Source organism: Mesorhizobium sp. M1182 (genome assembly GCF_040318335.1).
In the GTDB taxonomy this organism is placed as follows: domain Bacteria; phylum Pseudomonadota; class Alphaproteobacteria; order Rhizobiales; family Rhizobiaceae; genus Mesorhizobium.
Map to the genome: position 1 here is coordinate 1 of NZ_JAMYMD010000021.1, position 100,372 is coordinate 100,372.

Consider the following 100,372-nt stretch of genomic DNA (forward strand, 5'->3'; position numbering starts at 1 on the left):
ACTTCTCGATTGGTCATGGCACTTCCCCTTCCTCGGGAATCGGTGATTGCAACGTCACCATCGTGCCATGGCCGCTCGCCCCTCATAGCAAGCGCCGTTCTCTCTCCAAAACTTTTTGCAGAACCTTCAGGACACTATCCGAGGCTCCAAGGCATGGAAACCGTTCGTGTTGCTGCCGGAGGGACCTGCAACACCCAACATGCTGTTCTGTATGCGCCTGTCACATATGAGCATCCGTTGGCGCTAAGCTTTTGACTTCGTTGGAGAGCGGATGCGTCAACTACCAGATGCCGTAGTATCGAAGCCTGCCCGAAAACTCTAGAAATCACGCGGGTCCAGACGATCTGTTCCCCTCGATCAAATCCGAGCCCATGAACTTAACAGCGGGCAAATATACAGGGAGTAGCTGATGCGGGTAGCAGTCGTGTGGAACCATGATCATACGGGGGTGATCAACCGGTTCGGACAGTCTTGTCCGGAGGACGACGACCGCGAGACGGTCGAAAGGGTGGTGGCGTCACTGCAACAGGGTGGCCACGAGACGCTGCTGTGCGAAGGCGATAAGGGACTGTTCGCTACGCTCGAGCGGTTCATGCCACCCGATTCGCATGCCCGTCCTTCAGGAATCGTCTTCAACATGGCGTACGGAATTCAGGGCCAGTGCCATTCCAGCCACGTTCCGTGCATGCTCGAGATGGCCGGCGTTCCGTACACCGGATCGAGCCCTCTCGGGCATGGGCTGGCGCTCGACAAGGTCATCACCAAGAGGCTCATCCGCGATGGCGGCGTGCCGATGCCGAACTTTCGCGTGATGCGTCACGGCACTGAAAGTGCCGACGATCTGCGATTCCCGGTGGTAGTGAAGCCGCGTCACGGATTCGCCAGCTTCGGATTGCAGCTCGTACATGAACCCGCTCAGTTGAGGCACGCCGTAGAAATGATCGTCACGCAGTATGCACAGGATGCGCTCGTGGAAGAATATATCGAGGGACGGGAAATCTGCGTCGCGCTGCTGGGAAACGGAGAGCTCGAAGCGTTGCCTCTGGTGGAGCTGGACTTCGGCGACCGCGAAACGCGCCTTTTCACTTTGGAAGACAAGCTGAAAATGGTAGTCGCACCGCAGAGGATTTGCCCGGCGCAAATCGATAGCAGGCTTGCGACGGTACTGCGGGATATTTCGGTTGCGACCTTCCGTGCCTGCCAGTGCCGGGATTACGCCCGCATCGACCTCCGGATCGACCGCTCTGGCCAACCTTTTGTGCTGGAGATCAACTCCATGCCGGGGCTCAGTCCGACCAGCATTTATCCTTTGGCCGCGAGGGCCGCCGGACACAGCTTTTCGAGCTTGGTCAATCGCATCCTCGATGTCGCTCACACACGGTATTTCGGAATCGGCATCTAAAAGGCCGAACACGCATCGAGCCGACGCTCTGCCTAAGGTGCCTTAGAGTCCGTTTTGAAATTCAAGGATGGGCGTTTCGGCGGATGAGGTCTGCGCCCATTGCGACGAGGATCATTGCGTGAGAGATGTCGATGCGCTGCTCGTAGTCGCGCACGAGGCGGCGCCATCGGGTCATCCAGCCGAAGGTCCGCTCGACGACCCAGCGTCGGGGCAAGACTTCGAAGCCCTTCTGGTCATCGGATCGACGGATGATCTCAACCACAAAGTCCAGATAGGCGGCCTTGTCCATGAGCTTTAGCCGATCATAGGCGCCGTCGGCGAACAGATGCTTCACCCAGGGCCAGCGCTGGCGGATACCATCCAAGATCGCCTGAGCGCCGGCGCTGTCGGAGATATCCGCCGGCGTCAGGTTGACCATCAACAGCTGCCCACCCGTATCGACTGCGATATGGCGCTTGCGTCCGACGATCTTCTTTCCGGCGTCGTAACCCCTTGTTCCAGCTTGCGCAGCCTTGACAGACTGGCTGTCGATCACCGCCGCCGACGGGCTCGCCTCGCGTCCGGCCCGCTCACGATCCAGCATCAGCGCCACGTCGTGGACGGTCTGGAACAGAAACCGCCGCGCCAGCTCTCGAAACCAGCCATAGACCGTCTGCCAGGGTCCAAAGTGGATCGGCAGCATCCGCCAGCCGCAACCCGAACGGCCCAGGTAGCGCACCGCCGCATTGATCACCTCGCGAAAATCAACCTCGCGCGGACGGCTACGCCGCCCAGGCTTGGGCCTCAGCGGCGCGAACTGCTCCCACTCCTCATTCGTCAAATCAGACGGGTAGCGCCTGGTCTTCTTGGCGATCTGGGCCATCCGGCCACGGCTCTGCTTTGTCCACATCCACAGCTTGGATCATAACCCAGCCTCAGACGAAACCCCAGCAAGCCGATTTTCAAAACGGCGCTCTAAGCGGCGACCGGCTTGGGCCGGAGTTGAAGCAGGGCGATCAAGAGCCACAAAAAATCCTTCAGCCATCTGAGCAGGAGCGAGAAGTTATAGCCGGCGGCGGCCAGGATGGCGTTGACGGCGTCGCCCTGCTGGCCGGCGAGGTAGTTGCGGTCCATGCGGTGCTCGGCCTTGATATGGCCGATCACCGGTTCGTTTGCCGACCGCCGCCGCATCTGGCGTTTGATGGCCGGGGTGACGCGGCGTTTCTGGCCGGCGGTGAAGACCCTGAAGGTGTGGCTTTGCGGTGCGTTGTGGCCGCGATAGCCGGCGTCGGCGAGGATGCGGCCGATCTGGTTGCCGATGGTCTTTTCCATGTCGGGGATGACGCTTGCCAGCGTGTGGCCGTCATAGGGATTGCCGGGCAGTGCTTTTGCATGCAAGGCGAACTGGCCGCCCTTGGAGCGCTTCAGCGGTGGTGGCCACCGACACCTTCATCCCGAATTCGTAGGGCATATGCGCATTGCCCTTGCCGATGCATTCCACCTCGTCGTTGCTCACGGTGAAATCCGTGCTCACGATCATCTGGAATACGCAGGTAGAGCCCGATCCTCGCAGAAATATCAGCCGATTACCCTCTCTGTACAAGCAGTCGTTCAAGCTCTAGAAGCTTTCTGGATCTTTCCTTCAAGCGCCTTGCTGGAATACCACAGAATACACCCCAGCTATCTAGAGCCGTTGTAACCAAAGACAACGCCCCGACGGATGATCCCTCTCCTATACTGCAACCTGGAAGAACGACAGTGCCTGATCCAATGATAACATGCTTCCCAAGATGCACTGGCGCATATTTCACGCCAACGAACTCTTCTGGAACGGTTGGATTCGTCAAAGTTTCTCCCATGTAATCATCCGTCGCCGAATAAATGCGAGCACCAGAGGCGAGGCCGCAAAAATCGCTGAGCACAATTGTACCAGATCCGCTCAAATAACATCCCGATGCGAGATGGACATGATTCCCGATGGTAATAGATCCAGTTTTACAATTTATTACTACGCCTGCGTCGATTATCACGTTATCACCAATGCGTATGTTTTCTACTCCCATAATTGTGCATGCCTCCGAAATTCTCACATTTGTTCCGACTGTCTGTATACCAACATCGAGCAATTCACTTTCAGATAAATATGAATGTTCGATCGCTGCACGGCACTTTGACCGATTCCCATGGTTCGTCATGTCCAACTCTCTCCGACGGTATTTACATTCTCCAATTTACTTAGCCTTTCCCATGATGCGCGGGCGCACAAGCGCCAGAGGCACTCTTGGTGCAAGCTTCAGGAGCTGAATCCTATCCTGCGCGGATAGGCGAATTACTTCTGCTTCTGCTACGGAGCCAGCAACGTGTTCACCAGCCTCGTCTGGTAAACCCGGGATCGGCTCTTGCGCTGGCAGCGGAAAGTTCGCCCAAACGCCAGCGCTAGCGAAATCGCACCCCGGGTGCGCCCACCCTTATCAGTGGACACGCGATGCCAACCGTGACGAAGTATGCAATTTGTCAACCAGCCTCACATGTCCCGCCACCAACGTGGGGATTCGCTTTCTGGATATGTTCCGACAGCTTCCGCCGGTAATTTGATAATAGTACTTTTTCAAAGATCTTTGGATTACAAGACTATGAAATTTTTAAAAAGTTGTCCTTGTCGGCGGAAATGATGATACCGCCACGACCGGATGGCGAGCGATCAAGCGGTAGAGGTCGTGTGATCGACCGCAACGCCCGCTCGGCCACCGTTTGTCGCCCCCGTTGCCGGAACGCTTCAATCTACGCCAGCGCGCGGTCACCGGCAGGTAGCGTGTCGGCCAGACCTACATCAAGGTTCGCGGCCAGTGGATGTATCTCTATCGCGCATCGACAGTGTCAGCGACGCCTGACCTGATGTGGTGGACAGCCTCCGCTCCCGGCATCGGATGTGCCAGAGTGTGGCTATCGAAAGTCACATGAGGGAGAACCGTCCATGGTCAAGGCTAGCACAGTCGGTCTGGATGTCGCCAAGCACGTTTTCCTTCACCGTTTCGCCGACCGATCGCCAGCACCTGATGGCACTGATCAGAGATCGCAATGCGCCGCAGAAGCACGTCTGGCGTGCGCGGATCATCCTGTTGAGCGCCGACGGCTTGGCGTCTTCGAGAGTTGCGGCAAACCGGCAAGTCGAAGACCTGTGTGTGGTCTGGCAGGAGCGCTTCGACGCCGAAGGCTTCGAGGGGCTGCTGCGCGACAAGCGTGGCCTCGCGCATTCCGGAAAAATCGATGACCCCGCGATCTTCTCACCGTGTGGCAGGTAGCGGATGTCGCCAACAACATCGGCTCGGCAGGCATTTACGCCCATCTCAATTCCAGATGACGAGGATACAAAATCATTATTTGACGAAGGCATTGCCGCAAACGATGCTAAATGAAGGCAACGCAGACGCTCATCCGGTCTAGATCCTTCATGGCAAAGGCGGGAGCGATAATTATTTCCGCTGCGTACGGCAAAGCAATGTCCATGCAGATACCCCGTCACAGCGACTATCGCGAAAACGAAAGTGACGAGGTTATTAGGGAGTTTCTTCATGAGCAAGGTCCATAGCGATGCCGGTTCTGCGTTGGAAGGTCTGTTGTTTGATGGAATGACGATCGCTGCGGGGGGATTTGGGCTTTGCGGCATCCCGGAGCATTTGATCGGTGCTATCCGACGCGCGGGCGCCAAGGGGCTGACGATAGCTTCGAACAACTGCGGTGTTGACGACTTTGGCCTGGGCCTGCTGCTGAAGACGAAGCAGATCAAGAAGATGATCTCGTCCTATGTTAGGGAGAACGCTGAGTTCATGCGCCAGTACCTGAGCGGTGAACTGGAACTTGAATTTAATCCTCAGGGGACTCTGGCCGAGCGCATGCGGGGTGGCGGCGCCGGCATCGCAGGCTTTTATACGAAAACCGGGTTGGGCACGATCGTAGCGCAGGGCAAGGAGCAGAAGACCTTTGACGGCGAAACCTATTTGCTTGAAACCTCGACTCACTGCCGATCTGTCAATTGTGAAGGCGTGGAAGGCCGATAGCTCCGGTAATCTCGTCTTTCGGGTAATCTCGTCTTTCGCAAGACGGCGGCAACTTCAACCCGTCGGCCGCCACCTGCGGCAGGACCTGCATCGCCGAAGTGGAGGGGATCGTACCGGTAGGCAGTCTCGATCCCGACCGCCATATCCATCTGCCCGGCATCTATGTGCATCGGCTCATCCAAGGCAAGTACGCAAAGCGCATCGAACAGCGCACAACGCGCGCGGCGGCTTGAGCAAGGTGAAAGCAATGGCTTGGGATCAGAACAAGATGGCGATACGGGCCGCGCGTGAACTTCAGGACGGAATGTATGTCAATCTTGGCATCGGCATTCCTACCCTAGTGGCCAACCATATTCCCGACGGCGTTCGGGTGACGCTGCAATCGGAGAACGGCATGCTGGGTATCGGCCCGTTCCCGACCGAAGACGAGATAGATGCCGACCTCATCAACGCTGGCAAGCAGACGGTGACCGCAGTGTCGCATTCGGCTTTTTCGATTCGGCGCAGAGCTTCGCGATGATCCGCGGCGGCAAGATAGCGATGGCAATCCTCGGGGCGATGGAAGTGGCCGAGAACGGCGACCTCGCCAACTGGATGATTCCGGGTAAGCTCGTCAAGGGCATGGGCGGCGCTATGGATCTCGTCGCTGGCGTGAAGCGGGTGGTCGTGGTCATGGACCACACCAACAAGGCCGGGGAATCGAAGGTGTTGAAAGCCTGCACCTTGCCGCTCACCGGCCAAGCCGTCGTCGATCGCATCATCACCAATCTTGGCGTGCTCGACGTCGTTGAGGGGGGCTAAAGCTGGTGGAACTCGCCGATGGCGTGACCGACGGCGAGTTCCGCAGGTCAACTGAAGCAACAATCGTCAACTGAAGCTGGCGAGTTTTCGTCGGAAGCCTGGCGCAGCAGAGGGGAGCTATCATGAGCAAGTGCTCAATCGTAGTCGCAAGCGCCGCCCGTACTGCGGTCGGTCCTTCAATGGCAGTTTCGCTGCAACGCCGGCGCATGAGCTCGGCGCCGTTGCTCGCGCGCTCCGGCGTCGAGGCCGCGGAGGTCGACGAGGTCATCCTCGGCCGGGTCCTGACCGCCCCGCAGAGGCAGAGCCCGGCCCGCCAGGCCTCGATCAACGCCCGCCTGCCAAAGGAAACCACCGCCTGGGGCCTCAATCAGGTTTCCGGCTCAGGTCTGCGCGCTATTGCTCTCGGTATGCAGCAGATCGCCGCCGACGATGCCAAGGTGATCGTCGCCGGCGGGCAGGAATCGATGTCGCTGGCCCCGCACGCTCAACACCTGCGTGCCGGCGTCAAGATGGGCGACTACAAGATGATCGACACCATGACCAAGGATGGGCTGTGGGCCCTTCAATGGCTACCACATGGGCAACACAGCCGAAACCGTCGCTCGCCAGTTCCAGATTACCCGCGAGGACCAGGACCGGCTCGCATTGGCCTCCCAGAACAAGGCAGAGGCGGCGCAGAAGGCCGGCAAATTCACGGACGAGATCGTGGCTTTCACCGTCAAGGGCAAGAAGGGCGACACGACAGTCGACCAGGACGAATACCTCCGCCACGGCGCCACGATCGACCCCAATGACCAAACTGAAGCCCGCCTTTGACAAGGAAGGCACCGTCACCCCCGCCAACGCTTCCGGCATCAATTACGGCGCCGCCGGCACGCTGTTGATGACCGAGGCCGAGGCCGCTCGTCGCGGCATCACGCCGCTGGTCCGCATCGCCTCCTGGGCAACCGCCGGTGTCGATCCAGCGATCATGGGAACAGGCCCGATCCCGGCCTCGAAGAGGGCGCTGGAGAAGGCCGGCTGGTCGGTCAAGGACCTCGACGTCGTGGAGGCCAATGAGGCCTTCGCCGCGCAAGCCTCCGCCGTCAATAAGGGCATGGGCTGGGATCCCTCGATCGTCAACGTCAATGGCGGCGCCATGGCCATCGGCCATCCGATCGGCGCCTCCGGTGCCCGCATCTTCAACACGCTGGTCTACGAGATGCGCCGCAGAAGTGCCAGGAAGGGCATGGCGACGCTCTGCATCGGCGGCGGCATGGGCGTCGCCATGTGCGTGGAAGGGCTGAACTGAGACGGTCGATCGGTGAAATCCCACCCCGCTTGTCGAGATGTGACCTGGAACGCCGTAGACAAGCCCAAAAGGAAATATGGACTGTGTGCAACGATTTCTTGCGACCATCATGTGGGCTTGGCGATGATTATCGACCGTCGACTTCGATCGCCGAGTGGGCAGAAGGCTTTCGAGAGCTGATCGATCGATGCTGGCACCTGTCACCCCTTTTTGCAAAGCGACGAGAAGAACTCCGTCATGGCATGTTGCTCTTCGATTTACCTGAAGGGGTGCGCTCCCGAGGCCTGATGATCTCCAACGCCAGGCGGTCAGTCGTGAGCTATTTCGAACGGGGTAGCCCACATCTGTACCGATGGAGAGGCGGCGGCGGGAGCGGCGGAACCGGACGATCGGCCCTCTTGCACATGTAAGGCAAGTCATTTCCCGCCGACATGCGCAACCATCAATAACACATGTTGCTTCTGATGGAACCTTACGTCCCATCAAAAGCAGGCGAACAGACCCAAAGACCCAACCCGACAGGAGGACCTGACATGACTTCCAAACGCAGATTCACCGCCGCTCTTCTTACCGCATTTGCCCTGCCTGGCTTGGCTCTTGCCGATGGCGACGCGCCGAACTTTGGCAACTGTTCTCCCACCGGCGAAGTGGGCAGCATCTCGCTGACCCCGGTTCAGGCGGAGACGCTGATCGTCGCCACAGTGCTCCCGAACCCCGGCTGGTGGAATGGCACCTCGCCCGAGGAAACCAAGGACGGTTTCGAATATTGCCTTGCCGCTGAAATCGCCCACCGCGCGGGATTGAAGCACATGAAGCTGATGAACCTTGCCTGGGACCAATTCATCGGCGGCGCGGCGACCGGGTATGACCTCGCCATGGCCTCGGCCAGCGCCACCGACAAGCGCCGAGAAGTGTTCGACTTCTCACAGAACTACTTTGCTGCCAATCTGGGCGTCGCGGTGAAGACGGGGGCGGATGTCACGGCGGCCAATCTGAAGGGCAAGCGCATTGGCGTGATGCTAGGCAGCCTTGGCGCCGATTGGGTGATCAACAGGCTCAAGCCTAATGTTGAAGTCAGCCAGTATCAGGGTCAGCCCGAGATGGTGGCCGCCCTTATGGCCGATCAGGTCGATGCGATCATGAATGACACCGCGATTCTGCTAACCGCCACCGCGGGCACCAAGGGCGCGCTGGATGTGGTGGGCCAGTTTGAAACCAATTGGGGTGTCAATGTCATCACGCCGAAAGGTTCAGCCAATACACCAGCCGTAGACAAGACCGTGGGCGCAATGGCGGCGGACGGTACGCTGCACAGGCTCTCGGCCACCTATCTAACCTCGGCGTTCGGCAAAGACCCGAATGCTATCGCTATCTGGCCCTTGAACTGATCCAGCACCAATGTCAGGCCCGGATTTGCAAAAACTGAGCCCCGCGCCGCCAAGCTTTGGCTTGGCGGTTGCGGCCCTGACCACTGCTGCGGCAGGGTTATTGGGGATTGGCGTCTTCGGTAGCGCAGTGCGCGCCGGGGTCAGTGACCCCGGCCTGCATGGCTTAGCAACGGTCACGCTTTACGCAGCAATCGCGGCGGGCGCTGTGACGCTGTGGCTCGCGGCACGGGCGCTGGTTATGGCGCTCCAGTCACGTATCGAAACGAGCCGGTCTGACGTTCTAGCCGCTCGCGCCAGCGCGGCGCGAGCGCGCAGCAATGGGCTGATCGTCTTTGGCCTGACGTTGGCTCTGATGATCGGCTTTTTTCTGGTGCAGATGATCTTGTTCAATGATGGCAAGATCCAGAAAACCTTCCTGCGCTGGGATTTGATGACAGCCTCAGCCGCCGATGTGGCCAAGGCCTTCCTTGTGAATATCAAGCTGGCCCTTATCGCGCAGGTTCTGGTGATGGTCGCCGGGCTGTTCCTTGCCGTCGCTCGGTTAACCCCCGGCAAGGCCGGTGCGCCCGTGCGGATGCTGGCCATCGCCTATATCGACCTGTTCCGCGCCTTGCCCGCGATCATCGTGCTTTACCTGATCGGTTTTGGCCTGCCACTGACCGGATTACCGCTGATCTCGAAAGTCTCGTCGCAATGGTTCGCAATCATCGCGCTGACACTGACCTATTCGGCCTATGTGGCCGAAATTTACCGCTCGGGCATCGATTCCATCCACCCTTCGCAATGGTCGGCCAGCCGCTCACTTGGCTTTTCCTTCACCCAAACCGTGCGCTGGTTCATCCTGCCGCAGGCCATCCGCATCGTGATCCCGCCGCTGCTGGGGGCCTTCATCGCGCTGCAAAAAGATACCTCGCTGGTCAACGTGATCGGCACGATGGACGCCTTCAATCAGGCGAAATTCTACGCCAGCGCCAACTTCAACCTGTCATCCGTGCTGGTCGTGGCGATCCTGTTTGTCATCATCACCATCCCCCAGACCCGCTTTGTGGACTGGATGCTGGAACGCGGCCTGGAAAAGCGGAAGCGGGGGTAAGCCATGGCCTTTATCGAGATTTCCAACCTGAAAAAGATCTACGGCAGCCATGAGGTGCTGAAAGGCATTGATCTGGAGGTGGACCGTCATCAGGTCGTCAGCCTGATCGGGGCGTCTGGGTCGGGCAAATCCACCCTGTTGCGCTGCATCAACGCGCTGGAAACCATCAACGCCGGGCAAATTGCCATCGACGGCGATGTGGTGTCGGGGCCGGGGGTGGATGAAAATCGGCTGCGCCGCAAAGTTGGCATGGTGTTTCAATCCTTCAACCTCTTCCCGCATCTGTCGGTGGAAGAAAACATCATGTCCGGGCCTATGCGTCTACTGGGTGAAAGCCGCGTGGCAGCGCGCGATCAGGCCTGCGCGCTGCTGGACCGCGTGCAGCTCGGCCACCGCGCCGGCTATTACCCCGACCAACTATCGGGCGGCCAGCAACAACGCGTCGCCATCGTCCGCGCCATCGCTATGCGCCCCGAGGCGCTGCTCTTGGACGAGATTACATCTGCCCTTGACCCCGAACTGGTCGCTGAGGTGCTGAACATCGTCCGCGATCTGGCGGGCGACGGCATGACGATGATCCTCGCCACGCACGAAATGCAATTCGCGCGTGAAGTCTCTGACATGGTGGTTTTTCTGGAGCAGGGTACGCTGTTGGAAAAAGGTCCGCCTGAGCAGATCTTCGGCAACCCGACCGAACCACGCACGCGCCAATTCCTGAAACAAATCATCGAGGCGGGGCGGCTTTAGGGTAAGTGCCCGGTGACGACCGCCTTCCGTGGCGGGGTTCGGATCGGATAGGGGTCGGGCTCTGGACGCTGAAGATAGTGTCCACGAGCGGGGCTTAATGGACACGATCGCGACGGATGGAGTGGCAGGCCAACATTCTCGTGGCGAGACGGCGCGCGCCCGCCGGCGCAAGTCATACACTCTCGAAGAGAAGCAGCGGCTGGTTGCCGAGAGCTGTGAGCCTGGGGCGTCGGTGTCGCTGGTGGCGCGGCGGCATGACATCAATGCGAACCTGTTGTTCACGTGGCGCCGGCAGATGCGCACGCCGACGTCGGCGGCTTCGCCGCTGGAATTGGTCCCCGTCGAAGTTATCAGCAGCGCGTCGGCTGCCTCACCAGCCGCGGCGGCCGGGGCGGAACAGCGCGGCATGATTGAGATCGTCCTGGTCGGCGGTGTGCGCGTGCGGGTGGACGCGGAGGTCAGCGAGGCAGCGCTGCGGCGGGTGCTGTCGGCTCTGTAGGCGGTGGCATGATAGCGCCTGGGTCTGGGGTGCGGGTCTATCTGGCGACGCAGCCGTGCGATATGCGCAAAGGGATGGATGGCTTGGCCGCCCAGGTCCAGAACGTGCTGGCCGCCGATCCCTTCTCCGGGGCGCTGTTCGTGTTCCGGGGCAAGCGCGGCGACATGTTGAAGATCCTGGCCTGGGACGGAAGCGGGCTGTGCAGTTCGTCTGGCTGCCGATCGTGGCGGGTCGGCTTCAGCTGACAGCGGCCCAGTTGGCCTTGCTCGTCGAAGGGATCGACTGGCGGCGGACAGTTGCGCCGGAACCGGTCACGCGCCCGGAAACCATCTAAATAAGTTCCTGATTCCAAGCATTTATCCTCGCTCGCGAGTCATGACTTTGCTATAAGCCGGCATGTCTCTCGCCACTGCGGAATTGCCGTCGGATCCGGACGCGCTGCGCGCGTTCGCGGCGGCTTTGCAGGCCGAGCTCTACGCCAAGACGCTGCATATCGAGAAGCTGAAAGCCCAGTTGGCGACGCTGCGGCGCGCGCGCTTCGGCCAGTCGTCCGAGAAGCTCGATCGGCAGATCGATCTGCTCGAGCTGATCATCGGCGATCTGGAGGAGGCCGAGGCCGCCAGCGAAGCCCGCCACGATGCGACTGCGGCGATGCCAGGCGCGATGCCGGCGCCGACCAGGCCACAGCGCGTGGGCAATTGCCGGCCGCTGCCCGATCACCTGCCGCGCGAGGTCATCACCCACGCCGGGGTTTGCGCCTGCCCGGCCTGCGGTTCCGAGCGGCTGCGCAGGATCAGCGACGATGAACGCGAGGTGCTGGAATATGTGCCGTCACACTTCAAGGTCGTCGTGCATGTGCGGCCGAAACTGAGCTGCCGGGACTGCGAGGCCATCACCCAGCCGACGATGCCCAGCCTGCCGATCGAGCGCGGCAGACCCGGCCAAAGGCTGATCGCGCACGTGCTGGTGTCCAAATATTGCGACCACCTGCCTTTGAACCGACAGTCCGGCATCTACGCCCGCGAGGGCGTCGAACTGGATCGATCGACCCTGGCCGACTGGGTCGGACGGGCCGCCTGGCTGGTCGCGCCGGTGGCCGAGCGCATCGGCGACTACGCTCGCGCCGGCCCGGCCATCCACGCCGACGACACGCCGATCCCGGTTCAGGATCCCGGACGCGGGCGCACCAAAAGCGGCCGGCTATGGGTCGTTGTGCGCGACGAAGGCACCTGGGGCTCGCCCAATCCGCCGGCGGCTTTCTATCGCTACTCACCTGACCGCAAGGGCGAGCACGCCCACGCTCTGCTGGCGCGGGCATCCGGCTTCCTGCACGCCGACGCCTATGCCGGCTTTGACAAGCTCTACGAACCGGATCCGATCACCGGTCGCCCGCGCCTGGAGCCGGTCGCGTGTTGGGCCCATGCCAGGCGCGAACTGTTCGACGAGCACGCTAAGACCAAATCGCCGATCGCGCGTCAGGCATTGGACAAGATCGGCGCGATCTTCGCCGTCGAGCGCGACATCAACGGCCGGAGCGCCGAAGTTCGTCTGGCCGTGCGCCAGGCTCAGAGCGTGCCGTTGCTGGCCGACCTCAAGAATCATCTGGAGGCCAGCCTGGGCAGGATCAGCCGCAAGGGGGACCTCGCCAAGGCCATCCGCTACAGCCTCAATCGCTGGGAGGCGCTCTGCCGCTTCACCCAAGATGGCCGTCTCGAGATGACCAACAATGCCGCCGAACGGGCGATCCGCCCCCTGACGCTCGGACGACGCAACTGGACCTTCCTTGGCTCGGACTCCGGCGGCGAGCGCGCCGCGGTCTTCTACACCCTGATCCAGACCTGCTTATGCCGCGCGCGGCATAAGCAGGTTTATGCCGACCGCCAAACTATGCCGAGCGCCTCTTCCGATCATGGCGGTATGAAGCGCTTTGTCCGCCATTTCGACCGAGAACCGGTCGTTGACACTCGGCATAGTTCTCATGCTCAAAGGGCGTTCAGGAATTCAAGAAGTCGGTCGTTTGGCCGAAATCGTTCCGCCTTTGCGCGTTCGTATGGCTTCAACTTGCCAAGTGCGGATTCCTTCAGCTCATGATGTGCGTGAAGATAGGTCAGCGTCGTTTCCATCGCCTCATGGCCCAGCCATAGGGCGATGACCGAACAATCGACGCCCGCCTGCAGCAGCTCCATGGCAGCGCTGTGCCTCAAAACATGAGGCGACACCCGCTTCGAGCGGAGGATGACGCAGTGTTCGCGAGCCTTGGCGACATGTTTGTTCAGCAGCGCCTGCACGCCATCGGCGCTCAGCCTGCCGCCGTGCGTGTTCGGAAAGAGAGCCGTTGCGCCCCGTTTCCTGGGCTCGTTGAGCCAGCCCCGAAGGGCTTGCTGTGCAACCTTGGTGAGCGGGCGTACTTCGCTCCTTGCGGCCCTTGCCAACGCATCGCACGTGGGCACCGTGCCCCAGCATGACCGAGTCCCGGTTGAGATCGATGATCTCCGAGACCCGCAGGCCTGTTTGCGCGGCCAGCAACAGCAGAGTGTGATCACGCCGTCCCAGCCATGTGCTGCGATCCGGACAGGCCAGGATCGCTTCAATCTCGGGCCTGGTGAGAAACTGAAGCTGTCGCTTGTCGCATCGCTTGCTCGGGATCGCGAGCACGCGTTGAATCTGAGCGCTATGGGCCGGCTCCTCGAACGACGCATATCTGAAGAAAGACCGAATGGCTGTGAGGCGGAGGTTCCGGGTCCTCACTGAGGCGGACCGCAGTGTCTCGAGGTCCTCCAGAAATGCGCCGATGAAAGGCGCGTCCAAATCCCGCAGTGTCAACTGCGTCGGAGACCTGCCAAGGCGTGTCTGCGCGAATGCAAACAGGAGCCGGAAGGTGTCGCGATAGGAGGCGATGGTGTTGGAGCTTACGCCACGATGTCGCATGAGCCGATCGGTGAACCACCGCTCGATCAGCACGGCTAAATCGTTCGAGGCGCTCATGAGCGAACCTCCCACCGCTCATCCAACAGTCGCGCAGCATGGGTCATTAGCTCCGGCGCGGCGGATAGATACCAGTAGGTGTCGCGAACATTGGCGTGGCCGAGAAAGGTCGAGAGGACCGGCAGTTCCCGCTCGACATCTTCGCCCGCACGATACCAGTTGGTCAGGGCCTGGACGGCGAAACGGTGACGAAGATCGTGAACCCGCGGACCATTGCGCTGTCCCCGCTGCCGCAGACCGATCTGTCGCGACAGCTGCCAGAACACCCGGTGCACGTATTGGTGCAGCAATCTGCCGCCCTGCTCGGCGACAAAGAAATAGGGGCTACGAGGCGCGACGAGATGCGCGTCGCGTCGCGCGGCGTAGTCCGACAGCACGGCGACCGTCGTGGCATGGAGCGGGACCCCGCGACTTGCCGAACTTCGTCTCCCGAATGGTGAGGACACCTTGGTCGAGATCGACGTCGTCTCGGCGCAGGTCCAGCGCTTCGGAATGGCGTAGCCCGGCGACCGCTATCAATCCGAACAGGCAATGATATGTCCAGCGACGGAGGGCGTTGGCCGGCGGCAGCGCCAGTGCCGCCGCCAGAAGCGCCGTGATCTCAGCATCGGTATAGATGTAGGGCTTTGCCCGCCGCCCCGGCGGCACAGCGTCTTGAGGTGGCACTTCCGTCATGGGGTCGAAATGAGCGAGGTGCTGAGCGAAGCAGCGCACATCGGTCAGGCGGATGGACCAACTCGGTTGTCGGCCGATCAACGTCACCCACTTCATGCCAGCGCCGTGGTGATGGTCTCGGCGCCGCGAGCCTCCATGAAGGTGACGAAATCCGACAACCGTCGAGCGGGGCCATGATACTTGTATCCCAATCCCTGGCGCATGCCCACATAGCGCTCGAGCGCTGTTCGAAGACGGCTCATTGGACACCTCCCGGCCAGGGCAGGCTCAGTTCGCGCAGCTTCTCGATGTCGAGCTTGGCATAGATCCTCGTGCTGTCGATGCTCCGGTGACGAAGCAACTGGCCGATCTCAGCAAAGCTGGCCCCCGACCGCAGCAGGTCGGTCGCAAGGCTGTGGCGGAAGAGGTGCGCGCCGTGGTGCGCATAGCCGTGAATACCTGCCCGCTCGAGGGCCTCCTTCGCGATCATCGTGATGGCGCAGCCTGAGGCAAAGCCGACGTGCGGAGCAAGCATTCGCAGAAATAATCGGCGACACGCTGAAGCCGGTCGCCCATGCCGGATGTAGGCGACGACAGCTGCACCGACGTCGTGGCGTAGTGGCATCATCGCTTGCCGCCGTCCCTTGCCATGGACGAGGACACTGCCCGACTGCCAATCGATATCGTCAAGACTGAGCGCCGCAACCTCGCTGGCGCGCAAGCCCAGCTTGGCCAGCGCCATCAGAACCGCATAGTCGCGAAGCCCCATTGCCGTGGTCCGATCGCAGGCATCGAGAACCAACTGAACCTTCTGTGGTGGCAGGAAGGTTGGCAGGCCAGCAAGCCGCCAGCGACGGATCGACGGCACACAATCGGCCAAGGCTACCGAAATGAAGCCCTTCAGATGCAAATAGCGCAGGAAGGTGCGCACCACCCCTCACATCGCTTTGCCGCTGTCGGCGGAGCCATCGAGAGCATGTCGCTCGACATAGCCGATGACGATCTCCGGGGTGAGCGCTGCAAACCCATCTGCGCCAGCCGGACAGACCTCCTGCAGAAATCGGTGCGAGAGCAGCTTGTGACTTTCCACCGTCGAGGCGGCGAGCCCTCTCTCACTCGTGAGGTAAGCCGCGAACACATCAACAATCCGCTCGTGCTCCGTGCGCGCAATCGGAAGGGCGGCTGGTATCAAGCCTTCTTGCCGTAACGCGGCAAGCAAGCGCCGGAGCGCAGCTCGGTCGCCCGAATCGATGCTCCAGTGTTTGGAACGGTGCTCAAGAAACCGCTCGACATGGTCTTCGCTTAAATCCTGGAGATCGTGCCCGTTGCCGAGATGCCAGTCTCTCAGCTCACGAAATAGGCTTAGCGATCGCCATGTGCATTGCTGACCGAAGCCTTCATCCGACAATCTGCCCGCATAAACGCGTGCAAACTCGCCATACGGCCCGTGGATCAGCTTCCGATACAGTGTGCTGCGTTGCAGGTAGTCACTTGCCTTCATGTGTCCTCTCCTTCGCGTCAATTGCGACGGAGAGAGCCTAAGCTATGCCGATTCAGCCACCGCTACGTTGAGGAAAGTGTTGGTAAAAACTTGCTCACTCGGCATAGTTTGGCGGTCGGCATAAACCTGTAAGTTGAACGGCATCAATCCGGAGGCCTATCTCGCCGACCTGATCGGCCGCGTCAGCGACCATCAGCCAATCGCATCGACGAGCTTCTCCCCTGGAACTGGCGCCCCCGATCCGACACCAGACTGGCGGCCTGACCGTGGCCGCGATCACCCGGGTCTACACCCTCCCGCTTGCCGCCGAAATGCTCGGCGAGGACGCCGAGCTGCTGTGGGAGGTCTATGTCGACATGGAACCGGAGGACGGTTGCCTCTGGGTCTACGGGCCCGACGATCAACAGATCCCCGCCTTCACAGACTTCGGCCTCGAATGCCTGACCGACTTCATCCGCGAACACAAAGCCAATCGCGGCAGAGGTGCAGAGGTCAAAATGATGGCCGGTAAGAGCCCCGGGTCATGACCGGGCGCTTACGCTTTAGGGGGCCTTTGCTCGCAAGAACGAAGGAGCGCCTCCAGTCCGGATATTTCAGTCTCGTGTGTCCCCCGTCAGCGCCTATGACACAGACTGAGGTTGTGATGGAAGGACGATTTGGGTCTCGTCACAGTGACGAAGGAACGAAGATGAGACCCGAGCAGCTCGCCACCCGCATCGTCTCCGAACAGGCGGAGATCTCGTCATCCCGCATCCGCCGCGGCGAAATCGATGAAGACGATGCTGGTCGCCTCAGGCCATGCAGAAGATCCCGCTCTACATCGACCAGACCGGCGGCATCTCGATCGCGCAGCTTGCCGCTCGCGCGCGCCGCCTCAAGCGCCAGCGAGGACTCAGTATCCTGGTCATCGACTCATGTCCCTCACCATGTGGCCCATTTCCTCAAGAAGTGTGGCTACCCATTCGACGGCCTGTAGCACTTCGGGATCGACATTGGCCGCGCCCCATCTGGTTCTGGTAACCCCTCCCTCCACGTGCCGGTGGTTGTGAGAATTCCTTACCTAGGGATGCCCTCGGCCAAGCGGTTCTTCAGAACAGCGCTGGCACGTCATGGCCGTCCCGACCGCGTCGTCATCGATGGTAACCAGACCAACCAGGAGGCTATCGTTTCCTGTGACATCACAAATCGCTTGCAGGATCGTTCCCGGCGTCGGCTGAAGCCGATCCGGATCTGCAAGAGTAAATACCTGAATAACCGGATCGAACAGGACCATCGGCGCATCAAGCGCCGCATCCGGTCAATGCTCGGCTTCAAATCACCAGCATCAGCCGCGATCATCCTAAACGGCATCGAAATGGTTCACATGATGCGTAAGCAACAGGCGAGGTTCGCCTTCAATCCGAATCCATCCCTGGCCGAGCAGTTCCAAATCCTTGCCGCGTGATTGGCCTCGTGTCAGACCTATCTGCACTCCCATTCAGCCGTTGCAACAAAACCCGACCACCTCCATGCCGTTGTCGAGGAGGAAATCCGTCAGCTTGCCGTCATCGGCGGCCGCCAGAACCGGAGCGGTCGTCACGAAGGCCAGCGCGGTCGCAAAAAGTGTCCCTCGCAGCCAGCCAGACCGAAGGTTCATCCAGGACTCCGGTTGTGGTGGCGGGACGAGAGGCAAGGTTCGAGGCAAAGTAAGTCACGTGGCGCCAGCTCCCCTTGGCACGGCTTACGAGGACTTCAAAAATCCCGTGTACGCCTCAAAAATGATATCCATATCGCTTTTCGATGCCGTCCAGCCCAAATATTCCGTCGTGCCCCCCGTGTTGAGAACGTAATCAATATTCGCAATAGCGAACTGCTCTGGATAAAGTAGTGTCAAGGCCGCTCTATCAAGCAATGAAAGAGCGGGCTTCAGAATAACCGCCGGTATGGGAAGAAGGATCGATCTTGAGCTGGCTCGCCGGACCAGTTCTCGGAGAAGCTCTTTGACAGTGGGCGGTTCGCAGGAGCCGAGATGAAATGGACCAAGCGGGCAATTTCTTTCTACGGCCGCCAGCGCAGCAGAGACGCAATCCTCAACGGCAATCATTTGATAGCGGTTTTTGCCAGTGCCTATTAGCGGGATAGGCAAGCCTGCTCTAATCAGTCGAAAGAGCTTCGTCAATATTCCAAGGCGCCCGGCACCAGCGATAAGTCTTGGACGAAATATGGTCGCATGGAGGCCGAACTCCCTACACGCTTGCATCAGAAGCCGCTCCGCTCCGACCTTGCTCCTACCGTACGGTCCGATCGGACGTTGCATATCGGTCGGATTGACCGGTGTGTGATCTGGTTTTCCGTAGGTCATGTCCGTGGAAAAAAAAACAAGTCGTTGCGTGGAGCCCGCCGAGATTGCGTCCAGCAGGCAGCGGGTGCCATTCACGTTCACGTCAGCAAACCATTCGTCTCGATTTCTATGGGGTACACCACGGTGAAATTGACGTGCTGCAAGATGATAGACCACATCATCGCGCTGGAGATGAAGCTTCCTCAGGTCTCGATGCTGCCGTACGTCACCTCTTACGAAAGCTACCGAGTTGTTGGTCGCTAGTGGCTCATCGAGATCAAATATGACGACCTTCTCTCCCCGCCGGGCGAGAGCGGATGCCATGTACGTTCCAGTAAAACCTGCCCCTCCGGTAATGACGTGTCGCATCGGGCTACGCCGTCCGACTAATTAAGACGGTGCCGAGGCAAATCAACGCGATGCCAACCAGTCTTGCAAGCGGTATTGCTTCGCCGAGTAGAAGGAAGCTGAAGACGACTGCAATTACATACCCAATCGATAGCATTGGATACGCAACGCTAACTTGATTGCTTGAGAGCACAGCCAGCCACAATAGGACGCTGATTGCATAACAGGACAGGCCGCCCCACAGATAGAAATTGCTCAAAACTGTCCAAAGCAATGTTATTGGCTGGCCTATAGACGGTAAGGTGCCAAGCGTCAGCATAGCCATACGCAAAGCAATTTGAGCTAGTGCATTCATGCTTACGCTAAAAAAGATCAGTGCGAATGATGAAGGGGTCAAGGTGTCCTCTTGTCGGGCTATGCAAGTAGAGTGTTGTAGCTAGAGACCCCTGCAAAGTTCCGGAAATTAACCCGGCAAGAAGCATCAGGTACCTTTCTAGCGCGTAGAAGCGACTGAACAAATTCGAGGTCATCCTTGACCAGACAGCCCTTCAGATGACGAGACCGTTGATGCCATAGTGCGAGTAGATTTTAAGGATGTGCAACAGAATCAGTTGCCGCCGATCTCGACCATGGGCTTGCGCCAATGTGGGTTTCCTCGGAGATTCGGGTTCCAAGGCCACCGGCGAGGATTACAGCTTTCATTCTTGGCTCCATTTCTGGCCATCTGGCCGTTGTCGCCTGGCTTCACGGCAGGATTGCTCCGCCGGCGCGGCGGGGCGTACGGGCTTTAACAGAAATTGGCGACCAACTCGGTAATCCCGGTTAACGAAGAGGGGATCGAACGTAGCGGCGGCGACATAGTCCGCACTCCCAGCCCCAAAGGAGGCCATGACACTGGCTTGGTCGAGATGATGCTTGCGCTCCGGTTCGATCAGCACCCACGCCTTGGCCAGATCAGAGCAGTCCTCAAGTCCGATCGTTTCCACCGCCACCGCGTTACTGCCGGGAGCCCATCCCATCAGCCATGGAAGACCTAGCGCTCGCGTCTCGAGCACATACAGCAGGCTCGGCGAGTCGCCAGTGAGATCGACCACAGGGGCGCCAGCTTCGAGGCCGGCCGCACGAGCCTTGGATCTGGCCGTGGCCAGATAGTGGTGGAGGGATTCCGCGATCACCAATTTTCCACCACCCGGCATGGGCATGACAGCGGTATAAGCGCGCTGATCTTTGACGTCATAGGGCGGGTTGAGGATGCTATCATTGATGACTGCTGCAGTGAGCAACTGTGCCAACACACTCAGCGGCAGTAGGGTGACGAGACTGTGTCTCTCTTGCCCAAGAGGGCTCAGGAAAGCAACTACCGCGAGCATCCAGAACAAGGCGTCGAACGAACCAAGGTACCAGTAATTGAGATTGGAGCCCAGTGCGAACACGTGCGGCAGGACCAAAAAGGTTAGCGCTAGAGCGATGCTGGTGGCAGGCTGGGTGCGCACAACCAATTCCTTACGATAGAGCATCGCGCCCAGGCATGTGAAGGCCAGCACCAGGAATAGGGTTGAGGGCTGGATGCTGATTGGATCGATCCCCAGCAGCGCAATCGCTATTGTTACGATGAACACCGCAGCGAGCGCCAGCGATGGGAGCAACTTGTCCGCAGACCCCATGAGAATGCTAAGCAGAAGAGCCATCGCCAGTAACACAGTGATAGCGACTTGCGAGCGACTGGTGGCAAGCCAGTCGATCCGTAAGCTGAGAAACACCTCGTGTCCGTTACCCAGCAGGATTTCCATATCAGCGCTCCTAATCATACGGGTCACCAGCCCGGTGACGCCGCCGTCGATCAGGTAGGCGGTCATAATCAGCAGAGCGAGAGCGACCAGCGCCGCGCCGAGCATGGGCAGCAGCGACTTTCGGCGCAAAACGACGTTGAGGATAACTACGAGGGCAATGGCCGCAGCGGTGGTCGGCTTGGCCATGAAACAGCACCCGCCGCCAATGCCGACCAGGATCCACCCCAAGATTTGGCGCACGCGCCCTGGTCGGTCGGCCAGTAACAAGCCGATCATTATGATCAAAAGCGATTGAAAGGCCAGCGTGTAGTAATTGGGGGTGAGCGTCAGCCGGACGCGAAAGACGAGCGATGCCATGCTGGCGATCCCTGCCGATAGCACCGCCGCCTGCAGCCAGCCCACTGTCCACAGGCGCCGGATCACAAGGAAGCTGAGGATCCAGCCCAGCGCCACGGTAAGCGTGACGTTCGCCATGCGAAGCACTGCAATATCGCCCCCCACCCACTGATACGGCCAGTGATAAACGAAGCCGAAAAGGGAGGGCGGAGAATTGATAGCGTAGGGGAATGGGTTTGCGATGAAGTTGAGGTAGAGACCTTCGTCCTCGAGATTGAAACCGTAATTGCTGTAGTATAGCAACCAAGCGAACAGGATTGCTGTGGTTACGGCGGATAGAGCCAGCAAAGTCCGCTCCAGCAAGAGCGACAACGTCCTTCCATTGGCAAAGTGGTTCTCTCTTGCCATAGGCCCTTCCTGCCAGCCTCCTAGACGAGGCCCATTCCATGGATAGCGTCAAGGAGCTTCTAACCGACCTGAGCCCCGCAATCGCCTACGAGAATTGGTAGGGTCGCTCACCTCGTGCTCTGCCATGGGGTTCTCTGATCGCGGAGCTGATTGCAAGCTCCTTTTCAGCGTATCCATGTTCCTGCCGGCTCTGTGGTTCTCTTCGCGGTTAACACTGGGTCGCCGCATGTTAGCGTTCGGGACGTGGGTGCCTCAATGTAATCGACGCAGTACCTTAAATTAGGGCTGCCTCCCCATCTACGAGATCACCGACGCCATCGTCCCGGCAGGATCACCGCCGAAAGGGCGAATTTTGTTTAATGCTTAGCTGGTGATCACGCGGTCGCCTCCTCCTTCGACCAGCGAAATTCGCTGCCGTCGATCCAGATCCGATGCATGATCACAGCCAGTTTGCGGGCGACGGCCACTCGGGCTTGCTGCATATCCGGCGCGCCAGGCGCGCGCCCCACGCTTTGAGCGCAGACCATCTGGCGACCCGTGCCAACAGAGTGCCCGCGGCCTCGAAGAGATAGGTGCGTGAGCGTGTCACCGCATTTTGAGACCGACCCGTCACGATCGACTTCTCCCGACTAATCTGAGCTAAGCCGTAGGCGTCATTGTCATCAGTCTTGTTCAGCTGAACCGACAATGCCGCCTTCGCATGCCTGGCATCAAGGCAGACGGCAGGAAGGCCGTTTTCCCGGAGTGCGTGCCAATGCCATGTGCACAACGGTCCTGTTTCCAGGCCAATCTTCACAACTGATGGTGCATGCTTGCAAATGGCTTCAGTCAAGGCTTCAGGTGTTGAGGCAACCTTGTCACGCCAAACCACGGCGCCGACTTCGTCAAGAACGCATACTGATGTCAGGTCGAGGGAAACATCCAGACCAACAAAGTGCTTCGTCATTCCATTTCTCCACATGGCGAGATCAAACGTCAGCAGTCTAGCCGAGTGCTGGATGCTCCGCGATCACGCCATGTAACGGGCCGCCAAGCAAGCCGCTCGCTGCGCTACGGCGCTGTGAGTGGCGCGCTCCGCTCGCGGCCTGCTTGGCGCAGCGGCGGTCGTCCCTCACACTGATGGTGTGAACGGCGTCATGGCCGAAGCCAGCGCTAAATATCAAGGAGAGACGACCATGGACCATTATGCCGGTATCGACGGTGCGCCGTGACGGCGCGGGAGGTGAACATGGAATAGCCACCTCTCAAGCTTGCTGGATTTTCGACCGGCGGCTGCAATGCCGCCCCGCCTACAGGAGCATTAGGCGGAAGGGGGCCGAGAAGCTCAACCGGGCGTCGCCGGTTGGGTGTCATAAGCAGATCGGCCTGAACTGTACCGGGTGCGGACCATCGGCCGCAGGCCGGGCTACCACAATGTCTATGGCGAGATAACGAAGTGAGCGCTGGAAGCCTCGGATTCAACCGGTAACGCCTCCAAGTCGCGCGATGGCGTGGGAGGTAAGAAGCGATCAGACGCGGTGGGGCTCATCGATCTCCACTGCTGGGTGCGCGGAACGCACCCGAGACGGGGGAGGCTCTCACGGCCCTGTCTCCTGTATCGCCTGGGGTAAAGCTCACCGCCTATGGGCATGAAGGTTGGAAATCGGAACACGGGAACTCGGATCGTCTGCCCGGTACGGAACTGGGCTCGCCGCGACGGCCGGAGATGGACGACACCGAGGGCGGAGCTTCCGTAGTAGTCGGAGGGCGGGAAAGCCGTGCACAGGGCGAAGGGAAGCAGGAAGACGGTAGACTTGCATGACGGAGGAGTGATCTGTGGACATGGATCACCAGACCGACGAGGCCTGGGTACTCGGCGTTCAGCGCAAACTCTATCAGTGGAGTAAGGCAAATTCCGAAGACGCGTGGCGGGACATGTGGGGTTGGGTCACCGACCTGCGCGTGCTGCGTCACGCCTGGCAGCGCGTAGCCTCCAATCGAGGCCGACGCACGGCTGGGATCGACGGGATGACCGTGGGCCGCATCCGGAATGGGATCGGTGAGCAACGCTTCCTCGAAGGGCTTCAGGCCGAGTTGCGCTCTGGCGCATACCGACCAAGTCCCGCGCGGCGCAAGCTCATCCCCGAGGCCGGCAAACCAGGGCAATTCCGACCCCTGGGCATTCCCACGGTCAAGGATCGCGTCGTCCAAAGCGCGGTCAAGACACTTCTGGAGCCAATCTTCGAGGCGCGGTTCTGGCATGTCTCCTATGGGTTCAGGCCCGGGCGGAGCACGCACGGCGCCTTGGAGTATATCCGACGGGCTGCCCTCCCGCATAAACGCGACAGGGACACTCGGCGGAGTCGGATGCCGTATCCATGGGTCATCAAGGGCGACATCAAGGGCTGCTTCGACAACATCAGCCATCATCCTCTATTGGAAATGCTACGCAAGCGCGTCGCTGACCGGAGGGTGATGAAGCTGATCGGGCAATTCCTGAAAGCCGGTGTTCTCTCCGAGGATCAGCTCCTTCGTACAGAGGCCGGAACCCCTCAGGGCGGGATTATCTCACCACTGCTTGCCAACATCGCGCTCAGCGCGATCGAAGAGCGGTACGAACGGTGGGTGTATCAGCGCACCAAGGCTCATGCCGACCGTCAATGTGACGGGAGGACCGCGGCAGGCAGAGCGCGCTACTGGGATCGCATGGCTGGTCGCTGTGTGTTCCTGCCTGTGCGCTACGCCGACGATTTTGTGGTGCTGGTGTCCGGTACGCAGGAGATGCCCTCGCGGAGAAGACCGCGCTGGCGGACTACTTGCGCCGGACCACAGGCCTTGAGTTGTCGCCGGAAAAGACGAAGGTCACGGCCATGACAAGCGGGTTCGAGTTCCTCGGATTCTGCTTTGTCATGCACTGGGATAGACGCTACGGCTACGGCCCACGCGTCGAGATTCCCAAGACAAAGGCCGCCGATCTGCGTTGGAAGGTCAAGGCACGTACGGGTACGAGTTCCGCCCGGTGCAGTCTGGCTTCCAAGCTTCAGGAGCTCAATCCCATCCTGCGCGGGTGGGCGAACTATTACCGTCACTGTGCCTACGCCGGCCGGGTGTTCACCAGTCTCGACTGGTACACTGGCATGAGGGTAGAGCGCTGGTTGCGGAAGAAGCGCCCCAAAGCGCGGTCGCGTGACATCTGGGCGGCCTATCAGCCCAGCAGTCGCCGGCCGACGAGACGGCTCTGGCGCGAGGGATTGGTCGAGCAACACATGCTCGCCTTGGACCCCCGTATGCCGCTTCCGTCTCGCAAGGATGGATATGCCTGACTTTACCATGTCTTCTGGAGAGCCGGGTGCGTAACGAAAGACGCATGCCCGGTTCGGGGAGAGGCGGTGAGAAACCGGTCGCTGCAAGGCGGCGCGGCGCTTACCTACTCAACTGTCATTGGAATACTCGAGCGTGTGCGTTGTCGATGCAAGCGGCAAGATCATTCGCGAGAGCAAGGTGGCAAGCGAGCCGGAGGCGTTGATTGCATGGTTTGCTTCGCTCGGCCTTCCTCTGGTTCGGATCGGCCTGGAAGCCGGGCCGCTGTCGCAATGGCTCTATCCGGCAAATGCGGCAAGCGGGACTGGCGGTGGAGCTGCTGGAGACGCGGCATGTGCGCGACGCCTTCAAGGCGATGCCGGTGAAGTCGGACCGTAATGACGCGCGTGGGATCGCGCAGCTGATGCGGCTTGGCTGGTTCCGACCGGTGCATTGCAAGTCGCTGGCCGCGCAAGAGGTGCGGGCGGTGCTGACGGCGCGCAAGCTCATTCAATCGAAGCTGAGGGATATCGAGAACAGTGTGCGCGGCATCTTGCGCGGCTTCGGGCTGAAGGTCGGCAAGACCACACCGCGCGGCTTTGCCGGGCGCATCCACGAACTGGTAGCTGGCCATCCGAACCTGAAGATGGTGGCCGCGGCGCTGCTTTCTGTGCATGCCGTGCTATTGCGCGAGTTCCAAGCTTTCGAGAAGCAGGTTCGCGCGCTGGTGCGCCGGGACGCCAGGGCCAGGCGGTTGATGTCGACGTCGGGTCGGTCCGATCGTCGCGCTCACCTATGCTTCTGCGATCGACGATCCAGGGCGATTTTGCTCGTCGAAGCAGGCGGGTGCGCATTTCGGCCTGACCCCGAAGAAGTATCAATCCGGCGAGACCGATTATAGCGGCCGCGTCAGCAAGATCGGCGATGCCGCGGTGCGCACGGCGCTCTATGAGGCCGCCCACATCATGCTAGCCGCTCAAGGGCTGCACGGAGCTCAAAAGCTGGGCGATGCGGATCGGCCGGCGGGCCGGGATCAAGAGGGCCAAGGTGGCGCTGGCGCGCAAGCTTGCGGGATCCTCGCACCGCATGCTCGCCGACGGAACTGTCTTCAACGTCGCGGCCAAGAAGACGACGGCAGCCGCTTAAGGAAGGGAGAACCACGGTTTTCGGGACAGGTCACGACACCAGGCCTTCCCGAAGCGAAGTCCCGTCGCCGGGTCGAGGGATCAGCAACGCACCTGAGCCGGCACGTCGGGGAATGAGGAAGGCAAGAACCGCATGGGCAAATGATCGATCAGATCGGGGTCAGGAAAACCAGTCCTGGACATAGAGCCTCATGAGCTCGCACTTTCAGATTTGGATCTGATCCACGCATCACCATACCGGCCCGCGGCATGTGGAAGGCCGCAAACGAAGGTCTGACACAAGTCCGCACTCGATCACACGCTCAAAAGTTCAAATTTTCCTTGCAAAGCGGCTGGCATTCACACAAGTCCAAGGCATCGTGCTCTCCAGCGAATTTTCGCAAATCCGACGGAACCACAACCTGCTGAAATCATGGAACGGATACTGACGCCACCAGCAGATGGGGCGCAGCCGATCCTGGCAGCGCACCCTGGCCCGCCGTCCTGATGTCGATTTTGTCGAGTGCGCGACATAGGGCAGGAGTTCTGTCCCAATTTCATGCACGTAATTGAATAATATGCGAGAAAACTCTTCCTGGCCTCTTTCTGCACAGTTGGCACGACTTTTGATGCTCCTTTGCTGCAATGCAGCCGGACTTTTCGAAAAGATTCAGCTTGGGCGCAAAACGAAGGAAGAGACAACATGTCAGGTCGGCGCGAGTTCACATCTCCGGAGTTGAGGGCGTATCCGGAGGTTCACCACTCTCCACGTTCCCCCCGCCGTGTCGACCTGGGGCATGAAGAAATTGGTGCGGCAGCGACGCCTTAGGCCACATCGCTGCGTGGACGCTCTCGAGGAAGCGACATTCATGCGGCGACATTCGGCGGTGCCGCCGCCAAGCAGAATAGAAATGCCGATCCTTCCCGTTCGAATCCGGTCCAGATAGTTCTGTTTTCCTCTTTGATGAGGTTGCAGCGATGACTCTGATTAGAGCTTCAAGGTGTAAGACGATGATAATTAATCTCTGCTGCTTTGACCGTCAGATACCTTTAGTTTGTGACTTGGATGGCACTCTGATAAAGTCGGATAGCTTCCATGAGAACTTCTGTCAAGCCTTGTTTCATTCGCCGCAGCGCCTGTTTCGCTCCGTTCCAGGATGGTTTAACCGCGCGGCTCTGAAACAGACGTTGGCAAACATTCGTCCGATTGAAGCGCGGGCGCTTCCATATCGTGAAGAGGTGTTGGATCTGATACGTGGTGCGCACGCTGACGGCCGTGAAATTCATCTCGTCACGGCAGCTGACCAGAGCATAGCTGACAACGTTATTTCTCATCTTGGCGGGTTCGATGGAGCGAAGGGCAGCGATGGCTCCTTAAATCTCAAGAGCCACAACAAGCTGAAATGGCTTCAGGAAAGCTTTCCCAATGGGTTCATCTATGCGGGCGACAGTGCTGCGGATCTCCCTATTTGGGAGGCGGCCGCCGGAGCCGTTCTTGTTGGCACCGCAGTAAGGTACGCAAGTCAACTCCGCAACGCTGGCGTCGAGGTTAGGACAATCATCCCAGAAAAAGACGAGTCGGTGAAGGACTGGCTGTCTGAACTCAGGATACACCAGTGGTCGAAGAATGTGCTGATCTTCGTTCCGCTGTTTCTTGCCCATACAGTGGGCGACTTTCGTGTCGTCATGAAGACGGCGATCGCCTTCCTTGCTGTCGGTCTCGTTGCTTCTTCAACGTACGTCATCAACGATCTGGCCGATTTGGAGGCGGACCGGGCGCATGCGACCAAGCGCTTCAGGGCGCTTGCCGCCGGCAGAATTAGCATCATCAACGGCTTTTTGGCGAGCATATTCCTGCTCGCTACAGGGCTTGGAATGGCCTGGCTTTTGCACCCTCGATTCGCGCTGGCTGTTTCAAGCTATCTGGCGCTGACATTAGCATATTCATTCTGCTTCAAGCGTTACGCCCTGCTTGATGTGACGGTGATTGGAAGTCTGTTCACATTGAGGATCGTCATGGGGCAGGTGCTGAACGATTTCGAATTCTCGCCGTGGCTTTTTTCGTTCTCATCCATGCTCTTCTTTTCGCTGTCGCTGGCGAAGCGTCATGTGGAGGTGATGCATGCGCACTCCGAAGGAAAGGACGTTATCAAGGGGCGGGGATATTTGCCCGACGATTGGCCTCTCACCTTGGGTTATGGCCTTGCTTCCGCGTCGGCTTCGATCGTCATCATGCTGATTTTCGTTGTGCTCGACCCCAGAGTGACCGAAGCATATCACAATTCCGTATGGCTCTTTGTCGCGCCGGCCGGCGTGTTCATATGGCTGCAAAGGATCTGGATCCTGAGTCATCGCATGGACATGCCTGACGATCCGGTAGTCTTTGCGCTCAAGGACAAGACTAGCTATCTAATCGGCGCCTGCATCGCTTTGGCGTTTGCCTTGGCTTTATAACACACAGGCATCGCGTGCATGCAATCGACAATCGCAGTGACCTTTGAGTCGATTCCTATGCCCACGCCATGAATAACGGTAGCAACCTCCGTGTAATCGGAGCGGTCCCGTAGGGCTTGAAGTGAGCCTATCCCGATCACTTCGGCACGACTCCGAGGAAGGTACATCGAGTTTATTCGCTGATCCGCAATCCGCTGCGGTCGAACAGATTGACGGCCGGCACGTACGGCTTAAGGCGCACGGTCGATCCCGGCTGCAGCGCCAGACGTTCAGACGAAATCGCCGTTATCAGGGTGTCGGCGACTTTCGCAATGATCTGCGTCGACGATCCCATGGGCTCGATGACGACGACTTCCGCTGGAAAGCCCGCGTCGTCAAGCTTGAGATGCTCCGGACGAATTCCGTATGTCGCGGCGTCGCCGTCCGCGCCGGCAGGGAGCGGCAGATGCGTGGCGCCATTCGCGACAAACCGCCCGTCCTGCACCTTCCCGGGTATGAAGTTCATCGATGGCGAGCCGATGAAGCCGGCCACAAACACGTTTCGCGGGCGATCGTAAAGATCAAGCGGCGACCCGACCTGTTCGATGACGCCGTCTCGCATGACGACAATCCTGTCAGCCATGGTCATGGCCTCGATCTGATCGTGCGTGACGTAGACGATAGTCGTTTTGAGCCGCTGGTGCAGCTGCTTGATTTCCGTGCGCATCTGCACCCTGAGCTGCGTATCAAGGTTGCTTAGCGGCTCATCGAAGAGAAACACCTGTGGGTCGCGCACGATCGCTCGGCCCATGGCGACGCGCTGGCGTTGACCGCCAGAAAGCTGCCTGGGATAGCGTTTGAGGAGATCGGTAATGTTTAGGATCCTGGCCGCATTGGCGACCTTCTCCTCGATGACTTTTTTCGGCGTTTTCATGAGTCTAAGCGCATAGCTCATGTTCTGCTCCACCGTCATATGCGGATAGAGGGCGTAATTCTGAAACACGAGCGCTACGTCGCGATCCCTGGGCCTGAGATCGTTGACGACTCTGGAGCCGATCTCGATGGATCCTTCGGAAATGCCTTCCAGGCCGGCTATCATGCGTAGAAGCGTGGACTTCCCGCAGCCCGAAGGGCCCACCAGGACAACAAACTCACCATCGGCCATCTGAGTGGAGACGCCCTTGAGCGCATGATAGGTGCCGTAATGTTTTTGGACGTAGTTGATAGAAACGCTAGCCATTTACTTCTCCAAGGCGGGCAGGAACATGCGACTGCGGATCGCTGTCTCTGCTCATCATTGTTTTACTGCTCCGGCGAGGATGCCCTCCACCAGCTGACGCTGGACACGCACAAGAATCGGAACCAGCGGCAATAATATCAGGACACCGCCGGCCGCGATGAGATCGTAGGGGGTCCTGTTGACCCCCTCACGTACAGGGATCTCGAACAGACGTACCGTGAGAAGCCGGGTGTCGGGCGTTATTGTGAGTGTGAACGCGAATAGGAAATCGTTCCAGCCGGCAATGAAGAGTAGAAGGAAGGTCACCGCAAATCCGGGCAGTGCGATCGGAAAGATGATCCGGAAAAACGTGTCGAGCAGGCGTGACCCGTCTACCGCGGCCGCCTCGTCGAGCTCTTTCGGAATGGCCTTGAAGTAAGAAAACAGGGTAAGGAATGCAACCGGGACGAATTCAGCTGCGAACACAAGGATCAGCCCAATATGGGTGTCAAGGAGTCGCAGATCCTTGTAGGCAAGAAAAATCGGGCCGAGCGTGACCATGCCTGGGATCGCGATCGTCGCAACCAGCATTCCGTATAGAATCGCTTTGCCGGGGAACTCCATTCGGCTGAAGCCGTAAGCGGAGATGCCGCCAAGGATCGTTGCAGCAAGCGCGGCCGTGCCGGCGACAAGAACGGTATTTGCCAAGGTTCGCCAGTAACTCCACGCCTCAATTACGAACGGGTAGCTCTCAATGGTTAGGTTATGCGGCCAGAGGGTCGGTGGTAGCCGATAAGCCTCAGATTGGGTCTTCAACGATGTGATGACCATGTAGTAGATGGGAAAAGTTATGAACAGCAGGACGATCACAAGCAGAATGTAAAGGATCGTTCGGCTCGCCACGCGATTTGTTTGAATTGTCTTGATCATAATGTTCCTCAACGGCTTGCGCGGTAGAGACGCCAGGCGAAGAAGCCGCCGATGGCTACCGTCAGGAGGAGCAGCAGAACGTTGATCGCCGAGCCGTAACCGTAGCGTAGCTCCTGGAAGAAGCGCTGGTAGGCATAGAGAGCAAGCGTCTGCGTGGCCGTTCCGGGGCCGCCCCGCGTCACGCCGCTGATCTGCTCGAAAGTCTGGATCTCGCCCATGCCACGGAACATCAGGACCAGGTATGTAGTAGGCTTCAGAAGCGGCAGGGTGATGGTAAAGAACTTCTGGATCGCGTTCGCGCCGTCGAGCTCGGCCGCCTCATAAACATCCCGAGGCAGGGCGCCGAGGCCGGCCATGAAGATCAGAATGCACCAGGACAGGTTCTTCCATACGGTGACAACAATGACGGAGAATTTCGCCGTCGTTGCGTCACTCAGCCAGCGGACGGGCTCGTGGATGATGCCCAGATCGCGGAGCACCTCGTTGAGGATGCCACCATCTTCGTAATACATAATCTTCCAGACAGTTGCCGCGAGTAGGGGCGCCATCACCCAAGGCAAGAGCATAAGGAAGTTGCTGATCCAGCGGCCCCGCAGGTTCTGCATGAGGAGGATCGCGATAAGCAGGCCCAGGATTGTCTCGAGGGTGATGCTGACAATTGTGTAAAAGATGGTGAACGTCAGGGATGATAGCAGGGTCTGGTCTTGAAACAGAGCCACATAATTCTGCAGGCCGATGAATCGAGGACGCCCCATCATCGAACTGTTGGTAAGGCTCAGGTAGAGGGTTTGCACCAAAGGCAACAAAGTAAACGCGAGCCGCAGCAGAATTGCCGGCAGCACGATGCAATATGCGATCAGCGCGATGTTGGAAGCCGGACGGTATTTGGGCGCAACTGGCAAACTGGGCGCCGATATCGTTGATGTCGTTCTCATGTTATCCCCGAAATGGGTGGCGACGAAACTCCCGACGCCGGGGCGCCGGGAGCTCCGGGACGCCAGCGGCGGGCTGTCTAGCCGCGAATACTCTTGTATTCCTCGACGGCCCACGCCTGTGCATCCTCTGGAGACTTCTCACCCGAGAGGACGTAGCTGCCCAGATGATCGAACATCGACCACAGCTGCGTGACCGCCGGGTTGCTGACGATTGGCTCGCGGAACTTCGCTCCGCGAATCATGTCAGCCCATCCCGGGCCGGCCGTGAGAATTGGCAGTGTCTTTACCAGCTGCGGATCGTCGAACAGCGATTTGTAGGGCGGAGCCACGCTCGTTGCGATGGCGATTTCACGGATGATGTCCTTGCTCGACAGCCAGGTAAGAAGCTCTTTGGCTGCGTCCTTCTTCTGGGAGAACTTCGATAGCAGGAAGCCCCAACCGTGTACCAGGCCGACATCTGACGATGGCCCTTTCGGCCAGCGTGCGACGCCCAGATTATCCTTGGTGACCACAGTGTTGTCCAGGCCCACGATGGTGTTGTAGCTATCTTCATAGGACCACCACATCGCCGCCTTGCCAGCAGCGGCAAGCGCGTCGACTGCGGATGAATCCTCGCTGACCGTCGATGGGGGGGTGATCTTGTCCGTGTGGACCCAGTCATACATGAATTGAAGCGCCGACAACGTCGCCGGATCGCCTAGCGTTGCTAAATCGGCACCCGCCTGGTTGAGCGTCAAGAGTACGGTGTTGAATGCGTGCCCCTCACCGCCCAGCGGCCGCCAGCCGCACACCCGGTCCTTCGTGGCGCTCTTGGCAGCCGCCACCATTTCCTCCCAGGTCGTGGGCGCCTTGGCTACCATCGACTTGTTGAAGAAGAATGGCTCGAGGCCCACCATGAAAAAACTACGGTATACGCCGCCGACGGCATTGTTGAGTACAGTCACATTATCGACGGTGTCGCCGCTGTTCTTCGTCCAGGCATCCGTTCCGCTGAGATCTTCGGCCCAGCCGTTCATTCCCCAGAGACCGCTGATTAGGTCATCAGCCATCATCAAGTCGATACCGGAATACCCGGTCTGTCCCCAAAGAGTGATTTTCTGCATCACGTCATTCCACTTGGTGGGCATGACATCGTAGTTGATGGCGACGCCTGCCTCTTTGCCGGCGCGCTTGAAAATCTCTTTCAACTTCGGGCTGCTCCAGCCCATCATGTTGATCGTCGTTGCGGACTGCGCGCGCACATAGGGCGATGAAAGTCCGATCGCGACACCCGCCACGGCTGACGTCTTCAAGAAGTTTCTTCGATTCATGGAACGCATGCTTTCCTCCCGTTATTTGGAACGACAATCATTTCACCGCACCTCGCGGCATCCTCCCGTCAATCGACGGATCTCTCCTCAGTCCTTCTCAGGCGACGTCGCTAAACTCCGGTACGAAAACGGTCTCACCGTCCTTCATGGCTGACATGTGCGCGGCGATCCCCGGCGCCGTCCAAGCCGCGGCGGTCAGGGCGTCGATCGACGAAGGCCTATTCTCGACCATGCTGCGCACGAATTCGTGCACCAGATGGGGATGCGAGCCGCTGTGACCGCCGCCTTGGACGAACGAAAGGTGTTTGCCGTCCGAAAACACGGCCTTGCGGGTAAACTGCGAAATTTCTTCCGGAAGCAAGTCTTGCCGATCGGGCGCCTCCACCGCCTGGTGAAGGATTTTGCGGCCTCTGCCCGAGCCCGGCTGCGGGATCGAAAAGATCAAGGGATCTTCCTCTTCGATCTGCTGCCATTCGAAGCCGAGCTTTTCGCCGTAAATCGCAAACGATTCCGAATAGGGCCGCACGGTCTGGAAGAGCGAGCGCGTCACTTCGACGGCGACGTCGCTGTCTTCCAAACGGAAAATCGCCGTCTCGACCGGAAACGGATTGCCATATCTCTGCCGCCGCTCTTCCGGCAGACGGCCGGAACCGAAGCAGTGAACCTTCCTAACGCGCCTGTTGAGAAGTCGCAGCACCGGCGAGATCGCGTGCGTCATGTAGTGGTGCGGCGGAAGGCCATACCAATAGTCCGGCCATCCTTCCATATCCTGCATATGACCGCCGCGCGCGAAGGAAATCTCGCCAAACTCACCCTTGTCGAAGCGGTCTTGGACCATCAGGAACTCGCGCGTGAAAACGGCGGTTTCCATCATCATGTAATTCTTGCCGGACTCCCGCTGGGCGCGGATTATCGCCTCGATGTCCTCGAAGCTCGTCGCCATCGGGACGGTACATGCACAATGCTTACCGGCATTGAGGACCGCAACGGTCTGCTGAGCGTGCAGCGGGATCGGCGTCACCAGATGAACGGCATCGACCTCGTCATCAGCCAGAATCTCTTCCAGGCTCGCATAGCGTCTTTCGATTCCGAATCGTGAGCAGGCGGCTGTGAGCTTTTCGGCATTCGAGTCGCAGATACCCACCCATTCCACATCGGGATGGTCGCGGTAAACCGGCGCGAACTCTGCTCCAAAGCCAACGCCAACCAATGCCACTCGAAGCCTTAGCGCCGTCTCCTTCATATCGTCCTCTCTCGACATGCATATCACCAAGGAAGACGGTTAAACGTTTATTTCAGAAATAAAAGGTTTAATTATGGCTTTCGGGAATTTTTTTTGCATAAGGTCATTCTGTCCAACGGGAGGAGGGCCTCGATGCCCGCTGCAAAGAATTCATCTGGCGTCCGGCCATCCATCCACAACGTTGCGGCCTATGCTGGCGTCTCGATCGCAACGGTTTCCAAGGTGATGCATGGCGACAAAACCGTGCGCCCAGAGAACGTGAAAAGTGTCCAGAATGCAATCGAAGCGCTCGGCTATCGCATTAATCCGCTCGCCGCCGACCTGCGCCGTGGCCGCCGGAATCTGATCGGTATCATCGTCCCCTCTTATGACGATCCCTACTACGCGTCCCTGATTGGCGCGCTCGAGCGGGAGGCGGAGAGGCGCGGATACGCACTTGCCGCAACCTCCAGTAGGAATTCGGAGAAGCGCGAACTGGAGCTAGTCGGCCGTATGGAAGACTGGCGCGTGAGCGGGGTTATTCTCGTGCCTGTCAAAAACGAGAACGGGCCCAGCGCTCGCGCGCTCAACGAAAGCGAGATGGCCGCTGTCTTCATAGACAACGTCACGGGCGGAAATGGCACGGAAACGATTGCCTTCGACTATCATGCGGCCATTCGTGACATCGTAGCCCAGACTGCCAGGCTTGGTCACAAACGGATCCTTGTGCCCGTGCAGGATCAGAAGAGCCAAAGCCAAATGCGCCTCGCATCCTACTTGGTCGAGCAGCTGAAAGCCGCTGTGCCTGGCGCTGATATTCAGGTGCTTCCGTCGCCCTTCCGGCGTGAAAAGCTCGCGGAAGCGCTGGCAGAGATTTTTGGATCGGCCGAGCGACCAACCCTTGTACTGTCGTTTTGCGAGCTGGCGATCACGTTATGCCTGAATGTCGCGCGCCGTCTCGAATGGCACGTTCCCGATGATCTGTCGCTCTTCTCCTTCAAACCGGCGGCCTGGATGCGTGCTATGGAGCCCGCCATAGGCGTTGTGCAACTGCCGATCGACAACGCAGCTGTGACAATTATGGACACCATTTTTCAGAAGATAGAGAATAATGCCACAGCAAGCCGCGACTGGCTCCTCCCGTGCAAAGTCGATTTTGGCCAGTCCTTGACGACGCCACGTGCGCGGGTCCGTCGCAAATTTGGCTGATTGCACGCGCGGAGCAGCTTGGTCACTGCGGGCGGCGGTCGAACGTCAATATCGGGAACGGCAGCCAGTTCCACCAGCAGGTAAATCAATGTCTCAATGTCGGCAGCATATTGCGTAGCAGTGTGAACCAGCGCCAACGACTCCGATGACGCGCCTCTTGCTGACGCAAGGCCATGAGGTAATGCTAATCGCGCCGCAATGGCAATTAACTCGGTGCCCTACAGCGGCCGCATTGCATCGCCGGAGGGAAGCGCGCTCGCGGCCGTGTTGATGATATCCGACGAGTTCTGCCTGCCTCGTCGTCGACGACGGCCTCAGCGTCTGTCAGCCCGCCTAAAACGCGTCATCACGGACAGCACCCATAGATATGCCGACCACACGTCAAGTCTGGGAGCCGGCTTGTGCGGAGGCATCGAGTTCCTCCTCGGGGATATCGTCGAACGAGGCGTAGTTGAGGTTGTAGAGCTTGGAATAGAGGCCCCCCAGGGCTATTAGCTGGTCGTGGTTGCCAGTCGCAATGACTTGGCCATTCTGAAGCACGATGATGCGGTCGGCACCCCGGGTCGTGGCAAGACGGTGGGCGATCACGAGGCCAGTGCGGCCTTCAAGCAGCTTTATCAGAGCCTTCTGAATCTGCATTTCCGTGTAGCTGTCGATGTTGGCGGTAGCTTCGTCGAGCACGAGGATCTTGGCGTCGGCGACGAGGGCGCGGGCGAAACTGATAAGCTGGCGCTGGCCGAGAGATAGGTTGTCGCCGCGTTCGCCAAGTTGGGTCTCATACCCGTCGGCGAGGCTCATTATGAAGTCGTGGGCGCCGACCGCCTTGGCGGCCTCGATCACCTTGTCGCGCGTGGCTTCCGTCTTGTGGTATCGAATGTTCTCGAAGACCGTCCCGGTGAACAGGAACGGCTCCTGCAGCACCATGGCGACCTGGCGGCCGAGCGATTCCTGGGTGAGATCGCGCACATCATGTCCGCCGACCAGCACTTGGCCCTGCTGAACATCATAGAAGCGGTGGACCAGGGCCATCGCGCTCGATTTGCCAGAACCGCTCGGCCCGACCAGTGCGACCGTCTCGCCGGGATTGACCCGGAAGGAGACATTTTTCAGCACCGAACGGTTCGGATTGTAGCCGAAGGTGACGTCCCTGAACTCGACCGAGCCGTCCATTTCGGGCGAAAGCACCTCGGCATTGGGTTTGTCCTGAACATCGATCTTGACGTCGAGCACATCGGTCAGGCGCTTGCCTGAGGCCATGGCGCGCTGCATGACCGAATATTGCAGGGTGAGTGAGCGGATCGGGTCAAAGAAGCGCTGGATGTAAAACAGGTAGGCTACCAAAACCCCCACATCTATGCGGCCATTCATGACCATCGAGCCGCCGACCACAATAACGGCGGCCATGGCGAGTCCGGTGAGGCCATCGACGATAGGCACCATGACCAGTGCATATTTGGCAGCGATCAGGTGGGTCCTGAGGTTGGCATGGGCCTTGTCGTCAAAAAGAATGAAATTCACCTGCTGGCGGTCCATGGACTGGACGGTGCGCACGCCGTGAATGGCTTCGGCCAGGGCGCCGTTGACGACGGAATTGGTCTCGTGTGCTGCCATGAAGGCGTCGCGGGCACGCGGCAGCCAGACGATGCACGTACATGTCGACGCGGTCGTGGGCGAGGCCGAGCGCGCTCTTCGAGGCGCGGTCAAACTTCAGCATTTCATAAGCCTGCGCCGCAAAAGCGCGGACGACGCGGATGCCTGCGAGATTTTCCTCGATCACGCGGCTTAGGACCGAAAGCCTCTCCTGCAGGTCGAGCCAGGTGGCGCGCAGCCTAAGCTATGTGATCGACGAGCGCCAGGCGACGAAAGGCACGAAGCTCAGCGCTACGAGGCCGAGCACCGGGTCGGTGGAGATCATCATGTAGGCGCCGATTCCGATCAGCATGGTGAGCAGGAGCGCGCGAACCAGGGCGGTGGAAAAATACATCCGCACGCCCTCGAGATCGAGCATGCCGATGGTGATCAGATCGCCTGAACGCACCCCGTCGTGAAAGGAAAAACTGAGACGCTGGATCTTCTCGTAACAAGCGAGCCGCAGTTCGTACGCGACGTGATGCCCGACCGCTTCGGCAAAATAGTTCTGCGCCATCGTGAAAAGGGCCGCGCAGCGCGCTGACGGCGAGCAGGAGGAGAGCCGAAATCCAGAGCGCTTGTTCCCCCGCGGCCCCGCTGACACTGCCCCCGATGGCCGTCTGACTCTGGTCGACGGCCCGGCCAAGAAGCTGGGGAATGAGCAGCTGGAGGATTACCGCTATGAGTGTCGAGCCGATGGCGAAGGCGACCTGCCACGGGCGCCGCAAATTCATACGCGTAACGCGTAGCAGCGTGCTCAAGCCCCGGCCCCAGCCGGCCGCTTCCACAGGCGTGAACGAATTCAGAGGCTTCGTCGCGCTGCCAATAACATCACTGCTCACGGGGTGTATTCCAGGCTGAATTTTGCGCCTTCTGAGGCAAGCGACGACTCACCATCAAAGGCGCCCGACATGCTAATCCTGGCCACCATCTGCAGCAGGGCCTAGCGGCGGATTGTGCCAAACGCCTCAGCCTGCTGCCGAATGGCTTTCTCCGTGGGCAGGCGTTCCATCGAGCTGGCGCCGTAAAAGCCGTGGCAGGTGCGTGTCCGGGACAGGACGTAGGCCGCATCCTCTGGCATGGAGATCGGACCGCCGTGGCACAGCACGATGATGTCGTCACGCACCGCCAGAGCAGCGGCTGACCATTCGTCGATATGGGCGATGCAATCGTCGAGGGTCAACATGGTTTCGGCACCAATCGAGCCGCCGGTGGTCAGGCCCAGATGGCAGACGATGATGTTGGCGCCGGCCCTGGCCATCGCCGCCGCATCCTGGCTGGAGAACACATAGGGCGTCGTCAGCATGTCCTTTTTTGCTGCGCGGGCGATCATCTCGATCTCCAGCGCATAACTCATGCCGGTCTCTTCGAGGTTGGCGCGAAAGGTGCCGTCGATGAGCCCGACGGTTGGGAAGTTCTGTACACCGGCGAAACCCATCGCCTTCAACTGGTCTAGGAACAGGTCGGGGAGCATGAAAGGGTCCGTGCCGTTGACGCCGGCCAGAACCGGCGTGTGCTTGACCACCGGCAGCACCTCGCGCGCCATCTCAACAACGATGTCGTTTGCATTGCCATAAGCCATGAGCCCGGCGAGCGAACCACGGCCGGCCATGCGGTAGCGGCCGGAATTGTAAATGACAATTAGGTCGACGCCCCCAGCCTCCTCGGCCTTGGCCGATATGCCGGTGCCGGCGCCCCCGCCGATAATGGGCGTGCCGGCAGCGATTTTGGCTCTAAGCCTGGCGAGGATGTCGGCGCGGCAAAGTGAACTCATGGCGGGTCCTAAAGCTGGGCGATATCGCGGAAATTGAGGATGAGTTGCTCGGCGAATGCAGGCTCGTTGAGGTGGAGGTCGAGTTCGATGAGCTCGCGGTTGGGTGCCGCCTGCCAGCCGGATCGCATCGTATCGAACAGCGCGGCATCGGCCTCGGCATCGTGGAAGGGCTGGCCGGGGGCATCAATGGCCGACACGCCGCGCAACGGCAGCAGGAAGCGGACCGGGCCCTGCATGCGATTGAGCCGAGAGACGATGAATTCGCCGATCCGGCGGTTCTCCTCGGGAGTCGTGCGCATCAGCGTCACTTGGGCATTGTGCACATGTAGGCGCCGGTTGCAGAATTGCCGTGGCACGCTGTCCATCGCGCCGAAATTCACCATGTCCACGGCGCCGACAGAGCCGACATAGGGCAGCTTCGTGCGAATGACTGCCCCAAAGCGATCCTCGGTCGCTGGAAAGACGCCGCCAATCAGCAGGTCGGGCACTTCGGTGGTGGTGACATCGATGAGGCCTGCGACCAAGCCTGAATCGGCGAGCTTTTCCATCGATTGTCCGCCCATGCCAGTGGCGTGGAAGATATAGACCTCATGGGTCTTTTCCATCTGTTGGCGCACCATGGTCACGCAGGAGGTGGTGACGCCAAACATGCTCATGCCGAGGCCCGGTTTATCAGCCTGCGAGACCGGCACGGCATTAAGCGCCATGCCGGCAGCGGCGTGGGCGGCATTGCCGATGACCTTGCGCGATATAGCGTTGAGGCCGGCTATATCGACCACCGAATACATCATCGTGAGGTCGGTGGGCCCGACATAGGGCGCAGTATTGCCGGAGGCGACGGTCGAAACCATCACCTTGGGCACACCGACCGGCAGGGTGCGCATGGCCTCGGTGACGAGGGCCGTATTGCCGGTGCCGCCTAGGCCCAGTACCGCGCCGATATCGGTTCGGCTGGCGAGAAAACGCGTCAGGGCCTTGGCCATGGCGGAAACTGCCACGCCTCGATCGACGAGCCCCTCCAGCGCTTCCTTGCCATCGGGATGATGGGCAGCAACGACCGAGGCGGCGACACCCGCGTCTTCTCCTACCCCCTGCGTACCGACATCGACCAGTACTGGTTCTCCTCCAGCGTTTCGTACCTGTTCGGCGGCATAGCGCAATTCCAGGGCCTTTGTGTCCATCGTTCCCACCACATAGACCTTCGCCATATCTCCCTCTCTCACTCGACACGCGCCATTATCTCGTTGTCATAGAAAAACCGCTTGTTACATATTGCATATTCCTTAGCAGATTGTATATAGTGGAGGAAATTAGGAATTGCAAATGAACGCACCACGCCATCTCACCCTGCGCGAGCGCATCTACGAGGAGATCGTCCGGATGATCGTGTCAGGCGAATTGCCATCGGGCGCGCCGCTAGATGAAAAGGCGCTGACCGAGAAGCTGCAGGTTAGTCGCACGCCGTTCCGGGAGGCGCTGGGGACCCTCAGCAAGGAGGGGCTGATCGAGATTAGGCCGTATCGCGGTTTCTTCGTGCGCAGCTTCTCGCGCAAGGAAATCGACGGGCTCTATGAATTGCGCAAGGTCCTCGAATGTTTCGCGGTGGAACTAGCCGTGCCGCATATGAGCAACCACCACATCGCTGCCTTCGAGCGCATCTTAGGCAGCGCCGTCGATGCATTGCGACGTGGGGACATGCAGGATTATGGCAAATACGACCGAGAGTTCCACGAGATGATTGCCGCGCTTTCCGACAACGCTGCGTTGATCGAAACACTTAGCCGCCTGGCTTTGCAGATCCAGATCGGGCGTGTCATCGCCAACGAGAGTCATGCCTTTGCCGAACAGGCTGCGCGCGAACGCGACGACATTTTGGCAGCCTTCCGGCGGCGCGATACGCGCGGCGCTGTCGCGCTGATGCACACGCATATTTCGGACGTTCAACAGGCTGTGCTGGCGCGTTTCGGCGAGGAGAGCGTGAGCCTACAAAAGGAAGGGGGCTGAACTGTTTCCATCGGACTTGCGGCCACGCAGGCTCAAGTCCAGTGGCATCTCGACCACTCTCGTGACTGCGCCGCGAGTTCGGTTTCCACTGTGGCGCGGGTAGATTGACGGCGCCAAACAGGCCCCGAGGGAGAAGGCGAAGAATGGACGCCGAGAGTTTTGTGGCGCGAGCCAGTGAAGGCGAGCGGATGGAGACAGGCTGGGGGGAGCTGAACTGGAAGGTCACCGACAGCGTCATGGCAGGAGCCGAGATGACCTTGGGTACCTGCTATATTAAGCCGGGAGAGCGCAATCAGCTGCACTCCCACCCCAATTGCGAGGAATTCCTGCATGTCCTGTCTGGCGTCTGCGAGCATCGGCTGGATAACGTGACGGTGACCCTGAGGGCCGGGGACACCATTCGCATACCGCGCAATATCAAGCATTGGGCGCGGGCGATCGGTGCCGAGCCGCTCCTTGCGCTGATCATGTTTTCCTCCGGCAAGCGGCAGGCCGTCAACCATGAAGGCGACGGCGGCGGTGTAGCCTGATTTTCTGACGGCGGCTGCGCCGCTTCCAGCTACCACAGGCGTGATTCGCTGTGAAGACGGACGCCAAAGCTTGACCGCCTGTGGATATTGTATATTCTTTGCGCATATGAATGCAGATTCAAGGCGGGAGTGAGCGGCTGAACGCTGTTTAGACATCGCGCGATCACAGGGTGGTCGTGTCCGGGGAGTTGGCAACGGACAGGAGGGGCGCGTCTCGATCGATCGTCACATCGGCGCAGCGTGCCACCAGGATGCTGGAAAAGAATGGCATTTCCTGTGCCGCTACCGCGGCTAAGGCGATTTCGCGACACATGGTGCGCTGGAGTGGGGCGCGACGGCTTGAAAGCCCGTCAGGAGCCGGCGCGTTTGAAGGAAATTCAGAAACAGCGAAGGGCCGAATTGGTCGGCAGGCTGTCTAAAGGTGGGGAGATCATCATGCAGGTCAAGATGTCACGGCGGCGGTTTCTGGTTGGAACCGCGCAACTCGGGGCGGGGGCGGCGTTTCTCAGCCTCGATATCGCCCAGGCCTTGGGCCAGAACGAGGGGATTGGGCGCAGCCTGATCGGCGAACTCGAAGGCCCCGAGGTCATTACCGACGAAGCGGCTTGGCCAACGTCATTTTCCGAGGCGCCGGACTTGGCGGCTCGCGTGAGTGCCAGCGATTTGCCCCCGGTGATCGAGCGCATCGGCAAGCATCCGCTGGTCATCAAACCCGTCCACGAGATCGGCCGTTATGGCGGAACTTGGCGGCGTGCCTTCACCGGTCCGGGCGACATCCCCAATGGCGTGCGCAATGCTAGTGGCCCGGACAATGTGCTGTTCTTCGACTATACCGCCCAGAACGTCGTGCCCAATATCGCCCGTGGCTGGGAAACCAGCGTCGACGGCAAGGAAACCCTCCTGTTCCTGCGCGAGGGCATGCGCTGGAGCGATGGCGAGCCATTTACGGCCAACGATTTCGTGTTCTGGTTCGAGGATATCTACCAGAACCGCGAGATCGTGCCGAGCGAGTCCGACGTTCTTTCGCCCAACGGCAAGCCCGGTCGAGTGGAGAAGGTCGACGACTACACCGTCAAGCTCAGCTTCGACGAACCCTATTCGTTCATCGTCGAGGTTCTAGCCGGATACACCGACCTCGGTGGCAGCTCCAGCGCCGGCTACTATGGCATGGGCCTGTTCGCGCCCGCTCATTATCTCAAGGTCTTCCTGCCCAAATACGGCGACGCCGACAAGATCGCAGCCGACGCGGCGGCCGCCGGGTACGACAATTGGGTATTGTATTTCAACGCAAAATCCGACTGGGCGCTCAATCCCGACCTTCCCGTCGTCACCCCCTGGAAGGTCACCCGGCCAATCAATGAGGCTGTGTGGGAATTCGAGCGCAATCCCTACAGCGTCTGGGTCGATACCGCGGGCAACCAGTTGCCTTATATCGATAAGATTTCCTTCGGGCTGGCGGAGAACTTGGAACTGGTGAACCTGAGGGCGATCGCCGGCGAATATGACTGGCAGGAACGCCATGTGGACATCAGAAAGCTGCCGGTGCTGCTGCAGAACCAACAGGCCCAGAACTACAAAGTCTACTTCGATCCCAGTGACCACGGTTCGGACCTGATGCTCAGCCTCAACCAGAGCTACGAAGCCGATCCCGAAATTGCCAGGTGGCTCCAGAACGTCAACGTGCGCCGCGCCCTGTCGCTGGGCATCGACCGTGACGAGCTCAACGAAATCTTCTTTCTGGGCATCGGGCAACCGCGCAGCATCGTTGCCGCCGACTCGAATAAATACAATCCTGGCGCCAAATACGGCAAACTATGGGCGACAAAAGACGTCGAGAAGGCAAATGCGCTGCTCGACGAAGCGGGGCTCACCAAAAGGGATGGCGCCGGATATCGCCTGCGCACGGATGGCAAGGGCCGGCTGACCTTCGAGATCGCATCATATGCCGGCGCCTTGCTGCCTTACGGAGAGATGTCGGAAGCCATTCGCACCCAATGGCGGGTCATCGGCATCAATGCCAGGGTCACCGAAGGTGAACGCAATATGGTGAACACCAGGACTCGCAACAATGACGTGCAGATCTTCGCCTTCACAGGTGATGGTTCCGACCATCTGTTCACTTTTCCCTGGAACATCATTCCTGTCTCGGCAGGATCCCCTATTGGTCCCCTCTGGGGCGCCTGGTATGTCAACAAGGGGCAGCAGGGTGTCGAACCCGATGCGGTGATGAAGGAAATCCTTGCAAAGTACACCGCGGCCCTAGTCGCCTCGGATGAGGACCGCATTCGTCTTGGCAAGGAAATCTGGGCGGCTCTCGTCGATAATGTCTACTGTATTGGCGGGGTCGGGCTATCGCCCGCTTATGGCGGGATACGTGTCGTGAAGAACGCCATGGGTAACGTGCCGGCCCGCCAGTACAACGGCCCGGATGCAAAGACGTCCGCGCAGTCCCGGCTGATGTCAGTGTTTTTCAAATAGTCCCGCGCCCAACGTCAACAAGGATCGCATTCCATGAAGCGCCTCACCGCCGCTGTCATCGGGCTCGGCCTCGGCCGGCTCCATGCCAAAAACTACCTGCAAAATCCGGCGGTCGAGCGGGTCGTGGTCTGCGATCCAGATCCGGCGCAGCTCGACAGGCTTAGGCGCGAACTGCCTGAGCTGGCGGCGTTCCATGCAGACATCGCCACGATGCTGAAGGAGGAACGTCCCGATGTCGTCAGCATCGTCACGCCCGACCATATGCATCGTGGTCATGTCGAAGAGGTGATGGCCTCGGGCCACCACGTGCTATTGACCAAGCCGATCGCCAATTCCCGCGTGGATGCCGAGGCGATCGTCGCCACAGGTCAGGCGAGCGGCAAGCAGTTGATGGTCGCTCACGAAGCGCGTTTCCGGGCTCGTTTCCAGATGCTGCGCCAACTGGTCGCCGAAGGCTACTTCGGTGACATCGTTAGCGTGCGGCTGGACTCGATCTGGGACAAGCGCAACCATTTCGCCCACTCTCCCTGGTATGCCAGCCGGGAAGCAGACCGGTCGGTGCTGACCGGCACCGGCATCCACGAAGTGGACCTGGTGCGCTTCATCGTCGGGCAGCAGGCCTCCCGCGTCTATGCCAGTGGCAATCATCTGGGCGATCTCAATTTTCCTCGGCACAAAACGGTCGTCTCCACCATTGACTTTAGTGACGGCTGCATCGCCCAGGTGGGAGCCACCTATGTGGCGCGCTGGCCCAAGGCCGGAGAAGTCCCCGACCAGATCAGGATCATCGGCACCAAGGGCATGGTGATCGGCGACCGCTATTCCCACGATGGCGAAGATGAATGGCGCTATCTGCCGACCCTGGGCAATACCATCGAGGATGGCACCAAGGGCTGCGTCGATGCCTTCGTGGATGCCATCGTCAACGATCGGCCCGTAGCAGTTTCCGGCGGGGATGCGCTGGCGTCGCTGGCACTGTGCTTCGCCGCCGACGAATCCGCTGCGTCCGGCCAGCCTGTGCTGATTTCCGCCGAACCGATGAGCAGACGGGCATGAGCCGCGTACGTCTGACCATGCTCAATTCCATGGCCGGCAGCGACCTGGCTGTCGCCCTTGATCGCCATGTGCAGGAAGGGCTGGAAATCTGCGACCTCAAGGACGGCATCTTCGGCAAGCGCCTGGAAGAGCTGTCTCACGAGCAGGTGCGCAGCCTCGCCGATGAAATCGCGGCACGTGGCCTCAAGACCTATTGCCTGTCAACGTCGCTCGGCGACCACGACCTTGCCCTGGGACGAGAGCGCTGGCGGCAGGTCAATTCCGAAATACTCGACCGCGTTCTTTCCGCCGCTGAAATCCTCAAGCCAGCGCTCATCAGGGCAATCGTTGCCAAGGATACGTTCCTTCCGCAGGGCGGAGAGGACAATATGAACCGGGTGCTCGCCCGATATCCATGGGTGGCGGCTGCCTATGACGAGATCATCGGCCGCATCAATGCTGCGGGCTTTGATGTCGTCCTGGAAAACGAAGCCCATGACTGCATCATTACCTCTCCCGAGGACGTGTGCGACCTGTTTGCAACCCTGAAGCCTGGCCATCGTGTAAGCTATACTTGGGACGTGCAGAACATGTGGCAGATGGGTACTCCGCCATCCCGTGACGTGCTCGATAAGCTGCTGCCGCTGCTCGGAATGCTGCACCTCAAGGGAGGCCGGGCCGGCAGCGATGGCACCCTCAACGATGCCTCCAGCCTGGCCGACGCCTCCTGGCCGGTTGCTGATATCGTGCGGGCAGCCATCGAGAGCGGCCGGATCGAGGTGATCTGCATCAATCCGTCGCATGGCACCAGGGCAGCCGGTTTCGACGGCTGGGCTGTCGCCCGCGACGACCTGGGGTTCATCCGCGCTGCTGACCAGCGCGTCGCCTGAGCGGGAAGAGCACCATGGTCAAATATCTCATCCGGCGCTTCCTGTTGGCGATACTGACCTGCATCGTCATCTCGCTGCTGAGCTTCATCATCATCCAGCTGCCAGCGGGGGATTACGTCACCAGCTATGTGATGGACCTGGCCTCCGCTGGCCAAAACATCACGCCCGAGCAGGAGGCGGCCCTGCGTGCCCTTTACGGGTTGGACGAACCGGTCTGGACGCAATATCTGCGCTGGATCACCCAGGTCGCCGCCGGCAACTTCGGCATGTCGATGGAATGGCGTAAGCCAATCTCGGAGGTTATCGGGGAGCGACTGCTGCTCACCGCCGTCCTCTCCGTCGCCGCTCTGCTGTTGACCTGGGTGCTGGCGCTGCCGATCGGCATCTATTCAGCGGTCCGAAAATATTCCATCGGCGATTATGCCGCCACGGTTATCGGCTTCATCGGGCTGGCAGTGCCGAGTTTCCTCAGTGCTCTGGTCATCAGCTACATCGGCTTTGCCTATTTCGGCCTCAACGTTGGCGGCCTGTTCTCGCCCGAATATGCCAATGCGCCCTGGAGCTGGGCGCGGCTGTGGGACATGTTGTGCCATCTGCCGCTGCCGGCCGGCATCCTGGCTCTGGCAAGCTGCGGCCCAATCATCCGCATCATGCGGGCCAACCTCCTCGATGAATTGCAGAAGCCCTATCTGGTGACGGCGCTTTCCAAGGGCATGAGCCCGTGGCGCGCCATCATGAAATATCCGGTCAGGATAGCTCTCAATCCCTTCATCAGCACGATCGGCCATACACTGCCCTATGTGGTCTCCGGCACCATCATCGTCTCGCTAGTTTTGGGCCTGCCGACGGTGGGGCCGGTGCTGTACCGGGCACTGATCAGTCAGGACATGTTTGTTGCAGGCACCGTGGTGCTGCTGCTCGGCGTTCTCACGGTGATCGGCACGCTGCTTTCCGACCTGCTGCTCGCCATTACCGATCCCCGGATAAGGATGACATAGGAGCCCGATATGACAGATATTGTGTCTTCCCGAGCCAAGAGTCACGCCGAATCCGTTTATTCTGCCGGCCAATGGACTCTGATGTGGCGGCGCTTCCTCAGGCATCGCCTGGCGGTAGTTGGCGGCGTTGTTGTATTGCTGCTCTACGTGATCTCGGTCGGAGCAGGATTCTTCGCCTATGCCGATCCTGAGGCCGGCTCGGCGACCCGTTCCTTGATCCCGCCGCAACCTATCGCCCTGTTCAACGAAGGCCGATTCGAACCGCATGTGCTGGGCCTGAAGCGCGTGCGCGATCCGCAAACTTTCCAGCTTGTCTATACTCCCGATCCCGAGAACCGTATCCCTGTGCGAATTTTCGGGGAAGGCTTTCAGTACCACCTCTTCGGCCTTTTCCCAACCAATATTCATCTGATCACGGCCACCGATGAGGCCGGCAACAGTGCCCTCAACCTCGCAGGCACCGACGTGCAGGGACGCGATTTCTTCTCCCGCATGGTGTTCGCCACCCGCGTCTCAATGACCATCGGCCTGGTGGGAGTCACCATCAGCCTACTTCTGGGCGTGACGTTGGGGGCCATATCCGGACTCTATGGCGGCCTCGTCGATGAGACCATCCAGCGCATCATCGACATCCTAAACTCAATTCCGACCATTCCCCTGTGGATGGGCATCGCCGCCTCGGTGCCGCCGGACTGGGAGCCGACGCAGGTCTATTTCGCCGTCACCATCATCATTTCGCTGATCGGCTGGACTGACCTCGCCCGCGTCACGCGCGGACGGTTTCTGGCCATGCGCACGGAGGATTTCGTGACGGCAGCTCGGCTCGACGGGGCATCGGAGCCTCGCGTCATCTTCAAGCACATGGTCCCGTCCTTTCTCAGCCACATTATCTCAGCCACGACACTGGCAGTGCCGGCAATGATCCTCAGCGAAACCGCGCTGAGCTTTCTTGGCCTCGGCCTCCGGCCACCGGCAATCAGCTGGGGCGTGCTGCTGCAGCAATCGCAGAACGTGCAGGCGATCGCCATGACGCCCTGGCTGCTGTTGGCGGCAATTCCTGTGATCGTCGCAGTCCTTGCTTTCAATTTCCTCGGAGACGGTATTCGCGATGCTGCAGATCCATACTCAAGGTAGCCTGAGCGCCCACCCGGCGGCGGGCAAGGCAGACCCGGACTATATCCTCGACGTTCGCGATCTGGCCGTCGACCTCAAGACCGAGGACGGCATCGTCAGTGCCGTGGACGGTTTCAGCCTGAAGCTCAGGCGCGGATCGACCGTCTGCATCGTTGGCGAGAGCGGTTGCGGCAAGAGCATCACCGCCCGCGCCCTCTTACGCTTGCTTCCGGACAATGGCCGGATCACCGCCGGCGAGGCACGGTTCCGGGCCGGCGACGGCAGCATTGTCGATCTGACCCGGGAAGAGGCCAATGGCATGAGGATGCGCAGCCTGCGTGGTCAGGACATGGCGCTCATCTTCCAGGAGCCGATGACATCGCTGTCGCCGATTCACACGATTGGCGACCAGATTACCGAGACGATTCACCTGCATCACGACGTCAGCCATAAGGAGGCGCGCCGTCGCGCCGCCGACATGCTAGCACGGGTGGGTATTCCACGTGCCGAAACGCGGCTGGATTCTTATACATTCCAGCTTTCCGGCGGCATGCGCCAGAGGGCAATGATCGCCATGGCCCTGATTAACCGTCCGCAATTCCTCATTGCCGACGAGCCGACTACGGCCCTCGACGTTACCACCCAGGCACAGATTCTCGATCTCCTGCGTAAACTGCGGGCCGACTATGGCATGAGCATGATGTTCATCACCCACGATTTGGGCGTGGTGGCGGAAATGGCCGACGAGGTAGTGGTGATGTATCTTGGCGCGGTGGTCGAACGCGCGAACGTGCGGGATTTCTTCCATTCCCCGCAACATCCCTATTCTCAGGCCTTGCTGCGCTCCACGCCACGGCCGGATGGCGGGCTTGGGCGGCTGGAGTCCATTCAGGGTACGGTTCCCGATCCGCTCAACCGTCCACTCGGATGCGGCTTCAACCCTCGTTGCCAATTGTGCATCCGAGGCCTGTGCGACGTCGAGGAGCCACCGACTGTATCGCTTGCCAATGGCACCGATGTAAAATGCTGGCTCCACGCTCCCGAACGAGCCGGAGTGCCGCTGACTGGGCCGCCGGCCAAAATAGATAGTCTGCGGCAGATAGCGGATAAAGCGCCTAATCCGGTTCAGGTTGGCGGGATGATCATCGAGGTCAAAGACCTCAAGATGCATTTCGGCATTGGCAAGGGGTGGCTGCGCCGTCCCGTCGGCGCCGTCCGGGCGGTGGATGGTATCAATCTCGACATCCGCGAGGGCGAAACGCTCGGCATTGTGGGCGAAAGCGGCTCTGGCAAGACGACTCTGGGCAAGAGTATCATCCGCATTTACGAGCCGACTGGCGGCGCGGTGAATTTCCACCGGCGCGACGGATTCGTGGTCGATCTGGCTCACCTCAAGTCGCAGGACCTCAAGGCGCCACGCCGCGAAATTCGGATGATTTTTCAGGACCCTTATTCTTCACTCAATCCGCGCGCCTCCGTGGGCAATATCATCGCTGAGCCGCTGCTGGTCAACAAGATCCTGTCCGGAGCGGCGCTCGAGGCACGGGTCTGCGAGCTGCTGGAGCGGGTCGGGCTGCGGGCAGAATATCGGCATCGCTATCCTCATGCCCTTTCCGGCGGCCAGCGCCAGCGCATCGGCATTGCCCGGGCCCTGGCCCTGGAGCCGCGCATCATCATCTGCGACGAGGCGGTATCGGCGCTCGATGTATCCGTGCAGGCGCAGATTCTCAACCTGCTCGACGACCTTCAGAAGGAATTCGGCTTTACCTATTTGTTCATCGCTCATGACCTTAGCGTTGTGCGGCAGATCTGCAATCGCACCGCCGTCATGTATCTGGGGCGGGTAATCGAGATCGGCGAGACAGACCGCCTTTTCGAGCGGCCGATGCATCCCTACACAGAAGCGCTGCTCAGCGCCGTGCCTGTGCCGGACCCCGATGCCAATGTGAAGGAACACCGGATCGTACTGATGGGCGAAATTCCCGATCCGTCGAACTCGCCCAGCGGCTGCCCGTTCCATACCCGCTGCCGCTATTCCGACGAAACAAGATGCGTCACCGAAGTGCCTGTTCTGGCGCTTCAGAAGGACGGTCGCAAGGCTGCTTGTCACTATGCCGAGACCCTCGAATTACGCGGCCAGCGTAGTGGATCCCCCATTGAGATACTCGAATGAAAAGCCCTCGACCAACTGGCGAAGAGGCGGACCCTTTTTCATTATGAATCGAAAAGGTGCACCGCATTGTGAGAAAGTCAGCATACCACACCGACCGGGACAGACTACCACCGTCTTCAACGTCGCTTACGACCGCGGATAAGCAGCTGGATGAGAAACTCTCGAAACCGGGCGTGGTAGCCAGCCATTTTGATTGCAGGCCCGACCGGGGTAGTTCTTAAGTCGTATCCGCCCGCGCGCTGCGTTGCCCGAGGCGAGCCTACCAGTCGGAACAAAAAGTACGTTAGCTGCCGCGTTTGAGGGGCTCCGGCGTTTCCGGCCGGGCTCTATGTCGCTTTCGCTCAACCGAACCCGACATCCGGTTTCGGCCCATGACGGTGCCGCGACGAAGGTGGCTAGGCGGCAATTCAGAACCTTTGTGCGACGTTAGCAATGTCTGTTTTCGAGCGCCTGTTGAACTGGATGCGACGGCCGAATTCGGGGCGCAAAGCTGTCATTTCCCGCGCGTATGGCCAGGTCTCCGGGTCATGACTTTCCTTTGACCTCCGTTCAGGGGGTCGGCGAGGGGGTCGAGAGCGGCATTTGTTTCGGGCAGCAAGCGTCGGATTTTCACCCCACTACTGCTGTCCGGCGCGGAATATCTCAGGTAGGAAAGGGAAAAATCAGGTCTGGAAAACGAAATGAGATCGATAGACTGGCCTGCAGCGCCGCCTATGACGGATGATCAACGGCGCAATGCCCTGGCTGACATGGAGTTAATCGCGTGCGGCGAAGAACTCGATTTGCCGTGGCGCCGTGTCCGGATTTTGCTCGATCATAAGCTTGCGGTGGTCCAGCATCCCGTTTTGACGGCGGGGAGCCGCACGTCTCTCGGCCTGACTGATCACGGCCTGCGATTCATGGATGCTGCAGGAGCACGCCAGACAAATTGCGCATAAGAACAAATTCCTCTTGACGGGGAACCGGCGGCGGGTGTTCTACTTTTGTTCATTACGACAGGAGCAACCATGCGCAAGCCAGAAACCATCGAACGGCTCTATTTGGATTTCGATGGCTTTTTCGCGTCTGTCGAACAGCAGTGCGACCAACGTCTGCGCAGTCGGCCGGTCGGTGTCATTCCCTTCGAGGGAACGGACAGAACGGCCGTGATCGCATGCAGCCGCGAAGCGAAAGCGTATGGCGTCAAGAATGTCATGCCGATCAACGAGGCGAAGCGGCTTTGCCCGGAGCTCGTTCTAGTTCCGCAAAAGCCGGATTTGTATCGCCGGGCACATAATGCGCTCTTATCGGAAATTGAAACGGTGATTCCGATCGACACGGCGAAGTCGATCGATGAGCTGACGTGCCGCCTCGACGAGGCGGGCCGATCTGACCCGCTCGCCCAGGCGTCGAAGATCAAAGCGACGATTGCCGAAAATGTCGGACCATGGATCACGTGCACGATCGGGTTTGCGGCCAACCGGCAGCTCGCGAAAATTGCCTGCAAGGTTGGCAAGCGCGATGGCGGCCGATATGGTGACGGGCTAACGATCTGGCGGCCGGAAGACCTTCCGGCTGCGATGCTCGCCGTCACAATGGAAGACATTCCAGGTGTCGGCGGCAACATGGCAAAGCGGCTCTATCGTGCCGGCATCCACCGACGGAACAGCTTTACAATGTCCAGGCAAAGCATATGCGCAAGCTTTGGGGCAATGTTACCGGAGAGCGCCTTTGGTGCGCTGCACGGTTATGACGTCCAAGCACCCGCCTCGAGCCGTGGCATGTTCGGACATCGTCGCGTGTTGCCACCGGAGTCGCGGACGATCCGGGGCGCGCGCGAAATCTCGCGCCTGCTGCTGATCAAGGCGGCGCGGCGGCTGAGGCGAGAAAACTTCTATGCTGGGGGCTTGTGGCTCTGGCTGTCGATCCGAGACGGGACTTGGATGGGAAAGCGCCATTTGCCGGTCGTCAACGACGATCAGAACTGTGGGACCAGGTACGGAAGGACCACCCGCGCGGCCTGATGATTTTTCGGATTGGCGTCACGCTCTACGACTTGTCGCCATCACATTAACGCCAGCTCGATTTGCTGCTCATGACGATTGCCAGCGACGGCGTTGGGAAAACGCCAGCAAGGCGATCGACAATCTGAATACGCGCTATGCCGGCACGGTCGTCAGCCTCGGCCAGTGGCGGCCGCCGGCGGGCGGCCATGTTGGCGGCAAGATCAGCTATACGCGCATTCCTTCAGCAGAGGATTTCTGGTGAAAAGCTGGAAGCGAAACATTCGCGTCGGCGACCTCGCCGACAATCAAAAGCTGGAAGCGCGCTGCAAAAAATGCGGCCACGTCCACTACCTCACGCGGGCGATCGTCTGCACGTCGCCGGAGCGTGAATTTCTCTACATCGACGAGCTGGAGCGCGAAACCGTCTGCAGGGCGCGCGGCTGTCACGGCGGAGTGCGGCTCTCGATGGTGCGGCTCGACGAGCTGAGCGGATTCGTCGGCGGCCTGGCCTAGCGGTGAAAACCGCTACGCTTCCGTTGATCCTATCGCTCAAATTGAGCCGGCCTCAGTTCTCCGCGTCCTCGCGATGTTCCCAGCAAGACCAAATCGTCTGTTTCCCGCGCGGAAAGCCCCAGCCGCCCCACTTCGTGCATCCCGCATGCTCGCAATAGTGTTCGTAGATCGCTATCGGGCGCGACGCCGTCACCGGCTTTGATGAAGGATCGTCGCTCATGTATCAGATCCCATACGCGGTTCGCATGTCGATCGGCGTGATCATTTCGTCGCCGCCTTTGTTCTTGCTCGAATTCATCTGGCGGTCGACGCGATGGAATTGAAGCTGGCCGTCAAGATCGTGCGAAAGCAGAGCCTTGGCCTCGCCCGCCGGCGTCCATTGCGTCCGCCGCCATCTGCCGGCGGTTCGCCCGAGCCGTCCTTCGGCTTGACGCTCTTCATCGACGCCCACGCCTCGATCAGCGTGCCGTCGACCGAGAAGTGGTCCGTGGACAGAAGCTTCTTCACCTTGGGCTGCGCCAGCACGGCAGCCAGGAACTTCGCCGCGATGTCGCCCTCCAGCAGCCGGTCGCGGTTCTTCGAGAATACCGAATGGTCCCAAGCAGCATCGACGCCGATGCCGACGAACCAGCGGAACAGAAGATCGTATTCCAGCCGCTCCATCAAAAGCCGTTCCGAGCGGATCGAATAGAACGCCTGCAACGGCATCGCCCGCAGCAGCCTCTCCGGTGGGATCGACGGCCGCCCGATCGGCGTGAGTACAGCGCCGCGAACTCCCGCTCCAGTGCCGAAAGCGCCTCGTTCACAATCGCCCGAATTGTCCGCAACGGATGATCGCGCCGCACCCGCACCTCAAGGTCTACGTAGCTGAACAACTCGCCCGTCTGTCCGTCTCCGCCCCGCATGATTCACTCCCACCTCTTCGTGATCAGAGTGAATCACGAAACCTGGGGCCGTCGCGAGCCCTTTTTCAACAGCCAGCTAGGCTTCGTATCCTATCGTGCTCTCGTCCTTGATCAACGTTTTTATCAACTCGAGTTTGGCCGGGGTGGCAGGGGCGGAGGGTGCCCGCATGAGGAATGAAGCCATGCTGAGCCTAGGAAAATCTTCAAATGACCTACCCGGAGACAACCATTTCACTCGGCAGAATCGCACGGCGATTAATGCTGAGGCGCGGCTCGGCACCCTGGCCGACATAACCGAACGACATGTCGCAGCTCAAAGAGCGGCCAAAGCGTTGCGAGAGACTGAGAAGGGGCCTGGGGCTGGCGACGTGATCGCGTTGGACGAGGCCGCGGCGCGGCGCGACGTGATTGCGTATCAGCCCGCCGATCACCGGGAATCCATTGGGAAGCTGGTATACATCGCGGCATATTTCATCGCGAGGCGGGAGCGTCTCGAGGAAAGGGAAATGGCGACGGTTATGGAGATGGCGGCGCCTTTTGGGTGAGGTGATCAGCCATCATGGGGGTGAAAAAGCCCGCTGAAAAGCGGGCTTTTTCATGCCACAGGTGCTTGCGGGTCAAAGTCGCAGTTCTGACCTGTCCTCATGCGTCTGTGTATCAAACATCAAACGGCCCCTGATCGGCGTCGGTGATCAGCGTTCGCCCGGGCGGAACTGGTCGGGGTTGCGCTGCCCCGGGCGAGCGCGGATGGCGCTTGGCAGCTTTATGGGCGACCAGGCGCGGTTCTTGAAGCGCTGTGGTTAATCTACCGTCTCGATGGTCTCGCAATAATGGTGGTGAGACGGTCGAACAGCGCTGTCGTCATCCGGGCGTCGCCGAAGACGGCGCTTTATTCGGACAATCCTCGCTAAAGTGAGGGCAGGAAACCAACGCCTACTCTCTTCCGACAGTGAACGATCTGAATTCTAGACCATACCCATCTATATATAGAATTTGACGCTTCATTTGAGCAGGAATAGCGGGATGGATGGAGACCCTTCTGGGTCGATTGGCCATCCTACAGGCCGTATGACATGAGAGGTGTCACATGCCCATTGTCGATCGCGTGGCGGATCTGCATCCGGATATCGTTGGATGGCGGCGAGATCTCCATCAACATCCCGAGCTCCTTTACGATGTTCAGCGGACCGCGGCTTTTGTTGCTGACCGTCTCCGTGAGTTCGGCTGCGATCAGATTGTAGAAGGAATCGGGCGAACGGGCGTTGTTGGCGTGGTCAAAGGTCAATTGACAAGCGGTTTGGACGCTCCGTCGCCCATTGGACTGAGGGCAGATATGGATGCCTTGCCCATTCTGGAAGCGACCGGCCTCCCATATGCCTCCACAGTTCCGGGAAAGATGCACGCCTGCGGTCATGACGGGCACACAGCGATGTTACTGGGTGCGGCCCGCTACCTCGCTGAAACGCGAAATTTCGCGGGCAAGGCCGTTCTGATTTTCCAACCTGCTGAAGAAGAGGAAGCAGGCGCGGCTGCCATGGTCAAGGATGGGCTCATGGAGCGCTTTTCCATATCCGAGGTGTTCGGGATGCACAATTGGCCGGGTATGGCGATAGGAACATTTGGGATTCGGGCAGGTCCCATGATGGCGGCTTACGACGCCTTGGAGATCAACATCGAAGGTCGCGGGGGACACGCGTCCATGCCGCAAGACTGTATAGATCCTGTCCTGGTGGGTGCGCAACTGATTACAGCGCTGCAGCAAATCGTGGCTCGAAACGTTAATCCTCTTGAAGCGGCAGGGGTCTCGATCACCGAATTTCACGCTGGCACCATGCCAGGCGTCATTCCTCAGTCAGCGGTCCTGCGGGGTTCTATACGCTCACTCTCTTCTGAAGTGCATCAGCTTATCAAAACCCGCCTTGCCGACATTGTTGCCGCAGCGTCCCAGATGAGCGGTGCGAAACTGGAGTTGGCGTTCACGGGCGGAAGCCCGGTCACATTCAATCATGCCGAGCAGACCGAATTCGCACGGAGGGTCGCTCGGCAGGTAGCCGGCGATGCGAACGTTTCGGAAAACCGACCAGTCATGGGAGCAGAAGACTTCGCTTATATGCTCGAAGCTCGCCCAGGCGCCTACATCCTTTGTGGAAACGGTGATAGTGCCGGTTTGCACCATCCGGCTTATGACTTTAACGACGATGCCATCCTGTACGGGACATCCTACTGGATCAAACTTGTCGAGACCAAGCTAGCGCCTTGAAGCGGCCACATCCCGCGCCGAAGCTTGGCAGCTCAGCCGAAAACTGATGGCCCTGCTGCCCGATCTCGATGCTAGATGGGGCCTATATCAACACTGCATTTGGCCGATTCCACGATGCCTCCTCATAATCGTCCAGGCTGGCGCAAAGGCGTGAGCCGTGATGGAATTCGGGGCAAATAGATGGTCCTTTATCCGCCTATGAGCGTGTTTGTACGAACCAAAACCCGGTCGCCCCAGGGGGACACTATGAATAATTCCACTCAAATCGGGGAACGCGGGATGAATCACTCCGTCACGTCAGCTAGTCTTGAACATGAACGCCGTCTAAGCGAGGTCAAGCAGGCTTGTCGGGGCCGCAACATTGACGTTGCTGTATTCACCAGCCCGGAGAGTATCTGTTACATCACCGGTCTTGACTATGAAGGTTATTTTGCCCTTCATGCTCTGCTGGTATCGCCCGATGCGGGGTCAATTCTATTCGCACGCTATATCGAGGCGCCCACGGTTTCTCGGCAGACTACGGGTATTGAATTCGCTGGATACACCGACACTGATGACGTTGCAGCATTGATAACGGCTAAAATAGTTTCAATAACCGGGGAAGGAGCGCGCATTGGGCTTCAGCGAAACAGTGCCGCCACGGTTAAGATCGATGCCCCTCTGCAATCGTATCTCCCCAAAGCGCATCTCATTGATGCATCGGGTATAGTCGAGAGCCTGCGAGAAGTAAAATCGCCCTTCGAGATAGAGCAGATCAAGCGCGCTGCTCAAATTTCCGATCTCATGGTTTCCACCGGCCTCGGTGCAGCCGGTGAGGGGGTGGTCGAAAACACTGTTGCTGCGAAGATCTATGGTGCGATGATCGCAGCGGGAGGACAATGCCCGGGCTTCCCACCATTCCTCAGATCGGGTGACAGGATATCAGAGCCACATACTTCGTGGACCGACCAGCCTCTCAAAAATGGTGCTCCGCTTCTTCTGGAGTTGTCGGGCTGTGTAAATCGCTATCATGCGCCAATGGCCAGATATGGGTACATCGGATCCGCATCTGCAGCAGCAAAGCGATTAAGCGATGTCAGCCATCAAGCGCATCTGGCCGCCTTGGCGGCTCTCAAGCCCGGATGTATTGCTCGGGATGTCTATTCCGCTTGGAAGGCATGTCTTGAGCCTGCAAATGTCAGCCCCAGAGCTCCACACTGTGGATACATGGTCGGTCTGTCTTTCCCACCCACCTGGACTGGCGGCCCTGGCGTACAGAGCCTGCACGAGACGAGCTCGATGGAAATCCGCGAATGCATGACTTTCCATCTGTTGACCTGGGTAACCGATGGGCAGAATGACCATTTTCTTTCAGACTCCGTTGTCGTCGAAGAGGCCGGGGCCGTTTTTCTGACGAAAACGCCGAGAGAGATTTTCGAGATCTGACGAAAATCAAACGGCCGATATTTCGACCAGTCGGCGGAGCGGTGTCTTAGGCCCGTCATGGCAGGTTTGACTACACGATCGTCAAAGAATCAGGCCAGTCTGCGAGGTTAACCCTTCGGTCGGATATAGAGGTAACGATCTGGTTTCGACCGCGTCTCGGCCATCTTGAAACGCGATGGCACCTTTCGAGACTTTATGTTGGTGTACCCAACGCCAACTGGCGCATATCATTATTCAAGCGCGGCGCGGAAATCTCTGCAATCTTGAAAACTCTGCAATTTTCCGCCCTGCTCGTCAAGATAACGGGTCCGGCATGCACGGCTATTCGGTTCTCTCCATTCTGCGCAACGGCCTCACGGGCCAAAAGCACTGGCCTCTCGCCTGGCGCGCGCCCAATCCGAAGTCGAACTATGATGTGGTCATCGTGGGCGGCGGGGGACACGGGCTGGCGACCGCGTTCTATCTCGCCGAGAACCATGGCATTCGCAATATAGCGGTTCTAGAGAAGGGTTATATTGGCGGCGGCAACGTTGGCCGGAATACAACGATCGTCCGGTCTAACTATTTGCTCGACGGTAATACCCAGTTCTACGAATTTTCGTTGAAGTTGTGGGAGGACCTGTCGCGGACGCTCAACTACAACGTGATGTTCTCACAGCGCGGCCAGTTGGTCGCCGCCCATTCGCCCGATCAACTTGATTCTTTCAGCCATCGCGCCAACGTTATGCGCCTGAACGGGATTGACGCGGAAACCCTTGACCGCGACGAGGTCCGACGAATGGTGCCCTATCTCGATTATTCGGAGACGGCCCGCTTTCCTATTTATGGCGCGCACTGGCAGAGCCGCGCCGGTACTGCTCGTCACGATGCGGTGGCCTGGGGATATGCACGTGCTGCCGATGCCCATGGCGTCGACATCATCCAGAACTGCGAGGTGACAGGCTTCATTCGTCACGGCGAACGTATCGTTGGCGTTGAAACGACCAAAGGGCAAATCGGCGCGGGGAGGGTTGGCCTTGCCGTGGCGGGCCACACGTCGATACTAGGCCGCAAAGCCGGTCTTGAACTGCCGATCGAGAGCCATATTCTCCAGGCTTTCGTGACCGAGCCGATCAAGCCGCTTGTCCATCAGACCGTTGCTTATGGTGCAGACCATTTTTATGTCAGTCAGTCTGACAAAGGCGGACTTGTCTTTGGTGGCGCGCTTGACGGCTACAATTCATATGCCCAGCGCGGCAATCTTGGAATCGTGCGCGACGTCGCCGAGGCGGCGGTTGCCCTGATGCCCTGTATCTCGCGCCTACGGATTCTGCGCCATTGGGGTGGGGTAATGGACATGACGCCCGACGCAAGCCCGATCATGTGTCCAACGCCGATCGATGGGCTCTACCTTAATGGTGGCTGGTGCTATGGCGGCTTCAAAGCCACCCCCGCCTCGGGTTGGTGCTTCGCCCACACCCTCGCCACAGGCGCACCTCATCAGCTCATCGCCGCCTACGGGCTCGACCGCTTCCGCACTGGACGCACCATCGACGAAGCCGGCCTTGGCCCGTTTGCCTGGCTGCAATAATAGGACTGACCCCAAGTGCTGCAAATCGAATGCCCCTGCTGCGGTCCGCGCGATCACGACGAGTTTCGCTATGCTGGCGACGCATCCGTTAGTCGTCCAGCCCACAATGATCCCGATTTCGAACGCTGGTACCGTTACGTCTTCGTGAGGGAGAACCCGGCAGGCATCCACCGGGAATTTTGGCAGCATGTGATGGGCTGTCGGCAGTGGCTAATCGTTGAACGCAATACCGTGAATCACACGATCCTTTCAGTCAACTTCAGCAGAGGGACGGTGGCATGAGGCGACTGAACAAGCTCGGGCGGATCGATCGTTCGCAGCCCATCGCATTTACCTTCGACGGAAAGGCGATGACGGGCTTTCGCGGGGACACCCTGGCGTCGGCGATGCTTGCCAACGACGTGACGATCGTTGGCCGGAGTTTCAAATATCACCGGCCGCGCGGAATATATTCGGCAGGACCCGAGGAGCCGAACGCGCTCGTAACTTTAGGAACTGGCGGACGGCGCGAGCCAAACATGCCGGCAACTACGGTGGAACTGGCGGACGGCTTGGTGGCCGAAAGCCAGAATCGCTGGCCATCTCTCAAGTTCGACGTTCAAAGCATTAACAGCTGGTTCTCGCCGTTCTTAGCGGCAGGTTTCTACTACAAGACCTTTATGGGACCAACTCGGCGTTCCTGGATGTTTTACGAGCACTTCATCCGGAAGGCGGCAGGGCTCGGCCGCGCAGGGGAAGAGCCCGATCCTGACAGATATGAAGTCCGTCATCTCTTCGCAGACGTGGCGGTTGTCGGGGCTGGACCGGCTGGACTGGCGGCCGCGCTAGCTGCAGCGGAGGCGGGTGCCAAGGTCGTGCTCGTCGAGCAGGATTTTATGGCAGGGGGCCATCTTCTATCTGAGCCTTCGGACAGCGAAGCGGGGGCTTGGCTTTCTGGAATGTTGGCACGGCTCGCGGACATGCCAAATGTTTCTCTCATGACGCGCACCAGCGCGTTCGGGGCCTATGACGGCAATGTGCTCGGTCTCTTGGAGCGGCTCGGCTCAAGTTCCGCTGACCCAAGGCAAGGTGCGCGCCAGACCTTGGGGCTGTTGCGCGCCAAGTCGATTGTGTACTGCACGGGCTCGATCGAACGTCCGCTCACCTTCGCGAACAATGACAGGCCTGGCACAATGCTCGCCTCGGCAGCGCGCACCTATCTGAATAGATATGGCGTGCTTGCGGGTAAGAGGGTCCTGGTGGCGGCTGACAACGACAGCGCCTACAGCGCGGCCTTCGATATTGCGGCAGCCGGGGCGCAAGTGACGGTAGCTGATAGCCGCACCCAGCCTACGCCTCAACTTCTCGAGCAGGCGCGACGCGGAGGAATTGCCGTACGTGCGAAATCGACGATCGCGACGGCTGTTGGAGGTCAAAGTGTCCGTGCGGTCGTGCTTGTAGAACCCAGCGGTAAGGCTTCGCTCGAATGCGATCTGGTGGCCGTTTCCGGCGGCTGGTCTCCGACGGTGCATCTGACCTCTCATCTGGGGACCAAACCGGTTTATCGTGAAGACATTCGCGCCTTCGTTCCTGGTAAGCTCGGAGCGGGGCAGTTCGTGGCCGGTGCTGTAACTGGAAGCTTCACCACAGGAGCTGCCGTCGACGAGGGGCATCGTGCAGGGAACGAGGCGTTCACGTTCTGCGATGCAACGAGACGATCGCAGGCGCGGGTCAAGCGTGATCTTCCTAAGACCAATGCCGGACTTAGTGTTGTGGGAGATGATAGGAACCCGGGTTTGTGGCCAAAACCCCCTTTGTCTCCTCCGTCGGAGAATAGGTTCTCAAAGCAGGCCGATGAGGGGGCTGGCGGGCAGATGAACCTTGCCAAAGGCAAGGCCTTCATCGACCTGCAGATGGACGTAACCGTGAGTGACATCGCGCTGGCGCATCAGGAGGGATACCAGTCCGTCGAACATCTTAAGCGCTACACTACACTGGGGATGGGCACCGACCAAGGCAAGACAAGTAATTTCTACGCGCTTTCCGCCATGGCCGGCTTACGCGGCATGGCGATCCCGGAAGTGGGCACTACGACTTTCCGGCCTCCCTTTACGCCGGTCGCCGTCGGGGCGCTGGCTGGGCTCAGTCACGGCCATCATTACAAGCCGTTTCGCCGCACACCAATGCACGATTGGCATGTCTCCAATGACGCGGAGATGCTTGAGACCGGCCTCTGGATGCGGCCCTGGTTCTATCATGCTTCTGGCCGCGACGTGAACGAGGCCTATGTTGCGGAAATGCGAAATGTGCGGGAGGCGGCCGGCCTCATGGATATCTCCACACTCGGTAAAATCGTGGTTCAAGGGCCGGACGCGGCTGAATTCCTAGACCGCGTTTATGTTAACGGCTTTGCCAAGCTGCCGGTCGGTCGCGCGCGTTACGGCGTAATGTTGCGCGATGATGGCATCGTCTTCGACGACGGCACTACCACGAGGGTAAGCGACCAGCACTTTTTTATGACGACATCAACTGCTCGGAGCGCGGACGTGATGTCTCGGCTCGAATTTCTGCTCGATACCGCCTGGCCTGATCTGCGCGTTTCGGTAACTTCGGTGTCAGACGAGTGGGCGGCGATGTCGGTGGCCGGTCCTAAGAGCCGCGATATCCTCGCGGCCGCCTTTCCCGATTTGGACGTGTCTAATGACGCGTTGCCGCATATGGGTCTTCTTGAAGGTCGGTATAGGGACAAGCCCCTTCGCATCATTCGTCTCAGCTTTTCGGGCGAGCGGGCTTACGAAATCTATACGGGGGCGAGCGTGGGCAAGGAAGCATGGTGCCGCCTGATGGAGGCCGGCACGCCCTTCGGCCTTAAGCCTTATGGCTTAGAGGCTTTGGGGGCTCTGCGCGTCGAAAAGGGTCATGTCGCCGGGCCGGAGATCGACGGCAGGACGACGCTCGACGACCTCGGGCTACGCCGCATGGCGGGCAAACGCAGCGGCTTCGTCGGCGAGGTTCTTGGACGGCGCGAAGCATTCAGCGACCCTGAGCGGCCACGGTTAGTCGGGCTGCGTTGCGTTGAGGATGGCAAGCGGTTGCGCGGTGGAGCGATACTCTTCAGGCCTAACGAGCCTGTTCAGGGCCATGGGCTCGGCCGTATCACTTCGACCACCTACAGTCCCACACTCGACGCCTGGGTGGGGCTGGGGCTTCTTGCCTCCAGCGCATCGCAGGAGGGCGCCGAGTTTATCGCTCATTATCCCTTGAAAGGTGAGGCGGTGCGGGCCCGCGTAGTCTCGCCCACATTCCTCGACCCGAAGGGAGATTGGTTCCATGGCTAATGGTTCTGACCAAGCCGGTCTTGGGATAGCGTCGCGGGACTGCGGAATCGTTCAGTTCGACGGCTGGGACGGCGCCATGGAGCGTTTTGAGACCGACCTGGCGCCGAGGCTCGGCGGGCAGCTCCCTACGAAGGTCGGTGAGACCACGTACCAAGACGGCAAGCTTGTCATTCGAATTGCGCCGCGCCGGTTCTGGCTGCTCTCCGATGGATCGCTACCTCCTATTGATATCGATCCTGAGCTGGGCTGCATGCTCGAACTCGGCGAAGGCAGGGTGCGTCTGCGGCTTTCCGGCCAAAATATTAAGCATGTGCTGGAGCGATGCGTCGTGGTGGATTGGGACTCTTTGCAACAGGGGAAAGGGGTCCAAGTTGGTTTTCATCGCGTGCCGGTCCTGCTATTGCGCACAGGGTCGTTCCAATGCGACCTTTTCGTCCCGCGTAGCTTCGGCAGGAGCCTGGTTGAGTGGATTTCGGGCGCCTCCGCGGGCGTTACACGACTATCCGCGTCGAGCTGTCGAGATGGGAGATGGGCTGCCGATCCGCCTTTGATCTCAGCAATCCGATAGCGTGGCCCGATCGGCAGGAACAGGATGTTGCGTTCCAGCGGCATCTCGCTGAACAGACTAATGCCCAGACGGCGAAAAACTGAGCAAAGCGACAGTTCCTATCACCACTCAAGGATTTTCTTTTGGCTGGTCGGCCAACCGAAGTTCAGGCGAAGTTGAACTACTTCGATGCCCAATACTTTTAGCACGTCGCTAAAGGATCGAACCATTGCGAAAGCCCTGGTTGAACGTATTCCCACGATTGAAGAACTTCGAGTAACCTTGCCTCTATGCCAAGCGTTTGCTACGCGGCCTTCGTCATATCAACCTCGCGGAACACTATGATGGCGCGCCGACGCAACGAAAATGCGAACTCGTACGCGATTGGAACTGCGGGGTAGCATCCCTCGATCACTTCGGCTGACGTTTTTTGACTCCAATCTTGAGACAAGCAGCATCGTCGTGCGGGGACGCTTGCTAGGCCGACCCTCTGAAACGCGGCATTCCACCAGACGCATGGAAGACGCCCGCGAGGACCACTTTGGCCTTCGGCCGATCCACCATCTGACGCCAACATTCATCAACCTTCATGATCGACCGCGGGGAAACCCTGAGGCCGGTGACGACGCGAACCTGAACAAGAACCCTTGATCAGAGCGAATTAGAGAAATTTTCAGGGGGCAGGCCACCTTCAGTTTACACCACCGATCCCTCAGGTACACACCGCGCAATCGCGTGTGACTCTCTTATTTCGAGAAGGCTGTCCCGACCTCATCTCGTGCCCAGATGGCCACGATATAAACACTGGATTTGACTTAAGCACTTCCGAGTTGGATTCTAGAGTTTGCAGAGTTGCCGCTTGCGAGAAGCGTTTCATGACATTGCTCTCCGGTGCTCAATGGAGTGCACCACAGGCAGCCCGCTCCGCGAGGGAACCGCGCAACAAGGGAGTTTGAAATGAAGGCAGAAATGATGACTTTTGTGGTTGCCGTCGCGCTAAGTGCGATGGCCGCCGCAACTGCGATAGCCGGTCCCCTGACGGACCGGATCGCTGCGGGGGAGCCGATTCGCCTTGGCTTTGCCAATGAAGTGCCGACCGCGTATGCGGGAAAGAACGGAGAGCCTGAGGGCTTTGCCAACATCATGACGCTCGGTGTACTTAAAAAGATGGGTTATGAGAAAATAGAGCCCGTCCAGACAGAATGGGGTGGGCTGATCCCCGGACTACAGGCGGGTCGCTTCGACATTATCACAGGTGGGATGTTCATTCTCAAATCGCGATGTGAGAACGTCGCCTTCGCCGAGCCGATCTACAAGCTGGGAGAGGCATTCCTTGTTCCCGCAGGCAATCCCAAAGGTCTCCGCAATTACGACGACGTACGCGAGAAGGGTGCTGTTATGGTCACCGGGGCTGGTTACGCGAACATTCAACACGCGAAGGCTGCGGGTGTCGACGCGGCCAAAATCATGGAGGTACCAGGTCCAACCGAGATCCTTGCTGCCGTGCTAGCCGGGCGCGCAGACGCTGGGGCAGGCACCCCCGTCCTGGTTGGAGAGTTGGCCGCCAGCAGCGGTGGTAAACTGGAAGTAACCGACGCAGCAGCGATGCCTAAGGATTCGCTCAACTGGGGTGGCATCGCCTTCCGAAAGGACGACCAGGACTTCATAGCCGCCTTCAATTCGGCCCTGACGGAATATTTGGGGTCTGAGGAGATGATGAAAGCAGTCGCCAAATACGGCTATACGAAAGATTGGCTGCCAGGCGACGAGAAGACCGACTGGATCTGCGCCAACCGATAGTCGAAACGAGCGGCGGACCGAAAACCCGGTCCGCCGCTTGCTTTCTCCTAAAGTGCCTGTCATTGGGTGATTGCCTCCCGCCTAAGTGGCCATAAGGGGAAGGTCTAAGCGGCGTGTCATATTTCGAGTTCCTCGGCCAATACGGCGACCGGATCCTCAGCGGGACTCTGATCACGATCTTATTAACCGTCACGGCATCGATTTTAGGGATTGCGTTAGCGCTGTCGACCGGGCTGATGCGTATGTCGCCAAATCCGCTGGTCCGCGGCGTGGCCACCGTCTACATCGAGGTATTCCGCGGCACCTCGCTCCTCGTCCAGCTTTATTGGATCTTTTTTGTGCTGCCGCTCTTCGGAATCACCCTCGAGAAATTCACCGCCGGCTTCGTCGCTGTCGGAATGAACCTCGGCGCCTACGGGTCAGAGCTGGTGCGCGGCGCGATCCTGTCTGTACCGCGGGGTCAATGGGAGGCCGCGCTGGCGCTCAACATGTCTCCGGCCAAGCGCATGCGACGCGTGATCCTGCCGCAGGCGTTGCTGATCATGCTGCCACCTTGGGGTAATCTTCTCATTGAGCTTATGAAGGGCACAGCCCTGGTCGCGCTGATTGCCGTCGCCGACTTGACGTTCCAGGCCAAGCAGATCAACGCTACAACCTACTTGTCAGCCCAGAGCTTCGGTACCGCGCTTGTCGTCTACTACATTGTCGCTCGCTTCATGATCACTCCCTCCATGCGATGGTTGGAAGGGTTCATGATGCGCAAGATGGGGAGGGCGTGACGCAGTGTTGGACTGGCGATGGGACTTTACCTGGGAAATTCTGCCCCGCCTGCTCGTGGCCACCGGTAACACCTTCATGGCGGCCGGTTTCGGCTACGCCATCGCCGTTATTCTCGGTCTCGTCTTCGCGCTTGCACAACGCACCCCTTACCCGGCATTGACCATGATCGTTCGGGAAATCGTCGAGTTTATCCGCTCGACGCCGCTCGTACTACAGATCTTCTTCGTCTTCTATGTCGGCCCACAATTCGGCCTGACGCTCTCGCCGTGGACGGCGGGCATGATCGCCATCGGACTGCATTACGCTTCCTACCTGTCGGAGGTCTATCGCGGCGGGCTGGACAGCGTGCCGAAAGGTCAGTGGGAGGCGGCGACCTCGCTCAACCTTCCGACCGCGCGGACCTATTTCCGCGTCATCATCCCGCAGGCGCTGCCGCCTTCGCTCGCCGGCATGGGAAACTACCTGGTCGGCATCTTCAAGGACACGCCTATCCTGTCGGTCATCGGCGTGGCCGAACTGATGCACGCGGCGAACTCCATCGGCTCCGAGACCTATCGATTCCTCGAGCCATACACGCTGGTCGGGGTCATCTTCCTGGCCATCTCGCTGCCCACCGCCGGTGGCATTCGCATCTTCGAGAGCTGGGTGCGCAGAAAGCTGGGGATGAGCTGATGACCACCAAAGACCTGTCCACCTTCCCCCTCGCGCTCGAAGGCGACAACGTGCCGATGGTGAGCTTCAGGAAGGTCACCAAGCGCTACGGTAGCCTGGTGGTCCTGGATTCGCTCGACCTCGACGTCGCCGAAGGCGAAATGGTCACCATCATCGGCCCGTCCGGCTCGGGAAAGACGACCGTCCTCAGAATGCTGATGACGCTGGAGACCATCAATGGCGGCGTCATCTACGTGGACGGCCAGCCGCTGACCCACATGCCCAACGGCACCAGACTTGCCCCAGCCAACAGCCGCCACCTGCGCAAGATGCGCTCCAGGATCGGCATGTGTTTCCAGCACTTCAATCTGTTCCCGCACATGACCGCGCTGGAGAACTGCATGGAAGGCCCGGTGCATGTGCTCGGCCTGTCGAAGAAGGAGGCGCGCGAGCGCTCGGAGGAACTGCTGGCGATGGTCGGCATGGCCGACAAGCGCGACCAGCATCCTTCCCGCCTTTCCGGTGGCCAGCAGCAGCGCGTGGCGATCGCGCGAGCGCTCGCCATGCGGCCGAAGGTCATGCTTTTTGACGAGGTCACGTCGGCGCTCGATCCCGAGGTCATCGGCGAGGTCACCACCGTCATCCGTAAGCTCGTCGCCGAACACCACCTGACCATGCTGATGGTCACCCACCAAATGGGCTTCGCCAAGGACATCTCGGATCGCGTATGCTTCTTCTACGGCGGACGCATCGAGGAGCAGGGGACACCCGGCCAACTGTTCGGCAATCCGCAGAAAGAGCGTACACAGCAATTCCTTAGCGCGGTTAAGGAAGCGGTCTGATTTGCTTGCTTATCGCCGCGTCCTCGGCTCGTCGAAATAGGCGCCATACCCATTTTCGGCGGGTGAATAGGGCAGAGGCGCGACAGTGGCGGCGACAACGCCGGAGGGGTATCTTCTCCCTAGACGCTGCATGGCCTCATGAATACCAAAGTATCCCGGCAGCGAGCGTCGCGATCATAAAGTGCGCCTCGAGAAATTGCCATTCACGGCTGCAAGCAGGGGCTGGAGCGCTGATACCCGGTTCCATCTTGTTGCGCGCTCCGGCATAGCAAAGATCAATAATTTATCAGCATCTCGCGCGGCAAACTGATAAGAGACTTTGCGCCATTTTCGGTTATTCGCACTGTCTCACTGAAGATGTAGCCGTCCGTTTTTTCCCAGATCCCAATAAGAAGGTGGAAGGTCATATTGGGCAGAATTTCAGTCTCATCTCCCTCCATGAAATTCGGGCCACCATCCACCCAGTCAAGGCCGATCGAGTACCCAATCCTAGACTCTTTCCGGACACCACGAGGTCCAAACTCACGCCGAAAAGCCCGCTCAACATCGCTGCTCTTAACCCCGGGCCGCAAAACTTCAAAGGCGGCAAGCCAACCGTCCCGGCACGCTTCGTGCACGTAGCGTGATCGAGCGGGCGGTTCACCCAAAAATATGCTCCGTGACCCGGCGCAGACATACCGATGGCGGAAAGCACCCATCTCGAAATTGGTCTGGCAGCCCATCTTGTAGGCCCCGTCGCCCCACTTGCTATGGCATTGGTTCGCAGGAGAGCCAATCGCCATATTTGGCATTGATATAGGACCAGGGCCGCCTGGAATCTCAGGCGTGCCGCTGGTCAGGGCATGCTGTACGGCAGCTGCTACGTCGCATTCGCGCACGCCAACAGCGATCATACCCTGAGCCTCTTTCATGGCCCTATCGACGATCTTTCCCGCCTGCTCCATATATGTAAGTTCCGCAGGCGATTTTATTGCCTTCAGAGTAGAGACCAACCCATCAGCGTCGATGAATTCCGCCACTCCCAAGCTCTTGCTCAGAGCGGCATATCCCTTCAATCCTAGCATTTTGCCGGAAATTTCGACCCCGATACGTGTCGATTTTGTGCGATCACGAACGAATTCCCCAATGGGCTGCCACGCGGTAAGTTCTTTAGAACCAATGTATTTTTCTGCGTAACTGAGGATGCGTGATTCCGGAAGATACGACTCGACCGCTGCACCGTGAGTATCGAGTTCGCGCATTATGAGCCAAGGGTCTTCCTCGTCCTGGAAGATCAAAGCAACTTGCGGCACGTAGTCGGAATATCCTGCATATCCCGTCAGATAGTTCAAATTTGATTCTTCTAGAACGAGCAGAGCATCAATTCCTCGATCAGCCATCTTTTTTCGTAGCCGGGATACGCGTGCGCGATATTCATCTTGACTAAATGCGGGCATTGCCATTTCTCCATCTTTATTCATCACGATTGCGAAAGCAATCAATTTGGCGCTGCGAAATTTTAGCTAGCGTGTTGAGACCGCGATGCCTAGCTAATCGTTGCGTGCGTCTGGTCGACAATAAAACAAACGTCTATTGGACGTTTTCGGACAGGAAAGCTTGTCGACATCAACTTTTTTTCCGTCTCTACACGTCCTCCCTAAATACCGCTTGACTGACACCCGGTTGGAAATCTTATCGAGGCGGGAGCGTCACTCGCGCTGCCCGCAAGTCCTGGGGCGCGCCGTTTGTCGCCGCTTTTTCGATTCAGGGCCACCCAGCACATCTGACGATCTATTTCATTTGCACCGAGCATCAGGTGCGCGAATGTCTTCGTCAAATACTGATTTTGCACCCTTGTCATCTTGAAGGGAGATGGGCGCAAGCGTGGAGCTTGTGGTCTCAAGGACACGTTCGCTACCCGTCGCCCAACTGGTCAGATCGGCGGAGAGGCGAATAGGCGAATAGCCCTTCATCCGGCCGGACCGTATGGCTCTACTGTTTGGACCAATCGCGTCGGTAGCATGACAAGCAGCCAGTCAGGGACGCATTTTTGTGCGCTTGCAACTACACGCTGACTTTAGCCCTATAGTATCTTCGGATGCCGATGGAATCTCTTTGCGCACAGAGGGCTATGACGCGGTGGCCAATCGCCGCTCTGTGTTGAGGTCGCAGCGTTGACCAGTCCGATGGCACGGTTCCGAATGCGCGACCTAGTCTAATTCTTAACTGTATCTCCAAACGAGATGGAACCCATATTGGAACAATATTTGATTGTGCCGAGGAAGCCGCTGATTGATAGTCGGCATGTAGGTATTGCGTTTGGCAGTCGACCGTCAGGGTTTCCCGCCCCTTTTGTGCGGAATGCATTGGTCAAGCGCCGGCTATCAGCCGCCCCCGGCGGCCAAGTGGGGGCAGCTACTTATTGGCGCCAATCAAAGGTCCAAAAAATTGGTGTTGCATATGCGGAATATTGACGAGTTTCGTACGCTGCACAATGAGGTCGTTGAGTGGCGCCACTACCTCCATCAACATCCAGAGCTGGGCTACCAAGTTCACAACACAGCTCGGTTTGTCGCTGAGAAACTGGCTTTATTCGGGATCAACCATATCGAAACCGGAGTGGCGGAAACAGGCGTTGTCGCTGTCATTCAGGGGACAAACGGGGAAGGACCGACAATTGGGCTTAGGGCTGACATGGATGCCCTGCCCATCGCTGAGGAGTCTGGCAAGCAATGGGCCTCTTCCACGGTCGGTCTCATGCATGCATGTGGACACGACGGCCATACGGCCATGTTACTTGGCGCTGCTAAGCACCTCGCGGCATCCCGAAATTTCAAGGGGACAGTTGTGCTAATTTTCCAGCCGGCGGAAGAAGATGGGCGTGGTGCCCAGAAAATGGTGCAGGATGGCCTCATGGAGCGATATGGGATCGACCAGGTCTATGGAATGCACAACATGCCCGGTATTGATATTGGAACGTTCGCAATTCGCGACGGTTCGATTCTGGCCGCTCTTGACGAATTTGACGTGATTATCAAGGGAAAGGGAGGCCATGCGGCTTCCCCTCATCTTACGATTGATCCGGTTTTGGTAGGAGCACAGATTATCGTTGGCCTCCAGAGCCTTGTGTCCCGCAATACCGACCCTACCGAGGCTCTTGTGATCTCGGTAACGAGGTTTAACGCGGCCCATGCCTACAACGTCATTCCAAACCAAGTTGCACTAGGTGGTACGGTCCGGAGCCTGTCGCCGACACTGCGGGATTTTGCGGAACATCAAATCAAGGCTTGCGCTGAAGGGATCGCAAATGGATTTGGCGCGACAATCGATTACAGCCACCGGCGGCTCGAACCTCTCACTTTTAATCACACAGAGGGTACTCGCTGGGCACTCGAGGCTGCCTATGGTTTGGTTGGCAAGAATTCCGTGAACGACAACACCAAGCCTTTAATGGGATCAGAGGACTTCGCTTACATGTTGGAAGCTCGGCCGGGCGCCATGATCTTTCTCGGCAACGGGGCAACGGCGGGCTTGCATAGCCCCTCTTACGATTTTGACGACGAGGCGCTCCCCTACGGCGTGGGATACTGGGTCAACCTAGTCGAGACGATTTTGGCCGCCTGACCCGCTGAAATGCCGCGAAACGCCTTCAGGGCTCGGCGGTATTGATGTGTTTGTGACTTCCACATCGAATTCGACAAGGCAGAAGGTCTACCATGAGTGCGGAAAGCTTGCGCTTCGAGCTAGCAGAATACCGAGATCGTCTCGCCAAAGCGCGCCATGCTATGGAACAGGCCGGTCTCGATCTGTTGGTTGTGACGGACCCCTCCAACATGAATTGGCTTACCGGCTATGACGGCTGGTCTTTCTACGTTCCCCAGTGCGTCGTCGTGTCCAAGGAAAAGGACCCCCTATGGTTCGGTCGTGGCATCGATGCTAACGGTTGCCGTCGCACAGCGTACCTTTCCGAAGATCGGATCAAATCCTATCCTGATCACTACGTCCAAAACGACGCTATTCATCCGATGGAGGTGCTTGCCGAAATCATCACTGCGGAGGGTTATGCGTCGGCGGCCATCGGCCTTGAGAAGGACAACTACTTCTGTACCGCGCGCGCGTTTGAAGCCCTGTCGGCATCCCTCCCCAACGCAAAATTCAAAAACGCCTACCGGCTGATCAACTGGCAGCGCATCCTAAAATCGCCGCGGGAAATCGAATACATGCGGGGCGCCGGCAAGATCGTCGGGGCGATGTACGAGCGCATCACGGAAGTGCTGCGGCCAGGCGTGAAACAGTCTGATATCGTTGCCAGCATCTACGACGCCGCCACGCGTGGTGTCGATGGATTCTGGGGCGACTATCCGGCTGCTGTGCCCATGATCGGCGCTGGTGCAGACGCCGCAGCACCCCACCTGACCTGGAGCGACAAGCCGGTACGGGCCAATGAGAGTATCTTCTTCGAACTCGCGGGCGTCCATAAGCGGTACCACAGCCCGCTTTCCCGTACGTACTTCCTCGGCAAGCCGAGCCAGCAGATTCTTGATGCCGAGAAGGGTGTCCTAGAGGGGATGGAAGCCGGCTTGGAAAAGGCCGTTGCCGGGTACACCTGTGAAGACATTTCGAACGCCTACACGGGCGTTCTCGCGAAATATGGCATCGTTAAAACAAGCCGCTCGGGCTACTCGATTGGTCTTGCCTATCCGCCGGACTGGGGCGAGCACTCGGCCAGCTTCCGGGAAGGCGACAAGACCGAATTGCGTCCGGGCATGACGTTCCATTTCATGACAGGAATCTGGAATGACGATTACGGAATCGAGATCACCGAAAGCATTCTGATCACCGAAGGGAAAGCAGAATTTCTCGCCGATGTTCCTCGAAAGCTTTTCGTTATTGATTGAAAGGCCGAATTCTTGGCCGGTCAATCCGGATATTCAGACGAGGAATTGCCCATCTTCGACCGCTTGGATGCAACGGCGGTCTGGCGTGAAACGGGAGGACGCGGATCATGATGCTTGAGTACATCAGGCTATCTCTCGCAGGCGTCTGCCGCCCCCGTGTGCGGCTGTGAGGTGTGTGAACGCGCATCTGACGCGATACGCTTTAGGCTATCGATCGCCATCGCGCACACATCTGTTGCTAATGTGGTTCAGGTCATAAAGGCCAGGTTAGGTGGCTCAAAGGAAATCCCAGCGTACCGTTTGTTGGACTGAACTACTCCAAGACTTTGGTGTTACAGGACTTTTCTTCAGGCGGACGCCCTCCATCTGAAAACGCGATGGCACCGCCCCGGACTTTATATTGGCGAACTCGATGCCAACTGACGCATAGTGGGACAGGTAATGGTGGACCAGATCTGGCCACAAATGTGTTTGGACCAAATAGAGCGAAACGAAGTGCAGATAACAGATGTCCTGCTTGCGCCCGGCAACGGCGCATTCTTTTATGACGACCAGGAAGCCATCAGGTCCGGCGCGACCCAGGACGGCTTCATCTATATTGGCGCACCAACAACGCCTGGCTTCAAGTCCATTCGTATTCCAGCATCTTCGCTCAGCATCGGACTCGTCCTTACCGACGAGACCGTTGTTTGGGGCGACATGATGAACGTCCAGTACTCTGGTGCCGGTGGACGCGATCCTCTGTTCGACACCGATCAAATCTCAGATTTAACGTCACGCGTGGTCGCGCCGCGGCTTTTTGATGTCGATGCATCTCGGTTTCGTGATTGTTGCACGATGGCTTTTGAACCTGTCGAACATCTGCGCTTACCTCTGGCTGTCGAGTATGGCGTGAGCCAAGCTCTGCTTCGCGCAGCCGCCCACCTTCAGCGCAAGACAATGGCGGAGATCATATGCGCGGAGTTCGATCTGCCGCTACCGACGTGCAGCGTCCCGATTTACTGCCAGAGCGGTGACGCTCGCGAAATCAATGTAGATAAAATGATCCTGAAGGCCGTGGATGTGCTTCCCCACGGCCTGATCAACTCGCGGCAGAAATTCGGCGTCGGCGGCCAGACCTTCATGGAGTTCGTCAAGTGGGTTGCAACGCGTTCGCGCGAAATCGGCCGCCCCGGGTATCATCCGGTGCTGCATTTCGATGTGTATGGTTGGGTCGGCCAAGAAGTCGGCTTGGAGCCGCAACTCATCGCCGACTTTATCTGCAAGGTTGCTGATACCGTTCCGGGTTTTACGCTCAACGTCGAATGCCCAGCGGACTTTGGTTCGACGCAAGCTCAAATTGAGAACTACGCCAAGATCGTATCGATTTTGGACAACCGGGGTTCCAGTGCGCGTATTGTCGTGGATGAGAGATGCAATACGCTCGAGGACATTCGGCTTTTTGCCGAAGCGAAGGCCACGCATCTGGTCCAAATCAAGACGCCAGACGTCGGCTCAATCGCCGACACGGCGCGCGCAGTTCTCATCTGCAAGGCGAACAAGGTAGGGGCGTATGTCGGGGGAAGCTGTACCGAGACGGATCTCTCCGCCCAGGCGTCAGTCCACGTTTCGGTGGCGACCCAGGCCGACATGATGCTCGCAAAGCCCGGAATGGGCGTCGACGAGGCATTCTCAATTGTTGGGAACGAACAAAACCGGTTGCTGGCGACGCTGAACCGTCGTCGGACTCAAAACGAAAACGCTGGATGAAACGCACGGTGTCGCATGCAGAACTCTCTTGAGGGGATCACTGTCGTAGCCGTGGAGCAGGCCGTGGCCGCGCCTTATGCATCCTCCCGTCTTGCGGACGCGGGCGCCCGGGTGATCAAGGTCGAAAGGCCCGAAGGAGACTTCGCGCGAAACTACGACAAGTTGGTGCGGGGTCAGAGCGCCTACTTCGTCTGGCTCAACCGGGGGAAGGAGTCGGTCTGTCTGGATTTGAGGTTGGAGGCGGATCGCGCCGTCCTCGACACGCTCATTGCCGGTGCTGACGTCTTTATCCAGAATCTGAAGCCGGGCAGTATCGAAAAACTAGGTTTTGGGTCTGCGGATCTCCGTCGACGTTTTCCGCGTCTGATCACCTGCGACATCTCTGGTTTCGGGGAGAAAGGGCCGTATTCCCATTTGAAGGCTTATGATCTCATCGTCCAGGCTGAAACAGGTCTATGCGCGATCACCGGCAACCAACAGGGGCCCGCGCGGGTAGGGGTCTCGGTTTGCGACATCTCGGCGGGCATGACGGCACATAGCGCCATTCTTCAGGCGCTCTATCACCGCGAGGTCACCGGCGAAGGGACAAGCATTCAGGTGTCACTGTTCGATGCCGTCGCCGACTGGATGAATGTTCCGGTTCTACAGCACGAGTATAGCGGCTATCAAACTGTACGCGCCGGCGTGAAACACCCGTCGCTGGCGCCATATGGCGCCTATCGTTGCGCCGACGGCAAAGAGGTGATCTTTTCGGTTCAGAATGACCGCGAATGGGTGAATTTCTGCGAGAAATTCCTGAAGCAGCCGGCGCTCACACGCGCACCTGGTTTTGCCGACAACATGGAGCGCCTCGGTCACCGGGCGCAACTTGATGAGATCATTGAACTGCGTTTTTCCGAACTGTCCTGCCACGAAGCAATGCGGGAGCTTGAGTCGGCCGGCTTGGCATATGGCCGACTGAACGAAGTGGTGGATGTTTCAAGGCATCCACACATTCGCAGGGTGCAGGTTGGCACACCCGAAGGAACCGTCGAGACGATAGCGCCGGCGGCGATTTTCAACTCTGAGCGCCCCTCGCTGCGCCCAGTTCCGGCTCTTGGTGCTCATACCGAGGCTGTCCGCGAGGAGGTTCGGGGGCTTTTGCGCGAAAGAGCCGCGTCAGCGTGAGGGCGCGTCCCGGTAAGGTGAGTGCGCTCGCGATTTACAAAGAGCTTGTGCACCTCGGATCATCTCAGCGCATAGGCGGCCGAGAAAGCTCACTGGCACCGCCCTCGCTAAAATCGACCGCAGAGGCGACTCCATGATCAAGGACACCTTTGCGGCCGTTGAAAGCGCGATGTCTGTACCACGCTGGAGATCCCTGCTCTTCGTTCCCGCTCACGTTCCGCGCTTTGTGGAGACGGCCCATGAGCGCGGTGCAGATGGCGTCATTCTCGACCTGGAGGATTCCGTTCCCCAGGATCAGAAGGGCGAGGCACGGCGGCAGCTTCCTGCATCCGTGGCAAAGGTGGCGCGCAAGGGCGCATCTGTTTTGGTCCGCGTGAATCGTGGTTTGCGCGCCTTGGCGGCCGATCTCGATGCAGCCGTGATGGCTGGTGTTGACGCACTGGTTCTTCCGAAGACGGATTCGGCAGAGTGGGTATTAGAGATCGCGAATGCGGTTTCGGAACTTGAACGAGAAAGAAATCTTCCGCGGGGACGCATCCGGTTCCTTGCCCAGATCGAGACCCCGGGCGCCTTGCAAAGGCTCGCGGCCATTGCGTCGGCGCATCCAAGGATGGTCGCAATGGCGCTTGGTCCTGAAGACTTCAGTGCCGCTGTTGGCGGCGCCCCGGAATTCGACCTTCTCTTGACGCCGAACCTTTCTGTTCTGTTTGCCGCCCGTGCGGCCGGGTTGCTCCCGCTGGGCTTCATAGGAAGCATCGGCGAGTTCTCGGACACTGATAAACTTCGAGAAGCCGCGGCGCATGCGCGGAGGCTTGGCTTTGCCGGAGCTTTGGCGATCCATCCGACACAGGTGGCCATATTCAATGAGGCTTTCTCGCCAAGCGCACAGGAACTCGAGTGGGCCCATAGTGTCGTCGCGGCGGAAAACGATGCCGCCACGCGTGGACTGTCTGCATTCTCGTTGAATGGTACGATGGTTGATCCGCCAGTGGTTCGGCGCGCCCATGAGATCCTGGCTCTCGCTAGCAATAACTGAGCCTTTGATCAGCGGCCGGACAGGCGCTGGTTTGTCATGGCCCCAGTTTGTTGCTTGCCTGCCATCTCGTTTCGAGATAGATAAGAAGGCACTGGGGATCATGCCCCGGTTGGATTTGTTCATCGTGGACATCAGGCAGTTAAGATACTTTGTCGGCGTCGTCGAAGCGGGCAGTTTCACGAAGGCAGCTGCGACCCTCAACGTTGCTCAAAGCGCTCTAAGCCTGCATGTGCGTCAACTGGAGGAAGGATTCGGAACCCAGCTGCTGGTACGCGACAGGACCGGTGTCAGCGTCACAGCGTCCGGAGACAAGCTGCTTGAGCGCGCCCGGATCATTCTGAAGGAAATTCAGCTCACTGAGGCGGAACTGACCAACTCGGTGGCCGCTCCTTCCGGAGAGGTGACCATTGGCATTCCGTCCGGAGCCGCTCGCGTCCTTAGCGGTCCCTTGCTTGAAACGGTAAGAAGCGAATTGCCGAGGATCTCGCTTAAGATGATCGAGGGCATGACGGGACCGCTCGAAGAGTGGATGGCTGCTGGCCGCTTCAATCTGGCTGTCCTTTACCGCACTGCCGAGAGTGTAGGGCGAATGACGGTGCTGGCACGGGAAGAACTTTGCCTGGTAGTGCCGCGGGGTGAACCGCCTTTCGAAGATTCGATACCGCTCGCCGACCTGCATGCGTTTCCGCTGGCGGTTCCGATGCGCAACAACAATGTCAGGCGTTCGGTGGCTGATGTCGTTGCGCAGCACGGGTGTGTGCTGGACGTCAGATTCGAAGTCGACTCCCTTTCTACGATCATCAACATGGTGATGGAAGGAAAAGCCTATTCTATCCTTGCCCCGTCGGCCATTCAGAAAGAGGCGTCTCAAGGCCAAGTCCGGACGGTTAAGATCATTGATCCGGTGATTACCCGTTCCGTTGTGCTTGCCGTCAATCCAAAAGATGAGCGCTCTCCAGCCGTCTCCGCGGTCCGCAAGCTGATCCCCAAGGTCGTAAGGACTTTGATCGAGGGCAGGCACTGGTCGGCCACGGTTCCGGACCGGGTTTAGGAAATCCCAAGCCAAATTCTTCCAGTGCTATGGCTCTTCGCGGCTGCTTGAGCAGCATCAATCTGGATTCGAGATGGTTTTGGGCGACATTCAATATTTGACCGCATGCGACTATCGCGATGAACTGCGGAGGAGCGAGTGCGAATTCCAGGAATTAGCCGGACGGGATTCCGATCAAAATCCGGACAGCGTTCCGATCAATTGCCGGCCCTGCAGGGCGAGGTTCCAAGTGCCGCGCGCGTGCCGAAGGGCTGCCGTTTTCATCCGCGTTGCCCGCTCGCGTTCGATCGCTGTCAGCAAGAGGAGCCGCTGGCCGTCGAAGTGGGACCGCAGCACTTGTCCGCGTGCTGGCTTGCAAAATGACGGCTTAGTCGGCGCCACCGCTACGCGGCGCGGCTCATCACGCGTTTGATGGAGCTCGGCGAAAAGCTGAATCGCCGATACGGCGCGTGCCGTTCTTATCTGTAAGGCGAACAAGGTCGGGGCGTACCGGTCGAGGCAGGTCTCACCGGTCTATGCTGGCGCCGCGATCCACCGCGTCCTTGACAAGACGCTCCATGGCCTCGATTCGGCGCGCGTTTGCCATCGGTCCCATCTCCGTCGTAGGGTCGTCGGGTGGGCCAATTTTGATTTTGCGGGCGACGTCGGTCATCCGGGATAGAAACTCCTCATAGAGTGGCCGCGCGACGAGGATCCTGCTTGGCGCGTTGCAGCTCTGGCCCGCGCACTCGAACTTGAATTCCGAAATTGCCGGAACGGCCTTTGCGAGATCAGCATCCTCGAAGCCGACGCTGCGGCCATCGAGCCAAATACCTCCTCTGTTGCCGGGTTGGCCACCGTCAGCGTTCCACTGCCGCCTCGAGGCAATATCCACTATGGCAAAGCAGCAATCACGAAGGCACCCTACATGGTTCTGTTCGCCAGTGCTGCCATGGTCATCACCGTAGTCGGGCTGACCCTGATCGGAGACGGCCTCCGTGATCTGGTGGATCCTCGGATGGGCGCGCACCCGGAACCAGGCTGGGCCAGAAGGCTCTCCCGCCTTGTCTTGCCACGCACCAAGGAAAGAGAGCGCGAATGACCCCCCTCACTATCGACAATCTAAAGATCTCTTTCGGCCGAGGCGCGATCGAGGCTGTGCGCACTTGCACAAAATGTGCCAAACGCGACGCGGTGGGTAACGAAGGGAAGGAGGCGTGGGTTGAGCGCAGCTGGCGATACAAAGGCAATTACACCGCCGGATATTCGTTCGCGAAAGGGTGGAACGCCGCTCGTCTGCCTTACCGCCTACACGACCCCGGTTGCCCGGCTGGTCGACCCCCATTGTGATGTGGTGCTGGTCGGCGACAGCGTCGGCATGGTTCTCCACGACCTGCCCTCGACGCTCGGCGTGACGCTGGAGATGATGATCATGCACGGCAAGGCCGTGCGACGCGGCCTGGAGCAGGCGCTGATGATCGTCGATATGCCGTTCGGCTCCTACGAGGAAAGCCCCGAGCAGGCCTTCCGCAATGCCGCGCGCGTCATCGCCGAGACGCTGCGCGGCCGTCAAGCTCGAGGGCGGCGGGAGCATGGCCGAGACGGTCCGGTTCTTGACCAGCCGTGGCATCCCCGTCATGGCCCATGTCGGGCTGACGCCGCAATAGGTCAATGTCTTTGGCGGCTACAAGGTCCAGGGCAGGGGCGAAGACGGCGACAGGATTTTCCGTGACGCAATTGCTGTTGCCGAAGCCGGTGCCTTCGCCCTTGTGCTTGAAAAGGTCACCGAGCCGCTGGCACGGAGAATAACCGAGGAAGTCACAATTCCCACAATCGGGATCGGGGCCTCGGCCGCCTGCGACGGGCAGATCCTGGTGGTCGACGACATCCTGGGGATGTTCACCGGCTTTCGGCCGAAATTCGTCAAGCGCTATGCCGAACTCGGGGAGACCGCCGAGGCGGCCATCGCAATCTACGCGCAGGAGGTGCGCGAGCGCCGATTTCCGGCCGCCGAGCATGTGTTCGGCGATGCGCCAAGAGCCGTCAAAGGAAGAGAAACATGAGCATACCGATCGTTCGGACGATTGCGGAATTGCGCAGCATCGTTGCCAACTGGCGCCACGAAGGCCTGAAAGTGGCCGTCGTGCCGATCATGGGCGCCCTGCATGAAGGCCACCTCAGCCTGATGCGCGCGGCTTTGGAAATGGCCAATCGGGTGATCGTGACCCTCTTCGTCAACCCAAACCAGTTCAACAGCCAGGCCGACGCCGCCGCCTATCCGCGAACCGAGCAGGAAGACGGCGCCAAGCTGGCGCCGCTTGGCGCCCACATTCTCTACGCCCCTGACGGGGCTGAGATGTATCCGGAAGGTTTTTCCACGACGGTGTCGGTCAGCAACGTCAGTGAGGGCTTCTGCGGCGCTCATCGCCCCGGCCATTTCGACGGCGTGGCAAGTCGTCACCAAGCTGTTCCTGCAGGCCGGCGCCGATCTCGCATTCTTCGGCGAAAAGGATTTCCAGCAATTGCACGTCGTGCAGAGACTCGCCCGCGACCTCGATATTCCAATCGAGATTGTCGCCTGTTCAACCGTGCGTGAAGCAGATGGTCTGGCGATGTCGTCGCGCAATGTGAGGCTCTCAGCCGAGCAGCGGTTGGCGGCACCAAAGCTCGCCGAAGTCCTGTGCGAGGCGGCGGAGCGGCTCTCGGCAGGAGCGCCGGTCGAAGCCGTACTCGCCGAAGCCAGGCAAGTGATCCTCACGCCCGGTTACCTCCGGCACTTCCGCCATCCATCTAGGACCTATATGAGGTCTTCGATGCAACGATCGCCACGCAATCCGTTCAAGACGGAAGCACAGCGCTGGCGCAATCTGCTGATTTTAATGATGCTTCAGCGCATCGGCGCCGTCGCGCAGGGGGACGCCTTCGAGCCAGCGGTGCGTATAGGCCAAGCGCTTCTTGCCGCGTTTGACGTGATCGACACGTCGGCCGAGCTCGATGCCGGTGAGGTATTCAAACAGACTTTGTGGGAGGAGGGCTTGCAGACCAAGAGGAAGTGGCTGCCCGAAACCTGGACGGCCGCAGACTGGCTGGCACGGACACAGATCGTCGCCGAGATACCGGATCGAGCAGGGCAAGCGCGCGCCGCCGGTATCGAGCCACCGCAGGCGATATAAAGTTCGGCGCCAACACCTTGCCGGTCTGGCCGACCTGCCAGTTGTTCGGTGCATAGCTGGCATCGACCGCTGCGGTGCGCACCGTGATCACCCCTTTCCACCGGCAGGTGGAACCTTATGGGGTGATCCTTGTCACGCTTGCTCTGCGATCATGTTTCATCTCCGTGTTCGACCGCTGGCGACCCATCTCCTCGTCTCCGACCTGGGTTTCGGCTCTGCCGCCCGCGCGCAGTGGCCGGTCAAGGGTGGCTGAAGCCATCGCGCAGCGACTTGCCCTTGACGGCCTCGGCGGCAAGCTGCCAGTGGTCGGGGGTACATCAGTCGGCCGTCGGCATGACGTCTTGTCGCGTCCAGCGGAACTCTGTGCCGTCGCTCCAGATGCGGTGCATGATCACCGCCAGCCGGCGGGCCAATGCGACAATGGCCTTCTGTCGGCCGCGCCGCTTGGCAACGTTCATCGCCCGCAGCCACGACCATTTCGTCACACGCGTCAGCAGCGTCTGCGCGGCCTCGTAAAGCAGTGTTCGCATCATGCCGTCGCCGCAGCAGGATGTCCGGCCGATGCGCCGGCTTTCACCCGACTCGTCGAGCACCGGCGTTAATCCCAGCGCTGGCCCGGCCGCCTTGGAGTTCTTGAAGCGTTGCGGAATGTCGATCGTCGCCGTGTAGGCCAGCGCGGTCACAGGGCCGACGCCGGGGGTTTCATCAGTCGGCCGCAGACTTCATCGTCGTGGGCAAGGCCAGGACCTTGCGGTGGAGGGCGGCAAACTTCTCGCGCAGCGTGCTGCGCGCCTCCAGCAGCGGTTCGATGATCGCCGCCGGATCGGGCATGCCGTGAGGTAGCGGATGCGTAGGGCGCCGCCCGGCTCCAATACGGATGGCCCATCATTTTGAATAGGCAGGACTATCGGGGCCGTTCCAGGACGGCACGAACAAACCCCTATAGTGGCCCCATGGAGATGCACCAGATCCGCTATTTCCTGGCGGCCGCGCGCACCCTCAAGCGCGGGCACCGCCGAAGAGGATGGCGTGGGCCTTGGCGTCGGTCTTGAGGTCGACGGCTTGCTTGAGCTTGTCGGCGCCGACCTCTATGCCGCGAATGACAGCCGGCCTTGCGCCGACGCGTTCGAGCCAAGCCTTGAGGTTCGGGAACTGTTCGATGTCCTGGCCCTGGCGCTTCCAGGGGATATACGACGGTCGACGCCGCGATGGCCGCGTTCTCGGCGTTCTTCATGCAGAGCCCATCCTTCCTGCGCATCAGAAACGATTGGCGGAAGCCACGCTCGCTCGAACTGCCACAGCCTGTTCGCGATGGACCGCATTCCCTGCCATAACCAGCCGTGCCTTGCTCGATCCAGTCGGCCCGCAGAACTTCTTCCGTCTTCGACGCCCTGTGCGATGGCGGTTGTCTCGACGCCTTGCGTCGGCTCGAAGGACGCGTGCTCATCGCCTACGACGGCATCAAGTACTTCCGCTCAAACGAGATCTCCTGTGCCAACTGCTCGAGGCTCGCGCGGGCTGGCGGTAACACGGAATTCTTCCACACGCTCGTCCCAACCACCCTCGTCGCCCCCGGTCACGGCCATGTCGTGTGTCTGCCGCCGGAATTCGTCGCGCCGCAGGAAAACAGGATTGCGCGCGGCGCTCATTTCAGGCGCCATCCAGCACCGCGCCGGCATGAACGACTCCAAGTTGATCATCGCCATCAACAAAGGCGAGGAGGTGCCGATCTTCCGCGGCCATCTCTTTCCGATCCTGCCCGAGATGTCCCTTTCGATTTGACCGGAAGATACAATGTCACAACTCCAGGTTCTAACCCTAACCTGCGATGATCGCCCCTGCATAGTCGCGGCCGTCGCCACCGGACTGACCGCGCTCGGCGCCAACATTGCCGAAAGCAGCCAGTTCTGGGACCGCACCAGCACTCGCTTCTTCATGCGTCTGGCCGTTGAAGGAGACGAGTCGCTTTCAACACCGGCCAGTAATGATAGGCGACCCCCTCCCGCTCGGCGACCCCACGGCTCAAGTCGTCAGATAAGACTGCATGTATCGGGCCAGGATCTTGTAAGGAGAACAAGACCGGGCAGGAACAAAAGCTGCTTGATCTCATGCGCGAAACTGGCGCAGACCTCGTGTCTTGGTGGTTAGAGACGATCGTGACCACATCCGCGTTCAGCCAACCGACCTTGATCTGGTAAAGCGCGGCATTCGCCCGGGATTGGAAAAGCCGATCGGCAGAGGGAGCTGCATACGTCAGGTCGTGGGACATTCGTGCCGCTGGCCTTCGAACCCGGCGAAGCGTTCCAGTTCGACTGGTCCGAGGACTGGGCGATCATCGGCAATGAGCGCACCAAGCTGCAGGTGGCCCACACGAAGCTGAGCTAAGCCGTGCCTTCGTCGTCCGGGCCTATCTCCTGCAGACGCACGAGATGCTGTTCGATGCCCACAATCACGCCTTCCACGTCTTTGGCGGCGTTCCCCGCCGCGGCATCTACGACAGTATGAACCGCCATCGACCGGGTCGGCCGCGGGAAGGAGCGCGATGTCAACGTCCGCTTCCTGGCGATGGCCAGCCACTACCTCTTCGAGCCCGAATTTCAGTTGCGCCGAGGGCGATGGCTTCTTGCGTGAGGCCGATGAGTTTTTGCGCGGGCATGCTGCCGAAGGGCAGGCCGATACCGAGGACGATGCCGGCTGCAGCCAGATCGAAAACTCCGATGGGCTGCCGTTCTGCAATCCGGCATCCGGTTGGGAGAAGGGGGCAGGTTGAGAAGAACGTCCAGGATGCGCGTCATCGACTCTGGCAGCCCATCCCGCGCTTTGCCTCTCTGGAAGCCCTGAACGAATGGCTGGAGAGCCGCTGTAAGGAGCTTTGGCGACAGACATCGCATGGGCAAATGCGTGGAACCATCGCCGATATCTGGGCCGAAGAAGCTCAGGCTCTCATGCCGGCATCACGTCCGTTCGACGGCTTCGTCGAATACACCAAACGCGTCACCCCGACCTGCCTCGTCCATCTGGAGCGCAACCGCTACAGCGTTCCGGCATCCTTCGCCAACCGGCCGGTGAGCCTGCGTGTTTACCCGGAGAGGATTGTCGTCGCCGCGGAAGGTCAGATGATCTGCGAGCACCGCCGCATCATCGACCGTTCTCATGACCGGCCAGGACAGACGGTCTACGACTGGCGGCATTATCTGGCCGTCGTTCAGCGCAAGCCGGGCGCCCTTCGCAACGGCGCCCCCTTTGTCGAGCTTCCTGATGCCTTCAGGACATTGCAGCAGCATCTCCTCAGGAAGCCGGGCGGCGATCGCGAGATGGTCGACATCCTGGCGCTCGTCCTTCAACACGACGAACAGGCCGTGCTCTCGGCCGTCGAGATGGCACTGAAGGCGGGCGTTCCGACGAAGACGCATGTGCTGAACCTGCTTCACCGGCTGGTCGACGGCAAACCCTCTGTGCCGCCGACGATCGATGCGCCTCAGGCCTTGACGCTCACCAACGAACCGAAGGCCAATGTCGAGCGCTACGACGCCCTGAGGAAGACCGTGGAGGTGCGCCATGCGTCATAATCCCGCCAGTGGCGCCATCGTCATCATGCTCAGGAGCCTCAAGATGCATAGCATGGCCCAGGCCGTCGGCGAACTGACCGAACAGGGCTCGCCTGCCTTCGAGGCCGCCATTCCGATCCTGTCCCAGCTCCTGAAGGCCGAAACGGCCGAACGGGAGGTCAGGTCGGTGGCCTATCAGCTCAAGGCGGCTCGGTTCCCGGCCTACCGCGACCTGAACGGCTTCGACTTCTCAAGCAGCGAGAGCAACGAGGCGCTCGTACGCCAGCTCCATCGTTGCGAGTTCATCGAAGCAGCCAACAACATCGTCCTGGTCGGCGGGCCCGGCACGGGAAAGACCCATGTCGCGACCGCCATCGGCGTGCAGGCGATCGAGCATCACCGCAGACGCGTCCGCTTCTTCTCCACCGTCGAACTGGTCAATGCGCTCGAGCAGGCTAGCGTGCGCACACATTTGCGTCTTGGGGATGTCAAGCGGGAAGGGTCGGCGGCTGCGAAAGGGGCTTGAAGGGTTGGAATCGCATGTGATTCTGTAGCTGCCATTGTTGATTCTGGAGATTTCGACGATGGCTTTGCTGCTTGGATACTTCGGCGACCTGCGCCTGCAAAAAAGGGGAGCATGGTTCTGGAGCGCATGGTTGCGCGCGTCAGCGCGGGCATGCGCCGGCTGGCCGATACACGCGCTGAAAAGGTTGCGTTCACGCGCCTGTTTCGCAATCGCCACGTGAGCAAGCAAGAGATCATCCGCGCGGCGGCGGCACGAACGGCCGAAGCAGCGGCCGGCCGCCATGTTTTGCTCATCGAGGACAGCAGCGAGATCAACTACGCGGCCAAGACCGCGCGCAAGCGGGGCCTCGGTCGCGTCGGCAATGGCAAGGATGTCGGGCTGTTCGTGCATCCGGCGCTGGCCGTGGATGCCGCGGACGGCAGCGTTCTGGGCCTGGCGGCCGCCACGATCTGGCGGCGCGAGGGAAAGAAGGCGGATGACTACCAGGCGCTGCCGATCGAAGACAAGGAAAGCTACAAATGGATTGCCACTGCCAAGGCGGCGCGCCAGGCGCTGACCGATACGCCGTTGGCCACCGTGATCGGCGACTGCGAGGCCGACATCGTCGCCACCAGGGTCATGCAACTCGTGCACGGGCGCGGTGCGGCCGGCCAAGCCTTCAGGGCCGCACGCCTCTTCGGCCCCACGGAGATCACTGTCCTGCAAGCACTCATCACCAGGCTCGAAGGCAACACCCAAAAGCAGAAGAATCCGCACCCTGGGCACACACTGGCCTGGGCCGCCTGGTGCATTGCCCGGCTGGGAGGATGGAACGGCTACGCCAAGGAGCGCCCGCCAGGCCCGGTCACCTTTAGCAACGGCCTCAAACGCTTCCACGCCATCGCCGAGGGCTTCGCTCTTGCAAATCCAAACTAAACCACTCGAAGCAAATGTGTGCGCACGCTAGGCTCGAGCAGGAGAAGGCGCAAGGCAGATCCGGGCAGATCGCCAACCGCCTCGTCCATTCCGATCTCGTCATCCTCGATGAATTGGGCTACCTGCCGTTCAGTGCATCCGGCGGCGCGCTGCTCTTCCATCTCTTGAGCAAGCTCTACGAGCGCACCAGCGTCATCATCACCATCAACTTGAGCTTCAGCGAATGGGCGAGCGTCTTCGGCGATGCCAAGATGACGACCGCATTGCTCGACCGCCTGACCCACCACTGCCAAATCCTCGAGACCGGAAACGACAGCTTCCGATTCAAAAACAGCTCGGCTCAAGAGGCCAAAACCAGGAAGGAGAAAAACAGGAACTTGACCGTCGCACCAGACCCGAAAGATACATGAGAGGCGGGTCAGTTCTCGGCGGAAATGCCGGGTCAGTTCTCAGCAGAAATCAACACCGGCGGCGATCAAAGTTATCCGCGAGCGCTCCCGCGGCGAGCGAAAGGATCATGTACGGCAGCGTGGTTGAATACTTGACGAGTGCCACCATGCCAGGCGACGTGGCAATGCTCGTCACCAGCCATGCAGCAGCCACGCCCTCAACCATGGTGCCAAGGTTCGAAACAAGTGCAGCCGACCACAGGGAACGGAACGTCTTGTGTTGAAACGGTACGAGTGGAGATGTTCTCTTCGACATTGTGGGAGCTTCTCGATCGACTGCGGCTGGATTTCACAAGTCATCCAAACATGCCCTCGCCACTCAAGCCAAGCTGCCACACTTGCGCACCCGCTAACCCAGAAACGGGCTCCGTCATAGCTGGCTGGATGGGCTGTCTCGCGGCGCTGCTCGAATGTTTGAACGCGAGATCGAGCGCCACGAGGGTCCTCTTCGCGCACATATTTCAAACCAAGCCACCTTGTGCGGTCCACGTTTCAGCAGTCGACGCATTGTGGCGCAAACCGTCCTCCTCTATGCAGCTATATTTGTAGGTGCACATCAACCGCACCATTAATTCAAAAAGGGATGAGGCTTCGTCTAACGAATGTGTCCCGCCGGGAGAAAGATTACGACGACCGACGCTGACCCGGGCTGGGAGCTATGGGCTTTAGCCGTGACGTTCGTAGACTGAGAACAGCGCGTCAGACGGGTTGCTCGATCTCCTCGGCCTTGAGCATTCGCGCATAGCCCGGCCGCTCCAGTACCGCGCGGATCAGCCTGTTCACGTGCGGATTCGTTTGCGCCGGCCTTGTTAAGGCCAAGGTCCAGCGCGCCAGCATCACAGCGTAGTAGTCGCAGGCATAGAGCCTCGCCCCGCACAGATACGGGCCGGACTTGGCGAGATGCTCGTCGATGAAGCGAAACATGCCGGCGAGGCGCTGCTCCGCTTTCCGCTTAAGCTCGGCCTGGTGGTCGACGCCGTCGATGAACTGTTCGGATTGCCACCGATGCATCAGCGCCTCCTGCACCGTGTTGGTGAGATACGCCATCCATTGCAGAAAGGGAGCGCGATCCCTACTGCCGAGATTAGGCGCCAAGCCGACCTCCGGATGGCGCTCCGTCAGGAACAGGCAGATCGCCGTAGCTTCGTACACAACCCATTCGCCGTCATAGACCAGCGTAGGCACGCGCCCGTGGGGATTTAGCTTCAGATAGTCCGAGCTGTGCTGTTCACCTTTCGCGGTGTCGAGCCTGATGAGCTCGTAGGGCACGCCGATGTCTTCGAGAATAGCGTGCGGCGCCATCGCGGCGCTGCCGGGCGACCAATAGAGCTTGTACATGTCGCTCTCCGTTGCTGACTGATTGAACTGGTAGGCTGGCTTTCTTACTCCGTCATCCTCGTGCTTGGCACGAGGATCGACGAAGTCGCCTGAAAGGGCCTCAACCGGCGCGACGAACTCTACCCCGCTACTCGCCAGCCTGATCCGCGCCGAGATCACGCACCGCCAGTCCCGATCGATCAACTACAGGCTCAGCGGAGCGAAGTTCCCGGTCCTCAAGGACCTCGAACGCAATCTGATCCTGATCGGCGGCACCGAACCCACGACATAGTGCACACCTCGCTATGTTATTGAAAAGCAGGATCTGTTGATCTTTTGATTGTGACAATGGGCCTTGCCCATCCGTTCCGGACTGGCGTGGAATATCGAGTCGCTGGACACGCCAGATCAAGCGCATCGACGCGCTAATCGCCGAGGGGACGATGATCCCCGGCATTCTGGAGACCGCGATCGTCAGCGACCTGCCCGGTCAAGTCAGGGCGATCGTCTCCCAGGACGTCCATTCCTTCGACGGCCGACGCATTCTGATCCCGACGGGAACCCGGCTGATCGGCGAGTATCAGTCCGAAATCACCCGCGGCCCTTCACCTCGCGGCAGATCCTGCCGGATTCATCGGCAATGCAAATCGCGCTCTCTTTCACCGCGACATCGAGGCCGGTAAAGCGCTTCATGCTGCTTCCTTTCATAATGCGTGCGGCTGTTTGGGCAGACCATGTTCTATCATCAGCTCGAATCGCAGCACCCTGCATCACCGTTGAAGAAGGGGCGCAAGCCGAATACCCATCTGCCAAGCCGGAGCCGGACACCGTCAATCGCGATGCGCGTACGCGCCGAGCGACGATGATCGGCTACTATTTTAAACGCGTAGTTGAGGTGAGACGGCCAGACCACGAGTTATCGCTGCAAGAAGTAAGACTTCCGAGTACTCTGGGGTTGTCGATAGAAAATGTGATGTAGGTTGTGACTATACAGAAAGCATGCGGTCAATGTTGCCATGGCGATTTGGAAAAGTCCATGGCCGCAAATAGGGATGAATGGGCTTTTCCCGCCATATCTTGCAATGCAACCCCTTTTTATGTTGCGTTGCAGCACGACCTCCAGAAGCTCTCCGAATAGGGATCACCTTATGCCAGGCAGGAAAACCGCTATCATCACGGGCTCGACCTCGGGCATCGGCCTTGCTATCGCCAAAGCCTTCGCCGCAGAACGATGGAATGTAGTCGTGAACTCATTCACAGACGCGCCGCAGGATCACGCGGTTGCTGACATCATGGCGGAGGAACATGCCGCGGAGGTTGCCTATATCCAGGCCGATATGTCGAAGGCCGCGGATTGCCGCACGCTCGTGGCGAAGGCGGCAGAAACATTCGGCTCGGTCGACGTACTCGTCAACAATGCAGGCATCCAGCACGTCGCGCCGGCCGAAGAGTTTCCGCCGCAGATGTGGGATGCTATCATCGCCATTAACCTGACCTCGGCCTTCCACACCACCGCAGTGGCGATCCCGCTGATGAAGAAGGAGGGCTGGGGCCGCATCATCAACATCGCGTCGGCGCACGGCTTGGTCGCCTCGCCCTTCAAAGCGGCCTATGTCTCAGCCAAGCACGGTGTCTTGGGCCTGACCAAGACGGTGGCGCTCGAGGTCGCGACGTCAGGCATCACCTGCAATGCCATTTGCCCCGGCTACGTGCTGACCCCGCTGGTCGAGGCGCAGATCCCCGACCAGATGAAGGCTCACGACATGGATCGCGAGACTGTGATCCGCGACGTGATGCTGAGGAAGCAGCCGACGAAGCAGTTCATCACCGTGGAGCAGGTGGCCGCCACCACACTCTTCCTCTGCTCGGACGCCGCCGCGCAGATCAACGGCACGCATATCTCGGTGGATGGCGGCTGGACCGCGGAGTGAGCGCTCGATCGTGCGGCCCAAGCTGCTGGGTAAAGGAAGCGCTGTGGCGCTCGCCGACGGCTGGGCCTGCAACGGCGCCGAGGGCGCACGCGAGCGGCTCTTCGAGTTCTGGAAAGTGGGTTGGGCGCACAAGGGCCGCTGCAGCAAGATAGCGCACGGAAATCCTGCCCATCCATCTTCGCCGCGTCGATCCGACCAGAACATGCGGCGCTTGTATGTGCTTGCGATCCAGTAGACGCTGTTCGGCGGCGCTTAAGAGCCCGTCTCGAAAATTCGGAGCGGTGGGCTTTGCCGGCCAGAGCGTCCGGACGTGCTTGGTCTTTTTTGAACGGGCGGCGCCTGTGTCGGATAGGTGTGATTCGGTCGTTGATCACTAGCGATCGTGGCGTTCGATGAGCGCTTCGGAAAGCTGTGTCACGTTTTTCCGTATCCTGCAAAGGCGGGCGACGGGCGTTTTGAGCAATTTTTATATTATTCTAATTCAATGTGTTAGTGGATTCGTGTGAATCTACATCCACACAAACATGTGCTCCAATATTGATCTTGCCGAAGGGGTTGAGCAGCTGGCGCGGTCGTGATTCCAACGGGTGTCGAAGCCTGATTGTAGAGACCTGATGTGGACGCCAGCTACTCGCCGCCAGCCTAACCGCGAAAGCTTGCGTTACGAAACAGACATGACGGACGCAGAGTGGAGTTTGATCGCGCCACTCATGCCCACGGCCTGCCCGACGGGGCGACCGCGCAAATGGCCATTGCGCGAGATCGTGAACGCGATCTTCTACGTCATGCGCGGCAGGATCGGGTGGCGTCTTCTGCCATCGGATTTTCCCGCCGAGGAGCACGGTGTTTCGCTGGTTTTGCCTGTTCCGCGACACATGCCTGTTCGAGAAGATCAACCATAAGCTCCTGATGCTGGATCGCGAACGTTGCGGCCGAGAGGCTTCACCAACGGCCTCCATCATCGACAGCCAGAACGTGAAGACCTGCGAGAGTGGCGGGCCGCGTGGCTATGACGCGGCAAGAAGATCAAAGGCCGCAAGCGCCATATCATCACCGACACCGAGGGGCACCTGGTCGCCTTGACGGTGCATACGGCCGACATCCAGGATAGGGACGGGGCAGTCGGCGTTATCGACGGTCGCCGAATCGTTGACGCTCGCCCCAGCCTTCGCCATGCAGCGGGGGCAGGACGGCTTTGGCAGGATTGAAACACCCAGGCTCTTTCCCGCGAGACAACCGCTACCCGGCTTACCGGGTGAACTGCTTGTGGTGTGGGGTGAGCTAACTTCAATCATCTGCATCCTAGATGGCAGCAATATCAAAATTATGCTTTTCAACCGGGTGTGACGGCGCTTCATTCCACCAGGTCAAATAATAAAGGGGAAGAATGACATGTTTGAGAATTCGTTGTCACGACGCAAATTCCTGAAAGATGCAGCGTCGGCTACGGCCCTAAGCACTCTCGCCCCTTTGATGGCGAACAGAGCGTATGCCGCCGACACAATAACAGCCACTGAATGGGGCGGATCATACGTCGACGGGATCAAGATGATCGCGGCCAAACAGTCGGATATCCAAGTTAACTGGCAACTGTATTCCGGCGGGGCAGCAGCTGTTCTGCCCAAGATCAAGGCCACATGGCCAAAACCAGGAATTGACCTTCTGGCGGGTTGGGATCTTGTGCTGCAAGCAGTCGCCCGGGAAGGCTGGGCAGAGCCGGTCACGGTGGAGAAGGTACCGAATCTGGCCGATATCCCGAGCAAGCTGCTGATTAAGGATGGCGCGGGGAATATCATAAACATACCCCGCTCTATAGTGTCGATCTCCTGGTTTTACCGGGAAGATAATGCCCCATTTGTGATTGCCAAGATTGATGATCTTCTGGATCCTCGGCTGAAAGGGAAGATTTGTTTTCCTTCGCCGGCCTGCAACTCCAATCTGCAGATGGTTGCGCTCGCGCTCCACAGAGGTGGTGACGAGCGGAACATGGAGCCCGCTTGGGACTTCGTGAAAGAGCTGGCGCGCAGCGGAAATATCGGTCGCGTGGCTACCGCAGACACCGATATCACGAACTCCATCAGCTCCGGCGAAACGTGCATAAGCTTTCAGGGCGGTTCCTACGTGATTGGTCTGGCACGGGACTTCAAAATTAAATACCTAACCAAAATGGATCCGGAGTCAGGATTCCGGACGTTCCTTTACCAGGAGGCATGGTGCGTACTGAAAGGAGGGAGTACTGACGCGGCGTTCAAGTTCGCTAACTTTGCGATCAATGCGGAAAACAACGAGGAGTTCAACCGCAACATTGCGGGCATTCCCGCCAATATAAAGGCCAAAACCTCTGACGAAGTGAAGCCCATGGTTTTCAATAGCGAGGAGATGGACCGGTATATCCACATTCCAGACTGGGCTTATGTTTCCGAACAGGCTGATGCTTGGATGAAGCGTTGGGAGCAGGAGGTCGTACCACTTCTTTAGGACTACAACGCGCTGATATGAACGCAAAGCCGGAGAGAGTGGATGCGGAGCACGAGAGCCACAATGCTACTGCTGCTCCCGGCAGTGGCATCATTTTTCCTATTCCTTGTGCTGCCGATGTTGGCGGTGTTGGATCAGAGCTTTCGGATCTTCGAGCCCGGTCGAATTGGCTCGAAGGAGGGAGCTGCGCTCACCACCGAAAATTATACAGAGCTCATTCTCCCGGTTTATGCACGATACTTTATTCAGACTTATCTTTTGGCCTTCTGCGCGGCAGCCATCGCAATTTTCATTGCGTTTCCGATCGCATATTGCGTTGCCAGGCGTGCATCGCCGCTAGCAAGAAAGGCGGCGATTTCAGCCCTCATAGGCCTGATGTTCCTGAGCGCCCTGGTTCGTGTGTACTCAATTGATTTGACCTTCGGCTCCGTCGGGATATTCGGGCGGATCATGTCCGCGGCGGGCATAAATACCAATAACTATCTGTACATCGATTTCGTTGTCATCGCGGGGTTGCTCCACTACGCAATACCGATGTCGATCCTGGTTTTGATCGGGGCCATACAAAATCTCAACCCGCGGCTTGCAGAAGCGGCTCAGTCCCTTGGCGCATCGGCTGCAAAGACTCACATCACGGTGACGTTGCCGCTGTGCATCCGAGGGCTTGTCTCTGCGTTTCTAGTGTCGATGACGATAGGCGTCAGCGCCTTCGTTATCCCGTTGATCCTGGGCCGAGGGCGCGTGTTATTTATATCAAATCTTATCTACAGCCGCTTCGGCGAAGTTGCGAATTACCCGAGTGGAGCGGCAATCTCGATTGTTATGTTGGTTCTTTCTCTGCTCCTGATTTTTGTCATGTCTAGAATAGCCACATCCTTTGATCGGCAGTGAAAGAATGCTCAGAAAAAGAAACTCAGATGTCCTGCTCGTTTTGTACGTAAAGGCGATTATCGGGGGAACAGCAATATTTCTCCTGTTGCCGGTGATTGTTACCGTGTTCATGGCATTCGACGGACGCGAGTTCATGGGCCCGTTTCCTCCCTCGATCCTGTCGATAAAATGGTTTGAACGGCTTTTTAACAATGCTTACCTGTGGTCTGGCTTCCAGACCAGCTTGCTGCTGGCGTTTGCAACCACGGTCCTAGCGACGGTAATCGGCACATCGGCTGCGGTGGCGATCAGCAGAATGTCTCCGCGATCCCGTGACGTAACAACCACGATATTTTTGTCACCTCTCGTAATACCGGGCGTGATCATCGGGTTCGCGTTGCTAATGCTCTTCTCGGTATTCGACCTTATTCCGCCCTTTGCCAGACTGCTTGCCGGGCATTTAATGATCGCATTGCCTTATACCATCAGGATGACGCTGATCGGACTTACTGGCATAAGCGAGACGCTGTGCGAGGCCGCAATGAGCTTGGGCGCTAACGCGCGACAGGCGTTCTTCACGGTTACCTTGCCTCTCACCAAGAGCAGCATTTCCGCTGGCGCGATTTTTGCGTTTGCGTTCTCTATGGACGACGTCGCGATCAGTATATTTTTGTGTGACTATAATACTTATACCCTACCCGTTGCATTGATCAGTTTAATGAGGTCGCATTTGGATCTTACAATCGCTGCGGCAGCAGTCGCCCTAATGGGACTGACCTTGGTTCTACTCGTGGTTCTGGATCGCGTAATTGGCCTTGACCGAGCAATCGGTCACGGGATTTATAAGGCTTAATCGAATGAATGTTCTGGAACTGAAAGACGTCACCAAAAGGTACGGCGAATTCACTGCAGTCGATGCTGTGTCCTTAAAGATCGAGAAGGGTAAGGTGCTTTCTCTTTTGGGGCCGAGCGGATGCGGGAAGACGACTACGCTCCGCATCATTGCAGGTTTTACCTCTCCCGACAGCGGGACCGTTGAAATCGCCGGCGACAATGTTGGCCACTTGAAGCCCTACGAACGCAACGTCGGATTGCTATTCCAAGATTACGCACTGTTCCCTCACATGACCGTTGCTCAAAATGTTGCGTATGGGATGCACCATCGTGGAACGCTGAAGTCGGAAATTCCCTCTCGCGTCAAACAGATGATGTCGCTTGTCCAGTTGGGCGGTATGGAGACCAGATATCCGAGCCAGCTAAGCGGCGGACAACAGCAACGTGTCGCGCTTGCGCGAGCGCTTGCAACCGACCCCCAGATTGTTCTTCTCGACGAGCCTTTGTCAGCACTTGACGCGAAGCTTCGTCTGGAACTGCGCATTGAGCTGAAGGAGATCCTCCGATCGGTCGGCGCGACCACCATTGTTGTCACTCATGATCAGGAGGAAGCTCTCAGCCTAGGGGACGAGGTCGTCGTAATGCGGGGGGGGAAAATCGTTCAGCGTGGATCTCCGACGCAGATATACGCGGCACCCGCGGACAAATTCGTCGCCGAGTTCGTCGGAAGGTCCAACTGGTTTCGTGGATCAAGGCGCGGCGAATCAAGCGAGGGCGTCGGAAACTATGTCACAAGCGAAGGAATTGAGATTCACGCAAGAACTGAGCTATCCAATCGACATGATCAGGCCGATTTATGCGTCAGGCCGGAAAACATCGAGCTCACGGGCGGGGCAGCGAGTAAAGTAGCTCAAGACGCGCAAGGCAATGTCCTGGCGGGCGTCGTGCTCGACGTGGCACCGCTAGGTGCCGACATGCACGTCGTCGTGGAGCTTCCAGGAAAAAGCAGATTGCTGGCAATTCGCAAGAATGCCGGGAGAACTCCGGGATTTGTAGCGGGACAACCCGTACACGCCCATTTTTCAGCGTCGGATGTCCTCGTGTTTCAGCCTGAAGGGCATATGTGAGGTAGAGGAATGTCAGTTGCGACTGAGATTTGGGTCAATCAATTCTGTCGCCCTCGCACATGCTCTGGCATGCGGCTTGCGCGACGAACCTCACCAACCATCAGGCACGGTTCCGTGTCATTCTGCTGCAGTAGCGTAGCCAGACGAGATAACACAGAGGAAATGCCTAATGAAAATAAAACGCATCTCAGTATATGAAATTGAGTCGCCGTTCCCACAGGGCTACAGGCTATCGCGTGGGCGAAAATGGACATCTTTCGAGAGCACAATTGTAGCGATCGAGACTGACGCTGGGATCGTCGGATGGGGTGAACTCCAGACTGTGGGAGCGAACTATCTGCCGGCGTTTGCAAAGGGGGCTATAGCGGCCATAGAGGTTTTAGGTCCTCAGCTCATTGGAGAAGATCCGCTCCAGATCGATCGGATCAACTACATAATGGACCATGTGTTGTACGGCCATCCATACGCTAAATCGGCAATTGACATGGCTTGCTGGGACATCCTCGGTAAAGCAACGGAAATGCCGCTGTGCGTGCTGTTAGGGGGAAAGTTTGAGGGTGGATTGAATCTTATGGCTGCCCCGTACTTCGGGTCGCAAGAAGAGATGTTGGCGTTGACCCAGGAGTTACGTGAGCAAGGGTATCGGCGTTTGTCCGTGAAGTTGGGCGGAGATGTCGCGGAAGACGTGTCAACGATACGAGCAATTCTTGAGCAAGCCCAACCAGGCGAGGAATATTACGCCGACTGCAATCGCGGTTGGACACGGGATCAGGCCCTGCGAGTGATGCGACAAATTCGCGATCTTGACGTCTATATAGAGCAGCCTTGTGCTTCGTACGAGGACTGCCTCGCGGTGAGACGTCGGACTGATCATCCAATGATCCTCGACGAAATCATCGACTCGCCTGAGATGGTGATGCGGATTATCGCCGATGACGCTGCGGATTTGATCAATATCAAGATCTCGAGAGTGGGTGGCCTGACAAAGGCCCGCCGCGCGCGTGATATGTGTGTGACGGCAGGAATTCCGATGACCATTCAAGATGTGGGGGGAAGCGGGATAGTACAGGCAGCGATATTCCATTTGGCTCAGTCCACCCCTAGGGAGTTCCGCCACTCTGTTTTCGACCCGCTGAGCGTTGTCTCCGACCCATTAACGGATGCGCCCATCTTGGTACAGGACGGAGCAGTGGTGGAAGCTTCGGATCGGCCCGGCCTTGGTCAAGACATCTTGCCGGGTAGCCTCGGCGATCCAATAGCTGTGTACGGCGGGAGGGGATAAGATAGGTTATCTTGACCTGTCTTGGCCGGCCATTTCAGCGCGGCCTGAACCAGCGAGTTGTTACTGCCTCGTCGACGTGCTTCGCCTTTTGGCGGCGCACGTCGTTCTGGATTCCTTGTAATTGGTGGATGAGGGCTTCTGCTCCCCCTGGCGATGGATGCAGAGACCACCGCCTTGAAGACCGGCAGCACTTTGAGACCGCCATTCAGGCATCCCCTATCGGGGGCGGATCGATTGCCTGAAGCGTTACATCTCCCTCTATGGCGGCGTATCGGGAACTCATCGAGCGGTTGCTCGAGGTAGGCTTGAGGGCGCCCGAGGGGCTGACCTTTTGAGCCTACACACGTCCGGCATCCTAGCTGACGCGCCGAACGAATTTGTTCTGACACACGAGAAGAATCGAGATGGACAAATATTGCCTGACGGTCACCTGTAAGTCGAAGCGAGGCATCGTCGCCGCCATCGCAGGCTGCCTTGCCGACAACGGCTGCAACATCACCGACAGCTCGCAATTTGACGATTCGCAGACCGGCAACTTCTTCATGCGAGTCAGCTTCACTTCCGAAGAGGGCATTGGGCTCGATACACTGCGCAACGGGTTTGCCGACACCGGCGAGGCGTTCGGAATGGATTTCGCCTTCCACGACGAGACCCGCAAGATGAAGGTGATCATCATGGTCTCGCGTTTCGGCCATTGTCTGAACGACCTTCTGTACCGCTGGCGCATCGGAGCGCTACCAGTCGACATAGTGGCCGTGATCTCGAACCACTTGGACTATCAGAAGCCGGTCGTGAACCACGACATCCCATTCCATTACTTCAAAGTGACGAAGGAGAATAAGCGCGAAGCCGAAGCGCAGCAGATGCGAATCGTCGAAGAGACCGACGCGGAGTTGATCGTTCTGGCCCGATACATGCAGGTACTGTCGGATATGATGTCCGAGAAGATGTCCGGCCGCATCATCAACATTCATCATTCTTTCCTGCCCTCCTTCAAGGGAGCGAACCCGTACAAGCAGGCATTTGAACGCGGTGTGAAACTGATCGGCGCGACCTCGCATTATGTGACCGCCGATCTCGACGAAGGGCCGATCATCGAGCAGGACACGGTGCGCGTCACCCACGCCCAGAGCCCATCCGACTATGTTTCGCTCGGACGCGACGTCGAAAGCCAGGTTCTCGCACGCGCGATCCATGCGCACATCCACCGCCGTGTCTTCATCAATGGTAACAAGACTGTGGTCTTCCCCGCTTCGCCAGGCTCCCATGCTTCGGAACGAATGGGATGAGTATGTACGAATGCATCAGGGGAACGACGGAGTGTCCTTGGGATGCAGGGGCTGCGTGTTGTAAGCGGTATCGATGAAGGTGCCGATGCGCCCTAAGCGATGAGCCAATGCGCCTTGCAATTGCCCTATGAATATGGAGCTTTCGCGCCATCACATTGGAACACGCAGGCGGCGATCTGGTCGCCGAGCTCAGCGGCGCCGCGCCGCCGAAGGTCGTGGAACGATGCCCGGGCGTTCGCGCAACGGAGGCTGGGGGTTGCCCGAGAAGCGCGCGTTGGTCGACCTGGCGAGCGCGGCGGTCTCAGTCGAGGGGTGCACTCCACCACTGTCCGGGATTTAGCGAAAAGGGTGTCCGGGAATTACGCACCCATTCGGTGGATTACCCACATCGTCGGCTTGATCCAATGGAGATGCCGAAGGCGATGTCGTGCAAGCGGATCATGCCGCCAGACGACCATATTGCCGGGAGACGAATTATGTTTGCGGGCGAGATGGCCGCCAAGCATGGCGATCTGCAGCAGGTAGGTGGTAAGCGGTGCGCCAAGGCACCTTGCAATAGGGCCGATGAACATGGAGCTTTCGCGCCATGACATTGGAACATGCGAGGGGCGATATGGTCGCCGAGATCAGCGGCGGCGCGCCGATCGAAGATTGTGCAGCGGTGCCCGGGCGCGTGCGGCAGCGGAGGCTGTGGAGTTGCACCGAGAAGCGCGCGTTGGTCGACCTGGCGAGCGCGGCGGGGTCGTCGGTGACCGAGGTCGCGGAAGCGTTCGGCGTAGCTCCGTCACAGCTCTATGCGTGGCGCAAGCAGATGGCCGGCGGCGAGCTCGAGGCCGATCGGGCGATGGCAACTTTCGCGCGGATCGACGTGAACGATCTGCCCGAGGTCGAGCGTCCCGTCGCCGATTGCCCGGACCCGGCCGGCAGGATCGTCGTGGCCTTTCCGAACGGCACGCGATTGCGGATCGACGGGACCGTCGATCCGACGGCGCTGCGTATCGTCCTGGCGGAGTTGACCAGGTGATCACGGTGGTGCCGACCGACCGGATTTACCTGTGCTGCGGTGAGACCGATATGCGCCGCGGGATCAACAGCCTGGCGCGCATGGTGCAGCAGGTGCTCGGGCTCGACCCGCATACCGGCGCGATCTTCTGCTTCCGTGGACGCAAGGGTCATATCATCAAGATTCTGGCGCATGACGACCAGGGGTTCTGCCTTTTTACAAAACGGCTTTCCGATGGTTGTTTCGCCTGGCCGACCACCAAGGATCAGGTGACTGTGTCGCTTACCAAGGCAGAGCTTTCGCTACTTTTGGACGGGATCGACTGGCGCCGGCCGAACAAGATTTATCGACCGCGTCTGGCCGGCTAAATTCAGTCGTTCTCATTGATTTTGTGTCGTTCCGTAGACGAGGTCTTTCGGCTAAGTAATTTGGGTGTCGGAACAAGCTCCCTCAATCGCTGATTTCCTCGCCCGGATCGCCACTCTGGAGACGGCCGTTTGTGCCCGTGACATCGCCATTGCCGAACGGGATGAGCAGCTGCGAAGAGAGCGCGCCGAGGCCGCGCTTCGCATCCAGCGCCTGCAGCTGCAGATCGATCGCTTCAACCGCAAAGCCTTCGGCCGCTCCTCCGAGAAGCTGGACCAGATGCGGCTCGAACTCGAAGATCTCGAGATCGATTTCGCCGCCAGCGCGCCCGATCTCGAACTGCCTATCGTCGCTGACACCGACAAGGTCCGGGTGTTGCCGGTGCGCAAGCTCAACCCGAACCTGCCGCGCAAGCGGATCGTTCGCGAGCCCTCTTGCGCATGCTGCCCGGGCTGCGGCGGCGATCTGCGCGCCATGGGCGAAGATAGCGAGGAGATGCTCGATCTGGTCGCCCAGGCCTGGCAGGTGATGGAGACCGTTCGACCCAAGTTCAGCTGCCGGACCTGCGATAAAATCATCCAGGCGCCGGCACCAGGCAAGGCCATTGCACGCGGCAAGCTCAGCTATGCCGCGCTTGCCCATATCATGATGGCCAAGTGGGGTTATCATCTGCCCTTCTACCGTCAGGCCCAGATGATGGCCGCCAAGGGCGTCGATATCGAGCGATCCACGCTTGCGCGCAGCGCCGGCTATGCCGCCGCCTTGCTCGATCCGATCTACAATCGCCTCCGTGAGATCGGCCGTACCCGCGCCAAGATTCACACCGACGACACGCGGCTTCCGATCCTGGCGCCCAGCAACGGCAAGACACACAAGGGCGCGCTCTGGGTTTACGTCACCGACGACCGCAACTCGGGTTCGCAGGAGCCGCCGATCGCCTGGTATCGTGCCACCATGGGCCGCGCCGGCGAGAGCGTGATGAGCGAGCTCGCCGGATTTGCCGGCACGCTCCAGGCCGACGGTTTCAGCGGCTACAATCAGCTCTACAAGGGCGGCGCCATTCGAGAAGCTGCCTGCCTGGCCCATCTGCGTCGCAAGATATTCGACGTTCACGACAGCCAGCCGACCGAGCTCAGCACGACGGCGATGGCCGGTATCCAGGCGATCTACCGGATCGAGGAAGAGATACGGGGGCTGCCGCCCGCCGAGCGATTGGCCGCACGACGAAGGCGGACCCGACCACTGGTCCGCGCGCTGCGACGACAGCTCATGCGCCAAGGCAACGGTTTGTCGCGCCATGCCGATATCGCCAAGGCCTTCACCTATGGCACCAGGCGATGGCGAGCGTTCAACCGCTTCCTCTACGATGGCCAGCTCGAGCCCGACAACCTGATCGCGGAGCGGGCCATTCGCGGATTTACGGTCGGAAGGCGCAATTGGCTTTTCTCGGGCAACTTCGCCGCGGCTGAGCGGTCAGCGGTCGTGCTCAGCATCATCGAGACCTGCAAGCTCTGCGGCGTCGATGCCGAAGCCTACATGGCCGATGTCACCGAGCGCATCCAGAATGACTGGCCAGCCTCGCGCTGGGACGAGCTAATGCCATGGACCTGGGGGCGCCGCGAAGAGATGCCGCTCCCGTTGGCAGCGTGAGCGCGATCGATGACATGGCGCTGTCGGACGAGGCGCTGGAGGCCTGGATGGCCGTCAAGATCAACCGTCGCCCGCTGGTGCGGACCATGTCGGCGCTGGATGGCTTCGTAACGGCGGCGGTCACCGGGCCGCGGTTCGCGGACCCGCAAGACTGGATGTGCCCGCTCATGGGGTTGCGGCGCGACGCCCTGGCCAAAGGATCTGCTACCGATCACGCCGTGTTTGCCAGCGTCGCCAGGATCCACAACCGGATCAACGAGACGCTCTTCGACAGACCGGAGGATTATGCGCCCCGATTCGCAACCAAGCCCAGCGGCGGCATCGACCCCCGGCCGTGGTGCCAGGGATTCCACGCGGCCATGAATCTCAACATCAAAAAATGGAAATCGCTACTCGACCTCGACAACCCCAACCACGGCCTGCTGCTGCCGATCCTGATCTACTGCGTCGACAAAAAGGGCAGGCCCGTCCTCGGCAAGCCCAGGCCGGGGCCCGAGACCGCGTACTTCATTGAGCACGAGGCGTACAAAGACATCGCCCTTGTCATCCCCGCTCTGCGCGAACTCCACTACGTCACCCATTATGATCCGGAGTGATCGGCGCCGGTGCGCCGACCAACGAGAGACTTAACCATCAAGACGATTTCGGGAAAGGTGCCTTGGCGCACCGCTTACGGTAGGTGTTTGATCCCGGGCTTTAATGGTGCGATATTTTCTTCCGAATGGAAGGATGCTGACGTTGCCCCCAGTTTCTATCCAGTTTTGAGTTCGTTTCCGGCGTGGGTTGTGCCCTGCTGGGCGGGTGAAGCGACGGGCGCTGGCGCGGAGGCTTTGGCATAGCGCAGCGCGAGCGACCGTCGCGGATTGAAGGTGGTGGCGAACTCGGCCGGTGTCTGCCAGGCGATTTGGGAGTGCGGCCGCGCGGTGTTGTACAACACGACGAGAGAACGCCCACGGGACCGAGGAACGCAAGTTTCTTTATCCATGGCATCCCTGGGCCGGGCGTTGTGTTCACGTTCATGAGGTGATCGAGAAGGCTGACCGGGAGGTTTTCCGCTGCAGTCTCTCTGGCCACGCCTCCGATCGGTGGCTGGAGGTTCCGGCCTGGATGTTTGATCGCGCGGTCTGCACCGCGTGGCGCATTGCCGCTGCCCCACATGTCGATCCCAGAACGCTTGGCGTCTTGGTGACACTGCTGCAGGACGCGACGGCCAATTCCCACACCCCATCGCAATTGGAGGTTTCGGGCGCAGCATCGGATCCTCACGACGCGAAT

74 protein-coding genes and 31 pseudogenes are annotated in these 100,372 nt (G+C 59.2%); 74 read left to right on the forward strand and 31 right to left on the reverse strand.

Annotated features, from left to right (window positions below):
* Nucleotides 1-409: 409 nt before the first annotated feature.
* On the forward strand, nucleotides 410-1,402 hold the full coding sequence (locus NKH33_RS21975; protein WP_352921435.1) for a D-alanine--D-alanine ligase family protein: 993 nt from the start codon (nucleotides 410-412) through the stop codon (nucleotides 1,400-1,402).
* Between the two features lie 61 nt (nucleotides 1,403-1,463).
* Here the strand turns inward: NKH33_RS21975 and NKH33_RS21980 are convergent, their stop codons facing one another.
* The 3 genes and pseudogenes from NKH33_RS21980 to NKH33_RS21990 all read right to left on the reverse strand — a co-directional run bounded on the left by NKH33_RS21980 (nucleotide 1,464) and on the right by NKH33_RS21990 (nucleotide 3,576).
* Nucleotides 1,464-2,291: an IS5 family transposase gene (locus NKH33_RS21980; protein WP_352921437.1), complete on the reverse strand. Its 828-nt coding sequence runs from the start codon at nucleotides 2,289-2,291 to the stop codon at nucleotides 1,464-1,466.
* A gap of 65 nt (nucleotides 2,292-2,356) precedes the next feature.
* Nucleotides 2,357-2,891: pseudogene (locus NKH33_RS21985) on the reverse strand (transposase); the annotation flags it as partial.
* 76 nt (nucleotides 2,892-2,967) lie between these two features.
* The gene (locus tag NKH33_RS21990; RefSeq protein WP_352921439.1) at nucleotides 2,968-3,576 is read right to left on the reverse strand and encodes a DapH/DapD/GlmU-related protein; all 609 of its coding nucleotides are present in this window, start codon (nucleotides 3,574-3,576) and stop codon (nucleotides 2,968-2,970) included.
* 559 nt (nucleotides 3,577-4,135) lie between these two features.
* Between NKH33_RS21990 and NKH33_RS21995 the strand changes: the two are divergent.
* The 12 genes and pseudogenes from NKH33_RS21995 to tnpC (NKH33_RS22050) all read left to right on the forward strand — a co-directional run.
* Nucleotides 4,136-4,249: pseudogene (locus tag NKH33_RS21995) on the forward strand (IS6 family transposase); the annotation flags it as partial.
* A gap of 134 nt (nucleotides 4,250-4,383) precedes the next feature.
* Nucleotides 4,384-4,614 (forward strand): annotated as a pseudogene (locus NKH33_RS22000) (IS630 family transposase); the annotation flags it as partial.
* Between the two features lie 339 nt (nucleotides 4,615-4,953).
* Nucleotides 4,954-5,672, forward strand: a pseudogene (locus tag NKH33_RS22005) (CoA transferase subunit A).
* 14 nt (nucleotides 5,673-5,686) lie between these two features.
* A pseudogene (locus tag NKH33_RS22010) lies at nucleotides 5,687-6,314 on the forward strand (3-oxoacid CoA-transferase subunit B).
* 105 nt (nucleotides 6,315-6,419) lie between these two features.
* Nucleotides 6,420-7,056 (forward strand): annotated as a pseudogene (locus NKH33_RS22015) (thiolase family protein).
* Nucleotides 7,031-7,531 carry a thiolase family protein gene (locus NKH33_RS22020; RefSeq protein ID WP_352921441.1) on the forward strand — a complete coding sequence of 167 codons (501 nt, stop codon included), beginning with the start codon at nucleotides 7,031-7,033 and terminating at the stop codon, nucleotides 7,529-7,531. The pseudogene NKH33_RS22015 and the gene NKH33_RS22020 overlap by 26 nt, the downstream one beginning before the upstream one ends.
* A 533-nt stretch (nucleotides 7,532-8,064) precedes the next feature.
* Complete coding sequence (locus NKH33_RS22025; RefSeq protein WP_352921443.1) at nucleotides 8,065-8,919, forward strand: ABC transporter substrate-binding protein; 855 nt, start codon at nucleotides 8,065-8,067, stop codon at nucleotides 8,917-8,919.
* A 10-nt stretch (nucleotides 8,920-8,929) separates the two neighbouring features.
* Nucleotides 8,930-10,012 (forward strand): amino acid ABC transporter permease, encoded by a 1,083-nt coding sequence (locus NKH33_RS22030; protein WP_352921445.1) that lies wholly within the window; start codon nucleotides 8,930-8,932, stop codon nucleotides 10,010-10,012.
* Between the two features lie 3 nt (nucleotides 10,013-10,015).
* Nucleotides 10,016-10,759, forward strand: a complete 744-nt coding sequence (locus NKH33_RS22035; RefSeq protein WP_352921447.1) for an amino acid ABC transporter ATP-binding protein — start codon at nucleotides 10,016-10,018, stop codon at nucleotides 10,757-10,759.
* A 97-nt stretch (nucleotides 10,760-10,856) separates the two neighbouring features.
* Nucleotides 10,857-11,258 carry an IS66-like element accessory protein TnpA gene (gene tnpA, locus NKH33_RS22040; protein WP_352921449.1) on the forward strand — a complete coding sequence of 134 codons (402 nt, stop codon included), beginning with the start codon at nucleotides 10,857-10,859 and terminating at the stop codon, nucleotides 11,256-11,258.
* Between the two features lie 83 nt (nucleotides 11,259-11,341).
* Nucleotides 11,342-11,503, forward strand: a complete 162-nt coding sequence (gene tnpB / locus NKH33_RS33260) for an IS66 family insertion sequence element accessory protein TnpB (protein WP_502906749.1) — start codon at nucleotides 11,342-11,344, stop codon at nucleotides 11,501-11,503.
* Between the two features lie 151 nt (nucleotides 11,504-11,654).
* Nucleotides 11,655-13,349, forward strand: coding sequence for an IS66 family transposase (tnpC, locus tag NKH33_RS22050; protein ID WP_352921451.1), 1,695 nt, complete (start codon nucleotides 11,655-11,657; stop codon nucleotides 13,347-13,349).
* Here the strand turns inward: tnpC (NKH33_RS22050) and NKH33_RS22055 are convergent.
* The 4 genes and pseudogenes from NKH33_RS22055 to NKH33_RS22070 all read right to left on the reverse strand — a co-directional run bounded on the left by NKH33_RS22055 (nucleotide 13,241) and on the right by NKH33_RS22070 (nucleotide 16,398).
* Nucleotides 13,241-14,243, reverse strand: a pseudogene (locus NKH33_RS22055) (tyrosine-type recombinase/integrase). The gene tnpC (NKH33_RS22050) and the pseudogene NKH33_RS22055 sit on opposite strands and share 109 nt — an antisense overlap.
* Nucleotides 14,240-15,160 (reverse strand): annotated as a pseudogene (locus tag NKH33_RS22060) (tyrosine-type recombinase/integrase). Before NKH33_RS22060 ends, NKH33_RS22055 begins: the two co-directional pseudogenes overlap by 4 nt.
* The gene (locus tag NKH33_RS22065; RefSeq protein WP_352921453.1) at nucleotides 15,157-15,828 is read right to left on the reverse strand and encodes a site-specific integrase; all 672 of its coding nucleotides are present in this window, start codon (nucleotides 15,826-15,828) and stop codon (nucleotides 15,157-15,159) included. The pseudogene NKH33_RS22060 and the gene NKH33_RS22065 overlap by 4 nt, the downstream one beginning before the upstream one ends.
* A 6-nt stretch (nucleotides 15,829-15,834) precedes the next feature.
* Nucleotides 15,835-16,398 (reverse strand): site-specific integrase, encoded by a 564-nt coding sequence (locus NKH33_RS22070; protein WP_352921455.1) that lies wholly within the window; start codon nucleotides 16,396-16,398, stop codon nucleotides 15,835-15,837.
* A gap of 266 nt (nucleotides 16,399-16,664) precedes the next feature.
* Between NKH33_RS22070 and NKH33_RS22075 the strand changes: the two genes are divergently transcribed.
* The 3 genes and pseudogenes from NKH33_RS22075 to NKH33_RS22085 all read left to right on the forward strand — a co-directional run.
* Nucleotides 16,665-16,925 (forward strand): hypothetical protein, encoded by a 261-nt coding sequence (locus NKH33_RS22075; RefSeq protein ID WP_352921457.1) that lies wholly within the window; start codon nucleotides 16,665-16,667, stop codon nucleotides 16,923-16,925.
* Nucleotides 16,926-17,083: 158 nt separating this feature from the next.
* Nucleotides 17,084-17,310: pseudogene (locus tag NKH33_RS22080) on the forward strand (DnaB-like helicase C-terminal domain-containing protein); the annotation flags it as partial.
* 154 nt (nucleotides 17,311-17,464) lie between these two features.
* Nucleotides 17,465-17,842 (forward strand): annotated as a pseudogene (locus NKH33_RS22085) (DDE-type integrase/transposase/recombinase); the annotation flags it as partial.
* A gap of 54 nt (nucleotides 17,843-17,896) precedes the next feature.
* On the opposite strand, the pseudogene NKH33_RS22090 reads toward NKH33_RS22085, so the two are convergent.
* The 6 genes and pseudogenes from NKH33_RS22090 to NKH33_RS22110 all read right to left on the reverse strand — a co-directional run.
* Nucleotides 17,897-18,034, reverse strand: a pseudogene (locus tag NKH33_RS22090) (insulinase family protein); the annotation flags it as partial.
* An 84-nt stretch (nucleotides 18,035-18,118) separates the two neighbouring features.
* On the reverse strand, nucleotides 18,119-19,087 hold the full coding sequence (locus NKH33_RS22095; RefSeq protein WP_352907454.1) for an NAD-dependent epimerase/dehydratase family protein: 969 nt from the start codon (nucleotides 19,085-19,087) through the stop codon (nucleotides 18,119-18,121).
* 4 nt (nucleotides 19,088-19,091) lie between these two features.
* Nucleotides 19,092-19,421 carry an EamA family transporter gene (locus NKH33_RS33265; RefSeq protein WP_502906753.1) on the reverse strand — a complete coding sequence of 110 codons (330 nt, stop codon included), beginning with the start codon at nucleotides 19,419-19,421 and terminating at the stop codon, nucleotides 19,092-19,094.
* A gap of 196 nt (nucleotides 19,422-19,617) precedes the next feature.
* A pseudogene (locus NKH33_RS22100) lies at nucleotides 19,618-19,768 on the reverse strand (sugar phosphate nucleotidyltransferase); the annotation flags it as partial.
* Nucleotides 19,765-21,600, reverse strand: a complete 1,836-nt coding sequence (locus NKH33_RS22105) for a hypothetical protein (RefSeq protein WP_352921459.1) — start codon at nucleotides 21,598-21,600, stop codon at nucleotides 19,765-19,767. The pseudogene NKH33_RS22100 and the gene NKH33_RS22105, both read right to left, overlap by 4 nt.
* A gap of 374 nt (nucleotides 21,601-21,974) precedes the next feature.
* A pseudogene (locus NKH33_RS22110) lies at nucleotides 21,975-22,546 on the reverse strand (IS110 family transposase).
* A 118-nt stretch (nucleotides 22,547-22,664) separates the two neighbouring features.
* On the opposite strand from NKH33_RS22110, the gene NKH33_RS22115 reads away from it, so the two are divergent.
* The 5 genes and pseudogenes from NKH33_RS22115 (at nucleotide 22,665) to NKH33_RS22135 (ending at nucleotide 28,457) form a co-directional block, all read left to right on the forward strand.
* Nucleotides 22,665-22,811, forward strand: coding sequence for a hypothetical protein (locus NKH33_RS22115; RefSeq protein ID WP_352921461.1), 147 nt, complete (start codon nucleotides 22,665-22,667; stop codon nucleotides 22,809-22,811).
* Between the two features lie 610 nt (nucleotides 22,812-23,421).
* Nucleotides 23,422-24,453 carry a reverse transcriptase domain-containing protein gene (locus NKH33_RS22120; RefSeq protein WP_352921463.1) on the forward strand — a complete coding sequence of 344 codons (1,032 nt, stop codon included), beginning with the start codon at nucleotides 23,422-23,424 and terminating at the stop codon, nucleotides 24,451-24,453.
* Between the two features lie 35 nt (nucleotides 24,454-24,488).
* Entirely contained in the window at nucleotides 24,489-24,902 is a 414-nt protein-coding gene (locus NKH33_RS22125; RefSeq protein ID WP_352921465.1) for a group II intron maturase-specific domain-containing protein, read from the forward strand.
* Between the two features lie 112 nt (nucleotides 24,903-25,014).
* A pseudogene (locus tag NKH33_RS22130) lies at nucleotides 25,015-26,025 on the forward strand (IS110 family RNA-guided transposase).
* 989 nt (nucleotides 26,026-27,014) lie between these two features.
* The gene (locus NKH33_RS22135) at nucleotides 27,015-28,457 is read left to right on the forward strand and encodes a UbiA family prenyltransferase (RefSeq protein WP_352921467.1); all 1,443 of its coding nucleotides are present in this window, start codon (nucleotides 27,015-27,017) and stop codon (nucleotides 28,455-28,457) included.
* Nucleotides 28,458-28,629: 172 nt separating this feature from the next.
* On the opposite strand, the gene NKH33_RS22140 is transcribed toward NKH33_RS22135, so the two are convergent.
* The 5 genes from NKH33_RS22140 to NKH33_RS22160 all read right to left on the reverse strand — a co-directional run bounded on the left by NKH33_RS22140 (nucleotide 28,630) and on the right by NKH33_RS22160 (nucleotide 34,091).
* Nucleotides 28,630-29,676, reverse strand: coding sequence for an ABC transporter ATP-binding protein (locus NKH33_RS22140; protein WP_352921469.1), 1,047 nt, complete (start codon nucleotides 29,674-29,676; stop codon nucleotides 28,630-28,632).
* Between the two features lie 54 nt (nucleotides 29,677-29,730).
* Nucleotides 29,731-30,585 (reverse strand): carbohydrate ABC transporter permease, encoded by an 855-nt coding sequence (locus tag NKH33_RS22145; RefSeq protein WP_352921471.1) that lies wholly within the window; start codon nucleotides 30,583-30,585, stop codon nucleotides 29,731-29,733.
* Nucleotides 30,586-30,593: 8 nt separating this feature from the next.
* Nucleotides 30,594-31,520, reverse strand: coding sequence for a carbohydrate ABC transporter permease (locus NKH33_RS22150; protein ID WP_352921473.1), 927 nt, complete (start codon nucleotides 31,518-31,520; stop codon nucleotides 30,594-30,596).
* Between the two features lie 77 nt (nucleotides 31,521-31,597).
* The gene (locus NKH33_RS22155; protein ID WP_352921474.1) at nucleotides 31,598-32,839 is read right to left on the reverse strand and encodes a substrate-binding domain-containing protein; all 1,242 of its coding nucleotides are present in this window, start codon (nucleotides 32,837-32,839) and stop codon (nucleotides 31,598-31,600) included.
* Nucleotides 32,840-32,927: 88 nt separating this feature from the next.
* The gene (locus NKH33_RS22160; protein ID WP_352921476.1) at nucleotides 32,928-34,091 is read right to left on the reverse strand and encodes a Gfo/Idh/MocA family protein; all 1,164 of its coding nucleotides are present in this window, start codon (nucleotides 34,089-34,091) and stop codon (nucleotides 32,928-32,930) included.
* A gap of 114 nt (nucleotides 34,092-34,205) precedes the next feature.
* Here NKH33_RS22160 and NKH33_RS22165 point away from each other — a divergent pair, with 114 nt between their 5' ends.
* Entirely contained in the window at nucleotides 34,206-35,261 is a 1,056-nt protein-coding gene (locus NKH33_RS22165) for a LacI family DNA-binding transcriptional regulator (RefSeq protein WP_352921478.1), read from the forward strand.
* 381 nt (nucleotides 35,262-35,642) lie between these two features.
* Here the strand turns inward: NKH33_RS22165 and NKH33_RS22170 are convergent.
* The 4 genes and pseudogenes from NKH33_RS22170 to NKH33_RS22185 form a co-directional block, all read right to left on the reverse strand.
* A pseudogene (locus NKH33_RS22170) lies at nucleotides 35,643-36,905 on the reverse strand (ABC transporter ATP-binding protein); the annotation flags it as partial.
* Nucleotides 36,892-37,732: pseudogene (locus tag NKH33_RS22175) on the reverse strand (ABC transporter transmembrane domain-containing protein); the annotation flags it as partial. The pseudogenes NKH33_RS22170 and NKH33_RS22175, both read right to left, overlap by 14 nt.
* Before the next feature lie 101 nt (nucleotides 37,733-37,833).
* A complete protein-coding gene (locus NKH33_RS22180; protein ID WP_352921480.1) occupies nucleotides 37,834-38,664 on the reverse strand; it encodes a phosphoenolpyruvate hydrolase family protein in 831 nt (276 codons plus the stop codon).
* A gap of 8 nt (nucleotides 38,665-38,672) precedes the next feature.
* Complete coding sequence (locus NKH33_RS22185; RefSeq protein WP_352921482.1) at nucleotides 38,673-39,872, reverse strand: Tm-1-like ATP-binding domain-containing protein; 1,200 nt, start codon at nucleotides 39,870-39,872, stop codon at nucleotides 38,673-38,675.
* Between the two features lie 115 nt (nucleotides 39,873-39,987).
* On the opposite strand from NKH33_RS22185, the gene NKH33_RS22190 reads away from it, so the two are divergent.
* The 10 genes from NKH33_RS22190 to NKH33_RS22235 all read left to right on the forward strand — a co-directional run bounded on the left by NKH33_RS22190 (nucleotide 39,988) and on the right by NKH33_RS22235 (nucleotide 52,383).
* Nucleotides 39,988-40,668 carry a GntR family transcriptional regulator gene (locus tag NKH33_RS22190; RefSeq protein ID WP_352921484.1) on the forward strand — a complete coding sequence of 227 codons (681 nt, stop codon included), beginning with the start codon at nucleotides 39,988-39,990 and terminating at the stop codon, nucleotides 40,666-40,668.
* Nucleotides 40,669-40,811: 143 nt separating this feature from the next.
* The gene (locus tag NKH33_RS22195; RefSeq protein WP_352907445.1) at nucleotides 40,812-41,198 is read left to right on the forward strand and encodes a cupin domain-containing protein; all 387 of its coding nucleotides are present in this window, start codon (nucleotides 40,812-40,814) and stop codon (nucleotides 41,196-41,198) included.
* 435 nt (nucleotides 41,199-41,633) lie between these two features.
* On the forward strand, nucleotides 41,634-43,676 hold the full coding sequence (locus NKH33_RS22200) for an ABC transporter substrate-binding protein (RefSeq protein WP_352921486.1): 2,043 nt from the start codon (nucleotides 41,634-41,636) through the stop codon (nucleotides 43,674-43,676).
* A gap of 33 nt (nucleotides 43,677-43,709) precedes the next feature.
* The gene (locus NKH33_RS22205; RefSeq protein ID WP_352921488.1) at nucleotides 43,710-44,732 is read left to right on the forward strand and encodes a Gfo/Idh/MocA family protein; all 1,023 of its coding nucleotides are present in this window, start codon (nucleotides 43,710-43,712) and stop codon (nucleotides 44,730-44,732) included.
* On the forward strand, nucleotides 44,729-45,601 hold the full coding sequence (locus NKH33_RS22210) for an IolE/MocC family protein (protein WP_352921489.1): 873 nt from the start codon (nucleotides 44,729-44,731) through the stop codon (nucleotides 45,599-45,601). The genes NKH33_RS22205 and NKH33_RS22210 overlap by 4 nt, the downstream gene beginning before the upstream one ends.
* A gap of 14 nt (nucleotides 45,602-45,615) precedes the next feature.
* The gene (locus NKH33_RS22215) at nucleotides 45,616-46,599 is read left to right on the forward strand and encodes an ABC transporter permease (RefSeq protein ID WP_352921491.1); all 984 of its coding nucleotides are present in this window, start codon (nucleotides 45,616-45,618) and stop codon (nucleotides 46,597-46,599) included.
* A 9-nt stretch (nucleotides 46,600-46,608) separates the two neighbouring features.
* Nucleotides 46,609-47,733 carry an ABC transporter permease gene (locus tag NKH33_RS22220; protein ID WP_352921492.1) on the forward strand — a complete coding sequence of 375 codons (1,125 nt, stop codon included), beginning with the start codon at nucleotides 46,609-46,611 and terminating at the stop codon, nucleotides 47,731-47,733.
* On the forward strand, nucleotides 47,708-49,885 hold the full coding sequence (locus NKH33_RS22225; protein WP_352921493.1) for an ABC transporter ATP-binding protein: 2,178 nt from the start codon (nucleotides 47,708-47,710) through the stop codon (nucleotides 49,883-49,885). Before NKH33_RS22220 ends, NKH33_RS22225 begins: the two co-directional genes overlap by 26 nt.
* 1,007 nt (nucleotides 49,886-50,892) lie before the next feature.
* Complete coding sequence (locus tag NKH33_RS22230) at nucleotides 50,893-51,888, forward strand: Y-family DNA polymerase (RefSeq protein WP_352921495.1); 996 nt, start codon at nucleotides 50,893-50,895, stop codon at nucleotides 51,886-51,888.
* A gap of 240 nt (nucleotides 51,889-52,128) precedes the next feature.
* Entirely contained in the window at nucleotides 52,129-52,383 is a 255-nt protein-coding gene (locus NKH33_RS22235; protein WP_292333064.1) for a hypothetical protein, read from the forward strand.
* A 52-nt stretch (nucleotides 52,384-52,435) separates the two neighbouring features.
* Here NKH33_RS22235 and NKH33_RS22240 read toward each other — a convergent pair whose 3' ends face one another.
* Both NKH33_RS22240 and NKH33_RS22245 read right to left on the reverse strand, forming a co-directional pair.
* Entirely contained in the window at nucleotides 52,436-52,603 is a 168-nt protein-coding gene (locus NKH33_RS22240) for a hypothetical protein (protein WP_352921497.1), read from the reverse strand.
* A 158-nt stretch (nucleotides 52,604-52,761) separates the two neighbouring features.
* Nucleotides 52,762-53,288 (reverse strand): annotated as a pseudogene (locus NKH33_RS22245) (transposase); the annotation flags it as partial.
* A 167-nt stretch (nucleotides 53,289-53,455) separates the two neighbouring features.
* Between NKH33_RS22245 and NKH33_RS22250 the strand changes: the two are divergent.
* The 11 genes from NKH33_RS22250 (at nucleotide 53,456) to ehuA (ending at nucleotide 66,480) form a co-directional block, all read left to right on the forward strand.
* On the forward strand, nucleotides 53,456-53,833 hold the full coding sequence (locus tag NKH33_RS22250; RefSeq protein ID WP_352921499.1) for a hypothetical protein: 378 nt from the start codon (nucleotides 53,456-53,458) through the stop codon (nucleotides 53,831-53,833).
* A 542-nt stretch (nucleotides 53,834-54,375) separates the two neighbouring features.
* The gene (locus tag NKH33_RS22255) at nucleotides 54,376-55,548 is read left to right on the forward strand and encodes a M20 aminoacylase family protein (RefSeq protein WP_352921501.1); all 1,173 of its coding nucleotides are present in this window, start codon (nucleotides 54,376-54,378) and stop codon (nucleotides 55,546-55,548) included.
* Nucleotides 55,549-55,827: 279 nt separating this feature from the next.
* Nucleotides 55,828-56,973 carry a M24 family metallopeptidase gene (locus NKH33_RS22260; protein ID WP_352921503.1) on the forward strand — a complete coding sequence of 382 codons (1,146 nt, stop codon included), beginning with the start codon at nucleotides 55,828-55,830 and terminating at the stop codon, nucleotides 56,971-56,973.
* 313 nt (nucleotides 56,974-57,286) lie between these two features.
* On the forward strand, nucleotides 57,287-58,543 hold the full coding sequence (locus tag NKH33_RS22265) for a sarcosine oxidase subunit beta family protein (RefSeq protein WP_352921552.1): 1,257 nt from the start codon (nucleotides 57,287-57,289) through the stop codon (nucleotides 58,541-58,543).
* A gap of 15 nt (nucleotides 58,544-58,558) precedes the next feature.
* A complete protein-coding gene (locus NKH33_RS22270; RefSeq protein ID WP_352921505.1) occupies nucleotides 58,559-58,825 on the forward strand; it encodes a sarcosine oxidase subunit delta in 267 nt (88 codons plus the stop codon).
* Nucleotides 58,822-61,860, forward strand: a complete 3,039-nt coding sequence (locus NKH33_RS22275) for a sarcosine oxidase subunit alpha family protein (RefSeq protein WP_352921507.1) — start codon at nucleotides 58,822-58,824, stop codon at nucleotides 61,858-61,860. Before NKH33_RS22270 ends, NKH33_RS22275 begins: the two co-directional genes overlap by 4 nt.
* Nucleotides 61,853-62,428, forward strand: coding sequence for a sarcosine oxidase subunit gamma (locus tag NKH33_RS22280; RefSeq protein WP_352921509.1), 576 nt, complete (start codon nucleotides 61,853-61,855; stop codon nucleotides 62,426-62,428). The genes NKH33_RS22275 and NKH33_RS22280 overlap by 8 nt, the downstream gene beginning before the upstream one ends.
* A 936-nt stretch (nucleotides 62,429-63,364) precedes the next feature.
* A complete protein-coding gene (gene ehuB, locus NKH33_RS22285) occupies nucleotides 63,365-64,207 on the forward strand; it encodes an ectoine/hydroxyectoine ABC transporter substrate-binding protein EhuB (RefSeq protein ID WP_352921510.1) in 843 nt (280 codons plus the stop codon).
* Nucleotides 64,208-64,320: 113 nt separating this feature from the next.
* On the forward strand, nucleotides 64,321-64,986 hold the full coding sequence (gene ehuC, locus NKH33_RS22290; RefSeq protein WP_352921512.1) for an ectoine/hydroxyectoine ABC transporter permease subunit EhuC: 666 nt from the start codon (nucleotides 64,321-64,323) through the stop codon (nucleotides 64,984-64,986).
* A 4-nt stretch (nucleotides 64,987-64,990) separates the two neighbouring features.
* Nucleotides 64,991-65,659 carry an ectoine/hydroxyectoine ABC transporter permease subunit EhuD gene (ehuD, locus tag NKH33_RS22295; RefSeq protein ID WP_352921514.1) on the forward strand — a complete coding sequence of 223 codons (669 nt, stop codon included), beginning with the start codon at nucleotides 64,991-64,993 and terminating at the stop codon, nucleotides 65,657-65,659.
* Nucleotides 65,659-66,480 (forward strand): ectoine/hydroxyectoine ABC transporter ATP-binding protein EhuA, encoded by an 822-nt coding sequence (gene ehuA / locus NKH33_RS22300; RefSeq protein WP_352921516.1) that lies wholly within the window; start codon nucleotides 65,659-65,661, stop codon nucleotides 66,478-66,480. The genes ehuD and ehuA overlap by 1 nt, the downstream gene beginning before the upstream one ends.
* A 275-nt stretch (nucleotides 66,481-66,755) precedes the next feature.
* Here the strand turns inward: ehuA and NKH33_RS22305 are convergent, their stop codons facing one another.
* A complete protein-coding gene (locus tag NKH33_RS22305) occupies nucleotides 66,756-67,961 on the reverse strand; it encodes a M24 family metallopeptidase (RefSeq protein ID WP_352921518.1) in 1,206 nt (401 codons plus the stop codon).
* Nucleotides 67,962-68,919: 958 nt separating this feature from the next.
* On the opposite strand from NKH33_RS22305, the gene NKH33_RS22310 reads away from it, so the two are divergent.
* The 7 genes and pseudogenes from NKH33_RS22310 to NKH33_RS22340 all read left to right on the forward strand — a co-directional run.
* Nucleotides 68,920-70,083 (forward strand): M20 aminoacylase family protein, encoded by a 1,164-nt coding sequence (locus tag NKH33_RS22310; protein WP_352921554.1) that lies wholly within the window; start codon nucleotides 68,920-68,922, stop codon nucleotides 70,081-70,083.
* Between the two features lie 92 nt (nucleotides 70,084-70,175).
* Nucleotides 70,176-71,357, forward strand: a complete 1,182-nt coding sequence (locus NKH33_RS22315; RefSeq protein ID WP_352921520.1) for a M24 family metallopeptidase — start codon at nucleotides 70,176-70,178, stop codon at nucleotides 71,355-71,357.
* 495 nt (nucleotides 71,358-71,852) lie between these two features.
* Entirely contained in the window at nucleotides 71,853-73,106 is a 1,254-nt protein-coding gene (locus tag NKH33_RS22320) for a methylaspartate ammonia-lyase (protein WP_352921556.1), read from the forward strand.
* 15 nt (nucleotides 73,107-73,121) lie between these two features.
* The gene (locus tag NKH33_RS22325) at nucleotides 73,122-74,273 is read left to right on the forward strand and encodes a CaiB/BaiF CoA transferase family protein (RefSeq protein WP_352921522.1); all 1,152 of its coding nucleotides are present in this window, start codon (nucleotides 73,122-73,124) and stop codon (nucleotides 74,271-74,273) included.
* Between the two features lie 133 nt (nucleotides 74,274-74,406).
* A complete protein-coding gene (locus tag NKH33_RS22330) occupies nucleotides 74,407-75,309 on the forward strand; it encodes an HpcH/HpaI aldolase/citrate lyase family protein (protein ID WP_352921524.1) in 903 nt (300 codons plus the stop codon).
* 124 nt (nucleotides 75,310-75,433) lie between these two features.
* Nucleotides 75,434-76,360 (forward strand): LysR family transcriptional regulator, encoded by a 927-nt coding sequence (locus NKH33_RS22335; RefSeq protein WP_352921557.1) that lies wholly within the window; start codon nucleotides 75,434-75,436, stop codon nucleotides 76,358-76,360.
* Between the two features lie 192 nt (nucleotides 76,361-76,552).
* Nucleotides 76,553-76,723, forward strand: a pseudogene (locus NKH33_RS22340) (oligopeptide/dipeptide ABC transporter ATP-binding protein); the annotation flags it as partial.
* Nucleotides 76,724-76,865: 142 nt separating this feature from the next.
* Here NKH33_RS22340 and NKH33_RS33270 read toward each other — a convergent pair.
* Nucleotides 76,866-77,369, reverse strand: a complete 504-nt coding sequence (locus NKH33_RS33270; RefSeq protein ID WP_502906751.1) for an aldehyde dehydrogenase family protein — start codon at nucleotides 77,367-77,369, stop codon at nucleotides 76,866-76,868.
* 192 nt (nucleotides 77,370-77,561) lie between these two features.
* Here NKH33_RS33270 and panB point away from each other — a divergent pair.
* Together panB and panC are read left to right on the forward strand one after the other, a co-directional pair.
* A pseudogene (gene panB / locus NKH33_RS22350) lies at nucleotides 77,562-78,402 on the forward strand (3-methyl-2-oxobutanoate hydroxymethyltransferase).
* Nucleotides 78,399-79,107 (forward strand): annotated as a pseudogene (panC, locus tag NKH33_RS22355) (pantoate--beta-alanine ligase); the annotation flags it as partial. The pseudogenes panB and panC, both read left to right, overlap by 4 nt.
* A gap of 406 nt (nucleotides 79,108-79,513) precedes the next feature.
* On the opposite strand, the pseudogene NKH33_RS22360 reads toward panC, so the two are convergent.
* Nucleotides 79,514-79,585, reverse strand: a pseudogene (locus NKH33_RS22360) (electron transfer flavoprotein subunit alpha/FixB family protein); the annotation flags it as partial.
* A 244-nt stretch (nucleotides 79,586-79,829) separates the two neighbouring features.
* Nucleotides 79,830-80,337, reverse strand: a pseudogene (locus NKH33_RS22365) (transposase); the annotation flags it as partial.
* Between the two features lie 807 nt (nucleotides 80,338-81,144).
* Here NKH33_RS22365 and NKH33_RS22370 point away from each other — a divergent pair.
* The 7 genes and pseudogenes from NKH33_RS22370 to NKH33_RS22400 form a co-directional block, all read left to right on the forward strand.
* Nucleotides 81,145-81,294: a hypothetical protein gene (locus NKH33_RS22370; RefSeq protein WP_502906752.1), complete on the forward strand. Its 150-nt coding sequence runs from the start codon at nucleotides 81,145-81,147 to the stop codon at nucleotides 81,292-81,294.
* Nucleotides 81,295-81,306: 12 nt separating this feature from the next.
* A pseudogene (locus NKH33_RS22375) lies at nucleotides 81,307-81,459 on the forward strand (ACT domain-containing protein); the annotation flags it as partial.
* 254 nt (nucleotides 81,460-81,713) lie between these two features.
* Nucleotides 81,714-82,107 (forward strand): annotated as a pseudogene (locus NKH33_RS22380) (IS21 family transposase); the annotation flags it as partial.
* Between the two features lie 133 nt (nucleotides 82,108-82,240).
* A pseudogene (locus tag NKH33_RS22385) lies at nucleotides 82,241-83,081 on the forward strand (Mu transposase domain-containing protein); the annotation flags it as partial.
* Nucleotides 83,071-83,514 (forward strand): annotated as a pseudogene (locus NKH33_RS22390) (ATP-binding protein); the annotation flags it as partial. The pseudogenes NKH33_RS22385 and NKH33_RS22390, both read left to right, overlap by 11 nt.
* Nucleotides 83,515-83,736: 222 nt before the next feature.
* Nucleotides 83,737-84,501 (forward strand): hypothetical protein, encoded by a 765-nt coding sequence (locus tag NKH33_RS22395; protein WP_352921526.1) that lies wholly within the window; start codon nucleotides 83,737-83,739, stop codon nucleotides 84,499-84,501.
* Nucleotides 84,502-84,533: 32 nt separating this feature from the next.
* Nucleotides 84,534-84,911, forward strand: a pseudogene (locus NKH33_RS22400) (ATP-binding protein); the annotation flags it as partial.
* A 55-nt stretch (nucleotides 84,912-84,966) separates the two neighbouring features.
* Here the strand turns inward: NKH33_RS22400 and NKH33_RS22405 are convergent.
* Together NKH33_RS22405 and NKH33_RS22410 are read right to left on the reverse strand one after the other, a co-directional pair.
* Nucleotides 84,967-85,206, reverse strand: a pseudogene (locus NKH33_RS22405) (MFS transporter); the annotation flags it as partial.
* 443 nt (nucleotides 85,207-85,649) lie between these two features.
* The gene (locus NKH33_RS22410) at nucleotides 85,650-86,288 is read right to left on the reverse strand and encodes a glutathione S-transferase family protein (RefSeq protein ID WP_352921527.1); all 639 of its coding nucleotides are present in this window, start codon (nucleotides 86,286-86,288) and stop codon (nucleotides 85,650-85,652) included.
* A gap of 93 nt (nucleotides 86,289-86,381) precedes the next feature.
* On the opposite strand from NKH33_RS22410, the pseudogene NKH33_RS22415 reads away from it, so the two are divergent.
* From NKH33_RS22415 to NKH33_RS22460, 10 genes and pseudogenes are all read left to right on the forward strand, one after another.
* A pseudogene (locus NKH33_RS22415) lies at nucleotides 86,382-86,544 on the forward strand (ATPase); the annotation flags it as partial.
* A 124-nt stretch (nucleotides 86,545-86,668) separates the two neighbouring features.
* Nucleotides 86,669-86,869, forward strand: a pseudogene (locus NKH33_RS22420) (TrbI/VirB10 family protein); the annotation flags it as partial.
* 546 nt (nucleotides 86,870-87,415) lie between these two features.
* Nucleotides 87,416-88,198, forward strand: coding sequence for a 3-hydroxybutyrate dehydrogenase (locus NKH33_RS22425; protein WP_352921531.1), 783 nt, complete (start codon nucleotides 87,416-87,418; stop codon nucleotides 88,196-88,198).
* Between the two features lie 43 nt (nucleotides 88,199-88,241).
* Nucleotides 88,242-88,433 (forward strand): hypothetical protein, encoded by a 192-nt coding sequence (locus NKH33_RS22430; RefSeq protein ID WP_352921533.1) that lies wholly within the window; start codon nucleotides 88,242-88,244, stop codon nucleotides 88,431-88,433.
* A gap of 379 nt (nucleotides 88,434-88,812) precedes the next feature.
* Nucleotides 88,813-89,331: pseudogene (locus NKH33_RS22435) on the forward strand (IS5 family transposase); the annotation flags it as partial.
* A gap of 259 nt (nucleotides 89,332-89,590) precedes the next feature.
* Nucleotides 89,591-90,676, forward strand: a complete 1,086-nt coding sequence (locus NKH33_RS22440) for an ABC transporter substrate-binding protein (RefSeq protein WP_352921535.1) — start codon at nucleotides 89,591-89,593, stop codon at nucleotides 90,674-90,676.
* Nucleotides 90,677-90,739: 63 nt separating this feature from the next.
* Entirely contained in the window at nucleotides 90,740-91,567 is an 828-nt protein-coding gene (locus NKH33_RS22445; protein WP_352921537.1) for an ABC transporter permease, read from the forward strand.
* Between the two features lie 4 nt (nucleotides 91,568-91,571).
* Entirely contained in the window at nucleotides 91,572-92,399 is an 828-nt protein-coding gene (locus NKH33_RS22450; RefSeq protein WP_352921539.1) for an ABC transporter permease, read from the forward strand.
* The gene (locus NKH33_RS22455) at nucleotides 92,356-93,507 is read left to right on the forward strand and encodes an ABC transporter ATP-binding protein (protein ID WP_352921541.1); all 1,152 of its coding nucleotides are present in this window, start codon (nucleotides 92,356-92,358) and stop codon (nucleotides 93,505-93,507) included. Before NKH33_RS22450 ends, NKH33_RS22455 begins: the two co-directional genes overlap by 44 nt.
* Nucleotides 93,508-93,676: 169 nt before the next feature.
* Complete coding sequence (locus NKH33_RS22460) at nucleotides 93,677-94,789, forward strand: mandelate racemase/muconate lactonizing enzyme family protein (protein ID WP_352921543.1); 1,113 nt, start codon at nucleotides 93,677-93,679, stop codon at nucleotides 94,787-94,789.
* 355 nt (nucleotides 94,790-95,144) lie between these two features.
* On the opposite strand, the gene NKH33_RS22465 is transcribed toward NKH33_RS22460, so the two are convergent.
* The gene (locus tag NKH33_RS22465; protein ID WP_352921559.1) at nucleotides 95,145-95,333 is read right to left on the reverse strand and encodes a hypothetical protein; all 189 of its coding nucleotides are present in this window, start codon (nucleotides 95,331-95,333) and stop codon (nucleotides 95,145-95,147) included.
* Here NKH33_RS22465 and purU point away from each other — a divergent pair.
* The 5 genes from purU (at nucleotide 95,251) to NKH33_RS22490 (ending at nucleotide 99,693) form a co-directional block, all read left to right on the forward strand.
* Nucleotides 95,251-96,078, forward strand: coding sequence for a formyltetrahydrofolate deformylase (gene purU, locus NKH33_RS22470; RefSeq protein ID WP_352921558.1), 828 nt, complete (start codon nucleotides 95,251-95,253; stop codon nucleotides 96,076-96,078). The two genes, NKH33_RS22465 and purU, sit on opposite strands and share 83 nt — an antisense overlap.
* Nucleotides 96,079-96,691: 613 nt before the next feature.
* A complete protein-coding gene (tnpA, locus tag NKH33_RS22475) occupies nucleotides 96,692-97,102 on the forward strand; it encodes an IS66-like element accessory protein TnpA (protein WP_352921545.1) in 411 nt (136 codons plus the stop codon).
* Nucleotides 97,099-97,449, forward strand: coding sequence for an IS66 family insertion sequence element accessory protein TnpB (gene tnpB / locus NKH33_RS22480; protein WP_352921546.1), 351 nt, complete (start codon nucleotides 97,099-97,101; stop codon nucleotides 97,447-97,449). Before tnpA (NKH33_RS22475) ends, tnpB (NKH33_RS22480) begins: the two co-directional genes overlap by 4 nt.
* A 64-nt stretch (nucleotides 97,450-97,513) precedes the next feature.
* Entirely contained in the window at nucleotides 97,514-99,097 is a 1,584-nt protein-coding gene (tnpC, locus tag NKH33_RS22485) for an IS66 family transposase (RefSeq protein ID WP_352921548.1), read from the forward strand.
* Entirely contained in the window at nucleotides 99,094-99,693 is a 600-nt protein-coding gene (locus tag NKH33_RS22490) for a UPF0149 family protein (RefSeq protein WP_352921550.1), read from the forward strand. The genes tnpC (NKH33_RS22485) and NKH33_RS22490 overlap by 4 nt, the downstream gene beginning before the upstream one ends.
* The last annotated feature ends 679 nt before the right edge of the window (nucleotides 99,694-100,372 follow it).

Bases quoted from the DNA above. Each gene is read 5' to 3' on its own strand.
- NKH33_RS22425 (WP_352921531.1), top strand. From the start codon at position 87,416: ATGCCAGGCAGGAAAACCGCTATCATCACGGGCTCGACCTCGGGCATC.
- ehuA (WP_352921516.1), top strand. From the start codon at position 65,659: ATGACCACCAAAGACCTGTCCACCTTCCCCCTCGCGCTCGAAGGCGAC.
- NKH33_RS21980 (WP_352921437.1), bottom strand. From the start codon at position 2,291: ATGTGGACAAAGCAGAGCCGTGGCCGGATGGCCCAGATCGCCAAGAAG.
- NKH33_RS22120 (WP_352921463.1), top strand. From the start codon at position 23,422: ATGGATCACCAGACCGACGAGGCCTGGGTACTCGGCGTTCAGCGCAAA.
- NKH33_RS22135 (WP_352921467.1), top strand. From the start codon at position 27,015: ATGATAATTAATCTCTGCTGCTTTGACCGTCAGATACCTTTAGTTTGT.
- NKH33_RS33265 (WP_502906753.1), bottom strand. From the start codon at position 19,421: ATGAATGCACTAGCTCAAATTGCTTTGCGTATGGCTATGCTGACGCTT.
- tnpA (WP_352921449.1), top strand. From the start codon at position 10,857: ATGGACACGATCGCGACGGATGGAGTGGCAGGCCAACATTCTCGTGGC.
- NKH33_RS22265 (WP_352921552.1), top strand. From the start codon at position 57,287: ATGCACGGCTATTCGGTTCTCTCCATTCTGCGCAACGGCCTCACGGGC.
- NKH33_RS22310 (WP_352921554.1), top strand. From the start codon at position 68,920: ATGCGGAATATTGACGAGTTTCGTACGCTGCACAATGAGGTCGTTGAG.
- NKH33_RS22070 (WP_352921455.1), bottom strand. From the start codon at position 16,398: ATGAAGGCAAGTGACTACCTGCAACGCAGCACACTGTATCGGAAGCTG.
- NKH33_RS22195 (WP_352907445.1), top strand. From the start codon at position 40,812: ATGGACGCCGAGAGTTTTGTGGCGCGAGCCAGTGAAGGCGAGCGGATG.
- NKH33_RS22025 (WP_352921443.1), top strand. From the start codon at position 8,065: ATGACTTCCAAACGCAGATTCACCGCCGCTCTTCTTACCGCATTTGCC.
- NKH33_RS22395 (WP_352921526.1), top strand. From the start codon at position 83,737: ATGCGCCGGCTGGCCGATACACGCGCTGAAAAGGTTGCGTTCACGCGC.
- NKH33_RS22105 (WP_352921459.1), bottom strand. From the start codon at position 21,600: ATGGCAAGAGAGAACCACTTTGCCAATGGAAGGACGTTGTCGCTCTTG.
- NKH33_RS22465 (WP_352921559.1), bottom strand. From the start codon at position 95,333: ATGAAGAAGTTGCCGGTCTGCGAATCGTCAAATTGCGAGCTGTCGGTG.
- NKH33_RS22200 (WP_352921486.1), top strand. From the start codon at position 41,634: ATGCAGGTCAAGATGTCACGGCGGCGGTTTCTGGTTGGAACCGCGCAA.
- NKH33_RS22255 (WP_352921501.1), top strand. From the start codon at position 54,376: ATGCCCATTGTCGATCGCGTGGCGGATCTGCATCCGGATATCGTTGGA.
- NKH33_RS22150 (WP_352921473.1), bottom strand. From the start codon at position 31,520: ATGAGAACGACATCAACGATATCGGCGCCCAGTTTGCCAGTTGCGCCC.
- NKH33_RS22125 (WP_352921465.1), top strand. From the start codon at position 24,489: ATGCACTGGGATAGACGCTACGGCTACGGCCCACGCGTCGAGATTCCC.
- NKH33_RS22280 (WP_352921509.1), top strand. From the start codon at position 61,853: ATGGCTAATGGTTCTGACCAAGCCGGTCTTGGGATAGCGTCGCGGGAC.
- NKH33_RS21990 (WP_352921439.1), bottom strand. From the start codon at position 3,576: ATGACGAACCATGGGAATCGGTCAAAGTGCCGTGCAGCGATCGAACAT.
- NKH33_RS22140 (WP_352921469.1), bottom strand. From the start codon at position 29,676: ATGGCTAGCGTTTCTATCAACTACGTCCAAAAACATTACGGCACCTAT.
- NKH33_RS22230 (WP_352921495.1), top strand. From the start codon at position 50,893: ATGCGCAAGCCAGAAACCATCGAACGGCTCTATTTGGATTTCGATGGC.
- NKH33_RS22275 (WP_352921507.1), top strand. From the start codon at position 58,822: ATGAGGCGACTGAACAAGCTCGGGCGGATCGATCGTTCGCAGCCCATC.
- NKH33_RS22210 (WP_352921489.1), top strand. From the start codon at position 44,729: ATGAGCCGCGTACGTCTGACCATGCTCAATTCCATGGCCGGCAGCGAC.
- NKH33_RS22160 (WP_352921476.1), bottom strand. From the start codon at position 34,091: ATGTCGAGAGAGGACGATATGAAGGAGACGGCGCTAAGGCTTCGAGTG.
- NKH33_RS22240 (WP_352921497.1), bottom strand. From the start codon at position 52,603: ATGAGCGACGATCCTTCATCAAAGCCGGTGACGGCGTCGCGCCCGATA.
- NKH33_RS22145 (WP_352921471.1), bottom strand. From the start codon at position 30,585: ATGATCAAGACAATTCAAACAAATCGCGTGGCGAGCCGAACGATCCTT.
- NKH33_RS22180 (WP_352921480.1), bottom strand. From the start codon at position 38,664: ATGAGTTCACTTTGCCGCGCCGACATCCTCGCCAGGCTTAGAGCCAAA.
- NKH33_RS22330 (WP_352921524.1), top strand. From the start codon at position 74,407: ATGATCAAGGACACCTTTGCGGCCGTTGAAAGCGCGATGTCTGTACCA.
- tnpC (WP_352921451.1), top strand. From the start codon at position 11,655: ATGTCTCTCGCCACTGCGGAATTGCCGTCGGATCCGGACGCGCTGCGC.
- NKH33_RS21975 (WP_352921435.1), top strand. From the start codon at position 410: ATGCGGGTAGCAGTCGTGTGGAACCATGATCATACGGGGGTGATCAAC.
- NKH33_RS22020 (WP_352921441.1), top strand. From the start codon at position 7,031: ATGACCAAACTGAAGCCCGCCTTTGACAAGGAAGGCACCGTCACCCCC.
- NKH33_RS22205 (WP_352921488.1), top strand. From the start codon at position 43,710: ATGAAGCGCCTCACCGCCGCTGTCATCGGGCTCGGCCTCGGCCGGCTC.
- NKH33_RS22190 (WP_352921484.1), top strand. From the start codon at position 39,988: ATGAACGCACCACGCCATCTCACCCTGCGCGAGCGCATCTACGAGGAG.
- NKH33_RS22440 (WP_352921535.1), top strand. From the start codon at position 89,591: ATGTTTGAGAATTCGTTGTCACGACGCAAATTCCTGAAAGATGCAGCG.
- NKH33_RS22450 (WP_352921539.1), top strand. From the start codon at position 91,572: ATGCTCAGAAAAAGAAACTCAGATGTCCTGCTCGTTTTGTACGTAAAG.
- NKH33_RS22315 (WP_352921520.1), top strand. From the start codon at position 70,176: ATGAGTGCGGAAAGCTTGCGCTTCGAGCTAGCAGAATACCGAGATCGT.
- NKH33_RS22030 (WP_352921445.1), top strand. From the start codon at position 8,930: ATGTCAGGCCCGGATTTGCAAAAACTGAGCCCCGCGCCGCCAAGCTTT.
- NKH33_RS22155 (WP_352921474.1), bottom strand. From the start codon at position 32,839: ATGCGTTCCATGAATCGAAGAAACTTCTTGAAGACGTCAGCCGTGGCG.
- NKH33_RS22095 (WP_352907454.1), bottom strand. From the start codon at position 19,087: ATGCGACACGTCATTACCGGAGGGGCAGGTTTTACTGGAACGTACATG.
- NKH33_RS22460 (WP_352921543.1), top strand. From the start codon at position 93,677: ATGAAAATAAAACGCATCTCAGTATATGAAATTGAGTCGCCGTTCCCA.
- NKH33_RS22410 (WP_352921527.1), bottom strand. From the start codon at position 86,288: ATGTACAAGCTCTATTGGTCGCCCGGCAGCGCCGCGATGGCGCCGCAC.
- NKH33_RS22325 (WP_352921522.1), top strand. From the start codon at position 73,122: ATGCAGAACTCTCTTGAGGGGATCACTGTCGTAGCCGTGGAGCAGGCC.
- NKH33_RS22215 (WP_352921491.1), top strand. From the start codon at position 45,616: ATGGTCAAATATCTCATCCGGCGCTTCCTGTTGGCGATACTGACCTGC.
- NKH33_RS22225 (WP_352921493.1), top strand. From the start codon at position 47,708: ATGCTGCAGATCCATACTCAAGGTAGCCTGAGCGCCCACCCGGCGGCG.
- NKH33_RS22165 (WP_352921478.1), top strand. From the start codon at position 34,206: ATGCCCGCTGCAAAGAATTCATCTGGCGTCCGGCCATCCATCCACAAC.
- ehuB (WP_352921510.1), top strand. From the start codon at position 63,365: ATGAAGGCAGAAATGATGACTTTTGTGGTTGCCGTCGCGCTAAGTGCG.
- NKH33_RS22035 (WP_352921447.1), top strand. From the start codon at position 10,016: ATGGCCTTTATCGAGATTTCCAACCTGAAAAAGATCTACGGCAGCCAT.
- NKH33_RS22250 (WP_352921499.1), top strand. From the start codon at position 53,456: ATGAGGAATGAAGCCATGCTGAGCCTAGGAAAATCTTCAAATGACCTA.
- NKH33_RS22220 (WP_352921492.1), top strand. From the start codon at position 46,609: ATGACAGATATTGTGTCTTCCCGAGCCAAGAGTCACGCCGAATCCGTT.
- NKH33_RS22185 (WP_352921482.1), bottom strand. From the start codon at position 39,872: ATGGCGAAGGTCTATGTGGTGGGAACGATGGACACAAAGGCCCTGGAA.
- tnpA (WP_352921545.1), top strand. From the start codon at position 96,692: ATGGTCGCCGAGATCAGCGGCGGCGCGCCGATCGAAGATTGTGCAGCG.
- NKH33_RS22445 (WP_352921537.1), top strand. From the start codon at position 90,740: ATGCTACTGCTGCTCCCGGCAGTGGCATCATTTTTCCTATTCCTTGTG.
- NKH33_RS22260 (WP_352921503.1), top strand. From the start codon at position 55,828: ATGAATCACTCCGTCACGTCAGCTAGTCTTGAACATGAACGCCGTCTA.